108 protein-coding genes, 1 other RNA gene, 1 pseudogene and 1 riboswitch (2 of these 111 running past the window's edge) are annotated in these 111,292 nt (G+C 64.5%); of the genes and pseudogenes, 64 read left to right on the top strand and 46 right to left on the bottom strand.

Features of this window, described 5'->3' with window-relative positions:
* Nucleotides 1-1,024, top strand: partial view of an MFS transporter gene (locus CXQ89_RS02250; RefSeq protein WP_258059806.1) — the 3' portion only. The gene continues 173 nt to the left of window position 1, outside the view; 1,024 of the gene's 1,197 nt are visible here — the last part of the coding sequence; its start codon lies beyond the left edge, outside the window; it ends in the stop codon at nucleotides 1,022-1,024.
* A gap of 44 nt (nucleotides 1,025-1,068) precedes the next feature.
* On the opposite strand, the gene CXQ89_RS02255 is transcribed toward CXQ89_RS02250, so the two are convergent.
* The 3 genes from CXQ89_RS02255 to CXQ89_RS02265 form a co-directional block, all read right to left on the bottom strand.
* Nucleotides 1,069-2,532: an amino acid permease gene (locus CXQ89_RS02255; protein WP_104160153.1), complete on the bottom strand. Its 1,464-nt coding sequence runs from the start codon at nucleotides 2,530-2,532 to the stop codon at nucleotides 1,069-1,071.
* Nucleotides 2,533-2,598: 66 nt separating this feature from the next.
* Nucleotides 2,599-2,964: a multidrug efflux SMR transporter gene (locus CXQ89_RS02260; protein ID WP_104160154.1), complete on the bottom strand. Its 366-nt coding sequence runs from the start codon at nucleotides 2,962-2,964 to the stop codon at nucleotides 2,599-2,601.
* A 2-nt stretch (nucleotides 2,965-2,966) separates the two neighbouring features.
* Nucleotides 2,967-3,281, bottom strand: a complete 315-nt coding sequence (locus tag CXQ89_RS02265) for a multidrug efflux SMR transporter (protein WP_104053259.1) — start codon at nucleotides 3,279-3,281, stop codon at nucleotides 2,967-2,969.
* Between the two features lie 10 nt (nucleotides 3,282-3,291).
* A riboswitch (guanidine-III (ykkC-III) riboswitch) is annotated at nucleotides 3,292-3,356 on the bottom strand.
* A 97-nt stretch (nucleotides 3,357-3,453) separates the two neighbouring features.
* On the opposite strand from CXQ89_RS02265, the gene CXQ89_RS02270 reads away from it, so the two are divergent.
* Entirely contained in the window at nucleotides 3,454-3,801 is a 348-nt protein-coding gene (locus tag CXQ89_RS02270; RefSeq protein WP_104160155.1) for an antibiotic biosynthesis monooxygenase, read from the top strand.
* A 25-nt stretch (nucleotides 3,802-3,826) separates the two neighbouring features.
* Here the strand turns inward: CXQ89_RS02270 and CXQ89_RS02275 are convergent, their stop codons facing one another.
* Nucleotides 3,827-4,768 carry an SMP-30/gluconolactonase/LRE family protein gene (locus CXQ89_RS02275; RefSeq protein WP_104160156.1) on the bottom strand — a complete coding sequence of 314 codons (942 nt, stop codon included), beginning with the start codon at nucleotides 4,766-4,768 and terminating at the stop codon, nucleotides 3,827-3,829.
* A 115-nt stretch (nucleotides 4,769-4,883) separates the two neighbouring features.
* Here CXQ89_RS02275 and CXQ89_RS02280 point away from each other — a divergent pair, with 115 nt between their 5' ends.
* From CXQ89_RS02280 to ssrA, 3 genes are all read left to right on the top strand, one after another.
* Nucleotides 4,884-5,183, top strand: a complete 300-nt coding sequence (locus CXQ89_RS02280) for a hypothetical protein (protein WP_104102140.1) — start codon at nucleotides 4,884-4,886, stop codon at nucleotides 5,181-5,183.
* Nucleotides 5,184-5,230: 47 nt separating this feature from the next.
* The gene (locus tag CXQ89_RS02285) at nucleotides 5,231-5,725 is read left to right on the top strand and encodes a hypothetical protein (protein WP_207348296.1); all 495 of its coding nucleotides are present in this window, start codon (nucleotides 5,231-5,233) and stop codon (nucleotides 5,723-5,725) included.
* A gap of 111 nt (nucleotides 5,726-5,836) precedes the next feature.
* Nucleotides 5,837-6,206: a transfer-messenger RNA gene (gene ssrA / locus CXQ89_RS02290) on the top strand.
* 45 nt (nucleotides 6,207-6,251) lie between these two features.
* Here the strand turns inward: ssrA and CXQ89_RS02295 are convergent.
* Complete coding sequence (locus CXQ89_RS02295; protein WP_181032208.1) at nucleotides 6,252-6,626, bottom strand: DUF4440 domain-containing protein; 375 nt, start codon at nucleotides 6,624-6,626, stop codon at nucleotides 6,252-6,254.
* A gap of 160 nt (nucleotides 6,627-6,786) precedes the next feature.
* Here CXQ89_RS02295 and CXQ89_RS02300 point away from each other — a divergent pair, with 160 nt between their 5' ends.
* Both CXQ89_RS02300 and CXQ89_RS02305 read left to right on the top strand, forming a co-directional pair.
* Nucleotides 6,787-7,683, top strand: a complete 897-nt coding sequence (locus tag CXQ89_RS02300; protein WP_181032209.1) for an ABC transporter substrate-binding protein — start codon at nucleotides 6,787-6,789, stop codon at nucleotides 7,681-7,683.
* A 50-nt stretch (nucleotides 7,684-7,733) separates the two neighbouring features.
* Nucleotides 7,734-7,964, top strand: a complete 231-nt coding sequence (locus tag CXQ89_RS02305; protein WP_146067184.1) for a hypothetical protein — start codon at nucleotides 7,734-7,736, stop codon at nucleotides 7,962-7,964.
* Between the two features lie 18 nt (nucleotides 7,965-7,982).
* On the opposite strand, the gene CXQ89_RS02310 is transcribed toward CXQ89_RS02305, so the two are convergent.
* Nucleotides 7,983-8,780, bottom strand: a complete 798-nt coding sequence (locus CXQ89_RS02310; RefSeq protein WP_146067185.1) for a hypothetical protein — start codon at nucleotides 8,778-8,780, stop codon at nucleotides 7,983-7,985.
* 107 nt (nucleotides 8,781-8,887) lie between these two features.
* Nucleotides 8,888-10,690 (bottom strand): NAD(P)/FAD-dependent oxidoreductase, encoded by a 1,803-nt coding sequence (locus tag CXQ89_RS02315; protein WP_104160665.1) that lies wholly within the window; start codon nucleotides 10,688-10,690, stop codon nucleotides 8,888-8,890.
* A 145-nt stretch (nucleotides 10,691-10,835) separates the two neighbouring features.
* Here CXQ89_RS02315 and CXQ89_RS02320 point away from each other — a divergent pair, with 145 nt between their 5' ends.
* A complete protein-coding gene (locus CXQ89_RS02320) occupies nucleotides 10,836-11,192 on the top strand; it encodes a nuclear transport factor 2 family protein (protein WP_104160160.1) in 357 nt (118 codons plus the stop codon).
* A 70-nt stretch (nucleotides 11,193-11,262) separates the two neighbouring features.
* Entirely contained in the window at nucleotides 11,263-11,868 is a 606-nt protein-coding gene (locus tag CXQ89_RS02325; protein ID WP_104053251.1) for an antibiotic biosynthesis monooxygenase, read from the top strand.
* Between the two features lie 31 nt (nucleotides 11,869-11,899).
* Here the strand turns inward: CXQ89_RS02325 and CXQ89_RS02330 are convergent, their stop codons facing one another.
* The 3 genes from CXQ89_RS02330 to CXQ89_RS02340 are packed head-to-tail and all read right to left on the bottom strand — an operon-like array spanning nucleotide 11,900 to nucleotide 13,701.
* Complete coding sequence (locus CXQ89_RS02330) at nucleotides 11,900-12,529, bottom strand: flavin reductase family protein (RefSeq protein WP_104160161.1); 630 nt, start codon at nucleotides 12,527-12,529, stop codon at nucleotides 11,900-11,902.
* A gap of 10 nt (nucleotides 12,530-12,539) precedes the next feature.
* Complete coding sequence (locus tag CXQ89_RS02335; protein ID WP_104160162.1) at nucleotides 12,540-13,214, bottom strand: alpha/beta family hydrolase; 675 nt, start codon at nucleotides 13,212-13,214, stop codon at nucleotides 12,540-12,542.
* A gap of 37 nt (nucleotides 13,215-13,251) precedes the next feature.
* Nucleotides 13,252-13,701, bottom strand: a complete 450-nt coding sequence (locus tag CXQ89_RS02340; RefSeq protein ID WP_104160163.1) for an Lrp/AsnC family transcriptional regulator — start codon at nucleotides 13,699-13,701, stop codon at nucleotides 13,252-13,254.
* 80 nt (nucleotides 13,702-13,781) lie between these two features.
* On the opposite strand from CXQ89_RS02340, the gene CXQ89_RS02345 reads away from it, so the two are divergent.
* Nucleotides 13,782-14,549, top strand: a complete 768-nt coding sequence (locus tag CXQ89_RS02345; protein ID WP_104160164.1) for a LysE family translocator — start codon at nucleotides 13,782-13,784, stop codon at nucleotides 14,547-14,549.
* Here the strand turns inward: CXQ89_RS02345 and CXQ89_RS02350 are convergent.
* Complete coding sequence (locus CXQ89_RS02350; RefSeq protein WP_104160165.1) at nucleotides 14,542-15,534, bottom strand: permease prefix domain 1-containing protein; 993 nt, start codon at nucleotides 15,532-15,534, stop codon at nucleotides 14,542-14,544. The genes CXQ89_RS02345 and CXQ89_RS02350 overlap by 8 nt on opposite strands.
* Nucleotides 15,531-15,869, bottom strand: a complete 339-nt coding sequence (locus CXQ89_RS02355; protein ID WP_104053245.1) for a PadR family transcriptional regulator — start codon at nucleotides 15,867-15,869, stop codon at nucleotides 15,531-15,533. The genes CXQ89_RS02350 and CXQ89_RS02355 overlap by 4 nt, the downstream gene beginning before the upstream one ends.
* A gap of 180 nt (nucleotides 15,870-16,049) precedes the next feature.
* Here CXQ89_RS02355 and CXQ89_RS02360 point away from each other — a divergent pair, with 180 nt between their 5' ends.
* The 4 genes from CXQ89_RS02360 (at nucleotide 16,050) to CXQ89_RS02375 (ending at nucleotide 19,374) form a co-directional block, all read left to right on the top strand.
* Nucleotides 16,050-16,631 carry a TIGR03086 family metal-binding protein gene (locus CXQ89_RS02360; RefSeq protein WP_104160166.1) on the top strand — a complete coding sequence of 194 codons (582 nt, stop codon included), beginning with the start codon at nucleotides 16,050-16,052 and terminating at the stop codon, nucleotides 16,629-16,631.
* Between the two features lie 81 nt (nucleotides 16,632-16,712).
* The gene (locus CXQ89_RS02365; protein WP_104160167.1) at nucleotides 16,713-17,435 is read left to right on the top strand and encodes an ABC transporter ATP-binding protein; all 723 of its coding nucleotides are present in this window, start codon (nucleotides 16,713-16,715) and stop codon (nucleotides 17,433-17,435) included.
* The gene (locus CXQ89_RS02370; protein ID WP_104053242.1) at nucleotides 17,432-18,703 is read left to right on the top strand and encodes an ABC transporter permease; all 1,272 of its coding nucleotides are present in this window, start codon (nucleotides 17,432-17,434) and stop codon (nucleotides 18,701-18,703) included. The genes CXQ89_RS02365 and CXQ89_RS02370 overlap by 4 nt, the downstream gene beginning before the upstream one ends.
* A 41-nt stretch (nucleotides 18,704-18,744) precedes the next feature.
* A complete protein-coding gene (locus CXQ89_RS02375) occupies nucleotides 18,745-19,374 on the top strand; it encodes a TetR/AcrR family transcriptional regulator (protein ID WP_104160168.1) in 630 nt (209 codons plus the stop codon).
* Here CXQ89_RS02375 and CXQ89_RS02380 read toward each other — a convergent pair.
* Complete coding sequence (locus CXQ89_RS02380; protein ID WP_146067186.1) at nucleotides 19,371-19,715, bottom strand: hypothetical protein; 345 nt, start codon at nucleotides 19,713-19,715, stop codon at nucleotides 19,371-19,373. The genes CXQ89_RS02375 and CXQ89_RS02380 overlap by 4 nt on opposite strands.
* A 143-nt stretch (nucleotides 19,716-19,858) precedes the next feature.
* Here CXQ89_RS02380 and CXQ89_RS02385 point away from each other — a divergent pair, with 143 nt between their 5' ends.
* On the top strand, nucleotides 19,859-20,407 hold the full coding sequence (locus CXQ89_RS02385) for a dihydrofolate reductase family protein (protein ID WP_104160169.1): 549 nt from the start codon (nucleotides 19,859-19,861) through the stop codon (nucleotides 20,405-20,407).
* Here the strand turns inward: CXQ89_RS02385 and CXQ89_RS02390 are convergent.
* Complete coding sequence (locus CXQ89_RS02390; RefSeq protein WP_104160170.1) at nucleotides 20,369-21,013, bottom strand: YitT family protein; 645 nt, start codon at nucleotides 21,011-21,013, stop codon at nucleotides 20,369-20,371. The two genes, CXQ89_RS02385 and CXQ89_RS02390, sit on opposite strands and share 39 nt — an antisense overlap.
* A 158-nt stretch (nucleotides 21,014-21,171) precedes the next feature.
* Here CXQ89_RS02390 and CXQ89_RS02395 point away from each other — a divergent pair, with 158 nt between their 5' ends.
* On the top strand, nucleotides 21,172-21,654 hold the full coding sequence (locus CXQ89_RS02395; protein WP_104053238.1) for a TetR family transcriptional regulator: 483 nt from the start codon (nucleotides 21,172-21,174) through the stop codon (nucleotides 21,652-21,654).
* On the opposite strand, the gene CXQ89_RS02400 is transcribed toward CXQ89_RS02395, so the two are convergent.
* Nucleotides 21,651-22,295 (bottom strand): GyrI-like domain-containing protein, encoded by a 645-nt coding sequence (locus CXQ89_RS02400; RefSeq protein ID WP_104160171.1) that lies wholly within the window; start codon nucleotides 22,293-22,295, stop codon nucleotides 21,651-21,653. The two genes, CXQ89_RS02395 and CXQ89_RS02400, sit on opposite strands and share 4 nt — an antisense overlap.
* 139 nt (nucleotides 22,296-22,434) lie before the next feature.
* Here CXQ89_RS02400 and CXQ89_RS02405 point away from each other — a divergent pair, with 139 nt between their 5' ends.
* From CXQ89_RS02405 to CXQ89_RS02420, 4 genes are all read left to right on the top strand, one after another.
* Entirely contained in the window at nucleotides 22,435-23,121 is a 687-nt protein-coding gene (locus tag CXQ89_RS02405) for an NUDIX domain-containing protein (RefSeq protein ID WP_104160172.1), read from the top strand.
* A gap of 69 nt (nucleotides 23,122-23,190) precedes the next feature.
* The gene (locus CXQ89_RS02410) at nucleotides 23,191-23,631 is read left to right on the top strand and encodes an SRPBCC family protein (protein WP_104053235.1); all 441 of its coding nucleotides are present in this window, start codon (nucleotides 23,191-23,193) and stop codon (nucleotides 23,629-23,631) included.
* Between the two features lie 89 nt (nucleotides 23,632-23,720).
* Entirely contained in the window at nucleotides 23,721-24,524 is an 804-nt protein-coding gene (locus CXQ89_RS02415) for a trimeric intracellular cation channel family protein (RefSeq protein WP_258059810.1), read from the top strand.
* 84 nt (nucleotides 24,525-24,608) lie between these two features.
* Nucleotides 24,609-25,991 (top strand): NAD-dependent succinate-semialdehyde dehydrogenase, encoded by a 1,383-nt coding sequence (locus CXQ89_RS02420; protein ID WP_104160174.1) that lies wholly within the window; start codon nucleotides 24,609-24,611, stop codon nucleotides 25,989-25,991.
* A gap of 24 nt (nucleotides 25,992-26,015) precedes the next feature.
* On the opposite strand, the gene CXQ89_RS02425 is transcribed toward CXQ89_RS02420, so the two are convergent.
* Nucleotides 26,016-26,486 carry a GtrA family protein gene (locus CXQ89_RS02425; protein WP_104160175.1) on the bottom strand — a complete coding sequence of 157 codons (471 nt, stop codon included), beginning with the start codon at nucleotides 26,484-26,486 and terminating at the stop codon, nucleotides 26,016-26,018.
* 338 nt (nucleotides 26,487-26,824) lie between these two features.
* On the bottom strand, nucleotides 26,825-27,361 hold the full coding sequence (locus CXQ89_RS02430) for a dihydrofolate reductase family protein (RefSeq protein ID WP_104053722.1): 537 nt from the start codon (nucleotides 27,359-27,361) through the stop codon (nucleotides 26,825-26,827).
* 135 nt (nucleotides 27,362-27,496) lie between these two features.
* On the opposite strand from CXQ89_RS02430, the gene CXQ89_RS02435 reads away from it, so the two are divergent.
* On the top strand, nucleotides 27,497-29,305 hold the full coding sequence (locus CXQ89_RS02435; RefSeq protein ID WP_104160176.1) for a thiamine pyrophosphate-requiring protein: 1,809 nt from the start codon (nucleotides 27,497-27,499) through the stop codon (nucleotides 29,303-29,305).
* A 21-nt stretch (nucleotides 29,306-29,326) separates the two neighbouring features.
* Here CXQ89_RS02435 and CXQ89_RS02440 read toward each other — a convergent pair whose 3' ends face one another.
* The 5 genes from CXQ89_RS02440 to CXQ89_RS02460 form a co-directional block, all read right to left on the bottom strand.
* On the bottom strand, nucleotides 29,327-30,607 hold the full coding sequence (locus tag CXQ89_RS02440) for an ammonium transporter (RefSeq protein ID WP_104053229.1): 1,281 nt from the start codon (nucleotides 30,605-30,607) through the stop codon (nucleotides 29,327-29,329).
* Between the two features lie 151 nt (nucleotides 30,608-30,758).
* Nucleotides 30,759-31,346, bottom strand: a complete 588-nt coding sequence (locus CXQ89_RS02445) for an HdeD family acid-resistance protein (RefSeq protein ID WP_181032210.1) — start codon at nucleotides 31,344-31,346, stop codon at nucleotides 30,759-30,761.
* A gap of 129 nt (nucleotides 31,347-31,475) precedes the next feature.
* Complete coding sequence (locus CXQ89_RS02450) at nucleotides 31,476-32,027, bottom strand: DinB family protein (protein WP_104160177.1); 552 nt, start codon at nucleotides 32,025-32,027, stop codon at nucleotides 31,476-31,478.
* 18 nt (nucleotides 32,028-32,045) lie between these two features.
* The gene (locus tag CXQ89_RS02455; RefSeq protein ID WP_104160178.1) at nucleotides 32,046-32,870 is read right to left on the bottom strand and encodes an SGNH/GDSL hydrolase family protein; all 825 of its coding nucleotides are present in this window, start codon (nucleotides 32,868-32,870) and stop codon (nucleotides 32,046-32,048) included.
* Nucleotides 32,871-32,896: 26 nt separating this feature from the next.
* Nucleotides 32,897-33,592, bottom strand: a complete 696-nt coding sequence (locus tag CXQ89_RS02460; RefSeq protein ID WP_104160179.1) for a phosphoribosyltransferase — start codon at nucleotides 33,590-33,592, stop codon at nucleotides 32,897-32,899.
* 138 nt (nucleotides 33,593-33,730) lie between these two features.
* Here CXQ89_RS02460 and CXQ89_RS02465 point away from each other — a divergent pair, with 138 nt between their 5' ends.
* The 7 genes and pseudogenes from CXQ89_RS02465 (at nucleotide 33,731) to CXQ89_RS02490 (ending at nucleotide 41,496) form a co-directional block, all read left to right on the top strand.
* A complete protein-coding gene (locus tag CXQ89_RS02465; RefSeq protein WP_104160180.1) occupies nucleotides 33,731-34,492 on the top strand; it encodes an SDR family oxidoreductase in 762 nt (253 codons plus the stop codon).
* Between the two features lie 71 nt (nucleotides 34,493-34,563).
* Complete coding sequence (locus CXQ89_RS02470; RefSeq protein WP_104160181.1) at nucleotides 34,564-35,922, top strand: M20 family metallopeptidase; 1,359 nt, start codon at nucleotides 34,564-34,566, stop codon at nucleotides 35,920-35,922.
* 119 nt (nucleotides 35,923-36,041) lie between these two features.
* Nucleotides 36,042-36,416: pseudogene (locus CXQ89_RS19040) on the top strand (AbgT family transporter); the annotation flags it as partial.
* 58 nt (nucleotides 36,417-36,474) lie between these two features.
* A complete protein-coding gene (locus tag CXQ89_RS02475) occupies nucleotides 36,475-37,521 on the top strand; it encodes an AbgT family transporter (RefSeq protein WP_308471672.1) in 1,047 nt (348 codons plus the stop codon).
* A gap of 40 nt (nucleotides 37,522-37,561) precedes the next feature.
* Nucleotides 37,562-38,524, top strand: a complete 963-nt coding sequence (locus CXQ89_RS02480; RefSeq protein ID WP_104053221.1) for a RimK family alpha-L-glutamate ligase — start codon at nucleotides 37,562-37,564, stop codon at nucleotides 38,522-38,524.
* 108 nt (nucleotides 38,525-38,632) lie between these two features.
* A complete protein-coding gene (locus tag CXQ89_RS02485; protein ID WP_104053220.1) occupies nucleotides 38,633-40,321 on the top strand; it encodes a long-chain-fatty-acid--CoA ligase in 1,689 nt (562 codons plus the stop codon).
* 200 nt (nucleotides 40,322-40,521) lie between these two features.
* On the top strand, nucleotides 40,522-41,496 hold the full coding sequence (locus CXQ89_RS02490; protein ID WP_104160666.1) for a YsnF/AvaK domain-containing protein: 975 nt from the start codon (nucleotides 40,522-40,524) through the stop codon (nucleotides 41,494-41,496).
* Between the two features lie 68 nt (nucleotides 41,497-41,564).
* On the opposite strand, the gene CXQ89_RS02495 is transcribed toward CXQ89_RS02490, so the two are convergent.
* A complete protein-coding gene (locus CXQ89_RS02495) occupies nucleotides 41,565-42,464 on the bottom strand; it encodes a LysR family transcriptional regulator (RefSeq protein WP_104160667.1) in 900 nt (299 codons plus the stop codon).
* Between the two features lie 132 nt (nucleotides 42,465-42,596).
* Here CXQ89_RS02495 and CXQ89_RS02500 point away from each other — a divergent pair, with 132 nt between their 5' ends.
* From CXQ89_RS02500 to CXQ89_RS02510, 3 genes are all read left to right on the top strand, one after another.
* Entirely contained in the window at nucleotides 42,597-46,073 is a 3,477-nt protein-coding gene (locus CXQ89_RS02500) for a bifunctional proline dehydrogenase/L-glutamate gamma-semialdehyde dehydrogenase (protein WP_104160182.1), read from the top strand.
* Nucleotides 46,074-46,324: 251 nt separating this feature from the next.
* A complete protein-coding gene (locus CXQ89_RS02505) occupies nucleotides 46,325-46,609 on the top strand; it encodes a hypothetical protein (protein WP_104160183.1) in 285 nt (94 codons plus the stop codon).
* 98 nt (nucleotides 46,610-46,707) lie between these two features.
* Complete coding sequence (locus CXQ89_RS02510; RefSeq protein WP_104160184.1) at nucleotides 46,708-47,466, top strand: SDR family NAD(P)-dependent oxidoreductase; 759 nt, start codon at nucleotides 46,708-46,710, stop codon at nucleotides 47,464-47,466.
* Between the two features lie 22 nt (nucleotides 47,467-47,488).
* Here the strand turns inward: CXQ89_RS02510 and CXQ89_RS02515 are convergent, their stop codons facing one another.
* Together CXQ89_RS02515 and CXQ89_RS02520 are read right to left on the bottom strand one after the other, a co-directional pair.
* Nucleotides 47,489-47,719: a hypothetical protein gene (locus CXQ89_RS02515; RefSeq protein WP_104053216.1), complete on the bottom strand. Its 231-nt coding sequence runs from the start codon at nucleotides 47,717-47,719 to the stop codon at nucleotides 47,489-47,491.
* Between the two features lie 89 nt (nucleotides 47,720-47,808).
* Nucleotides 47,809-48,048: a hypothetical protein gene (locus CXQ89_RS02520; protein WP_104053215.1), complete on the bottom strand. Its 240-nt coding sequence runs from the start codon at nucleotides 48,046-48,048 to the stop codon at nucleotides 47,809-47,811.
* A gap of 123 nt (nucleotides 48,049-48,171) precedes the next feature.
* Between CXQ89_RS02520 and CXQ89_RS02525 the strand changes: the two genes are divergently transcribed.
* Together CXQ89_RS02525 and malQ are read left to right on the top strand one after the other, a co-directional pair.
* Nucleotides 48,172-48,507: a DUF6221 family protein gene (locus CXQ89_RS02525; RefSeq protein WP_104102068.1), complete on the top strand. Its 336-nt coding sequence runs from the start codon at nucleotides 48,172-48,174 to the stop codon at nucleotides 48,505-48,507.
* Nucleotides 48,508-48,565: 58 nt separating this feature from the next.
* Entirely contained in the window at nucleotides 48,566-50,719 is a 2,154-nt protein-coding gene (gene malQ, locus CXQ89_RS02530; protein WP_258059811.1) for a 4-alpha-glucanotransferase, read from the top strand.
* Nucleotides 50,720-50,815: 96 nt separating this feature from the next.
* Here the strand turns inward: malQ and CXQ89_RS02535 are convergent, their stop codons facing one another.
* From CXQ89_RS02535 to CXQ89_RS02565, 7 genes are all read right to left on the bottom strand, one after another.
* Entirely contained in the window at nucleotides 50,816-52,021 is a 1,206-nt protein-coding gene (locus CXQ89_RS02535; protein ID WP_104160186.1) for an ABC transporter permease, read from the bottom strand.
* Nucleotides 52,018-52,902 (bottom strand): ABC transporter ATP-binding protein, encoded by an 885-nt coding sequence (locus tag CXQ89_RS02540; protein WP_104053211.1) that lies wholly within the window; start codon nucleotides 52,900-52,902, stop codon nucleotides 52,018-52,020. The genes CXQ89_RS02535 and CXQ89_RS02540 overlap by 4 nt, the downstream gene beginning before the upstream one ends.
* Before the next feature lie 110 nt (nucleotides 52,903-53,012).
* On the bottom strand, nucleotides 53,013-53,768 hold the full coding sequence (locus tag CXQ89_RS02545; RefSeq protein ID WP_104160668.1) for a response regulator transcription factor: 756 nt from the start codon (nucleotides 53,766-53,768) through the stop codon (nucleotides 53,013-53,015).
* A 58-nt stretch (nucleotides 53,769-53,826) separates the two neighbouring features.
* Nucleotides 53,827-55,221, bottom strand: a complete 1,395-nt coding sequence (locus tag CXQ89_RS02550; RefSeq protein WP_104160187.1) for a sensor histidine kinase — start codon at nucleotides 55,219-55,221, stop codon at nucleotides 53,827-53,829.
* A gap of 38 nt (nucleotides 55,222-55,259) precedes the next feature.
* The gene (locus tag CXQ89_RS02555; RefSeq protein ID WP_104160188.1) at nucleotides 55,260-55,886 is read right to left on the bottom strand and encodes a hypothetical protein; all 627 of its coding nucleotides are present in this window, start codon (nucleotides 55,884-55,886) and stop codon (nucleotides 55,260-55,262) included.
* Nucleotides 55,886-57,808, bottom strand: coding sequence for a hypothetical protein (locus CXQ89_RS02560; protein ID WP_104160189.1), 1,923 nt, complete (start codon nucleotides 57,806-57,808; stop codon nucleotides 55,886-55,888). Before CXQ89_RS02560 ends, CXQ89_RS02555 begins: the two co-directional genes overlap by 1 nt.
* Before the next feature lie 4 nt (nucleotides 57,809-57,812).
* Complete coding sequence (locus tag CXQ89_RS02565; RefSeq protein ID WP_104160190.1) at nucleotides 57,813-58,175, bottom strand: DUF6507 family protein; 363 nt, start codon at nucleotides 58,173-58,175, stop codon at nucleotides 57,813-57,815.
* Nucleotides 58,176-58,417: 242 nt separating this feature from the next.
* On the opposite strand from CXQ89_RS02565, the gene CXQ89_RS02570 reads away from it, so the two are divergent.
* The 4 genes from CXQ89_RS02570 (at nucleotide 58,418) to CXQ89_RS02585 (ending at nucleotide 62,809) form a co-directional block, all read left to right on the top strand.
* Entirely contained in the window at nucleotides 58,418-59,593 is a 1,176-nt protein-coding gene (locus tag CXQ89_RS02570) for a M20 family metallopeptidase (RefSeq protein ID WP_104160191.1), read from the top strand.
* Between the two features lie 10 nt (nucleotides 59,594-59,603).
* Nucleotides 59,604-60,062: a hypothetical protein gene (locus CXQ89_RS02575; RefSeq protein ID WP_219815555.1), complete on the top strand. Its 459-nt coding sequence runs from the start codon at nucleotides 59,604-59,606 to the stop codon at nucleotides 60,060-60,062.
* A 242-nt stretch (nucleotides 60,063-60,304) separates the two neighbouring features.
* Nucleotides 60,305-61,009, top strand: a complete 705-nt coding sequence (locus CXQ89_RS02580) for a DUF6308 family protein (protein ID WP_104160192.1) — start codon at nucleotides 60,305-60,307, stop codon at nucleotides 61,007-61,009.
* Nucleotides 61,010-61,141: 132 nt separating this feature from the next.
* Entirely contained in the window at nucleotides 61,142-62,809 is a 1,668-nt protein-coding gene (locus tag CXQ89_RS02585; protein WP_104160193.1) for a DUF726 domain-containing protein, read from the top strand.
* 298 nt (nucleotides 62,810-63,107) lie between these two features.
* Here CXQ89_RS02585 and CXQ89_RS02590 read toward each other — a convergent pair whose 3' ends face one another.
* From CXQ89_RS02590 to CXQ89_RS02615, 5 genes are all read right to left on the bottom strand, one after another.
* Complete coding sequence (locus CXQ89_RS02590; RefSeq protein ID WP_146067187.1) at nucleotides 63,108-64,127, bottom strand: hypothetical protein; 1,020 nt, start codon at nucleotides 64,125-64,127, stop codon at nucleotides 63,108-63,110.
* Between the two features lie 1,057 nt (nucleotides 64,128-65,184).
* Nucleotides 65,185-68,382: a type I restriction endonuclease subunit R gene (locus CXQ89_RS02600; RefSeq protein ID WP_104160196.1), complete on the bottom strand. Its 3,198-nt coding sequence runs from the start codon at nucleotides 68,380-68,382 to the stop codon at nucleotides 65,185-65,187.
* Nucleotides 68,383-69,597 (bottom strand): restriction endonuclease subunit S, encoded by a 1,215-nt coding sequence (locus tag CXQ89_RS02605; RefSeq protein ID WP_104160197.1) that lies wholly within the window; start codon nucleotides 69,595-69,597, stop codon nucleotides 68,383-68,385.
* Nucleotides 69,597-71,210, bottom strand: a complete 1,614-nt coding sequence (locus CXQ89_RS02610) for a class I SAM-dependent DNA methyltransferase (protein ID WP_104160198.1) — start codon at nucleotides 71,208-71,210, stop codon at nucleotides 69,597-69,599. The genes CXQ89_RS02605 and CXQ89_RS02610 overlap by 1 nt, the downstream gene beginning before the upstream one ends.
* On the bottom strand, nucleotides 71,210-73,273 hold the full coding sequence (locus tag CXQ89_RS02615) for a hypothetical protein (protein ID WP_104160199.1): 2,064 nt from the start codon (nucleotides 73,271-73,273) through the stop codon (nucleotides 71,210-71,212). Before CXQ89_RS02615 ends, CXQ89_RS02610 begins: the two co-directional genes overlap by 1 nt.
* Nucleotides 73,274-73,522: 249 nt before the next feature.
* On the opposite strand from CXQ89_RS02615, the gene CXQ89_RS02620 reads away from it, so the two are divergent.
* The 4 genes from CXQ89_RS02620 to CXQ89_RS02635 all read left to right on the top strand — a co-directional run bounded on the left by CXQ89_RS02620 (nucleotide 73,523) and on the right by CXQ89_RS02635 (nucleotide 77,016).
* The gene (locus tag CXQ89_RS02620) at nucleotides 73,523-74,047 is read left to right on the top strand and encodes a hypothetical protein (protein ID WP_146067188.1); all 525 of its coding nucleotides are present in this window, start codon (nucleotides 73,523-73,525) and stop codon (nucleotides 74,045-74,047) included.
* A 9-nt stretch (nucleotides 74,048-74,056) separates the two neighbouring features.
* Complete coding sequence (locus tag CXQ89_RS02625) at nucleotides 74,057-74,725, top strand: hypothetical protein (protein WP_104160201.1); 669 nt, start codon at nucleotides 74,057-74,059, stop codon at nucleotides 74,723-74,725.
* A gap of 50 nt (nucleotides 74,726-74,775) precedes the next feature.
* Entirely contained in the window at nucleotides 74,776-75,429 is a 654-nt protein-coding gene (locus CXQ89_RS02630; RefSeq protein ID WP_104160202.1) for a hypothetical protein, read from the top strand.
* Between the two features lie 90 nt (nucleotides 75,430-75,519).
* Complete coding sequence (locus CXQ89_RS02635; RefSeq protein WP_258059814.1) at nucleotides 75,520-77,016, top strand: HNH endonuclease signature motif containing protein; 1,497 nt, start codon at nucleotides 75,520-75,522, stop codon at nucleotides 77,014-77,016.
* A 22-nt stretch (nucleotides 77,017-77,038) separates the two neighbouring features.
* Here the strand turns inward: CXQ89_RS02635 and CXQ89_RS02640 are convergent, their stop codons facing one another.
* Nucleotides 77,039-77,272, bottom strand: coding sequence for a DUF2945 domain-containing protein (locus tag CXQ89_RS02640; protein ID WP_104053201.1), 234 nt, complete (start codon nucleotides 77,270-77,272; stop codon nucleotides 77,039-77,041).
* Nucleotides 77,273-77,347: 75 nt separating this feature from the next.
* Here CXQ89_RS02640 and CXQ89_RS02645 point away from each other — a divergent pair, with 75 nt between their 5' ends.
* The 3 genes from CXQ89_RS02645 (at nucleotide 77,348) to CXQ89_RS02655 (ending at nucleotide 79,434) form a co-directional block, all read left to right on the top strand.
* Nucleotides 77,348-77,911, top strand: coding sequence for an acyl-CoA thioesterase (locus CXQ89_RS02645; protein WP_104160203.1), 564 nt, complete (start codon nucleotides 77,348-77,350; stop codon nucleotides 77,909-77,911).
* A gap of 68 nt (nucleotides 77,912-77,979) precedes the next feature.
* Complete coding sequence (locus tag CXQ89_RS02650; protein WP_104053199.1) at nucleotides 77,980-78,600, top strand: dihydrofolate reductase family protein; 621 nt, start codon at nucleotides 77,980-77,982, stop codon at nucleotides 78,598-78,600.
* A gap of 66 nt (nucleotides 78,601-78,666) precedes the next feature.
* Nucleotides 78,667-79,434 (top strand): IclR family transcriptional regulator, encoded by a 768-nt coding sequence (locus tag CXQ89_RS02655; protein WP_104160204.1) that lies wholly within the window; start codon nucleotides 78,667-78,669, stop codon nucleotides 79,432-79,434.
* A gap of 88 nt (nucleotides 79,435-79,522) precedes the next feature.
* Here the strand turns inward: CXQ89_RS02655 and CXQ89_RS02660 are convergent, their stop codons facing one another.
* On the bottom strand, nucleotides 79,523-82,402 hold the full coding sequence (locus CXQ89_RS02660; RefSeq protein WP_181032211.1) for a hypothetical protein: 2,880 nt from the start codon (nucleotides 82,400-82,402) through the stop codon (nucleotides 79,523-79,525).
* A gap of 334 nt (nucleotides 82,403-82,736) precedes the next feature.
* Here CXQ89_RS02660 and CXQ89_RS02665 point away from each other — a divergent pair, with 334 nt between their 5' ends.
* Entirely contained in the window at nucleotides 82,737-84,170 is a 1,434-nt protein-coding gene (locus CXQ89_RS02665; protein WP_104160206.1) for an OFA family MFS transporter, read from the top strand.
* Between the two features lie 250 nt (nucleotides 84,171-84,420).
* Nucleotides 84,421-85,455, top strand: coding sequence for an NAD(P)-dependent alcohol dehydrogenase (locus tag CXQ89_RS02670; protein WP_104053196.1), 1,035 nt, complete (start codon nucleotides 84,421-84,423; stop codon nucleotides 85,453-85,455).
* A 12-nt stretch (nucleotides 85,456-85,467) separates the two neighbouring features.
* Here CXQ89_RS02670 and CXQ89_RS02675 read toward each other — a convergent pair whose 3' ends face one another.
* The 3 genes from CXQ89_RS02675 to CXQ89_RS02685 are packed head-to-tail and all read right to left on the bottom strand — an operon-like array spanning nucleotide 85,468 to nucleotide 88,659.
* Entirely contained in the window at nucleotides 85,468-86,589 is a 1,122-nt protein-coding gene (locus CXQ89_RS02675; protein WP_258059818.1) for a phosphotransferase family protein, read from the bottom strand.
* Between the two features lie 2 nt (nucleotides 86,590-86,591).
* On the bottom strand, nucleotides 86,592-87,857 hold the full coding sequence (locus CXQ89_RS02680) for an acyl-CoA dehydrogenase family protein (RefSeq protein ID WP_104160207.1): 1,266 nt from the start codon (nucleotides 87,855-87,857) through the stop codon (nucleotides 86,592-86,594).
* 19 nt (nucleotides 87,858-87,876) lie between these two features.
* Entirely contained in the window at nucleotides 87,877-88,659 is a 783-nt protein-coding gene (locus CXQ89_RS02685; RefSeq protein ID WP_104053194.1) for an SDR family oxidoreductase, read from the bottom strand.
* 156 nt (nucleotides 88,660-88,815) lie between these two features.
* On the opposite strand from CXQ89_RS02685, the gene CXQ89_RS02690 reads away from it, so the two are divergent.
* Nucleotides 88,816-89,454 (top strand): TetR/AcrR family transcriptional regulator, encoded by a 639-nt coding sequence (locus CXQ89_RS02690; RefSeq protein WP_104160208.1) that lies wholly within the window; start codon nucleotides 88,816-88,818, stop codon nucleotides 89,452-89,454.
* A gap of 25 nt (nucleotides 89,455-89,479) precedes the next feature.
* On the opposite strand, the gene CXQ89_RS02695 is transcribed toward CXQ89_RS02690, so the two are convergent.
* Nucleotides 89,480-91,453, bottom strand: coding sequence for an acyl-CoA dehydrogenase family protein (locus CXQ89_RS02695; RefSeq protein WP_104160209.1), 1,974 nt, complete (start codon nucleotides 91,451-91,453; stop codon nucleotides 89,480-89,482).
* A 240-nt stretch (nucleotides 91,454-91,693) separates the two neighbouring features.
* Between CXQ89_RS02695 and CXQ89_RS02700 the strand changes: the two genes are divergently transcribed.
* From CXQ89_RS02700 to CXQ89_RS02725, 6 genes are all read left to right on the top strand, one after another.
* Entirely contained in the window at nucleotides 91,694-92,128 is a 435-nt protein-coding gene (locus CXQ89_RS02700) for a MarR family winged helix-turn-helix transcriptional regulator (RefSeq protein ID WP_104160210.1), read from the top strand.
* Nucleotides 92,129-92,237: 109 nt separating this feature from the next.
* Nucleotides 92,238-92,585: a bifunctional 3-phenylpropionate/cinnamic acid dioxygenase ferredoxin subunit gene (locus tag CXQ89_RS02705; protein ID WP_104160672.1), complete on the top strand. Its 348-nt coding sequence runs from the start codon at nucleotides 92,238-92,240 to the stop codon at nucleotides 92,583-92,585.
* 132 nt (nucleotides 92,586-92,717) lie between these two features.
* Nucleotides 92,718-93,767 carry an ABC transporter substrate-binding protein gene (locus tag CXQ89_RS02710; RefSeq protein WP_104160211.1) on the top strand — a complete coding sequence of 350 codons (1,050 nt, stop codon included), beginning with the start codon at nucleotides 92,718-92,720 and terminating at the stop codon, nucleotides 93,765-93,767.
* 89 nt (nucleotides 93,768-93,856) lie between these two features.
* Nucleotides 93,857-95,086, top strand: coding sequence for a mechanosensitive ion channel family protein (locus CXQ89_RS02715; protein ID WP_104160212.1), 1,230 nt, complete (start codon nucleotides 93,857-93,859; stop codon nucleotides 95,084-95,086).
* A gap of 89 nt (nucleotides 95,087-95,175) precedes the next feature.
* Nucleotides 95,176-95,487, top strand: a complete 312-nt coding sequence (locus tag CXQ89_RS02720; protein ID WP_181032212.1) for a PRC-barrel domain-containing protein — start codon at nucleotides 95,176-95,178, stop codon at nucleotides 95,485-95,487.
* A 105-nt stretch (nucleotides 95,488-95,592) separates the two neighbouring features.
* On the top strand, nucleotides 95,593-96,666 hold the full coding sequence (locus CXQ89_RS02725; RefSeq protein WP_104160214.1) for a YhjD/YihY/BrkB family envelope integrity protein: 1,074 nt from the start codon (nucleotides 95,593-95,595) through the stop codon (nucleotides 96,664-96,666).
* 4 nt (nucleotides 96,667-96,670) lie between these two features.
* Here the strand turns inward: CXQ89_RS02725 and CXQ89_RS02730 are convergent, their stop codons facing one another.
* A complete protein-coding gene (locus tag CXQ89_RS02730; protein WP_104160215.1) occupies nucleotides 96,671-97,987 on the bottom strand; it encodes an APC family permease in 1,317 nt (438 codons plus the stop codon).
* Nucleotides 97,988-98,040: 53 nt separating this feature from the next.
* On the opposite strand from CXQ89_RS02730, the gene CXQ89_RS02735 reads away from it, so the two are divergent.
* Entirely contained in the window at nucleotides 98,041-99,003 is a 963-nt protein-coding gene (locus tag CXQ89_RS02735) for an NAD(P)/FAD-dependent oxidoreductase (RefSeq protein ID WP_104160216.1), read from the top strand.
* On the opposite strand, the gene CXQ89_RS02740 is transcribed toward CXQ89_RS02735, so the two are convergent.
* Nucleotides 98,969-100,006, bottom strand: coding sequence for an NAD-dependent epimerase/dehydratase family protein (locus CXQ89_RS02740; protein WP_104160217.1), 1,038 nt, complete (start codon nucleotides 100,004-100,006; stop codon nucleotides 98,969-98,971). The two genes, CXQ89_RS02735 and CXQ89_RS02740, sit on opposite strands and share 35 nt — an antisense overlap.
* Before the next feature lie 159 nt (nucleotides 100,007-100,165).
* Here CXQ89_RS02740 and CXQ89_RS02745 point away from each other — a divergent pair, with 159 nt between their 5' ends.
* The 6 genes from CXQ89_RS02745 (at nucleotide 100,166) to CXQ89_RS18730 (ending at nucleotide 106,513) form a co-directional block, all read left to right on the top strand.
* Nucleotides 100,166-101,224 carry a glutathione S-transferase family protein gene (locus CXQ89_RS02745; protein WP_104053183.1) on the top strand — a complete coding sequence of 353 codons (1,059 nt, stop codon included), beginning with the start codon at nucleotides 100,166-100,168 and terminating at the stop codon, nucleotides 101,222-101,224.
* Nucleotides 101,225-101,330: 106 nt separating this feature from the next.
* Entirely contained in the window at nucleotides 101,331-102,413 is a 1,083-nt protein-coding gene (locus CXQ89_RS02750; protein ID WP_374952968.1) for a FecCD family ABC transporter permease, read from the top strand.
* A 41-nt stretch (nucleotides 102,414-102,454) separates the two neighbouring features.
* Nucleotides 102,455-103,468 carry a FecCD family ABC transporter permease gene (locus tag CXQ89_RS02755; protein ID WP_372434168.1) on the top strand — a complete coding sequence of 338 codons (1,014 nt, stop codon included), beginning with the start codon at nucleotides 102,455-102,457 and terminating at the stop codon, nucleotides 103,466-103,468.
* A 1-nt stretch (nucleotide 103,469) separates the two neighbouring features.
* Nucleotides 103,470-104,381: an ABC transporter ATP-binding protein gene (locus tag CXQ89_RS02760; RefSeq protein WP_104160219.1), complete on the top strand. Its 912-nt coding sequence runs from the start codon at nucleotides 103,470-103,472 to the stop codon at nucleotides 104,379-104,381.
* Complete coding sequence (locus tag CXQ89_RS02765) at nucleotides 104,378-105,436, top strand: siderophore-interacting protein (protein ID WP_104160220.1); 1,059 nt, start codon at nucleotides 104,378-104,380, stop codon at nucleotides 105,434-105,436. The genes CXQ89_RS02760 and CXQ89_RS02765 overlap by 4 nt, the downstream gene beginning before the upstream one ends.
* A 351-nt stretch (nucleotides 105,437-105,787) precedes the next feature.
* Complete coding sequence (locus tag CXQ89_RS18730) at nucleotides 105,788-106,513, top strand: M23 family metallopeptidase (protein ID WP_237685648.1); 726 nt, start codon at nucleotides 105,788-105,790, stop codon at nucleotides 106,511-106,513.
* A gap of 39 nt (nucleotides 106,514-106,552) precedes the next feature.
* Here the strand turns inward: CXQ89_RS18730 and CXQ89_RS02775 are convergent, their stop codons facing one another.
* Nucleotides 106,553-107,515 carry a diacylglycerol kinase family protein gene (locus tag CXQ89_RS02775; RefSeq protein ID WP_104053178.1) on the bottom strand — a complete coding sequence of 321 codons (963 nt, stop codon included), beginning with the start codon at nucleotides 107,513-107,515 and terminating at the stop codon, nucleotides 106,553-106,555.
* Nucleotides 107,516-107,638: 123 nt separating this feature from the next.
* On the opposite strand from CXQ89_RS02775, the gene CXQ89_RS02780 reads away from it, so the two are divergent.
* The 4 genes from CXQ89_RS02780 to CXQ89_RS02795 all read left to right on the top strand — a co-directional run.
* Nucleotides 107,639-108,418, top strand: coding sequence for an SGNH/GDSL hydrolase family protein (locus CXQ89_RS02780; RefSeq protein WP_104053177.1), 780 nt, complete (start codon nucleotides 107,639-107,641; stop codon nucleotides 108,416-108,418).
* 242 nt (nucleotides 108,419-108,660) lie between these two features.
* Nucleotides 108,661-110,172 (top strand): MFS transporter, encoded by a 1,512-nt coding sequence (locus CXQ89_RS02785; RefSeq protein WP_104160221.1) that lies wholly within the window; start codon nucleotides 108,661-108,663, stop codon nucleotides 110,170-110,172.
* A gap of 60 nt (nucleotides 110,173-110,232) precedes the next feature.
* Nucleotides 110,233-110,745: a MarR family winged helix-turn-helix transcriptional regulator gene (locus tag CXQ89_RS02790; RefSeq protein ID WP_104053175.1), complete on the top strand. Its 513-nt coding sequence runs from the start codon at nucleotides 110,233-110,235 to the stop codon at nucleotides 110,743-110,745.
* Between the two features lie 79 nt (nucleotides 110,746-110,824).
* Nucleotides 110,825-111,292, top strand: the 5' end (the start) of a protein-coding gene (locus tag CXQ89_RS02795) for a glucose-1-phosphate adenylyltransferase family protein (protein WP_104160222.1). It continues 687 nt past the right edge of the window; the window shows 468 of its 1,155 coding nt (coding positions 1-468); the start codon lies at nucleotides 110,825-110,827; the stop codon falls past the right edge of the window.

The following is a 111,292-nucleotide window of genomic DNA, read 5'->3' on the forward strand; positions in this document are numbered from 1 at the left end:
GTCTTCCGTGTCCCTGGGCCGGCTTAGCGACAGGATTTCCGGACGTGCCCAGCTCATCCTTATTTTCGGAGGCACGGCTCTCGCACTCACGCTGATGGCTGTGTCCGGAAGCTATTTGTGGCTTTTGATTGCCGTGGGCCTGGCGGGACCGGCACAGGCGATTTCCAATCCCACGACCAACAGGGTGATTGCCCACCAGGTGGACCCTGTCCGGCGTCCCGGGTGGTTGGGGATCAAGCAGTCCGGTGTGCAGGCGAGCCAGCTGTTTTCCAGTCTCTTCTTCCCCGCTGCGGCACTGCTGGTCGGCTGGCGCGGCGCCGCCGCCGGAGCCGCCGTCGTCATGGCTGTGCTCCTGATGTATTCGTGGAACAAGCTGCCTGCTGCACCGCCGGCGCTGCCAAGGACGGGTGCGGCTTCCGGCCCGCGCGACCGGTTCCCGCCCACGGTCTGGCTGCTGGCCGGGTTTGCCCTGTTTTCGGGCGCCGGTATGCAGGCCACCAACGTTTACCTGCCGATGTTTGCGCAGCGCGAGCTGGACTTTTCACTGCTGATGGCCGGAGCGGCTGCCGCAGTTGCCGGAGTGGTTGGCGTAGCGGCCCGGGTGCTGTGGGGCCGGCGGATTGCCGGCGGAACCGCGGTGGCGTCGCTGCTGCTCATCTTGGCGCTGGGAGCCATCGGAGGGACGGCGCTTCTGCTGGCCGCCGGGCAAACAGGGATGCCCGTACTTCTGTGGACCGGAGTGGCCCTCCACGGGGCCACGGTGCTCGGGGTGAATGTGGTGGTGATGGCAGGAGCAATGCGGGAGGTGGAGCCGGGCCGGGTAGGGGCGGCATCCGGTGTGGTCTCGCTGGGAATGTACGTTGGATTCGCCTCGGGTCCGCTGGCCATGGGACTGCTGCTGCAGTATTCGGGAGGATTCCTCGCGGGCTGGTTGTTTGTTGCGGCCGGCTACCTTGTGTGCGTAGTTCTGGGCCTGGTCCTTCGCTGGGTGACCGCACGTACCTCAGCCGTTGTGGACAGGTGAAGTGCCGTTGCGGAGAGCTGAAAATATGCCGTCGACTCTGCGCCTCAGGCGGTTTCCGGCGCCGGCGGCGGCTTGGCCAGACGCGGACTATTTGGATTCAACAGCGAGTGGCGGCGGCCGTAGAACCAGTAGATGACAATGCCGATCACGAGCCAGATGGCAAAACGCAGCCAGGTCTCCCAGTGCAGCTGCAGCATCAGGAAGCCTGAGGACAGCACGCCGAAGGCCGGAATCCAAGGCATCAGCGGCAGCCGGAACTCCCGCGGAGCGTCCGGCTGCCGCCGGCGGAGCACAATCACAGCCACCGAAACCACCACAAATGCCGCCAGAATGCCGATGTTCGTCAGATCCGCCACGGCACGGATCGGAAACACTCCGGCCAGCAGTGCCGAGGTAATTCCGGCAATCCAGGTGACCCGCTGCGGTGTACCGTGCCGGTCCGTTCCCGAGAACCAGCCCGGAAGCAGCCCGTCGCGGCTCATGGAGAACCAAACCCGGGTGACGCCGAGCAGGAAGGTGAGCATCACGGTGAGGATGGACAGCACGGCGAAGGCGGAGATAACGGTGGCAATGACCGGAAGCCCCACGGCCTGGAAGGCGGAGGCAAATCCGGCGGTCGGGCTGATCTCGGTGTAATTCTGCATGCCGGTCAGGACCAGCGTTGCCAGGATGTACAGGACCATGGCCACGGCCAGCGAAAGCAGGATGGCCTTTGGCATGTGTTTTTTGCCGTCGGTAGCTTCTTCAGCGGCCGTGCTCATCGCGTCATATCCAAACACCGCGAAGAACACCGTAGCCGCACCGGTGAAGACAGCACCGAAACCGTTGGGCAGGAACGGTGTGTAGTTGGCCGTATTCACGAAGAAGAACCCCAGCCCCACAATAAAGAGAATCAACAGCACTTTCAGGCCGACCGCCACCAGCTCGAAGCGCCCGAAGGTCTTGGTGCCCCGGCTGAGGATCCAGGTAATGAACAGGCAGACCACCAGGGCCGGCACGTTCACGACCCCGCCCTCAACGGTGTCGCCGGTGCCCTGCATCCAGGCCGGAACGTCAATGCCGATTCCGCTCATGAACTCGGTGAAATAGCCCGAGATGCCAATGGCAACCACGGCCACAATGGCCGTGTATTCCAGAAGCAGGTCCCAGCCGATAAACCAGCCAATGATCTCGCCCAGAGCCACATATCCATACGTATAGGCGGAACCGGCTCGCGGGACCATTCCGGCAAATTCAGCGTAGGACAGTGCTGCTGCAGCACTTGCCAGCCCCGCGACAAGGAACGAGATCAGCACGCCCGGACCGACGCCGGGCGCGTCAGGCCCACCGTTGGCAACCAAACCCGCAAGGGTGAAGATGCCGATGCCAATGATGCCGCCGACGCCGATAGCCGTGAGCTGCCACAGCCCCAGGCTTTTGAAGAGTTTGCTGCCGCTCTTTTCGTCTTCGACCTCGTCGATTGGCTTGCGCCGGAAAAGGGAGGAAGACGCGCTTTCCGCTGTGGACATGGAAGGCTCCGATCATCGCTGCCGGTACCGCGGAGCGCCGGAGCATTCCCGGCGCTCAGAGAAGTATCAACCCGCCGGGTCCCTGGGAACAGTGTCTGGGCTCTTGTCCCGGGGAGCAGACTCCACAAACTTCAGGCCGACCACACAGCCAATGATTCCGGCCAGGAAAAGGATCTTCAGCAGTCCGGGCTGTTCGTTGCCGAACACCATGGCATACGCGACTGTCAGGACGGCGCCCAGCCCGGTCCATACGGCATACGCCGTGGAGACGGGAATGGAGTTCATGGCGTAAGCCAGGCCCACCATGGAGGCCACGCATGCGGCAAGGAAGATGAGGGAGGGGACCAGGAGGGTGAACCCCGCTGAAGCATCCAGGGCGGTGGCCCACACGGCTTCAAGGACGGCGCTCAGGAGCAGGACAATCCACGGCATGTTCAGCCCACCACCTTCAGGCCGATAACACAGCCGACGACGCCCAGCAGCAGCAGGACCTTCAGCGCGGTGGCTTTCTCGCCGCCAAAGGCCATCGCGTAGGCAGCCGTCAGCACTGCGCCGATTCCCACCCAGACCGCATACGCGGTGCCCACGGGAATGGACTGCATGGCCGCCGCGAGTCCGGCCATGCTGAGCAGGAGGCCGGCGGCGAAGATCACTGTAGGCCAGACCCGGCGGAAGTTTTGCGATTTGCCCAGTGCGGTGGCCCAGACGGCCTCCAGCATGCCGGAGAGAACAAGGATGACCCATGCCATGACTAAATCCTTTGGCCAGTCTTGTCGCTGTCCGGGTACTGAACCGTCGTCCGGAGACCGGGATCCGGTCTTGGCTACCTAGGGTAGCAAACGCGGCACCGCCAAACCGGACAGCCCTCCCGGATACTCCCGCACCCGGGGTGTTCGCCGCCGGATGTGGGGATAATGGGCCATGAGCATCGTCAAAATCAACGCCATAACTGTTCCCGCCGACTCCGGAGACGAGCTGGCCCGGCGGTTCGCCGCACGCGCCGGCGCCGTGGACGGGCAGGAGGGGTTTGAAGGGTTTGAACTCCTGCAGCCGACCGATGAGCGCACCACCTGGCTGGTGGTTACCCGCTGGCGGGATGAGAAGTCTTTCCAGGACTGGGTGTCATCGAAGGATTTTGCCCATGGACACGGGCAGGAAACGGCCGACGGCGGCACCTCGTCTGATTCCCGCCGGGCCCGGCCGGTGGGAATCAGTGCCGAGCTGTGGAGCTACCGCCCCGCCGGAGGAAGCGAAGGAACGGCAAACTAGGCACATCCCTGCGGACCTTCCGGCGTTAAGCCTCGGAGGTCCGCAGCGCCGCAGAGGCATCGGTGACGGTGGTCCGGATCCGGTACAGGCTCGATGACGCGGTCATGTACAGGGTGCGGCCGTCGTCGCCGCCAAAGCAGACATTGCTGACGGTTTCCGGAACAGCTATCTGCAGGATGCGTTCACCCTCGGGCGAAAAGACCTGCACGCCCTCCTTCGAGGAGGACCAGAGATTCCCGTGTACGTCCACGCGGAAACCGTCGGGAACTCCCGGACCAACCTCCACAAAAATCCGGCCGTTTCGCGCAAACCGGCCGGAGATGACGTCGTACGCGTGGATCGCGTGACCGTGCAGCCGCGGCCCGCCGTCCATGGCGGGGGTGCCCAGCGAGGTGTCGGAGACATAGAGGATGGATTCATCCGGTGAGAAGGCCAGCCCGTTGGGGACCTCAACGTCGATGACCGCCGGTGTCAGCTCACCGCTGGCCGGATCGAAGCGGAACACCCAGCGGTCGCCGTACTCTTCCTGTCCCGGATGCCCCTCTTCCTCCTTCTGGATGCCGTAGGAGGGGTCGGAAAACCAGATGGTGCCGTCGGACTTCACAACGACGTCGTTGGGTGAGTTCAGTCGCCGGCCGTTCCAGGAGTCCACGAGCGTGGAAACGGAGGGAACGGCGTCGGGCGCGGTGCCGGTGTCGCGCTCAATGGCACGCCTTCCGTGCGAGCACTGGATCACGGCGCCCTCGCGGTCGAGGGCACGGCCGTTGGTAAATTCGGCATCCGCGGCATAAACCTCCAGAGCGCCGGTGGCCTCGCGGTACTCCAGGATCCGGTTGCCCGGGATGTCACTGAATCGCACGGCGGAACGGGCAGGAATCCACACGGGCCCCTCGGCCCATTGTGCTCCGGTGGCCACCTTCTCCACTGCGGCGTCCTGGGCGAGCAGAGTCTGCGGCGTTGTCGGCATGCGCGGTCCTTTTGGTGTTGGGGGAAGTTTGCTCACAGTCTAGACACACTCCGGCCGCTGCCGCGGAGGGATAGGCTGGGAGCAGTAATCAGCAGCCAAGAGGAGAAAAACCACTGTGAGCGCACTTCTGACCTCCCTCGTTTCCAGCGCCGGCCTGATCGGCGGCTACAAGACCGCCCGGGATACCGGCAACCGCCAGCTCGGCGGTGCGGTTCTGGCTGCGGCGGGTACGGCGGCCTTCATGATGTGGAAGCGCGACGCCGGAACCGGCACCGCCGCTGCCCTTACCGCCGGTTATGTGGCAGCGTTCGGGCTGTCCCACCCGCTGGCCAAGAAACTCGGCGCCTGGCCCTCCGTCTATACGGTCACCGCTGCCACAGCGGCTGCTTCGCTGATTTTCGGACGCCGCCGCTAGTGCGGCCTGAGCCGTCCTGATTCGACTCACCTAACCAGGAGGCAGACATGGCAGAATCCCGTGGACGCATGCTCTTGAAAGCCGCCGGACAGGGTGCCGTCGCAGGTCTGGCAGGGGTCGCCGCGATGACCGCAGGCGAGAAGCTCGAACAAGCAGTGACCAGCCGCCCCAACTCCTACGTTCCGGCCCGGACGCTCCTGAGCCTGCTGGGCAGGCACCCCGCTCCGGATGCGCAGCCGCCGGTCTGGAACCACGCCATGCACTGGGGGACCGGTGCCGTGCTTGGTGCGCTGCGCGGTGTCTGGTCCGTGACCGGTATCCGCGGGCCCGAAGCCAACACCGGGTTCACCGTGGTGCGGCTGGCAACGGACCAAACCTTGGAAAACGCCACCGGTATCGGTGCTCCGCCGGCAACCTGGCCGGCGAAGGAAAGAGCCGTCGACGTCCTGCACAAGGTCGTCTACGCGTGGGTCACCGGAATGGTGTCGGACGCCTGGATTGCGCCTGACCTGGAATCGCGGCAGGGAACCACCAGCCATTGATTGCAGCGCCACGGAGGGTTCCTGCCCGGGAATCATCCGCGGTACCGTGTCGTTATAAATGGTGGACGCCGGTAGCAGGCGGCGGCCAGGAAGGGCTTGGCAACTGAATACGGGGATGATCGGTTTCGACGATGTCTGTTGAGTCAGGGGAAGCGGGCCGAGAACGCAGAGTTATCTCGTAAACGCTCTCTGCAAAAAAATAAGTGCCAAACCTATGCGCACTGACTTCGCTCTCGCTGCCTAAGCAGCCGGAGTAGTCCGTCAGCCCGGAGCCGCTCTCGCTCCGGATCCTGGCGTCGTTTAGAGGGCCACTGCTGAACACTCCCGCCGTCTGGGTGTTCGGGACTTTTGGACGGCTGGGCCCGGATCAGCCACTTGTTTGCAGGATGGCTGGGGCCGAGAAAATCCGACGCATACTGCGCCCGGAGAAGCCCTGGCAATACAACATCGGACGGGGGTTCGATTCCCCCCATCTCCACGCAGCGGCATTGAAAGGCCTGTCCCCAGGGGCAGGCCTTTCGCGTTTTCATTCGCTGCTGCCCAGGACGGGAGTTCCCTGATGGAAGCGGAGACGCGGCTGCCCGGACGAGGTGTCCCATACGGAGGTATGCCGGCTTTGCCGGTGCCCGGGATCCTCCGTGGTTCCGGTTTGGATCCGGTAGGTAACCAGGACAAGGTGCGGAGCCAGATCCGAGAATTCCCATTCATCCGTCTCCGGGGCAGGCCGCTGCTCCTCCTCGCCGAGGGACGCAATCATCTCTTCACGTGTCCACCGCCGCCCCGAGCGTCCGATCTCCAGGAACTCAGGGTGCAGCAGGCGGCGCAAACGTGCCCCATCGCGCCGGGTGGAGGACGCCAGAAGCTCCAGCTCCGAGGCTCTGATCTGGCCGTGTGTCCCCATGCGTTCAGTGTGCCGCATCAGGTTGTAGATGGCCCTTATTACCGTGGGTTCTTTTGCAGCACGGTGCGCCTCCCTACGCTGGAACATGGACAGGGGGCTTCCTTCAAGAGATCAAGGACCTTCAATGGCACAGCCAGGCAGCAGCACAAATCCCCTGAGAATGGGCGTTTTTTCAATCTCGGCAGCGTTGGCGGCGGGGGAGAAGAAGGGATACTTTGCGGACAATGACGTGCATGTGACCTTGGAACAGGTGGAGTCCTCTGAACAGCAGTTCAGGGACTTCGACGCCGGAAACTACGACGTCCTGCAAACCTCCTGGGACAACGTGGTCAACTACCGGTGCAACGCTTCCAATGACCTGGGACGCACACTGAACGTCCTGGCTGATTTCGCCCTGGATCTGGGGATGGGCCTCAGCGTCATCAGTCCACCGGAAATCACATCCCTGGAGGCGGTGCGGGGAGGCGAGGTGGCCGTGGACGCACCGAACAGCGGCTACGCGTACGTTCTCTACTCCATCCTCGAAAAAGCCGGGCTGCGCCGCGACGCCGACTATACGGTGGTCAGCTCCGGCAGCGTTGCCGAACGCTACCGAAAGATGACAGACGGCTACGCTGCCGCCACTTTGCTGAGCGACGGACTGGAAGTACTGGCAGGCCAACAGGGGATGAATCATTTGGCCGACGAGTCAGCGCTTGGCCTGCCCTACGTCGGGAGCGTGGCCGCCTGGAACGGGGACTGGTATGCCGAGAACCGGGATACGGCCCTCCGTTTCCGGGAGGCTTATGAGGCTGCACTGGCCTGGGCCCTGGAGCCAAACAACAGGGACGAGGCCGCTGACCTGATCGCCAATGCCCGTGACCTGCACGCGCCGGATGCCCGGCGGGTGCTCGACGCCGAACTTGGCCCCTGGGGTCTCGCCCGCGACACGGATATCACCGATGAGACCGCCCGTGCCGTCATTGGACTGCGGAAGCAATACAACGGATTCGATGCCGATCCGGCGGTGAATCCCTACGGGGACCTGTCCGCGTTCTTCGTCAACAGCGGAGCTTGAAAGCCCCGTTTCTCGCAAAAGGAAAACGTTTCCGGCAAAGGAGAATGCTGATGTCCGAAGCAGATGACCGCCCCGCTGTACCTACCGAAAACGAAGCCGATGCCCAGGAACAGCAAACCCCTGCCATCCCCGACGGGCAGGAGGATGCCGGATCCCAGGACCCGGTGCAGGCACACGGTGACCCGCTGCGTGCTGACGGTTCGGAAGCGGACCGCTTGGAGCAGAGTACGGAAAGCGGAGATACCGACGAGGACGAGTATCCCCGCGGGAATGCTCAGTAACCGGTTGGGCTGCTGCGGTTAGGCTGCCCGGTGTGCCGGAGCGGGTGCCGGTGACGAACCGTGGGGCCGCACGCCGAGGCTTTGCCGGGTGTGGGCCTGGAGATCGGCCACGGCACGGTCCGGCAGGTCGATGATCCCGCGCAGCGAACCCCGCAGGCTTCGGTAGGCAACCTCCACCTCGGACGGCGTCGCCGCGCCGTCAAGGATGATGTTCAGTGCCTGCCGGGCGCCGGCGAGCTTGGTGCGTTCGGCGGGATTGAGCTTGGACTGCCCGCAGCGCCGGGCATACTTTTCAGCTGTCAGGAAGGCAACCTCAAACCTGTTGACCGCATGAAAGAGTTTGGATGCTTCGGCCGGACCGCGGTCCAGATCCAGTGCCTCGGCTTCGGCGGCACGGATGCCCTGCATGGCGACAATGACGTCCCGGACCACCGGGTCCGTGTAGTCCGTCATGACGGGATAGTCGATCATCAGGGCGACGTCGGTCTCGTAACGGGACCACCGCACCAGGAGTTCGTCCCTCCGTACGTACAACCGGCGCCAGGACTCGGCCTGCGCAGCGGCATTGCTGCGCCTGCTTTGCGCCGCCCGGGCGCGGCGCCGCGAGGAACGCACCCCCATGGTCAGCAGCACCAGGGCTCCGATAAAAAGCGACGGCGCCATGAAGGCGGCAAAGAAGGACCAGACGGAGGGGTCGCCGTCGTCACCGAACACCGCAGCCTGGACGAGCTGGAGTGCACCGTAACCCAGTACCGCAGCAAGGCCCGCAACAAAGGCCGTAAAAATGAGTGCTGCCACCGCGACTTTCTTTGCCACTCTCTTCAGCATGGCGACAGCTTACCGAAAGCGCTGCCCGCATTTACAGGGGGTGCGGCTTGCGTCACGTACCGCCGGCTGCGGCGGGTATGCGGCTGCGGACCGGGCTACCGGGAATGATGGGACGGCTGCAGTCCGTAGACCGGGGTGGGCAGTTTCTCCATTCGGGCCTTGAGCTGCAGTGCCAGGAACAGTGAGTAGTGCCGGCTCTGATGCAGGTTCCCGCCGTGGATCCAGAGATTATCCACATTGGTGGGTTTCCACATATTGCGCAGCTCCCCTTCCCAGGGTCCGGGATCCTTGGTGGTCCCGGAGCCGAAGCCCCAGCATTTGCCCACCTGATCGGCTACCTGCGGGGAGATCAGGTCCGCCAGCCAGTTATTCATGGATCCATATCCGGTGGCGTAGACGACGACGTCCGCGTCCAGTTCGGTGCCGTCGTCGAGCACCGCTCCGTTGCCCGTGAACTTGGCGACCTGGCCCTGCTTCAGCTTCACGCGCCCGTCGATGATCAGCTGGGAGGCACCGACGTCGATGTAGTAGCCGGAACCGCGCCGCAGATATTTCAGGAACAGCCCGGACCCGTCTTCGCCGAAGTCGAGGTCAAACCCAGCTGCGCGCAGCTGGTCATAGAATTCGGCGTCGTGCTCGGCGATCTTCTCGTAGATCGGGATTTGCGCCTCCGGCAGGATCCGGTAGGGGAGGGAGGCGAAGAGCATGTCCGCTTTTTCAGTGGTGGTGCCGGCTGCCAGGGCGCGCTCCGAGTACAGGTCGCCGAGGGCGAACTCCATCAAGGATTCGCTGCGGACAATATGGGTGGAGGAACGCTGCAGCATCGTGACGTCGGCGCCGTGCTCCCAGAGGTCTGCGGCAATGTCATGGGCCGAGTTGTTCGAGCCGATGATGAGTGCTTTCTTGCCGGTCTGGTCACCGCCGCCGGGGTACTGAGAGGAATGGTACTGCTCGCCGAGGAATGCGTTGGCTCCTTCGAACTCCGGAATATTGGGATATCCGGAGACTCCCAGCGCAAACACCAGCTGCTGCGGATGCAGTGTAATGTCCTGGCCCCCGCGCCGGACTGTCAGCTCCCAGGCTCCGGCATCGTCGTCGTACTGCGCGCCGAGACACTCCGTGCCGGACCAGTAATCCAGTTCCATGAGGGACGTGTAATGCTCCAGCCAGTCGCCAATCTTGTCTTTGGGAGCGAAGACCGGCCAATCGTCGGGGAACTGAAGGTAGGGGAGATGGTCATACCAGACCGGGTCATGCAGGGCGAGGGACTTGTAGCGCTTGCGCCAGGAGTCGCCGGCCCGTTCGTTCCGTTCGATCACGATGGTGGGAACGTTTAGCCGGCGCAGCCGTGCGGCGAGTCCAATCCCGCCTTGGCCGCCGCCGACGACGACGCAGTAGGGCTGCTCCTCATAGCCCAGGCGCGCCTGGTGCAGTTCCTTTTCCTCGAGCCAGGATTTCCGGCCGCGCTCAACGGTGTGCTCCACTCCCTTGCGCCGGGTGGCACCCTTTTGTTCTTCATGCCCTTTGAGTTCCTGCATGGTGGTGAGCAGGGTCCGGGCTTTTCCGTTTCGCAGCCGCAGGTGGCCCCAGCCGCGCGACGCGGCGGTTTCGAAAGTGATCCACGCTTCGGCTGCGTCGGCGTTGCCGGCGGCCGGTTCCGCCAGCGTCCAGCCGGAGGGCTGCACGTCATCGAGGACGGAATCGAGCATGTCGATGATCTGCTGCTTGCCCTCGAGTGTCTTGAGGTTCCAGGTGAAGGAGACGAAATCCCGCCACAATCCGTCGTCCTCAAACAAGTCGGCCGCCGCTTCGGTATTCCGGGTTGTGAGGGCGGTATTGAGGTTGTTCAGCCAGTCCTGAACTGATTCGTCCAGCTGTGACGGGGAACTGTTGGCCATATCCATATCCACTCCTTTGTGGCTCCTGGGTGCAAACCAAATCGTGGGTCGCGGGGCTCCAGTAAACACTCCTGGCGCTCAGAGCGATAGGGGATGGCCAGGGACTCCTGTTGCCTATCGGGCGGCAGGTCTAAGCTCCTGAGCCATGGAAAATGAACTTGTGGCACTGGAAACCGAGGGGTGGCATGCCCTGTCCATTGGGCCTGCGAAAGCGACCGCGTTCTATTCGACTGTTCTGGCGCGGGAACCGGTAATGGTGTTGACCGGCGGGCTGCGGCTCGCCAACCGGGACCAGATCCTCGAATCGATGGGAGGTCCGCCGTGGTCTGCCTTCGAGATCATCGACCCGAAGGAATCCTTTCTGGGCTCCGACGCCGGATTCCTCACATACAAAGTGCGGGCCGACCGTGACGGCACTCTCTACACGGCACTGCTCAGCAGCGTGTATGCCAAGGAAGACGGTGAATGGAAACTAGCCCTGCACCAGCACACGCCCTACTGACGCGTGAGGCGCCTGTGGGATCCCGCACCCGATTCGCCGTCGGCGTCCTCCTCCCCGGATACTGGAAAGCATGACTTCAACGCACGCTGACGCCCTCCCGCTCCGCGGGCCGGGGGCGGTAACGGTCTCCATCACCCGGCGGGTCGATCCCCTCCGTGTGCCTGAGGCCACCCACTGGGTCCAGGAAGGCGTTAACCTCGCCAACAGCTGGCCCGGTTTCCTGGGCTCCGGCTGGGTCCGCGCCTCCGCCGAGTCCGATGAATGGCACATGCTTTACCGCTTCTCCGATGAGGAGGCGCTGGACGCCTGGGAGCACTCCGAACCCCGCCTTGCCTGGCTGGAGCGGGGCCGCGACATGGTCGAGGACCGCCACGTTCTGCGCCGCACCGGCATTGAGGGCTGGTTTGATGCGCCGTCGGTCTCCACCGATCTTGAGACACCGGTCAAGCCGCCGCGCTGGAAGCAGGCTGTAGCCATCTGGTTGGGATTCTTCCCCGTGAACCTTGCGTTTACAGCGCTGGTGGGCCTGCTGCTGCCCGAGTGGTGGGATTCGCTGCTGATGCCGCTGCGTGTGTTCCTCACCACCGCTATCTTGACGCCGATCATGGCGTACTGGGTGCTGCCCTGGGTCACCGGGCTGCTGCAGCCTTGGCTCCAGCGCCGGAAAACGTCCTAGCGGATCGCCGGCGCGCTGTATCGCGGGCGCCCTACTGGAGTTGGTCGCCCCGGTAATGGCCCGGCCATTCGTCGGGCCGGATCCGGGTAATCTCCCGGACCTCGCCGACGGTACCCCACTCGTTCAAACCGAGCCGGGAGAGCGGCCGCAGCTTGTCGATGCGCGGGTGGGAATCGCCGTCGAGCACGTCCGTTTGGATGGCCGCAAAGGTGATGTCGCCGTAGACCACAAAACAGTCGCCCACTGGATGAATCTCCCGCAGCCGGCATTCAAGAGCAGCCGGAGATCCGGCAACGCGGGGAGGGCGCACCGTGGCACTGGGCTCCCGGGCAATCCCCGCAGCGTCGAACTCGCTGACCTCCGCGGTGAAACCGGTGCCGGTCGCGTTGACCGCCTCAAACAGGTTCTCCGGGGCGAGACTGATGACAAACTCGCCCGTCTCGCGGATGTTCCGCAGCGAATCCTTCTCGCCCACCGAGGTGAAGGACACCACCGGCGGGTTGACCGAGGCGACAGTGAAGAAGGAATGCGGCGCCAGGTTGTCCACGCCGTCGGCCGAGACCGTCGAAACCCAGGCGATGGGGCGCGGCACCACCACGGAGGTAAGCAGCCGGTAGAAACTGCGGCCGCCCATGGCGGCCGGATCGAAATCCGTTCTCATAGGGGTGAGCTTAGCTCCGGCTTTGATGGCCCCGCATGAAGTCCAGCACCGGCGCTGCCAGAGATGCACCGATCTGCTCCTGCGCCCGCTTGTTCCCGCGCACTTCGAACATGTGGTTTCCGCCGTCAATCCGTTCGACGACGGCGGACGGGCCGATCCGCTCCGCCACCGGTTCCAGCTCGCCCGGCAACGCGAAGGGATCCCGGGTGCCCTGCAGGAACAGCATGGGCAGGGAAAGCCCGTACAGGTGCTCGTCGCGCAGCTTTTCGGGTTTGCCCGGCGGATGCAGCGGGTAGCCCAGGAACACCAGTCCCGCTGCCTGCATCCCCTCGGCCACGGCCATGGACGCCATCCGCCCGCCAAAGGACTTTCCGCACGCCCACACAGGTAATCCGTCGGCACGGTCCTCAGCGGCGGACATCAGCGCGCGCCACGTCTCAATCGCTGCCGGGGCCCGGTCCGGGAATTTCTTCCTGGCCTCCCGGTAGGGGAAGTTGAACCGCCAGGTGGCCACGCCGCCGTCGTTCATTGCATCGGTAAACCCGATGAGGAATGGGTGCTCCATACCGGAACCGGCGCCGTGCGCCACGACCATGGACGCCCACGGATCAGCGGGCTGTGCGCAGACGGCGCTGACTTTACCCTCACCGACCGCCACGGTGAGATGTTCGGACTGAGCTGGCATGGGTTCCAATTTACGGGACTCGTCCGGGCCTCTCACCTCACAGCGGCAGGCCGGCTTCTTCCTTCACGGTTTTCATCACGATGGTGCTGGTGAGCTTCTCGACGCCGGGCAGGCTCACGAGCACGTCATCATAGAACTGCTGGTAGCCGGGGAGATCCGCCGCGATGACCTTGAGCAGGAAATCCGGATCCCCGAAAAGCCTGTCCGCCTTCACGATCTGTTCGTGAACGCCCACTGCCTTCTCAAAGGTAAGCATCTGCGCGCGGTCGCGCAGGGTTACAAACACCAAAGCCTGAAAACTCAGCCCGACGGCGGCGGGATCAACCACGGCACGATAGCCCGTCAGCACTCCCTTGCGTTCAAGCTCCTTGATGCGGCGGTGGCAGGGCGCAACCGTCAGCCCCACCTCAGCAGCAAGCGCCGTGGCACTCATCCGCCCGTCAATTTGAAGCAGGCGCAAAATTTCATGGTCAATAGCGTCAATCACGCAAGAATCGTATCGTTCGGAGCCGTGGGCGGGCCTATTCCGGTCAGCACTTTTCGCCGCTGGATCCCTAGGCTTGAGGGATGGATTTTCAGCAATTCGCGGGCTTTGCGATCGTCTCCGTCACCCTGGCCATGACTCCGGGGGCCGACTGGGCATATTGCATCTCCTCCGGCCTGCGCGCCCGAAGGATTGCACCCGCCGTGGCCGGGCTGTCCGCCGGCTACCTTTTACACACCGCACTGATCGTGGCCGGGCTCGCGGCGCTGATTGCCGCCACCCCGCAGCTCCTGGCCGGCCTGACACTGCTCGGTGCGGCTTACCTGCTCTGGCTGGGGATTTCCACGCTGCGCACCTGGCGTTCGGCTGGTTTTACGACGACGACGACGGGTTCCTCGGGTTCCGGTGCCGGCGGGTCGACCGGCGGTGCGGGACCCGCCCTGCCCGGCGGGGCCCAGCCGGAATCGGTTGACGCCGGAGGCAGGGTGGCTACCCTCGCCCCTCCGATTCCTGTCCACCCCGGGCCTGCCCGCCGCGGGGGCCGGCAGGACTTCTTCAAAGGGTTGGGCACCAGCGGCACCAACCCGAAGGCGCTGCTGCTTTATCTGGCGCTCATCCCGCAGTTTGTGGATGCCAATGCCGGCCTGGCCGTACCGCTGCAGACCCTGGTCCTGGGCCTGTCCCACTTTGGCGTGTCCGTGCTGGTCTACACCTGTGTTGCCCTTGCGGCCCGACGGCTGCTGCGCTCGCGGCCGGGCGGTGCCCGCGCCGTCACGCTGGCCAGCGGTGTCCTGATGGTTTGCCTGTCCCTGGTGCTGCTCGCTGAACAGGGCGCTTCGCTGATCAGTTAGACGGGACTGCCGGCATTGACGCTGCCGGCGTCTGGCGTGAGGCCTTGGCGGCCTTTCTGAATCCGCTGCCGAATTCCCACACCCCAATCACCAGCACCGCGGCAGCGGCGATCGCGGTGGTCCATGACGAGGCCTCCTGGCCCAAGCCGCCGGCGTTGAGGACGGTCAGGTCAAAGACCCGGTCCGTGGCCAGCAGCCAGAGCACCGGAACCGTAAACATCAGCGCCAGAGCGGCGTTCACGGCTGCAAGGACAAACGTCCATCGTCCTGATGCATAGAGCACGACGGCGAACACGGCTTTGGCTGTCAGCAGGGCGATGATGAACGGCAGCCAGAAATCCCAAAGCCCGTCCTGCAGGACCACTACGGGTTCGCCGTCAAGGAACAGCAGTGATCCCACCTTCTGCCACAGCAGCAGGCCGATGAAGAACGCGTAAAGAACCACCGTGGCGATGGTGTCGCCCAGGGAAACCGAAGCCTGCTGCGGCATGAGAGGCAGCGCGGACGGGGACCAGGAGGTTCGGCCCGGATCCTTCCGCCGGGTTCCGGTGAATTCAATGACTGCAAAGACCAGGGTGAGCCAGAAACCGACCTGCACCACGGCTTCCAGGGCATTGCCGAGTGCCGCCCCAAAGGCGCCGGCGGGATCTGTCGGATCAGTTGCCATCCGGAACACTACGGTGGCTACAAAGGCGAGCGGCACCACTATCGCCAGCATCCGCTTGAGCAGACGCCACCAATCCAGGAAAAGTTCCGGTCCAATCAGGTGCAGGGGGCGGTCCGTGTAGCGGGCTGCCAACCGTGCGGGATCTCCGAACTCGGTGAGGACCTGGCGTTCGGCTTCGGTCGGTGACTGGCCCGCATCGGTGCGGGCTTCGACGGAGTCTGTGATCGAGGCGCGCAGTTCCCGCTCGATATCGGACCGCTGGGCCTCGGGAATGGAGGTGAGGGCAGCGAAGACGTACCGGTCAGTGAGGGTGCTCATGAGGGGCTTCCTTCGTTGAGTTGGCGAATGGAGGCGTGCAGTTTTTCCCAGTCCTGCAGCAGGGCGTTTAGCAGCTCAGCTCCCTGCTCGCTGGTGGTGTAGAACTTCCGGGGGCGGGCCTCTTCGGTGTCCCAGGAGCTGGTGAGCAGCCCTTGCTTCTCCAAGCGGCGCAGCAGCGGGTAGAGGGTATTTGCCTCGACGGAAAACCCTGCTCGTTCCAGTTCTTCGAGCAGGCCGTAGCCGTAGCCGGGCTGTTTCAGGATGGAGAGGCAGGCCAGCACCACGGTTCCCCGGCGCAGTTCCTGAAGGTGTCCACCCAGCAGATCGTCTTCCATGCCTCACACTATGGTGTGTTAGACACAATATTGCAATAGGTAGCCGGACCTCTTGGCAATGCCCGGACCCGGTTCCCCTTACGGACGGAAGTCCGCGTTGCTACCGTTTTTGATAGCGGCAGGGTCAGGGAGAGTCAGGTTTTTGAAACGACACCGATGCGTTTTCCTCGAGGAGGAACCATGCGTGCTCCAGTCGATTTCCATCATGCAGCCCGTGACACCGGCGCCGTGATCGCCGGAATCCAGGATGACCAGCTCAGCTGGCCCACACCGTCGCCCGACTACACGGTGGGCGACCTTCTAGAGCACATCGACGGACTGTCGCTGGAATTCCAGCTCTCCGCACACAAGACTTCCCTGCCGCCGGGAGCCGGGAAGGTGCCTGAAGCGGACGGCAGGAACCTGGCCGAAGGCTGGCGTGAGCGCATTCCCAACCAGCTCACTGCCCTGGCCGGCGCCTGGGCGGATCCGGCGGCGTGGGACGGGGAGACGGTGGCGGGCCGGGTTCCGCTCGATGCCGTGGACGCCGGCATGTTTGCCCTGGACGAGATCATTGTGCACGGCTGGGACCTGGCGCGCTCCACCGGACAGAGCTACAACCCGGATCTGCGTGCCGTACAGGCCTGTGTGGAGTTCCTCGGCGAACAGCCCCGTAATCCGGGCCTCTTCGGCCCGGTGGTTCCGGTTGATGACTCTGCTTCGCCGCTGGACCGGCTGGTGGGACTGACCGGGCGCGATCCCGCCTGGATTCCCGAGATCTGAGTACTACCGGCCCAGCCGGTTCAAAGCTGCCCAAGTTGCAGACCCGGCAAACTTGCAGGAACTGCATGTAACGTCGAAAAGATGACACCACACGTACTCAGCGCGCAGAACCTGACGAAATCGTACGGGCAGGGGGAAAACAGGTTTGATGCCCTGAAGGGCGTCAGCCTGGCCGTGGAAAGCGGCGAGTCCCTGGCGATTGTCGGCAAGAGCGGTTCGGGAAAGTCCACCCTCATGCACCTGCTCGCCCTGCTGGACAGCCCCGATGAGGGGACCATTTCCGTCAAGGGCCAGGATGCGCGTTCGCTGGGAAAAAATGAGCTGAACGAACTGCGCAACCGGGATTTCGGTTTCGTGTTCCAGCAGTTCTTTCTCACCCCCAACTCCTCCGTGCTGGACAATGTTGTGCTGCCGCTGATGATTGCCGGAGTGAAGCCTGCTGAACGCAAGCGCCGCGGCATGGAGGCGCTGGAACGCCTGGAAATGGCGGACAAGGCTCGAAACAAGGCCACTGACCTCTCCGGCGGCCAGAAGCAGCGCGTGGTCATTGCCCGCGCCCTGGTCAACAATCCGTCGGTGATTTTCGCCGATGAACCCACCGGCAACCTGGACACCGCCACCGGCGCCGTCGTGGAGGACATTCTGTTCTCGCTGAACAGGGAACAGGGCATCACCCTGATTACCGTCACGCACGACACGGATCTCGCGGCCCGCTGCAGCCGCCAGTTCTACATCAAGGACGGACGCGAAGTGTCCGCCGATGAACTCATCTCGACCACCATCACCACAGGGGCCTCAGCATGACCGCCGGCGACATTCTCCGCTCAGCAGTATCCAACACCTTCCGCAGCAAGGTCCGCACGGCACTGACCGTGGTCGCCATCTTTATCGGCGCGTTCACGCTGACCCTGACCAGCGCCATCGGTGCTGGAGTCTCGGACTACATCGACAAGCAAATAGGCGCCATTGGCGGCGACGATCTGCTCACCGTCTCGCCCGCCGCAGAAACCGGAGCGGCCGATGACGGGCCCAAGGAATACGATCCGGACGGTGCCGCCATGCAGGGCAGTTTCACGCTGCTCTCCGAGGCGGACATCGAAACCATCCGCGCCACGGACGGCATCGACAAGGTTGAACCGGCCGCCATGCTGGCACCCGACTTCATCCAGTACGACGGCGGGACCAAGTTCGAGCTGACCGTCAATCCGATGATCGGGATGGCGGATGCGGATCTTGCCGCCGGGCGGCAGCTTGAAGACGGCAGCGGATCGCGTGAAGTGCTGCTTCCGTCCTCATACCTGGAGCCGATGGGCTTCGCCGACGAGCAGGCAGCCCTGGACCAGACGGTCTCCATTGCGGTCACTGACTACGCCGGAACCCAGCACACGGTGGATGCCGTGGTGGCCGGTGTGCAGAACGACTCCCTGTTTGGCGACGGTGCCGGATTCAACGAGGAGCTGCGGACCGAAATGGATGCCCTGCAGAAAACCGGCATGCCTGCCGGTGTTCCCAGCGGCTACATCACTTCCGTTGCCTACCTGTCCACGGACATCAGCGCGGACGAGCTGGACGGCATCAAGTCCGACCTTGCAGACCAGGGCTTCACCGCACTGACCGTGGCGGACCAGATCGGTGCCATCCAGACCGTCATCAACGGCATCATCGGCGTCCTCAACGCGTTCGCCGTCATCGCCCTTGTGGCTGCCGGGTTCGGCATCGTGAACACCCTGCTGATGAGCGTGCAGGAACGCACCCGCGAGATCGGCCTCATGAAGGCCATGGGCATGGGCGGCGGCAAGATCTTCGCGCTGTTCAGCTTCGAAGCGATCTTTATTGGTTTCCTTGGATCTGCGCTGGGAGCCGGCGTGGCCATCGGGCTCGGCACAGCGATCAGCTCCGTCCTGTCCAACACGGTGCTGTCAGCCCTTCCCGGCCTGAACATTATGCTGTTCACGCCGGCCTCCGTAGCCGTCATCATCGGCGTCGTGATGCTGATTGCGTTCCTTGCCGGCACGCTGCCGGCTCGCCGGGCAGCCCGGCAGAACCCCATCGACGCCCTGCGGTACGAGTAAGCAGCGGCATCGGGAATTGCATCACGGCGGAAGGCGGAGTGATGGACCAAGGCGTTGAAGCATCCGGGGGGCTGCGTGCCCGCAAGCGTGCAGCCGCCCGGTCGGAGATCGAAAAAACGGCTGTGGCGCTCGTCCTGGAACGGGGTTATGACAACGTCACCGTGGACATGATCTGCACTGCGTCCATGGTGTCGCAGCGGACGTTCTTCAACTATTTCGGTTCGAAGGAAGGCGTCTTCCTGGGTCCGCCGCCCGCCCAAATGCGCGACGCCGTCGCCCGCGAGTTCCTGCCCGACCACGGCACCCCGGTTGTCTTGAGCCTTGCTGCGGCCGTAGTCTCCGCCCTGGTGGCTGGCCAGCCCGATCCGGAGCTGGCCGGCCGCAGGATGAAGGCCATCATGGCCTCACCTGTTCTGTTTTCCAAACAGAACGAATGGATGGCCGATCATGAGAAGCAGTTAACGGACCTGGTGATGGAACGTTACGCGGCTGCGGGTCTCCGCAAATCCGAACCGGACCTCGCCGCGGAGGCCGGCATGGTGGTGGGTCTGGCTCTGGGGGTGGTTCGGGTGGTGCTGCAGCAGAACCACCTGGAGCACGACGACGTCTGGCCGGACACCGGCATCATGGATCGTGCGGGGGTACTCCTGGAGAGGATCTTCGGCAGCTAACGCTGGTCGGTGCCGTCCGGGCGGAACCTGTCATCGCCGTCGGCCGTGTCCGGAAGGGAACCAAAGCTCCTCTTGATGCCGGTGCCCTTGCCCAATTCTTCAGGGTTGGGGCGCGACGTGATGATCAGCAGCAGGAAAATCAGCAGGGACACGATGAAGGTGGCGCAGGCAGCGGCGAGTCCCAGCTCCCATCGGAATTCCCGCTCTGTTCCACCGGTGGAAAAGACGGCCACTGCCACGCCCGCGACCGCTGCCAGCACGGCGGAGAAAATCACCGGAACATTGCCGTAGCCGGCAGGCGGTCCCTGCGTTCCGGATGGTGAAGACGGGCCGTCAACCATGATGATTCCTCCTGCGGAAGGGTGAACCGGCACGGCCATCCTAAGTCCGCTCCCTCCCGCCCGGAAGGGTCTTGCGGTACCTTCGCGGAGGAAGCCAGATTTGACGGACACGTTTCCAAGACCGGCAGCTGCAGGAGGACACGATGCGCAAGGTGACGGCGGCACTCTTTAGCTCAGTCGACGGCGTGGTGGAGAACCCGGGAGACTGGCAGTTTGACCATTTTGACGAGGACATGGGGCCCTTGATGGCATCCGTCCTGGCGGGCCAGGATACGGTGCTGCTGGGCCGGACGACCTATCAGGAATGGGCGGACTACTGGCCGGGTAACACCGGGGACGGCTTCGGGGATTTCATCAACCCGGTCCGGAAATTCGTGGCCTCCCGGACGCTCACGGACGAGGATCTGAGCTGGAACAACTCCCAGTTGATGGATGACGAGCTGGAGGCCTTTGTCCGCCGGCTCAAGGAGCGCGACGGCGGTGACATCGCTGTGAACGGAAGCATTTCACTGGTGCGCCAGCTCCTTTTCGCCGGACTGCTGGACTCCCTGACACTCATGGTGCACCCGGTGGTGGCCGGTTCGGGGCAGCGGCTGTTTCAGCCCGGAGACCCGCTCACCCGGCTAAAGCTGCTCGAGTCCCGGACCACTGCATCAGGCAATGCCATCCTGACCTACGGGCCGCGGACGTGACGCCCCCGGAAGCGGACCGAGCGCACGGATATCAAAGAACGGCATCGTACGGCTGACCAGCGGCCCCACCAGCAGGGCAAAGGCCACTGTTCCCAGACCCACGGTGCCGCCCAACGCCCACCCCGCACTGAGCACTGCCACCTCTATGCCGGTGCGCGCGGCCCAAACGGGCCATCCGAAGCGGCGGTGCATCCCGGTCATCAGCCCGTCCCGCGGGCCCGGCCCCAACCGTGCCCCTAAATAGACGCCGGTGGCGGCAGCCAGCAGCAGCAGACCGCCGGTGAAGAGCAAAACCCTCGCCCAAAGCTGATCAGGAGCGGGCACCAGGGCAAGGCAAACTTCGGCGCTGGGACCAATCAGCAGCACATTCAGGACGGTGCCGATGCCCGGTTTCTGCCTCAGCGGGATCCACAGCAGCAGCACCAGCGCGCCAATCAGGACGGTCACGACGCCGAAGGGAATGCCCGAGGAACGGGCTGCGCCCTGTCCCAGGACATCCCAGGGGGAAACGCCCAGATGAGCCTGAATCATCATGCCAATGGCAAAGCCATAGCAAAACAGCCCGACCAGCAGCTGGACGGCACGGCGTACGGTGATCCACGTCATGGACTAAGACAAGCCTGTTGTCTGCCGGACTTCAAACCGGCGCCCGGCGCTACGCCCGGCGTGGCGGCGGGAAGCTTCCCGGGGGCTGAGAATAAAACGGAACCGGGCTAAGCTGGTCGGTCAACCGAACGGCGGTTGACCGTTGAGCTGGAGGAAAAATGTTCAGGCCAGGCGCACCTCTCGAAGAAATCGAGCAGGACGTTGAAGCAATGATTATCGAGCTGGTCCACAAGCTGGGCCGGCTCGCGGACTCGGACCCGGAACAGGTGGGAGCCTCGGACCGCGCCTACATCAAGGCGTTCTCGGATGCCGAGTCCAACAGCGACACTGACCAGGGGGCACTGCTGGCCACCGCCGTCGGACGCCCCAACCTGGCGGAGTCCCTGATCTACCTGAACCGCAGGCTTGACCAGGACAACCTGGACCCCGGGCAGCCCACCGGAGTCATCGGCGTCATTGTCCGTCTGGCAATGGACGGACTCTGGGTCAGCGACATTCTCGATGCCACCCGCTTTGACGCCCGTGAGCGTGCCCGCATCATGAACCTGCTCACCGCTCTCACACGGGTGAGCGATGACCAGCTGAAAGCGATGCTGGGTGCGCCGGCCGCCAAACCGCGCGGGTTGGACAAACCCGCCTAGGCGGAAGGGCCCAGCGGGCGGACCGGCTGCCGCAGCACCGTCCTGAGCTTGTGCACGGCGGTCCGCCGCGGATCGCTGAGGTAGATCTCATGGTGGTCGCCGTTGAAGGTGAGTGCGTGTGCCGGCATCCACTGGTGATGCAGGCGCTCAAGGACCGGGCCCTCGGCGTCGTAGGCTCCGATGTACAGGATCTGCGCCGAGGTGCCTTCCTCAAGGGTCACCAGGCGCACCCTGTCCAGTCCCGGCGGGTTCTTCTTCCTGGCAACCGCGGCGACGGTATCCGAAACCAGGCCAGGGGTAATCCACGGCGGCTGGGCCACCAGCATGGTCCAGTCCCAGGAATCCTTGTCGCCGCGGATAAAAGCGTCCATGTCAGCCGCACGCCAGAGTCCTTCGAGCGGGCCCACGGTGAAATCGCGGCCGAGGTCCTTTTTGGACGCAAACTTCACCGCATACGCAGTGGGGTAGAGGGATTCCAAGGCGCCCTGATATTCCTTCGACGTGTTGGGATCCCCGTGCCCGTCATAGGCAAGGTACTGCAGGGCCGGAACCTCAACCAGGGCGAAATCGCCGGACTTGGGGGCGTAGAGCTCGGGGTAGCTTTTCTTGAAGTCGAACTTGTCCGTTACAGCCTTTTCCATAGCAGGCGCGCCCTTCCGCGGGGTTTTCAGGATAGGGCGGGTCCTGTGCCCGCGGCTACTGCCTGCGGATAACGGCTACCATCCTTCAAGGGACTCCAGTACGGTCCCGCAAGTCTCCCCCTCACGAACGGAATCCATCATGCTTCACGGCACGGCCGCCACAGTGGTGCTGCTGCGCGATGCGCCCGACGGACTGCAGGTCCTGTTGCTGGAGCGTCCCCGCCACCGGGGATCCTTTGCCGGCGCCTGGGTGTTTCCCGGTGGGCGGGTGGACCCCGAGGACTACGGACTGCCGGCGGATTCGGTGCAGCCTACGGCGAACGACGACGGTGAACTTGCGGCCGCGCTCCGGGCGGGCGTGCGTGAAACCGAAGAGGAAACCGGGCTGCGCCTGGCGGAGCCCAACCTGGTGCGGCTTTCCTGCTGGGAGCCGCCGCCCGAAGCGCCGCGCCGCTACCGGACGTGGTTCTTCCTGGCCGAAGCACCCGAGGGAGAGATCCTGCTCAGCCCCGAAGAACACGTGGACGCGGTTTGGCTGACTCCCGCCGATACCTTCCGCCGGCAGCGGGAGGGGAGCATGGAACTGTACCCGCCCACTTGGGTGACACTGCACGGGCTGCTGGGGGTGGAAACGGTTGCCGCCGCGCTCGCAGCGGCCGGCGCTGCCGCGCCGCAGACCTACACAACCCGCCAGCTGCCCGGCCAGACGCCGCCGGTAATGGTCTGGCACGGCGACGCCGAGTACCCCCAGCTGCCCGGCGACCCGGAGGCCCGGCACCGGCTGGTCATGGGCGGAGACGGCTGGCTCTACGAACGGACCCTGTAACCGGGGCCTGTAACCGGACCCTGTAACCGGACCCGGAGCCTGAAACTTACGTGCCGTTAGACTGACCCGATGAACAGCCCCTACCTGATCAGCCGCGAGCGCTTTGTTCCCGCCTCGCCGGAATCCGTGTTTGACCTGCTGGCCCGTCCGGCCATGCACAGTGTTATCGACGGGTCTGGAACCGTCCGTGACGCGCACCCCCACGGTCCTGCCAGACTGGCCCCCGGAGCCACTTTCGGCATGGACATGAAGATGGGCGTTCCCTACAAGATCCGCAACACGGTCACCGAGTTTCAGGAGGGGCACAGGATTGCCTGGCGGCATATGGGCGGTCATATCTGGCGCTACCTGCTGGAGCCTGCAGACGGCGGGACCCTTGTAACCGAGCAGTGGGATGCCAGGGGCGTCCGCCACCGCGTCATGTACCGGATCATGGGAGTGACCCGCCGGCATCCTGCGAGTCTGGAACAAACGCTGGAAAAGCTGGCGGATTATTTTGCCGCCCGGTGACTGATAAAAGGTGATGCTGCCGAACCCGGGAGCCTGCCGCGCTAGACTGGACGCCGGAAAACACGGCACCAATCAACAGCGGGAGCGGCGTGGAGATTTTGGATCCGGAGGCCGTGTTCAGGGTCGTGGACCTGGCCGGGGTGCTGGCGAACGGCGTACTGGGCGGAGCGGTTGCCCGGCAGCTGCGTATGGACCCGGTGGGTTTTGTGGTCCTGGCGCTCACCTCAGCCCTGGGCGGAGGTGTCCTGCGCGACACGCTGCTGCAGGCGGGCACCCCGGTGGCATTGACCGACCCCGCCTACCTCTTTGCCGCCATCGCCGGTGCGTTCATTGCTTACCTGATTGAACTCAAGGGCAAATGGGCCAATCGGTTCCTGATCGTCATTGATTCCTTTGCCCTTGGCTGCTGGGCCGCCACCGGAACATCCAAGGCGCTGGGCCTTGGCTTGGAGTGGCTGCCTGCCATCCTGATCGGCGTCGCCACAGCGGTGGGCGGCGGCATGATCCGCGATATCGCCGTGGGACGGGTGCCGGCGATCTTCGGCGGCAACACCCTGTACGCCACCGGCGCCCTCATTGCCGCCATTGAAATGGCCGTCCTCTATCACCTGGGACTGCGCAATGTGGGCATGGCCGTGGCCATCGTCTCCGCCGCCGTCATCTGCACCGTGGCCCGCCGCCGCGGCTGGCGCCTGCCCGGCCCGGGGGAGCTGAGCGTGCGGCTTCCGCGCCGGACGCGCAGCAAACCCAGCGGATCCGGGGCTGCCGAAGCCGGCTCACGCAAGAAGGAACAGGGTTGGCCGCGGCCCCGGTTCGGCCCCTTTCCCCGGCCTCGTTCCGCCCGCCGGAATCCGCCGGAACCCGACGGCGACGCCGCCCCGGCCCGCCGCTAGCCGCGCCTGGTGTGCCGGGTGCGGCGGTTGAGCCAAGAGCGAACCGCTGTGGCTCCTGCCACAGCCGCCGGTAACGTGAGCCCCATGACTGCTTACAAAACCGTGAACCCCGCAACCGGGGAGACACTGCAAGAATTCGCCGAAGCCACCGACGCCGAAATCAACGAAGCAATCAGCGCAGCCCACGGTGCCTTTTCCTCGTGGCGCAGCCAGCCGGTTGAGGCCCGGAGCAAGATCATCGCCCGGGTGGCCGAGCTGTACCGCGAACGCAGCGGCGAGCTGGCGGCCCTGATCGCCACCGAAATGGGCAAGCCCCTGCGTGAGGCCAAGGGCGAAGTTGCCCTGTCCGCAGACATCTACGACTACTACGCCGCCGAAGGCCCCGGTTTCATGGCCGATGAGGAACTGAGCGTAAAGGGCGGCGGCGGGGCCACCGTGCGCACCGAACCGATCGGCGCGATCCTGGGCATCATGCCGTGGAACTACCCGTACTACCAGGTGGCCCGGTTCGCCGGCCCCAACCTCATGCTGGGCAACACCGTGCTGCTCAAGCATGCCAACAACTGCCCGCAGTCAGCCCTGGCCATGGAGCAGATCTTCCACGATGCCGGGCTGCCCCGGGATGCCTACATCAACCTTTTCGCCACCAATGACCAGGCCGCGGACATCATTGCAGATCCCCGGATCCAGGGCGTTTCCCTGACCGGTTCGGAGCGTGCCGGTTCCGCCGTTGCCGAGGTGGCCGGCCGGAACCTGAAGAAGTACGTGCTGGAACTGGGCGGCAGCGATCCGTTCATCGTGCTGGATTCCGAGGACCTGGACACTACGGTCAAGTCCGCCGTGGCCGGCCGCATGGGCAACGCCGGACAGGCCTGCAACGCCGCCAAGCGCTTTATCGTCATGGAGGATCTCTACGACGACTTCGTGGAGAAGTTCACCGCGAAGATGCAGAAGATCCAGCCCGGTGATCCGCTGGACGAGGGCACCCGCTTTGGGCCGCTGTCCTCACAGGCTGCCGCAGACTCCCTGGTAGAGCAGATTCAGGATGCCGTGGACAAGGGCGCGACTCTCCACACCGGCGGTGCGTTGGTGGACGGGCCCGGCGCCTACGTTCAGCCCACCGTGCTGACCGGCGTCACGGAAGATATGCGTGCCTTCTCGGAGGAGCTCTTCGGTCCGGCCGCCGTGATCTACAAGGTCTCCAGCGCCGATGAAGCCGTAGAACTGGCGAACAGCTCACCGTACGGCCTGGGCGGCGCCGTCTTCAGCGCTGACGAGGACAAGGCCCTTGAGGTTGCTGACCGGCTGGAATCGGGCATGGTATGGATCAACGGCGTGTCCGGAACCCAGGAAGACCTGCCCTTCGGCGGCGTCAAGCGCTCCGGCGTGGGCCGCGAACTGGGACGCTACGGCATGGATGAGTTCGTCAACAAGAAGCTGATCCGCACGCCGCAGTCCCGGAAGTAGCGTAGCCGAACGGCCGGGCAGCCCTTATGCGTTTTCTTTCAGCGCGCTCCGGGCTGCCCGTTCCTCTTCCGTGGTGAAAACGACGTAGCGGTACGCGAAGTACCGGAACACGTTGCCGGCCAGGACACCGATGACGTTGCCGGAAATGTTGTCCGCAAACTGGCTGGTGAAACCCAGCACGTAGTGTGACACGAACAGGCAGCCGGTGGCGATGAGCAGCCCCACCACGTTGGTCAGGGCGAAAAGCAGGGTTTCGCTGCGGACGCTCCGCCCCCGGGTGCTGCGGAAGGTCAGGTATCGGCTGCCGACCCAGGAGACGGTCGTGGCAGCGGCAACGGAGATGACCTTGGCGGTTATGGGGCTGTCATCGAGCACCGTCGAGGCCAGGACGTTAAAAAGGGAGACATCCACAACGAAGGCCACTGCGCCGACGAGGGAGAAGGACCCCAGACGCCGCAGTACCTTGCGGACGGGTGAAATGCCGTGGTTGGCCATCAAGTAAATTCCCCTGCTGAATGTGCCCGGTAGGGTGCCGGATCCAACTGGATATTTTCACAGCCTTGCGCGGGGCACAAAATCAGCACCGGAACGGGCAAGCGGCAGCGTAACGGTGAAGACAGTGCCCTGCCCTGCCTCGCTGCGCGGGCTGTGGCGGCCGTGAGGAGGGCCGAGACGAGTGCCAGAAGCTTTTCCGAGTTTCGCAGCGCCGCCTTCAGGGACGCGGTGACGTGCCCGGCAGGTCGCCGGCGTTTTCGAGGGCCACCAGAGGGCGCGCACGGAACACACCCAACAGTGAACCGGGAAGCGGGCAGGGATACGTTGCGGCTGCCGGCCTATTCGGCGGAAAAGCGGAGTTCGGCAGCCCCGCCGTTGAACGACGTCGTCCCCGTCAGCCGCATGCGGCCGGTGGGCGCTGCGACGGGAAGCAGGGGGCGCCCGCTGCCGAGCGCCACGGGCATATAGGTGACCCGCACTTCGTCCAGCAGCCCGGCGTCGGCAAACTGGGCTGCGACATGACCGCCGCCCACCACCCAGACGTTCCGGTTGCCGGCGTCGGCCACTGCGGCTGCGCAGATATCCCGGATGTCACCGGCGGCGAAACGTACACCGGTGTCCGGCGGCGCCTGCAGATTTCTGCTGGTCAGCACCTGGCAGGGCAGGGTGCCGTAGGCCCAGGAACCGGGGTCCTCGGCGCGGACGAAGTCGTACGTTACCGAACCCATCACCAGTGCGCCGACCCCTGCCAAAAACTGGTCATAGTGCGTTTGGAACGCCTCGAAGCCGAAGTCCAGCAGCCAGTCGAGCTTGTTGTCTTCGGTGGCTATGTAGCCATCCAGTGACGATGCAACGTAATAGATGACCTTACCCATGCGTTTGAGCATAGCGGCGGGCACAGCGTCACACATCAATGCATGAGCAGCGGGCCGTCCAAACGTGCATTTCTTGCCCCCGGGATGGAAGAGTGGGGGATACCAAGCACACTGATCTTCCATGGGAGGCATGCAATGGGCGGCACAGGACCACAGGATGAACCGGAATTGGTAGCGGACCTGGTGGTCCAACGGCTCCAGGCATGGGGAGTGGGCCGGATCTTCGGGTACAGCGGTGACGGCATCAACCCGCTGATGGGTGCCCTGCGGCGGGCGGGCGGACCGGAGTTTGTCCAGGCCCGGCATGAGGAGAACGCAGCTTTTATGGCGGTGGGCCACGCCAAGTACACCGGGGAAGTGGGCGTGGTGGTCTCCACCCAGGGCCCGGGTGCCATCCATCTGCTCAACGGCCTGTATGACGCCCGGATGGACTCGGTGCCGGTGGTGGCCGTCATCGGACAGCAGAGCCTGAGTGTTTTGGGGTCCGGCTACATGCAGGAAGTGGATCTGATGCACCTGTTCCGGGACGTTGCGTCCGGATTCCGGCAGCAGGTGTCCAGCCCGGAGCAGGCACCGCTGGTTATTGACCGGGCCTTCAAAGAAGCCCTTGCTACCCGCACGCCCTCCGTGGTGATCCTGCCGCATGATGTTCAGCAGGCGCCGGCTCCGGAACTGGACCAGGAGCACGGCGTGCTTACCACCGCTCCGGTATGGCGGCCGGCCCGGATCCTGCCCCGCGACGAAGACGTGCAGGCCGCCGCCAACCTGCTGAACCGCGGTCAGAAAGTCGCCCTGCTGGTAGGGCAGGGAGCCCGCGGCGCGCAGGAACAGGTGATGGCCCTGGCCGAAAAGCTGGGCGCTGCCGTTACCACCAGCCTGCTCGGCAAGCCGTACGTGGACGAGTCCCTGCCGCTGGCGGCCGGAGTCATGGGCCATCTGGGTACCTCGGCCAGCGGTTATGTGCTGGCCAACTGCGACACGCTGCTGATCATTGGCTCCAATGACCCGTGGACCGAGTTCTATCCGCCGCCTGGGGCTGCTCGAGCCGTGCAGATCGACATCGATTCTGCGGCGATCGGCAACCGGTACCCGGTGGAAGTGGCTCTTCCCGGTGAAGCTGCCGCATGCCTGGACGCCCTGCTGCCGCTGCTCAAGGAGCGCGGACCCTCCGACTGGCGGAACGACGTCGAACAGGTGGTGCGTTCCTGGCACGAACTTGCGCGCGAGCGTGCCTTTACCCCGGCCGACCCGGTGAACCCCGAGCGCGCGGTCTACGAGCTGAGCAGCCGCATGCCGGCGGACGCCCAGGTAGCCGTGGACGTGGGCAGCAGCGTCTACTGGTACGCCCGCCAACTGCGGCTGCCGGCCGGCGTTCCCGCGCATCTGTCCAGCACGCTGGCAAGCATGGGATGCGCGGTTCCCTACGGCCTGGCCGCAAAGCTTGCCCATCCGGACCGCCCGCTCATTGCCCTGTCCGGAGACGGCGCCATGCAGATGGCCGGGATCACCGAACTGATTACGGTCAGCAGGCTCTGGCAGCAGTGGGAGGATCCGCGCTTTGTTGTCTGCGTCCTGAACAACCGAGAACTGGCGGAAGTGACGTGGGAACAGCGGGAGATGGAAACCGAACCGCGCTTCCCGGACAGCCAGGCGCTTCCGGACTTCAACTATGCCGGCTACGCGGAGCTGCTGGGCTTTGAGGGCATCCGGGTGGACGATCCGGAGCAGCTCGGTGCTGCCTGGGACCAGGCGCTCGCGGCTGACCGGCCGTGCATCATCGAGGTGGTCTCGGATCCTGACGTTCCGCTCCTGCCGCCGTTCCCCGGAGGCAAGGCACAGGCAGCGTCCATGATGGAAGCGATGGAAAAGGAAGGGCCCCAGACGCAGCACGCCCGGGACCTCCTGTCCGTCTACCTCCGCCAGGAAGAAGCCCTGGAGGGCTAGATCCCCGGCGGAGGAGGAACGTTACGGACGGGCGCCCAGCTCCACGGGCTCCTCGTCGTTCAGATACGCGGATTCGGCATGGGCTGCCATATCGATGCCCTGCAGCTCGCTTTCCTCCGGAATGCGCAGGCCGATGGTCATCGCCAGCACCTTGGCGATGATCCAGGTGACCACGAAGGAGTAGACGAGCACCGCAGCGGAGGCCAGGGCCTGGATGCCCAGCAGTTCGAGCCCGCCGCCGTAGAACAGGCCGCTGACACCGTTGGGTGCCGCGTCGGTGGCGAACAGGCCGATCAGCAGGGTGCCCAGCAGGCCGCCCACGGCATGGACGCCGACGACGTCGAGGGAATCGTCGTACCCGAGCCGGTACTTCCATTCGATGGCCAGGGAACAGACGAGGCCGGCGATCAGGCCGATGGCCAAGGCGCCCAGCGGACTGACGGCACCACAGGCCGGAGTGATGGCCACCAGGGCGGAAATCAGACCCGAGGCAGCTCCGAGAGAGGACGAGGTTCCGAGCCGCAGCCGGTCCATCAGCATCCAGCCGAGCAGGCCGGCGGCGGCTGCCACAGCCGTGTTCAGGAAGACGACGGCGGCGGAATGTCCGGCACTTAGGGCCGAACCGGCATTGAATCCGTACCAGCCCACCCAGAGCAGCCCGGCGCCGAGCAGTACCAGCGGGCGGCTGTGCGGCTTTCCGGAGGCATGCGGCCAGCCCTTGCTGCGGCCCAGGACCAGGGCCAGGGCCAGGGCTGCGACTCCGGCGTTCATGTGGACGGCAGTGCCGCCGGCAAAGTCGATGGCGCCGAGCTGGTTGGCGATCCAGCCGCCGGTGACCGACCCGTCTTCACTGCTGAAGGCGAAGACCCAGTGCGCCACGGGGAAGTAGACCAGGGTGGCCCAGAGTCCGGCAAACAGCATCCACGCGCCGAACTTCATCCGGCCGGCGGCGGCGCCGGCCACCAGTGCCGTGGTCACACAGGCAAACATCAGCTGGAAGGCGGCGAACAACGCCACGGGAATCGAAGAGTCCGGATCCTCAACCAGTAACTGGGACAGACCCAAGAATTCCAGCGGGTTTCCGAGCAGACCGGCTCCCGTGAGGGAGTTGCCGAACGCTGCGGAATAGCCGTAAAGCACCCAGAGGACTGCGACAAGGCTGGCCCCGCCGAAGCACATCAGCATCATGTTCAGGATTCGGCGTGAGCCCACCATTCCTCCGTAGAAGAAGGCGATGCCGGGGATCATTAGACAAACCAGGGCGGCGCTGGCGAGCAGCCAGGCGGTGTTTCCAGAGTCCATGGAGATACTCCATTCGGGGGTGGCCGGCCGCGCGGGCCGGAGCGGCGGGTGGAAACCGTGCTACTCCCAGCGTGGGCGCCCCGTATTACAACCGCGTTTCCGCGCAAGTTATCCCTGTGTTAACAGCTGCTGGATGCTCGCTGAACGTTTCCTAGTAGTTGAGCGGCATTCCGCGGCCGAAGGAAAAGGCACGCACCACTTCCACAATGCCCAGCACCACCAGGGCAACGCCGCCGAAAATCACCAGTGCTGCAAGGGAGCTCACCGGGAGGAACAGGACCACCACGCCGGCAATAATGCTGACGATCCCGTAGATGATGGCGTACCACCGTGATCCGCCGCTCTCCACCTCGGTCAGGGACATGATGCCCTCCACAATCCAGGCGATTCCAATGAACAGGGCGAGGACGGACAGGGAGGCCAGCGGATTACGGATCGCTGCCACTCCGGCGATCAAGAGCAGAAGGCCGATGAGGATGTTCAGGACGCGCAGTCCGCCGAGCAGCGGAGTCACCAGCCCTGTGACCACCCGGACCGCCCCGGCGACGACGAAATACAGGCCAAACAGGACGGCAATCACGTCCAGGGTGGCTCCGGGCCAGAACAAAACCAGCGCACCCAGCACCACTGAGAGGACCCCGGTGACGACCATGCCCGTGCGGATGCCCCGGACCACCTTGCGGGTGAGCTCGCTGACCTCCAGGCTCAACCCTCCGAACCCAAAAGTACTTCCTGACATGGACATGTGAAACCTCCCGTAGAGTCGGGCTGGCAGCGCCCCTGTTCCGAAAATTATCCTTCCGGGGATGCCCTGATCTCTAGGGTTGGCCTGCCGCAGAGCCCTCGGAAGGGCCAGACAGCACGCCGGTCAGTCTCCGGTGGATCCGTCCAGCAGTTCGCGCAGGATGTCCAAGTGGCCGCAGTGCCGGCCGGTTTCCTCAATCATGTGCACCAGGACCCACCGCACGTTCTGCCCGTCGTCTTCGTCGCCGTCGACGTCCCCGTCACCTTCGCCGGCGCTTCTGCCGCGGCAGCGGTCCTCGAGGTCATAGCGTTCCAGCACCTCCCGGGATTCGCGGCAGGCAGCCTCATAGTCCTTGATGAGTTCCGCGAGACTGTCATTGTCATTGACCCTGAATTCCCCGTCCGGGTCAGCGGCAGACCATCGCGTGGGCACATCCCGCTGCCCGTCAAGCCGGGTGCGGAACCAATAGCGCTCAACATCGGTCAGGTGTTTGACGAGCCCGGACACCGTGGTGAGGGAGGGCAGCAGCCGCTTGGCGCCGTCGGCATCACTGAGTCCGGCAGCCTTCATCACCACGGTGGCCCGGAAGTAATCCACAAAACCGGTCAGCGTCTCCCGTTCACCGGCAGCTTCGGGCGGTTCCGTGCGGGTATCCGGGGGTGTCTGTGCAGTCATCCGCCCAATCTAATTCACTCATCCCGGCTGGCCGGAATCCGTTCCGGTGAGCCGGGCGAGGTGGTCCTGGATCATTTGCGCCACGGCTTCATGCCCGGCCTGGTTCGGATGGTAGGGCAGCGGCCCACCCTCGGTGGGGACAAAGGCGCCCACCGTCCACGGGTCTTCCGAGCCGGCATAGTGGTCAGCGCTGGCCTTAGCCACCCGCACCACGGAACCGCCGGTGGCATTGGCCCCCGCTTCCGTCGCCAGCGCCAGATGCACGGCCAGCTCACGGCCGGCGGCGGCCTGCGCCGGTTTCATGCCGGCCACGCGGATGTGCGGGTCCAGCGGCAGCACAGTCAGATATTCCACGAACAGGACGACGGCGTTGGGGGAGCGCCGGCGGATCAGCTGCCCCACGGAGGCCATGGCCGCAGGCAGCAGCGCGAGCCGCCGGTTCAGGACGGCCGGTGCAAGGGCCTTGAGCATTTCGAGTGAGGGCAGATGCTTGAGACGGGCCAGCGGAGGCAGGCCTGCTGCCATGAGGTACGCCGCGAAGCCAATGTCATTGCCGCCGATGGTGACGGTGACGAGGTCCGTGTCCGCTGCCAGGGCATCCGCCTGCGGCGCCTGCCCGTACTGGGAGCGCCACAGCACGTCCGCGGTGGTGGCTCCGGAACTGGTGACATCAGTGAGGGAAAGCTGCAGCTGACGGGCCAGCAGGTGGGGATAGTTGACGTCAGTGCGCCCGGCCTCAGGCGGGCTGCCCGGCACCGGAGTGCCCAGTCCGGGGGCTGATGCGAACGAACTGCCCAGGGCGACGTACCGGGCTCCGGTCCAGTCTGCTGATGCTCTGTTCATTGAGTGTTCCCCTTTACAGGATGCTTTTACGGCAGGCCGAGGAGGTGCCGGATTTCGGCATCGGTGGTTTGGTCAAAGGTCTCGTAGGCCTGGCCCACGGCGGTAAGCCCAATCGCCTGCCAGGGGATGACGACGTCGTCCGCCAACGCCACTGCGGTTTCCGCCCCCGGCCCGCAGCTCACGGGAGCCGCCGCCACCAGCCTGGCCGGGTTCTGCCCGCGGAGTCCCAGCAGTGCGGCGTGCATGGACGCGCCCGTGGCCAGTCCGTCATCCACCAGCACCACCGTGCGGCCGGAAACATTCAACGGGTCCCGCCGCATGCGGTAAAGCTTGTCGCGGCGGATCAGCTCGAGCTGCGCGATGGCGGCGGCGGCTTCGAAGGCCTGCTCCGCGGAGCCGGGCCCGTCGCTGGAGGAGGTGCCGGAATGCAGGGAGCTCTGCCAGTCTGCAAGAACGGCCTCGTTTTGCACGGTAGTGACTGTCCCGGCCACCCATGCCAGTGCCCCGGCGGCCAGCTCGGGCTGCCCGGGGAGGCCCACTTTCTGCACCGCGACAACATCCAGCGGCGCGTGGAGCAGCTTGGCGACTTCGGCAGCCACGGGCACGCCGCCGCGCGGCAGGCCTAACACCACCAGGTTTGGCGCGCCGAGGTAGGGAGCGAGCGCTACGCCCAGCTGGACTCCGGCGTCCTGCCTGTCCCGATACCGGCTAAATGGTGCCATGGCTCCTCCTTGCAGGGGCCGGTTTCTTGACACGGTAGGGTGCCGCCGGCACGGCTGGCAAGGCACCGGCAGTGATCCCGTGCGGCGGATTGCGAAAGGTTGCCGGGCATAGCAGGGTGGGCGTGGAAAGGTGGACCCATGACTCCCACAGCTTTGATTACCGGCGCCACGTCCGGCATTGGTGCCGAATTTGCCCGCCAGCTCGCTAACCGCGGCTACAACCTGGTCCTCAGTGCCCGGAATGAGGAACGGTTGAAGGAATCCGCCGGCCGCCTGGCAGCCGAGTACTCCGTGCAGACGGAGTACATCGCGGCGGACCTGGCCGAGCCCGAAGGAGTTGAACGGGTGAGCCGCCGGCTGGAGAAACCGGACATCGCCATGCTCGTGAACAACGCGGGCTACGGGTTGAAGAACAGCTTTGAACGCAATGAGCTGGCCGCCGAAATGGACCATCTCAACGTTCTGGTGGCGGCACCGCTGCAGCTGAGCCATACCGCTCTTAACACGATGCTCTCGAAGATGGAAGAACCCGGGGGTCACATCATCAACGTGGCCTCCGTGGCCGGCTTCATTCCCCGCGGCACCTACAGTGCGGCCAAGTCCTGGGTCATTACGTTCAGCCGCTGGGCGAACATCAACTACGGCGGACGCGGCGTGCACGTCACAGCGCTGTGTCCCGGGTTTGTGCATACGGAATTCCACCAGCGCATGGACATGGACAAGACCCTGTATCCGGACTGGATGTGGCTTGATGCCGAACGCGTGGTCCGCGAGGGTCTTGCGGATGCCTTTGCCGGCAAGGGCATCTCCATTCCCAGCAAGCGGTACAAGGCGCTGACCTGGTTTGGCGCCCGCGGCCCGCAGGCACTCGTGACACGCATCGCGGGCCGCGGCCGGTAGCCGCCCCCGGTCCGGAACACGCCGTAATCCAGCTCGATCCTTCCGGTGCCCGCCCCCTAGTGTGGGTGGCTATGACGAGCGCCACAAATCCCAGTCCCGCGTACCTCAACCAGCTCGACGCCGAAACCGGGCGCCGCATGGAAACAGCGCAGGCACCGGTGTCGGATTTTGCCGGAGCTTCCGCTGAGCTTTCGGCGGCCGTGGAAGCACAGGTGGATGCGCTGGCTGCGGACCTCAACGACGTTGTCCATACGCTGCACGGGGATCCGGAGACAGCTTATGAGGAGCACCGAAGCGCGGCGTTCCTCGTGGATCTGCTGCGCCGCCACGGCATCAAGGCCGAGCTTGGGGCCCACGGACTGCCCACTGCCGTCAGGGCTGAAATCGGGACGGCAGGCTCCGCGGCCGAAGAGGCAGGAGCGGACCGCGCACCCGCCATCGCCATCCTCAGCGAATATGATGCACTGCCTGAGGTGGGTCATGCCTGCGGGCATAACGTCATAGCAGCCACCGGAGCCGGGGCATTCATTGCGCTGGCGAAAACGCTTGAGGAACACCCGGAGGCCTTCCCGGGCAGGGTCGTGTTCCTGGGCACGCCGGCCGAAGAAGGACATTCCGGCAAGGAAGTGATGGCCCGCAACGGCGCCTTCGACGACGTGGATGCCGCCGTCATGGTGCACCCGTATGCCATGGACCTGGCCGAGCAGGTTTGGCTGGGCCGCCGGCTGCTGACAGTGACGTTTTCCGGCGTCGCCGCCCATGCCTCCGCCCAGCCCTTCATGGGACGCAACGCAATGGATGCCGCAGCCCTGGCCTACAGTGCCATCGGCCTGCTCCGGCAGCAGCTGCCGCCCGTGGACAGGGTCCACGCCATCATCACGGAGGGCGGACAGCGACCCAGCGTCATCCCCGAAAAGGCCGTTCTGAAGCTATATGCCCGGTCCAAGTATCCGGAAACGCTGAAGGACCTCAGCGCCCGGCTGGAAGACATTGCGCGCGGCGCCGCACTCATGACCGGCACCGGCGTCACGATCGACTGGGACGAACATCCGCCCTCGCTGCCGGTCCGCACCAACTCCGCGCTGACCGGACGCTGGGTCAGTGCGCAGCAGCGCCGCGGCCGCAGCCCGCTGCCGGCCGGCGTGGTGTCGGAAACCATCGCCGCCTCCACGGACTTCGGCAACGTCAGCTACCGGATCCCCGGCATCCATCCGCTGATTGGCATTGCACCGGCGGACGTTGCACTGCATACCAGGGCCTTCGCGGAGGCGGCCGGCTCACCCGCTGCCGAATCCGGAGCCCTCGACGGCGCCGCGGGCCTGGCGCTGACTGCCCTCGACTATCTCTGTGATCCGGAGCTCCGCCGTGCCGTGGCCGAGGAATTTGCCGCTGCCGGCGGACCGGTTGATGTTGCCCGTTACTTCGACTGACAGGAAATGAGACCGGCATGACCAGTACCCCCTCTGCATCCGTCAAGACCCGCTCCAATTTTCCGGACCGCCTTTTGGGCGGCATTGAACGCGTGGGCAATAAGCTGCCGGATCCGTTCATGCTCTTCTTGATCCTTTTCCTGATCGTCGCGGTGGCTTCCACGGCCATGGCCTGGGGACACGTTGCGGTTACCGTTCCCGGGGCAACCGAGGAAACGGTCATCAAGGGCTTTTTCACCGCCGAGGGCCTGAGCTGGTTCACTACCACCCTGGGAGCGAACTATCTGGGGTTTCCGCCGCTGGCTACGGTGCTGCCGATCCTGCTGGCCGTGGGCGTGGCAGAGAAGTCCGGGCTGCTTTCGGCACTGATCCGCAAGGCCTTCGGCTCCGCACCGCGGTGGGCGCTCCCGTACGCCGTCGGCTTTGTGGGCGTCACGGGTTCGATCATGTCCGACGCCGCCTTCGTGGTCATCCCGCCGCTGGCCGCGCTGGTCTTCAAGGCAGCCGGCCGCCATCCGGTCGCCGGACTGCTGGGCGGTTTCGCCGCCGCCGGTGCACAGCCTCGATGCCCTCTTCTCCGGGATTACGACGGCGGTCACCGAGACGCTGCCGAACCCCGGTTCCCCGGTGAACCCGCTGTCGAACTACTTCTTCAACGTTGCCTCCTCGATCGTGCTGATCCTGCTGGCGGGGTTCATCATCGACAAAATCCTGGAACCGCGGCTGCGGCGGCAGGATGTGCCCACTGAGGAAATTGCCGACGACGAGGCGCAGATACCGGGAGCGCTGCCTTCCACCACACTGCCTTCCACCGCGCTGTCCTCCACCCTGACTTCCGTGGAACGCAGAGGCGTGATCCGGGCAGTCGTGGCCGGCGCCGTCGTCGCCGCCGTCATCCTCACGGGAGTGCTGCTGCCGGATTCGCCCTGGCGGAACGAGGACGGCGGCTACCTGCCCAAGTCACCGCTGCTGAGCTCCATCGTCTTCATTGTCTTCATCATGTTCACCGTGCCCGGGCTGGTCTACGGAAAGATCACCGGAACCATTGCCTCCGGCAAGGATGTTCCCCGGGTCATGGGGTCCTCGATCAAGGACATGAGCGGCTTCCTGGTGCTGGCGTTCATCCTCGGGCAGTTCATCGCGCTGTTCAACTGGTCGGGAATCGGCAACTGGCTGGCCGTCGCCGGCGCTTCCGGTCTGGAGTCCATCGGGCTGACCGGCTACCCCGCCATCATCGGGTTCATCCTTCTGGCCTCACTGCTGAATCTGTTCATCATCTCCGGTTCAGCCATGTGGACGTTGATGGCGTCGGTGTTTGTGCCGATGTTCGCCCTGCTCGGCTTCGAACCGGCCTTCATCCAGGGCGCGTTCCGGGTGGGGGACTCCGCCACGCAGATCCTTACCCCGCTGAACCCCTACATGATTGTGCTGCTGACCATGCTCCGCAAATATGAGCCGCAGGCCGGGCTGGGTACGGTCATCGCCCGGATGCTGCCCTTCACCGTGCTGTTCTGGCTCGCGTGGGTGGGTGTGCTGACCGTGTTCTTCGTGTTCGGCCTGCCCATGGGCCCGGGCAATGGAATATACATCGACGGCTAAGCGCTGGATTCCAATAACTACAGAGGAAAGGCAACGCGCCATGAGCTCGACCAGCCCCAAGATTTATGCCCTGCATGAGAACCCTGAGTGGTTTCCGCCGTTTGCCCGCGCCTTCGAAGCCGAAGGATTGGAAGTGGAGGAATGGCTGCTGACTGATGGCGTCCTGGATCTGGACTCGGTGCCGCCGGAGGGCATCTTCTGGTCCCGGATCAGTGCCTCCTCTCACACCCGGGACCACGGCCTGTCCAAGGACTATGCCCGGGCGGTGCTGTCCTGGCTGGAAGCCCACGGCCGGCGGACGGTCAACGGGCGGCGGATCCTGGAACTGGAAATGAGCAAGGTGGACCAGCTCACCGCGCTGCGCGCCGCCGGCATCGACACTCCGCGCACGGTGGCCGCCGTCGGCCGGGACTCCATCCTGGCCGCTGCCAAGGAGTTTCCGGCCCCCTTCATCACCAAGCACAACCAGGGAGGCAAGGGTTTGGGGGTCCGCAAATTCGAGTCCCACGGCGAGCTGGCCGACTATGTGGCGGGACCGGACTTTGAGGAACCAGCTGACGGCATCACCCTTATCCAGGAGTTCATCAACGCCGCCGAGCCGTTCATTACGCGCGTGGAGATTGTTGGCGGCGAGTTCATCTATGCGATCCGGGCAGACACCGCCCGCGGCGGATTCCAGCTCTGCCCGGCGGACGCCTGTGCCATCGACCCGTCCACCGGCAAGCCGATCATGCCGCCCGGCGCCACCATCGCCCCGGATGAGGACACCCAGCTCTTCAGCCTGCGGGAGGGCTTCGACCATCCGATCATCGGCAAGTACCTCGAGTTCGCCAAGCGCATGGGCCTGGAGGTCTGCGGGATTGAATTCATGGAAACGGCCGACGGCCGCATCCTCACCTACGACGTGAACACCAACACCAACTACAACGCCGTGGTCGAGGCCGCCGCTCCGCGCTCGGCGCCCCGCGCGCTGGCTCAGTATCTCAAGGGGGTTGGCGCCTAAGGGCGGCACCTTTCTGCCCCGCTGCGACGTGGTGCAGGACAAACAATTTATCTCCGGGCCGGGCGCGTCGCTATAGTCAGGATTATCCAAAGTGAAGGAGCTTCCTCAATGACTGCTGCCCAGGAACCATTGTGGGTCAAGAACTACCAGCCCGGCGTTCCGGCAACCATTGAGCTGCCCACCGAGTCACTGACGGACATGGTGGAGGACGCGGTTAACCGTTACGGGCCCAAGGTGGCGCTGGAATTCTTCGGTGCCGAAACCACCTACACCGACCTCGGCGACCAGATAAACCGTGCCGCCGAAGGCCTCCGGAAGCTGGGTGTGCGCCGCGGACACCGCGTGGCAATCGTGCTGCCGAACTGCCCCCAGTACCTCATCGCGTTCTATGCCGTGCTCCGTCTGGGCGCCGTCGTCGTCGGGCACAACCCGCTCTACACGGAACGCGAACTTCGCCACCAGTTTGAAAATCACGGCGCGCAGGTAGCCATCATCTGGGACAAGGCCGTGGAGAAAATCCAGGACTTCCCCGACGACATTGCCGTCAAAACGGTGATTGCCGTGGACATCACCAAGGCCATGCCGCGGCTCAAGCGCATTGGGCTGCGGCTGCCGCTGCCCTCGATCCGCCGTACCCGGGCAGGGCTGACAACCAAGACCGAAAACACCATGTCCTGGGAAAAGCTGCTCAGTTCCGCTCCGATCGACAGCGCCCATCCCCGCCCGTCGGTGCGGGACCTGGCCGCCCTGCAGTACACCTCGGGCACCACGGGAATCCCCAAGGGCGTCATGCTCACCCACTTCAACCTGCGCTCCAACGCGCTGCAGGGGCAGGCCTGGATGCACGGTGCGCAGGAGGGCAAGGAAGTCATTTACGGTGTGCTGCCGATGTTCCATGCCTTCGGGCTGACCCTGTACCTGACCTTCTCCGTGCTGACCGGGTCGCGGCTGGTGCTCTTTCCCAAGTTCGACGTGGATCTGGTGCTGGACGCCGCCAAAAAATCCAAGCCCACCGTCTTCTGCGCCGTTCCGCCGATCTATGAGAGGACGGCGCTGGAATCCAAGAAGCGGGGCATTGACCTCTCCACCATCCGCTTCGCCATTTCCGGTGCAATGACCCTGCCGGCGGCCACCGTAAAGCTCTGGGAAGAGGTTTCGGGCGGACTCCTGGTGGAGGGCTACGGCCTCACCGAATCTTCGCCGGTCGCGCTGGGTAATCCGTTTGCCGAGAGCCGCCGCAACGGCACCATCGGTGTTCCGTTCCCCAGCACGGAAATGCGCGTTGTCGATCCGGAACAGCCTTCCTCCGAGGTGCCGCACGGCGTGCCGGGTGAACTGCTGATCCGCGGCCCGCAGGTCTTCGCGGGCTACTGGAACAACACTGAGGACACGGAACAGGTGCTGCTCGACGGCGGCTGGCTGCGCACCGGCGACATTGTCACCGTGGACGACGACGGTTTCGTGAAGGTGGTGGACCGCCGAAAGGAACTGATCATCACCGGCGGATTCAACGTTTCTCCCACCGAGGTGGAGGAAGTGCTGCGCAGCAACCAGGCCATTGCCGACGTCGCAGTGGTGGGCCTGCCCCGCCCCGACGGTGGCGAGCAGGTGGTGGCGGCCGTTGTCCTGACCGAGGGTGCGGAACTGGATGAAGCCGGACTGCGGGCCTGGTGCCGCGAGCGGCTCACCCCGTATAAGGTTCCCCGCCGGATTGTGGCCATTGAGGAGTTGCCCAAGTCGCTGCTGGGCAAGGTACTCCGCCGCCAGGTGCGCGAACTGCTGACCAGCGAGAAGTAGGCTCCCTTCCGGATTACCTATTGACGCTCCGAAGGCGTTGGGTTGGAATGGTAAGCAGGCTTGGCATTTCAGGTCTGCCTGATACTACAGCCGCCCAATAAGGCCCCCGCAGGTATCTTCGCGATGCCTGTTGCAGGCTCGGCCCAAACGTGAAACCAGACCGTACAACGGCGATGGCTTCACAGCTGAAGGAGAACAGCATGATCAGCAACCAGCAAGTTGAAGGTCTCATGGCAGGGTCCGGCAACGTCTTGGGACCCAACGGTGACAAGATTGGCGCCGTTGGAACGTTCTATTTGGATGACCAGACCAATGAGCCCGCCTGGGTCACGGTCAACACCGGAATTCTCGGAACGAACGAGTCCTTTGTGCCTCTCAGCGAAGCAACGGTGGAGGGTATGGACGTCCTGGTTCCTTATTCCAAGGACGAGGTTAAGAACTCCCCGCAGGTCGAATCCGATGGATCCATCACCCCCGAAGAGGAAGTGACCCTCTACCGGTACTACGGGTTTACTTACGACGACGGCAGTGACGACGTCTCCACCATGGACGCGGGCACCATGACGGATTCGGGCACCATGACGGATTCCGGTGTCGGAACCCGGAGCGGCGACCGGTCGGATTTCATGGAGGACAGCGACATGACGCGCTCGGGCATGTCCTCGGACGCGACCGTGGGCCACGATACCTCTGGCCCCACCACTGATGACGCCATGACCCGCTCGGAAGAGCAGCTGGATGTGGGCACCCGGTCGCGTGAGACCGGCAAGGCGCGCCTGCGGAAGTACATCGTCACTGAGACCGTCACCACCGAGGTTCCGGTCAGCCATGAAGAGGTCCGCATTGAGACGGAGCCGATCACGGATGCCAATGTCGATTCCGCCATGGCCGGACGGGAGCTCAGCGAAGAAGAGCACGAAGTGACGCTTCACGCCGAGGAGCCGGTCGTCAGCAAGAAGACAGTGCCGGTGGAGCGGGTCCGGATGGATACCGAAACTGTCACGGACACGGAAAGCGTGTCCGAGGAAGTCCGCAAGGAGCAGATTGAAACCGAGACGGACGACAGTATCCGTCGAAGCTCCGGCACGGATTCCCACGGCGGTTCCGGGCATTCCGGCGGCACGTCCGGGGGAAGCGGTTCCGGCGGCTCGGGCAGCTCAGGCAGCAGCAGGTAATTTGAAGCGCAGCGTTTGAGGGCGGGGTTCCGGCAGTTGCCGGAACCCCGCATCGTGTTATGGCGTACTTATGACGCCGCCACCTGGCGGGCAGTGCGCTCGAGCACCTCACGGCAGGCCAGGACCGCCGGCCGGTTGGCGCCGGCCCGCCGGACGGACGTGAAGATGCTTCGGTGCGGCTTGCCGTCCAAATTCATTAGGCGGACGCTGGGATCCCGGCCGGTCCACACCAGGTCCGGCATCAGCGCCACGGCGTTTCCGGACTCGATCAGCCGGATTTGGGCCTGCAGATCGGCCGTCTCAAAACGGACATCAGGTTCAAATCCCGCACGCCGGCAAATCTGCTCCGCCCAGTGCCGGGAGGCCGCGCCCCGCGGTTCCATCACCCACGGAAGCCCCGCGGTGTCCGCCAGGGACTGCACCGGCGGAAGGCCCTCATGCGGCACGGCCAGGCGGATGGCATCCGAGGTTAGGTGCACCCGGTCCAGTTGGGCATGCCGGACGGCGGCATGTCCGGGATACTGTTCAGCGATCACCAGGTCAAAGTCGCGTGCCCAGGTTTCGTACAGTGCTGTCTCGGGCTCACGCTGAACCATTTCCACGCGCAGTTCCGGATGCTCACGGCGAAGGATGCGGAGGGCATCGGGCAGCAGGGCCAAAGCGGCTGACTGGAACACCGCTATCCGAATGGATCCGGTCACCGAGGTCAGCGACGAAGCCAGGTCCGCTTCGGCCCGCTCCAGCGATTCAAGGATGTCGGAGGCATGGGCCACCAGAATCTCAGCCTGCGGTGTCAGCTGCACGCCCCGCCCGGTTTTCCGCAGCAGTTCCACCCCCACGGACTTCTCCAGCTGGCCCAGCTGCTGCGATACCGCGGAAGGGCTGAGGCTCAGCGCTTCCGCCACTGCGGCCAGGGTTCCGCGGGCTTTGACTTCCCGGAGAAGGATCATGCGGCGAACATCGAGCACGGTCATTTCCCCCTTTCAATTCATTAGTAAATCTAATCTATACCGGTAAGAAAACCCATCTTTGCCTAATGGGAAATAGTGCGGATACTTAGAGGAATACCTATCAGTTGCACGTTGAAATGAGCTGCCCGCATGAGCAACATCCTCACCGAAACCACCGCGGGATCGGACACCCCACAGGCCCTGGCTGATGAGGCGGTGGCCCTTGTCCGCCGTTGGCTCGCCGAAGCGGCAAGCGTCCCGGTGGACGCGTCCGCTGCACAGCTTGCCGGCGTGCTGAAAGATCCGGCCGGACTGGACTTCACCGTTGGGTTCGTTGACGGCGTCATCCGCCCCGAAGACCTCCGCGTGGCCGGCCGGAATCTGGCCGCCCTCGCACCCCGTGTGCCGGGCTTCCTGCCCTGGTACATGCGCTCCGCCGTCCGCCTGGGCGGAGTTATGGCGCCGGTGCTGCCCCACGTCGTCATTCCGGTAGCCCGCAAGGTACTGCGCCGCATGGTCGGCCACCTCATCGTTGACGCCACCGACGCCCGCCTCGGCAAGGCGATTGCCGGCATCCGCAAGGACGACGTCCGGCTCAACATGAACCTCCTGGGCGAAGCCGTGCTCGGCGAACGCGAAGCCGCCCGCCGCCTGGAGGGAACCCACGAACTCCTGGCGCGCGACGACGTCGACTACGTCTCCATCAAGGTGTCCTCCACCGTCTCACCGCACTCGCACTGGGCGTTCGACGAAGCCGTTGAGCATGTGGTGGAAAAGCTCACCCCGCTCTACCGGAGGGCAGCGTCCTCCACGCAGAAGAAATTCATCAACCTGGACATGGAGGAATACAAGGACCTGGAGATGACCATGGCGGTCTTCACCAAGCTCCTGTCCATGCCCGAATTCAAGGACCTGGAAGCCGGCATTGTCCTGCAGGCGTACCTCCCGGACGCCCTCTCCGCCATGATGCGGCTGCAGGAGTTCGCTGCAGCCCGCCGGGCCGACGGCGGCGCGCCCATCAAGGTCCGCGTGGTCAAGGGCGCCAACCTGCCCATGGAACAGGTGGAGTCCTCGCTGCATGACTGGCCGCTGGCCACCTGCGGCACCAAGGCTGAAACGGACACCAACTACAAGCGCGTCATCAACTACGCCCTGCAGCCGGACCGCGTGGCCAACGTGCGCATCGGCGTGGCCGGACACAACCTGTTCGACGTGGCGTTCGCCTGGCTGCTTGCCCAGCAGCGCGGCGTGACCAAGGGCATCGAATTCGAGATGCTGCTCGGCATGGCCACAGGTCAGGCGGAGGTGGTCAAGCGCGACGTCGGTTCGCTTCTGCTGTACACGCCGGTGGTGCACCCGGCGGAGTTCGACGTCGCCATCGCCTACCTGATCCGCCGCCTCGAAGAGGGCGCCAGTTCCGAGAACTTCATGTCGGCGGTCTTCGAGCTCAGCGAAAACGAGGCCCTCTTTGAACGCGAAAAGCTGCGCTTCCTCACTTCGCTGGAAAACCTGGATGACCGGGTTCCTGCCCCGAACCGCACCCAGGACCGCAGCCAGCCGCGCCCGGATGCTTCCACCGGAACCGGCGGCGCCCATTCGGGCTTCACCAACACGCCGGACACTGACCCGTCGCTGCCGGCCAACCAGGCCTGGGGCCGGTCCATCCTGACCCGCATCGAGGGCTCACCCCTGGGCAAGGCTGCCGTAGCCGACGCCCAGGTGGCCGACGAAGAGGCGCTCTCCGCCGTCATCGAGACAGCGGTTTCTGCCAGCAAGGGTTGGGCCGCCCTCAGCGGCGCCGACCGCGCCGAGATCCTGCACCGCGCAGGAACCGTCCTCGAAGATCACCGGGCGGACCTGATGGAGGTCATGGCCGCCGAAACCGGCAAGACCCTGGACCAGTCCGATCCCGAGGTCTCCGAAGCCATCGACTTTGCGCACTACTACGCGGAGCGGGCCAAGGACCTGGAAAAGGTCGACGGCGCCCGCTTCGTCCCGGCCCGCCTCACGGTGGTCACCCCGCCGTGGAACTTCCCGGTAGCCATTCCGGCCGGTTCCACCCTGGCTGCCCTGGCAGCCGGTTCTTCCGTGATCATCAAGCCCGCCCGGCAGTCCGCGCGCAGCGGAGCCGTCATGGTGGAAGCGCTCTGGGAAGCCGGCGTTCCCCGCGATGTCCTGCAGATGGTTCAGCTGGGCGAGCGTGAACTCGGCCGCCAGCTCATCTCGGATCCTTCCGTGGACCGGGTCATCCTCACCGGAGGCTATGAAACGGCAGAGCTGTTCCGGTCCTTCCGCACGGATCTGCCCCTGCTGGCGGAAACCTCGGGCAAGAACGCCATCATCGTCACGCCCAGCGCCGACTTTGACCTGGCCGCGCGCGACGTCGTTTCCTCCGCCTTCGGCCACGCCGGGCAGAAGTGCTCGGCAGCCTCCCTCGTGATCCTCGTGGGCTCGGTGGCCAAGTCCCCGCGTTTCCGCAACCAGCTGGTGGACGCGGTGCAGTCGCTCAAGGTCGGCTATCCGGTGGATGCCGTGACGCAGATGGGCCCGATCATTGAACCCGCCGAAGGCAAGCTGCTGCGCGGACTGACCGTGCTGGGCGACGGCGAGTCCTGGCTCATCGAACCGAAGCAGCTCGATGACTCCGGCCGTCTCTGGAGCCCGGGCGTGCGCACCGGGGTCCGTCCAGGTTCCGAGTACCACCTCACCGAGTACTTTGGTCCCATCCTCGGCGTGATGACGGCTGACACCCTCGAAGAGGCCATCGCACTGCAGAACCAGATCGACTACGGTCTAACCTCCGGCCTGCACTCGCTGGATCCGGCGGAAATGGACCTGTGGCTGGAAAACATCTCGGCGGGCAACCTGTACATCAACCGCGGGATCACCGGAGCCATCGTCCAGCGCCAGCCCTTCGGCGGCTGGAAGAAGTCCGCAGTGGGCGCCGGAACCAAGGCCGGCGGCCCCAACTACCTCATGGGTCTGGGGCAGTGGGAGCCCGCGCAGGCCTCCGGCACCGGAGCCCCGGTCCGGCACCAGGGTGCCGCAAAGCTTCTGGCTGCGGCTTCATCTTCCAGCTTCGCTGCTGACACCGGCTTCCTGCAGCGTGCGCTGAGCAGCGATGCCGCGGCGTGGGCCGAGGAGTTTGGCACCGCTAAGGACGTGTCCGCGCTGAGTGCGGAACGCAACGTGTTCCGCTACCGGCCGCTGCCGGTGACCATCCGGCTGTCCGAGAATGAGCCGCTCGACGCCCTGGTGCGCGTAGCCGCTGCCGGGCTGCTGGCCGGATCCGCGCTTCGGGTCTCCACCGGCGTCGAACTGCCGCTGGCGCTCCGGTCCGTCCTGACGGAACAGGGAGTCCCCGTGGCGGAGGAGAACGACGCCGAATGGCTGGCTTCCGCTGCAGGGTTTGACCCCGCAGCGCAGGGGACCCGGATCCGGCTGATCGGCTCCGGCGCCTCGGCACTGGCCACCGCCCTTGGGGGACGGCCCGACGTGGCCGTCTACGCCAATCCGGTCACCGAGGCCGGGCGCGTTGAGCTGCTGCCGTTCCTGCATGAGCAGGCCGTGAGCATCACCGCGCACCGCTTCGGGACGCCGAACCACCTCTCGGACGCCCTGATCTAGTCAGCACATTCGGCAACAAGAAAAGACGGCACCGGGTCTATCCCGGTGCCGCCTTTTCTTGTTAAGGTTTTGCCCATGGAACTGATTTACGAGTAGGGACCCTCCGGGCCGGATTACCGGCTCCGAGCACCCGCTCTCATCGCTGACCCCATTCGCCCGTATCGCCCGGGTAGGCGGTCCATGCTGTCAGTGCAGGACGGCCATCATCAGCGCAGTTCCCGGCCGGTACTTAAACAGTCCGGAGATCAACCATGGCAACATCCAAAAAACACCCGTCCACTCCTTTCCCGGGGCTAGCTGCCCCTGCCTCTTCCCTCACGTCCGTGTCTGCCGTCACCTCCGAGGTGCCGGTAACGGCAACAGTGAACATCGCCCCGGCAGCTGCAGCCAAGCTTGGTGCCGAAGGCGGAGATAAGCCGGTTCCCGGCACGGACACCGAGAGCGCCCTCCCCGGGTGGCAGAGCCTGGGCAAGGACCACAAGCCCACGCACAGCTTCGGGAAACAGGGGCGGAGGGAGAAAAAGGTCCGCTGGTAGCAGCACAGGGGCCCGGGCAACAGCCCGGGCCCCTGTCCACGCCGGTGGGGCAGTGCCATCATGGACAGCCACAGCCACAGCTATCCGAAGAGGTTCCCATGCTGCTCAACGAGAAGAATGCCGTTATCTACGGAGGAGGCGGAGCGATTGGGGGAGCGGTGGCCCGGGCCTTCGCGAGGGAAGGGGCACGCGTTTTCCTGGCCGGCCGGCACCTTGAACCCCTGGAGAAGGTGGCCCGCGACATCCGGGCAAACGGAGGGCTGGCGGAATCCGCGCTGCTGGATGCCACCAACGGGCAGGCGGTGGATGACCACGCCAATGATGTCGCGGCTACGGCAGGGAGTCTGGACATCTCCATGAATGTAATTCAACACGGTGATGTGCAGGGCAAGCCGATGGTGGATATGTACGTGGAGGACTATCTGCGGCCGGTGTCCACGGCGGTGCAAACCATGTTTCTGACCTCGCGTGCCGCTGCCCGGCACATGATGCAGCAGCGTTCCGGCGTGATCCTGGCTTTCGGAGGTTCAGGCAACCCTTCGCCCGGCCTCTGGCTGGGCGGACTGATCACCGCCTTCGAAGCGATGGAAGCCATGCGGCGCCAGCTCGCGGTGGAGCTTGGGCCGCACGGGATCCGCGTTGTGACCCTGCGCAGCGGCGGCATCCCCGAGTCGCTGCCCCCGGATATGGAAGGGAGGCAGGACATTGCCAACAGCATCGTCGACGCCACCCTGCTGCGGCGCGCGGCAACCCTGGAAGAGGTGGGCAATGCTGCAGCCTTTGCCGCTTCGGATAAAGCCGGAAGCATGACGGCCGCAACTTTGAATATCAGCGCCGGGGCGCTCATGGACCGCTAGTCGCATGCCTGTCCCCGCCGTGTCATCCTGCTTCGGCGGGGAGCACCTGCCAAAGCCTGTATTCATCCGTATGGATCAGGGCCCGTCGCCCGGCATCAGTTCGGATCCAAACGGCGCCGAGTCCCGGCGCCAGATCCAGCACCTTTCCCCGGTGATGGACAACGCTGCGAATCATGGCTTCCACCTGATCACCCCGCCGCAAATCATTGAGGTTGCGCACCCGGACCCGGTAGTGACTGGGAGAGCGGGACATGGCGGCTCCTCACGGCGGTGCTCATTCGGTGCGGATGTTTTCCGGTACCGGAATATTTCCACAGCCCTGCGGCAAGGTGAAGATTCGGGCTACGCCGGAAGCTTCCAAATGGTGAAGTCCTCAACGCTGATTGCGGTGCGGATTCCTTCTTCGTCGCCGCGGATCCAGATGGTGCCCAGACCCGGAGCCGTTTCACGGACTTCTCCGCGGTAGTAAACCTGTTCGCCGCTGCGTACTTCAACATGATCTCCGCGGCGGATGGAGCGAATGTTTCGTACCCGCTTGGAGCGGGTGGTTGAGGGGTGGTGCGGTGCGCTGACAGCTGGCACGGGCTCTCTTTCGTTCGACTAGTTATGTCAACCAAGCGCCGGCAAGAAATATTCCTGCCCCGGCATGCGGATTTTGGGTACCACCCCTGACACCGCCATTTATCCCTGCGTACGATCATGGGCATGGACATGGACATCGTGGATTTCCTGTTGACACGCTTTCAGGACGACGCCGCGGAGTCCCGGAAGCTCCTGACTGCCAGGGGCGTCGCACCGTCTGACCGCTGGTACGAGGAACGGCTGCTGCGCGAGTGCGAAGCCAAGCTCATGCTGATCGACATCATCGGCGGTGCCCGGCGCAATGCCCTGGCACGGATGCTTCTGGATCCCGACGGCCAGGGCAAACTGTTCGCCGATGAGCTGGAGTGGACCTCGCTGGCGCTGGCCTCCATGGCTGCCGGCTACCAGGACCACCCCGATTATCAGGATGGTTGGCGGCTCACCGAAAAACGCAGCTGAGGGTAGCTGGTTCCACCCGGCTGGGCGAAGGCACCCCGGGACGCCTAGATTGGCTGACATGACTGAAGTGAATATCACAGGCGAACCAGCCGGCGAGACCGCACTCCTGCAGGAGCTGGCCGAACATCATCATGTAGCAACCACGTTCAACGGCTGGGACGGAACCCGCCGCGAAGTTTCCGATGAGACCCTGAAAAAGGTGCTCGGCGCGTTGGGGGTGGCCACAGCAACGCGGGAGGAGCTGTCGCAGTCATTGGCTTCGGCACGCCTGCAGGGGTGGCATCAAACACTGCCGGGCGCCGTCGTCGTGCGCGAACACCGCAGCCGGACAGTCCCCGTCCATTTGCCCGCCGGAGTGCACGCGGACGTGCGGATCGTGCTGGAGGACGGAAGCCGGCGTGAGCTGGAGTGGCCGGCGGTGCCCGGCGAGGAACTGGACGTTGACGGGACCCTCACCGGCCGCACCCTGATTCCGCTCCCGGAGGACCTTCCACTGGGCTGGCACCGGCTCGAAGTGACTGCCGGGCAGTGGCAGGCCGGCACCGTTCTCGTGGTCACGCCGGAACGGCTGACGACGACCTCCGGCCTTGACCGCCACCGGGCCTGGGGACTCATGGCCCAGCTCTACTCTGTACGCTCCTCCCGGTCCTGGGGCATCGGGGATCTGGGCGACCTGGCAGATCTCGCAGCGCTCTCCGGCGGACGCCACGGCGCCGGTTTCCTCCTGACCAATCCGCTGCATGCGGCGGAACCGGTTCCGCCGGTGGAACCCTCGCCGTACCTGCCCACCACACGCCGATTCTTTAACCCGCTCTACATTCGGGTGGAGGACATCCCCGAATACGGCTATCTTCCGGGGGCAGACCGTGCCCGGGTTGAGGAAGCTGCGCGGACCTTCGGGGCGGCCAACCACTCTGCCGAGAAATTGGACCGCAACGCGACCTACGCCGCCAAACTGGCCGCGCTGGAACTAATCTTTGCCGTACCGCGAAGCATTGCGCGGCAGCAGCAGTTTGAGCGCTTCTGCACACTGGAGGGCAAGGGACTGCAGGATTTCGCTCTGTGGTGTGCGCTGTCCGAGAAGCTGCCGGCAGATGATCCCCAGTGGCAGCAGATTACCGGTCCGGACAGCGAATGGGTCCGGGAGCACCGCTCCGCCTTCACGGAGCGCAGCCGGTTCCATCAGTGGCTGCAGTGGATCTGCGACCAGCAGCTGGAGACAGCCCAGAGTGCCGCCCGGAGCGCCGGCATGGAAATCGGCATTGTTCATGACCTGGCGGTGGGCGTGCACCCTGCCGGAGCAGATGCCTGGATACTGCGCCCGGTCCTGGCTCCCGGAGTGTCAGTGGGTGCTCCGCCGGACATGTTCAACCAGCAGGGCCAGGACTGGAGCCAGCCGCCGTGGCATCCCCGGCGCCTCGCGGACGCGGGCTACCTTCCCTACCGGGACATGTTGCGCACCATTCTCCGCCACGCAGGCGGCATCCGGGTTGACCACATCCTGGGCCTGTTCCGCCTGTGGTGGATTCCGCAGGGTTCGGGGCCCGGCGACGGCGCATACGTGCACTTCGACCACGAGGCGCTGATAGGAATCCTGGTCCTGGAAGCACAGCGCGCCGGTGCCGTGGTGATCGGCGAGGATTTGGGGGTGTTTGAGCCCTGGGTGCAGGAGTACCTCGCCGAGCGCGGCGTGCTCGGCACCTCCATCCTGTGGTTTGAGCACGGCGACGCCGGTCCCCGCCCGCCGGCGGAATACCGGAAGGGCGCCCTGACCTCCGTCAACACCCATGACCTGCCGCCCACGGCCGGTTACCTGGCCGGAGAACACGTGGACCTGCGAGAGTCCCTGGGGCTTTTGAACCGTCCGGTGGAGGAGGAGCGGGCAGCGGATGCTGCGGCCCGGGAATCCGTCCTGGAACTGGTGCGCAGCGCCGGGCTGCTGCCTGCTGGAGCCAGCGGTACGGATAACGTCCAGCAGTCCGTGGAGGCACTGCACTCCTTCATCCTGCAGTCCCCGTCCGTGCTCATCGGCGTCGCGCTGGCTGATGCGGTGGGGGAGCGGCGCACCCAAAACCAGCCCGGCACCGGGGACGAGTATCCCAACTGGCGCATTCCGCTTTGCGGTCCGGACGGCAAAGCCGTTCTGCTTGATGATCTGCCGTCCAACGAGCGTTTCAACTCGCTGGCGGACCTGCTCAGGGACGCAATCTGACTTAGCTGTCCGGGGGAACGGCCGAAGAGGTGAGGAACACTTCTTCGGCCGTCCGGCCCGGTACAAAGTGCCGCGTACCGTGCTGATGGTTTCGGATCAGGACTCCAGCTTCATCGCCTTGCGCAGGGTCAACGCGCCGCCGCTCTGCATCACGGCCCGGCGGTAAATCTTCTCGCCGAAGCGCAGCAGTGCATAGGCCGCGGCCAGGGCGATCGCCAGCGACAGGAAGGTCTCCCACAGCGGCACGTCGCCGTTCAGCATCCGTACCGGCATGGCCACGGTGGAGATTACGGGGACGTAGGACGCCGCGACCAGCAACTGTCCCTTGGCGAACAGGCCTGCAAAGAGCGCCGCGATGATGATCGTGAGCACCGGCCCGGAGCTGTTGTTCAGATCCTCGGACCGCGAAGCCATGGAACCGATCATGGCCCAGAGGGAAGCGAGGATCAGGAAGCCTGCCAGGAAGAAGACCAGGAACCAGCCCGAGGCAGGAATGATGGTTCCGGCCAGTTCCGCAGTGTCTGTGAAGTTCAGGGCAAGCAGGGCGGCCCCGGCGTAGAGGGCCAGCTGGATCATGGCCAGGACGGTGTTGCCGGCCACCTTGCCGTAGAGCAGCTGCCGAATCGGAATGGCCGTGGCCAGAATCTCCACCACCCGGTTCTGCTTTTCCTCGAGGACCGAGGTGGCGATCGCCATCCCGAAAATGATCGCAGCCATGTAGAACAGGAACCCGAACACGAAGCCGGTGAACTGGGCCATGAACTGGTTTTCCGTGTTTCCGTCCAACAGGGCGGTCTGGAACTCGCTGCCTGCCAGCAGTGCCTCTGCGGTGGTCCCGGCGTAGCCGGCGTTGATCTCCAAGGTGTAGGCGCGCAGGGCGTCGGCGATGCCCTGCTGCAGGCCGCCGTCGAGTTCCTCGTTGCCGGTTAGCGTCCAGCCGTCGTAGCCCACCAGGAGTGCGGCGTCGGCCTCCCCGGAACGGACCAGTTCCTCGGCTTGCTCGGGCGAGTCCGCGAAGATCGCCTCAAAACTGGTGTTGCCGCTGTCGGCCTGGCCTGCTTCATTGGCCGCTTCAACAACTTCTTTGGCGGGATTCTCGAGGGCAGTGCTTTGCATCTCGGTCACCGCCACGGTGTATTCGTCGGCGCGGGTGCTCATGTAGGCGTTGAAGACCACGGTGCCCACAATCAGGACCAGCGTGACCAGGGTGGAGATCAGGTAGCTGCGGTCGCGGGCCTTGACCATGACCTCGCGGAGGGTGACGATCGCCCAGGGGGGCGTGGGGCGGGAAACGGAGCTCATACTGCGGTCACCTCACGGTAGATTTCGCTCAGGGACGGTCGGATGGGGGCGAACTCCTCCACGGAGCCGCGGGTGAGTGCGGTGGCAAGCAGGCGCTGCCGCGCGTCGTCGTCGTCGAATTCCAGGACGGCGGTGGGACCTGCAACGTCGAGGACGCGTATCCCCGGTTCGTCCCGCACCCAGCCGGCATCCGGGGAAACCGTAATGCGGTGCCGGTTGACTGCCCGGGCACGCAGAGCATCGCCCGTGCCTGAGGCAATCACCTTGCCCTGCTGCAGGACCACCATGCTGTCGCAGAGCCGGTCCACCAGATCCAGCTGATGGCTGGAAAAGAGCACCGGAACTCCGGCGGAGGTGCGCTCGCGCAGCAACTCCACCATGGAATCCACGGCCACCGGGTCCAAGCCCGAGAACGGCTCGTCCAGGATCAGCACATTTGGCTTGTGCAGCAGCGAGGCGGCGATCTGCACCCGCTGCTGGTTGCCCAGGGACAGGGACTCCAGCTTGTCCTTGGTCCGGCCGCCGAGTCCGAACCGCTCCAGCAGGTCCATGGCGCCCTTGCGGGCCTGCGACTGGCTCATCCGGTGCAGCTGTCCGAGGTAGATCAGCTGATCCAGGATGGGCTGCTTGGGGTAGAGGCCGCGTTCCTCGGGCATGTACCCGAAGGTCGACCGGGCCAGGGCCGTCAGGGGAGCACCGTCGAGCAGCACCTCGCCGGAGGTGGCGCTCAGGACCCCCATGATCATCCGCATGGTGGTGGTCTTGCCGGCACCGTTGGCGCCCACAAAACCGGTCATCTGGCCGGACGGAACATCAAAGCTGACGTTGTCGACCGCCACTTTGTCCCCGAATGTTCGGGTCAGGTTTTGCACCTGCAGCATGGTGGCTGCTCCTTTTCCCGGTCGCGCCGGGCATGGTGGGAATCTTCTCCCTTAACCCTAGGTGCGGCGGGAAGGCGGCGGATCGGCCGTGCGGGTGAACCGTTGCCGGCTTAGGAGGAGCTGCGGGCAGCGGGATCCGATGGGTTCTCCCCCGGAAGGATGAGACCGCTTTCATAGGCGAACACCACCGCCTGCACCCGGTCACGGACCTGGATCTTGGCGAGCAGGTTGGAGATATGGGTCTTAACCGTCGCTTCGGCCAGGAACATCTCCCGGGCGATTTCAGCGTTGCTCCGGCCGGCGGCGATTTGGATGAGAACCTCGCGCTCGCGGGAGGTCAGGGTGTCCAGGAGCTTCTGCTGCTCCGTGGCGGGCGTGGCGGGAAGGGCCGTTCCGGCTGCCCTTGCCTCGGAGCCGGACTCAGCCTCGGACTCGGACTCGAGCGAGCGGGCGAACCGCTCGATCACGCGGATGGTGACTTCCGGAGCCAGCAGTGCGTGGCCGCAGGCGACGGCGTGCACTGCCGCCACCAGGTCATCGGGGTCCGCATTCTTCAGCAGGAAACCGCTCGCGCCAGCCCGGATAGCATCGAAGAGGTAATCCTCGCGTTCGAAAGTGGTCAGGATGATGACCTTGGCCGTGCCGGCGCGCACCACCTGTTCCGTGGCGCGGATTCCGTCCAGAACCGGCATCTGCACGTCCATCAGAATGACATCCACCGGGTTGGCGGCGGCAAATTCCACCGCTTCGGCGCCGTTGGCCACCTGGCCCACCACATGGATCTCGTCCTCGACGGAGAGCATCATCGCGAAGCCGGCCCGCACCAGGGCCTGGTCATCAGCGAGCAGTACGTGAATTGGTTTCATGGTGTCCCTCATCCCCCGGCAACGAGCTTAGCGGGCTTTCCTCCCGCGGCACGGAATCTCAACGCTGTGTGAAGCGGACGCGTACCCGCCACCCGCCGCCGGGCCGGGGGCCAATCTCCGCAGTGCCGCCGTGCAGGGCCGCCCGCTCCCGGATTCCCCGCAGCCCGAATCCGGAGCCGGGCTGTCCACCCGTCCGGGGAAGGCCGTCGTCGACCGTTTCCACCTCGAGCCAGCGCACGCCGTCGGTCGATCCGCTGCGCAGGGCAACGACGGCGGAACCGGCGGTGGAATGGCGGCGCACGTTAGCGAGGGATTCCTGAACGGTGCGGTAGACGGACAGGGCCAGCGGAGCCGCGACGGCGTCGAGCGCCCCCGGTGTGTCTTCCACCCGGGTGAAAGTCACCTGCAGTCCGTTGGCCAGATGTTCGGCCACCAGCGCATCCAGGTCCGCAAGGCCCGGTTCCGGCCGGCGAAGGGCGCCGTCGCCGGCGGGATCGGTCTCATCGCCGGCCCGCAGCACGCCCAGCAGGGAACGCATTTCCTGCACCGCCTCACGGCTTGAATCTTCAATGGTTTGCAGGGCGCCCGCAGCGGCTTCGGGTTTCTTCTCCATCACGCGCCGTGCCGCCCCGGCGTGCACGCCAATGACCGCGATATGGTGCGCGACGACGTCGTGCAGTTCCCGGGCGATCCGCAGCCGTTCATTCACCACCGCCTGGTGCGCCAGCTCCGCCGACTGGGCGCGCAGCTGCCCTGCCTGTTCTGCGAGACGTTCGCGCTGGTGCGCGCTGCGCCAGGAGGTGAGGCCGAACAGGATGGCTCCGCCGAAAAAGGCGGCATTGATCAGGAATGAGTACACGGCGTAGGAGGCCAGCGGAGGCAATAGACCGCCGTAGGTTTCATCGCCTGCCGGGGCGTTCTCCTTGAGGTTTTCGAAAAAGGAGTCATAGGCGCTGGACACGGTGAAACCGAGGATCAACCACAGCGCCATTGCCGCGATCACCGCCGCCAGTGCCAGCCGAAGCATCCTCCGGTCCCGCGCCCAGGCCACGGCCGAGTAGATGGAGGCGAAATACGCGGCTTGAAAAGCGAGCTGGGTGCTGATGGCCGGCATATAGGTGCTCAGGAGAAAGAAAAGCAATGAGGACACCAGCAGGATGCTGATCGGTAGGCGGCGCCGCAGAGCCAGAGGCACCACCATCAGCGCCAGCACCAGATACTGGAGCCAGAACGGACGGTCCTCCCCGCCCACAGCGCCGAATCCGCGGCTGGTTTCAAGCGCAATTGCGGCAACCAGAATGACGGCGGCGGTTCCGATGACGTCCCGCCGCACCTGATCCGGCGTAGGCGCCGGACGTTCCCAGTCGTCGTCGTTCTTCTTCCTCAGCCGCTCCCGGACCCAACCGGTGCTTTGGGACGGGGCGGTCTCGCCTATGGTCGCGCTCTCGATCATGGAACACAGTCTAGGGCTGGACGGCATGTCTTCCGGGGCTAGGCGGGGTCAGCCTTTTCGGCATCGGAGTCATAGTACTTACTGCTGACGCCGTAGTCAGGGTCCAGTTTGGAACGGGTCATCCGGTGGTCTTCGGGGTTCTTCATGCAGGGGCTGGTGATCACGACGCTCACGTTCCGGCTGCCGTTGAGTTCGGCATAGTCGTAGCGGGCACTCAGCTGCAGGTCCTCGTTGTGATAGCGCAGGACGTGGACATCGCCGTTGGTTTCGGGCGCGTTGCGCAACTCGTCGTCCTGGACCCACCCCCCTGTCTCGAGGTGGCTTTTCCATGCGTTCATGGCTCCCTGGGCTGACTCATGATCCGTGAATCTGCCTACCAGCCACCCCAGGGCGCGGGTCTGGGTATTCCAGTTGTCCTCCTGCAAGGGGTCAAGACAGGATTCTTCCTTGAGCTGCTGGACGGCAAGCGGCGACGCCTCGCCGCCGAGCGCCATGAGGTCCGGCAGGATGGTTTCCAGCTCGGGCAGCACCTGGGCGGCGGGACGCGAGGATGCGGTGGACGGATCGGGTGTTCCGGCTTCTGAAATCAAGGTGCAGCCTCCCAGGCTGAAGATCAACAGTGCGGCGGCCGCGAGACGCGGCGATTTCGAGGAACGTTCCTGCATCAGGGGCCTGCACTTTCCACGGGGACCGAGGGCATTTTCTCTCCCGCGTAATTCTGCGGTCTGGTTTCTAATGGACTGTACGTCCACATGCCGCCTTCATCCACGAAGGCTTCATCAGGAACGTACGGAAAAACGGCTTCATTGAGCACCACCCGGCGCATGTTCAGCATGGCCGTAGAGTCCGGTGCGAAGTATTCCTCGTGGCCCGAAACCAACGGGCCGCCCTGGGCGTGGTCTATGAACCCGGATTCCAGCCGCACCACATCCATCTGCTGCGGGTCTCCACCCTGGGGAATGCCGCCGAGGAGCTGCGCCAGCACGATGGGATCGTCCCGGGTCTGGATCCAATATCGGTGGGCTTCCCGATTTCGGGTGTCTTCCACGCCGTCGACTTCGTTGCCGGCACCGGAAGGGGCGAGATAGATGATGTTGGTGGAATTGAGTCCTTCGCGTTCAGCGGTCCCCACAAGGGCGGCTCCGGCGCTGTACCCGATGTACGTGCTTCTCGTCTCCGGCGACAACTCAAGGTCAAGGGCTGCGTCGAAGCCGGCAAGCAGAGGTCCCCCGGTTTCGTTGTAGGAGCTGAACCTGTTATCCGGCACCTCGTTGGGAAGGTCGGTGCCCTGCCAGTAGAAGGAGACATCGTCCGCACCCCGGTCCGAGGTGATGTTGTCCAGCCGCAGGGCGTAATCCTCCAGAGCCGACAGGTCGCTGCTGGTGCCGGGGACCAGTATGGTGCTGGTTTTAGCGTCCTGCGACGGAGTGCCGTTCATGGTGACAATGCGGCCGTCTCCCTCCAAACCGACCATCACCACCTGCCGGTTACTCTCCACGGCATTGTCCAGGCCCGTCTTCTTTTTATTGAGTTCGTCCCAGACGGAGCGAAGCGAGGTGTACAGCGCCTGCTCCCCGGGGTTCTGCGCGAAGCTGCTCTTAACCGGTTCACCTCCCATGGCGGCCATCTGCCGGGTGACCTGTTCGCGCAACCCGGCAACCGTGACGATATTGGCAAAGGCGCGCTGTTCCATCGGTATGCCGTTCATGTTCCCGAACGTGCCGGGGTACAGGAGCAGCAGCCGCTTTTGTTCCAGGTCCGTCAGATCCAGCCAGGTCTCCCGGATCAGTGCGATGCCTTCCGGCGCCAGGGTTGCGGCGAGGCTGCCCCGCTCGCGCCGGTAACCGTAGCTGCTGACGTTGCCCATGGTCCGCTCGGGATCCCGACCGTGGTGGGGCATCTTGTTTGTCGCAAGGACAAGCGCCGCCTCCGGATTGACCTGGGCCCACTCGCGGAGCTCTTCAGCGTTCAGGTAAAGGATGGAGTCCACCACGGCTTCCGGATCGATTGCGCTGATGTTGTCCAGAGTGGAACTCAGATGAAGCCAGTCAACCGAGGGGAGTGTTCGGCCGCCAATTGCGGCTGTTACCGGGAGTCCGTCTCCGGTGCCTCCCGTGATACCGGCGAGTTCTGCAGCGGTGCCCGCAGTAAGGCTGTTCCACCTGTCCTGCAGGGACCGGACCCGGTCATTGAAATCCGCCACGGCGCGTTCGGCGGAGTCCTGGTCCTCAGTGCTGGAGTCTTCTGCTTCGGCAGCCGTTCTCAGGAGTCCGGCGCGTTCGGCTTCGAGGGACTCCGATTCGCGCTGCAGCGGCCGCCCGGCCGCCGCAAAATCCTGCACGGCTGCGCACGCGGAGGACAGCGCCACGGCCCAATCGACTGTGGGATCACGCAGGTCCTTGAGCGCAGCGTAAACCCGGTCCTGGGTGCCGGGGTGGCGATATGCCTGCTGCAGCCCGTTCCAGGCAGCGGATGCAGCATCCAGGATGCTCGGGGTGGTTGATGCCCTGGCCCGCATGTCTTCCACCGCAACAGTGAGTTCCGTCCAGGGGACGTCGATGCGGAGAACCGGGTCGATGGATGCCATGGTGTCAGGCCACAGGGGTTTTCGGCCGGTGCCGGGGCACGGGGGCGGCAAAGTCCGTACTGATGCGGGCGAGAGCCTGATGGGCGCTGTCCGTCATCTCCTGGTTGGCCGCGACGAAGGCTTGGGCGGCTGCAGCGACGCTGTCTGCCTTGCGGAACACCAAGCTGGAAACCCGTTGTGCCACATCTTCCCGGGTTCTCCAGAAGTTGGTGAAAGCCTCCGCCACTTCCTGCGCCGTGCCGAACCCGGCCGCGGCGTCGTCGCCCGCCTGCCTGGCAGCGTTCGCTGACTCGTTCAGTGCCGTGCCCTCGACGGCAACGGCCATGAGCACAGCCTGTACGGCCGCTGTGTCAATGTCATAGTTCATGAGCTTGCCCCCTCGTGTGCCCAGACTCGTGTGCACAGAGTAGGCAGGGACGCTCCGTACCGGCAGCGTAATGCTGCCGACTGTGGAAAACTTCCGCGGGTGATGTTCTTGTTCTGTTGCTTCCGGGACTGTCCCGGAGCGCTGCGGCGGCTGTGCCCTCGGCAACAGGGATGGTTTACTCCTTAGTAACACTCCTGCCGCTGCTGCGGCCGGGCATCAGCGCGGATGACAGGACTCAATGCATGTTTGTTTCTGAAGCACAGGCGATCCTCCCGGAACTTGTGGCGCTGCGGCGCGAACTCCATCAGGATCCGGAGACCGGGCTCGACCTCCCGCGGACCCAGTCCCGCATCGTTGCTGCGCTGGAGGGCCTGGACCTGGAAATCACTCTGGGGTTGAAGGCCTCGTCCGTAGTCGCCGTGCTGCGCGGAGCCGAGCCGGGACCGGCCGTCCTGCTGCGCGGGGACATGGATGCGCTGCCGGTGACCGAACTGACGGACCTGGAATACGCCTCGACCAACGGAAACATGCACGCATGCGGGCACGACCTGCATGTGGCAGGGCTGGTTGGCGCCGCAAAGCTGCTCTGTGCTCAGCAGCAGGACCTGGCCGGCAGCGTCATCTTCATGTTCCAGCCCGGCGAAGAGGGCCACAACGGAGCCAGCCTGATGATTGATGAGGGGGTGCTCGACGCCGCCGGAGAACGTCCCGTTGCCGCCTACGGGATCCACGTGCGTCCCGGTCCGCTGGGAGTTTTCCGCACCAAGCCGGGCACGCTGATGGCCGGAGCAAACGAGCTGCGCATTACGGTCAAAGGTTCAGGCGGCCACAGTTCCCAGCCGCAGACCGCCGTCGACCCCGTCCCTGCGCTCACGGAGATTGCCTCCGCACTGCAGACCATGTCCACCCGCCGGTTCTCCGTCTTCGATCCGATTGTCCTCACCGTTACGCAGCTGGAAGCCGGGGACGCCATCAATGTCATTCCGGATACGGCCAGACTGGGCGCGTCCGTGCGCACACTGTCCGAGCAGTCGCTGGACCGGGTGATTGTGGAGTCGAAGGCGCTCGCGGAAGGAATTGCCGCCGCGCACGGTTGCAGTGTCGACGTCGATTTCACCGTCCGCTATCCCGTCACCCGCAACGACGCCGGCCGCACCCGTGAGGCACTCGCGGACCTGCGGGGGCTGTTCGGCGAGGACCGGGTGCTGGAGTCCCGGGATCCGCTGATGGGGTCCGAGGATTTCTCCCTGGTGCTGGACGAAATCCCCGGGACCTTCCTGTTCCTGGGTGCCACACCGCCGTCATTGGATCCCGCGACGGCGGCCTGGAACCACTCGCCGAGGGTGCTTTTCGATGACTCGGTGCTGGGTGACCAGGCCGCCGCACTGGCCCAGCTGGCCTACAACCGCCTGACGTAGGCTTGGCCGCATGTCTCTCGTTTCACGCCTTGCCGCGGCTGCGGCCCGTCCTGCCCCGCCGACGTCGAAACCCCGACGGCTGGGCGCGATCGCTCTGGGTGCGTTCCTGGCGTTTGCCGGCACCTCGCACCTGACGTTTGCCCGTTCGGAGTTTCAGGCTCAGGTTCCGGACTGGGTGCCCCTGGATGACGACGCCGTGGTGCTGCTTTCCGGGGTGGCGGAAATCAGTCTTGGCGCGGCGCTGATTCTGCTCCGCAAGCGACGGGTGCCGGTGGGATGGGCTGCGGCGGCGTTCTTTGTGGTGATTTTCCCGGGCAACATCTCGCAGTACGTCACACACACTGATGCTTTTGGCCTGGATACGGACGGCAAGCGTCTGGGCCGGCTGTTCTTCCAGCCACTGCTGGTGATCTGGGCCCTGTGGTCCACGGGTGCCTGGAAGGCGCTGCGGGACGCAGGGAAGAACTAACGGCGGGCTAGTCCTTCAGCTGACACTTTTCCGGCCCTCGTTTCCCTCCGGTTTGGGAATTCCCTGCCACTTTGGGAAATCCCTGCCGTTTTAAACCGGCAGCGATTTCCCAAAACGGTCGCCGTTTCCCAAAACGGAGGGAGCAGGTTCTCCGCAAGAGAGGAAAGTGCGACCGGTTGTCGAGTCTGTACTATCGAGGCCACTGGGTGCGACCTCGCCCTTGCCACCGATGGGAAGAGATTATGAAGATTCCAGAAATTCTCCGCACTGATCAAATAGACAACGCGGTCCTTCTGCTCAGCAGCTACTACAACAAACCCCAACCAGGAAAAACGACCCTGCGCAGCGGCGCCCGGTTCGATGACTGGGCTGGCGGAGGCGATGCGCCTGACGTAGCCAACACAATTACTGCGGATGATTTCCTCGCCGCGTCTTTTCTCTCCGTCCGATTCTCTCCCAAGGCTGTCATGGGAATCTTGGAGCATCGACGCGATGATGTGGCTGACCTGCTCGCGCAGATTCCGGTCGACCTCGATTTGGTCGACGTTACACACGAGAACTTCAAGAGTGTCCTCGGAGAAGAAAGCGCTGCCTGGCAACTATGGGACCTCTTCAGAGGCAAGGATCTGGAGGGCAACGAAAGCTGGGGCATCGGCCCTACCAAGGCCAGTAAGCTGATGGCCCGCAAGCGGCCGCGGCTCATCCCGATCTGGGACTCCGTCGTGAGGAATGAGACTGGTCTGAAGGATTCGGGCACTCAGTGGAGCGACTGGCACGAGGTCCTGACCCAGAATGAAGGAGCGCTGGCCAGGCACTTGGACGATATCCAGCACAGGGCGGATCTGCAGCATTCCATTTCTCCACTTCGGGTCATGGATGTGGTCCTTTGGATGCGTGGAACTGGTGGCATTACTCAGCCACCGACCGGTGAGGATGAAACCGCCTAGTGGGTCGCCTTTGAGCATTTACCGGTGATGCCAAGGCGGGAATTTCACGGGGCCTCTCTCGGAAGTGACCTTCGGGAAAGATGGCGATTTCATATCCGGTTTCAGAAGGATTTGTCTGGCAGGATTCGTTCTATGCCTAAATCTGAAATCCTTTTCCGCATGCTCTATGGCGGCCGCATTCAGTGTGACGTAGTTTCCCCCAAGGGCTACAAGCTCACGTTGTCCGGGAACAGCAACGACATCATTCCTGAAGTTGGGCAAGGGATGCTCGGGGATAACCGGGCATTGGTGACAAATACCTGGGCCTTTGCACTCGCAAGGTACGAGGCCGTTACCTTGCCGGAGGAGGACCTGCAGAAGGCTGCGGAGAAGCGGGCTCGACAGTTCAAGAAGACTGCTGGCTGGATTGCCGAGGTAGCTGAGGACCTTACTGACGAGGAGAAAAGTGGGTGGTGCTCGTCCTGTTTTGGCAAGCATGCCCATAGGAAGGCGAAGCGACCGGTGGGTCAACTGCCCGCGTATGTTTGCGGCGGCTGCGGTACACCGACCTTGCCGTGCGCAAGCCTCACGTGCAAAAACATGGCTGTGCGGGAAGAAGGCAGTGTGAGAGTGCAGCGATACTGTGCCGAGCACCGTCATGAAATTCCAGGTTTTGAGAAAGCTGATCGAAAGATGGGCGAGCTGAGCGACTACAAGGAGTTCCTCAAATACGACAAACCTGACCTTGCGCGCTCCGTGAAAATGGTCGGTCTCGCCGGGGCGGGAATGGCGGCGGCGGCTCCGTTCGCGCTTCTTGCCGCACCTGCATTTGGCGGAGCTGTCGGGGCGCTCCTTGGAGGTTACAGCGGCGCAGCTGCCACCAACTTCGGGCTTGCGCTACTGGGTGGAGGGGCGATCGCGGCTGGCGGATTGGGTATGGCCGGAGGCACCGCCGTCATCACTGCCTTGGGTGCAGCCTTGGGCGGAGCGCTGGGCGGCTCCATAATGAACGCTTATGTTCGAGAGGACAAGTCGTTCCATATCGAAATGCTGCAAGGTGGTCAGGGCATTCCCGTGATCGTTTGCAACGGCTTCCTCAGTGAGAACGGCGTTGGATGGGGCGAGTGGCGCGACATCATTAGGGACCGGTATCCGGATTCGCCCGTATACCGGGTGCACTGGGGAGCCAGGGAGCTCAAACACCTCGGACTCATGGGAGGTGCCGGGGCTGCAAAATTCATCGGCGGAGCTGCGCTGAAGGATGCGGCTGCCAGAGCTGCAAAAATGGCCGCTAAGCGATTGGGCCCGGTTGCTCCCGCCTTAGTGGCCGCTGACCTTGCTAAAAACCCCTGGCATGTAGCAAAGAACCGGGCGGAAAAGACAGGTGTCATTCTGGCTGATCTCCTGGCTAGGACAAACGAAGAAGCCTATGTGCTTGTGGGGCATAGCTTGGGTGCTCGGGCGATGGTCGTGGCAGCTCAGACGCTGGCCAGCAAAAAGGGTGCACCGCGTGTCCAAGCCATGCACCTTCTTGGCGCTGCTATTGGAGGCAGAGGCGACTGGAAGGACTTGACCGCTTTGGTCGATGACGCCGTCTACAACTATCACTCCACCAACGACAATGTCCTTAAAGTTGCCTACTCCGCTAGCCAGCCGTGGGAGAAAGCTGCCGGCTACATGGGCTTTAAACCGGCAGGAGGCAAACTGCTCAACATCGACGTCTCAAGTCAGGTGAAGGGACACTCCCAGTACCAAGGGAATGTGCGGTTGCTGTCAGAACATCCGGCAGCACCCATCGGTCCGGCCGAAATATCTGCCTAAAGCTCGGCGGTTCTGAGCCTTGACTCTATGTGCCGAGGACTCCAGACAATGTCGGTGCCGCTTTAGTGCCAACGACGGTGCTCCGTCACTTGCCGCGTGTGCGAGGCCGAGACCGGCCTAAAGGACTCCCTGTCACAGTGGACCGACTGTGGCACGAGATGTTCACCCAAAAGATGGAGCACTCGCCAAGCGCCTGGACAGCATCCAAGAACAGGACAAACTGCCGTACCCGGTGTCCCCGCTGCGCGTTATGAATGTGGTGCTCTGGATGAACGGCAACGGACTTACATCGATAAAACTATCGGCGACGGATCGTAACTACTGGAAGCAGCTTCATGTCCGCGAATGCACCGCGTCCTCCTCGGACGTGTCCGCTGACGAATTCGGTTCGGGGAGTGTTGGGCGAGGATCCTTTGGGCCGGCGGTAGAAGGAGCGAACCTGGTGGGGTTTTTTGTCATCGAACCCGCTGAAGAAATCCTCATCAAGGGTCGTGTCGACCTGCCCGTCGGTGATCGTAATCGGGACCAGCCACGTGTTCTCCGGCCGGTACCCTAGCGTCCGCGGCACTGAGGAGGACATCGTTCCCGCTCTTCGAGGCTCCAATGCCCCAGCGCCACTGGTGGCTTTTCTACCCCGGACCCCGTGGACACCCTGGCGAAGATTCTGTGCGGCCTCCGACATGAACTTCACGATGTCCTGGTCTCGGAGGGACAAGTCTGTGCAGACCGGAAGATTCTTTTCGGTGCCTAGCGGAATGTGATGGGTGGTGAGTGCAACGTATTCTCCGGCAGCGAGTCCGTCCAACCAGTCATGCATATCCTCGAACCTGACTTCCAACAGGTCCCAGATTTTCCCCACGCGCCAGAACAAAAAACGCCCATGGCAAAGATCGGTCAGCACTCCCATGTACATGGGACGTAGTTTCATCAGAGAGGCTTTAAGTTTCCTTGCGGTCGGGAGCGGAAGGCTCCGGGCCTGCCGGCCAATCTTTGAACCCATCTCCCAATAGGCAAAAATCCCGTAACTGTACTCACAGATTTCGCTAATGATGCGAACATGCTCAGGGTCCGTGGCGGAGAACCCATTCCCCGACCGTATGGACCGCGCGACTCGTCTGTCCACTTCCAGGACATCCCGGAACTGATCGAAGAATGTCGCGTACATTCGAGGGTGGAACTCTCTCAGAGTCTCTTGGAGGTCCGAGACCGCGGTGGAACCCGTACTGACAGTGGTGGGATAGGCCCGGAAAGCGGGCTCGGGAGGAACACCGGTGTGCTGTCCGCCCTCCACCTCCTTCTTGACCAGTCCGGCTGCCATGCGGTTTTGCAGCTGGGCCACAGATGCGGGCTTCGGAGGGATCAACGCTGTATTCGCTGCGGAAGCCGTTCGGATCCTGTTCACGGATTCTGAAGTGCTGCGTAGCGGTGCCAACTGACGCTTGGAGCGTGGCCCCGTTCCTGGAGCGACGGGGGCTCCGTTAGCCGGTGAGTCGGCTACAGGAGCCGGCGCTATAGCGGCCGTTGCCCTGTCCCGTAGAGCGCTGCGGTGTGGTGTGTTGGGAGAAGCTGCGGACGCGATGGGGGCAACGTCCGGTTGCCCTTGAACCAGTTGCTGTAAATCCCTCTGATGACGAACGTGGCTCTTGATCTGCGGCCATTCACGGTCCGGATCCCGTGCCAAAGCCTTCCGAGTAGGAAGGAAGCCGGATGTGATGAGTTCATCCAGCTGCCGAGGTGGAATTCTCTCGTAGGCCTCAAAAGTGATCTTGCCGGTGGGTGACGGCCGATAAAACGCCGGACGCTTCCTGCGGGATTGGGTACGCTCCGCAAAATGTTTGTGCAGACGGGCAACTTCCTTGGCAGGGAGAACCATGTTGGCCTTAACATGTCTGCGGGCGGCTCCCCTCCGTACAACTTCATCAACAAGGTCCGCATACGGAACGACCAACTCTAAAGACAGCCTCTCCAGAGGTCCGGGTACAGGCGGGCAAGGTTTGCGTTGCTTTTTCGCACGTACTGCTGTTTCGGTTCCATGGGCGGTACGAACCTTGGTTTCTTCGTCGCTAGATAGACGGTACCCCTCATCCATTTGGGACATATCCCCGCCGCTATTCCTGAGGACCCAATAAACGGGGCGTTTTAGCTCTTTAGCCAGTCGGTGAACCGGGGTTTTCTGGTCATACTCGGGATCAGCGCCACGGGCGAGATCGTCTCGAAGGGGCTGGAGTTTCTGGCGGAGTTCTTTGTCGAGCAAGGTGGATCGTCTTTCGGGCAGCGCGTCATCGTTGACGCGGGAGGCAAAGAGGGATGGACAACAGGACAGACTCGTGGCCCGGCACTGCGGCCGGGCCACTAGGTGAATCAAAAGGGTGAAGCTAGCCCGCCCTGGCCTCCGCAAACCGAGGGGCCATGGACTCCATCTGCTCCATGACGAGCTTGATCGCGGCCGGCTGCTTGTCCGGCGGATAGCCGTTCAGGACCAAGAGCCGTTTGATGGAGGAACGCAGCTTGGCCCGGACATCGTCGCGCACGGTCCAGTCCGTCCGGACGTCGCGGCGCATCACCTTCACCAGGTCGCGGGCAATGTTCGCCAGAACGCCTTCGCCCTGCACATCCACCGCGGACTCGTTCTGCGACACCGCGTCGTAGAACGCCAGCTCGTCCTCGTTCAGCGCGGGCGAGAACTGCTTCCCGCGGTCCTTCTCCTGCGAGACCTCCTTGGCCAGCTCCACCAGAGCGGCGATGACCTCGGCCGAGGTCAGCTGCTGGTTGGTGTACTTGTTCATCAGCTCTGTGATCCGCTCGGAGAAAGCCCGCTCGCGGATCGCGTTGTTCCGCGTGGTGCGGGTGGCTTCCTCGGAGATGAGTTTCCGCAGCGCCTCGATGGCCAGCTGCGGGTTCCTCGCCTGCTGGGTTTTCGCCATAAACTCCGGTGTCAGGTCATCCAGGGACGGCTTCGGCATGCCGGCGGCCTCGTAGATGTCCAGCACCTCTCCGGAGACGGTGGAGGTGGCGATCAGCTGTCCGAGCAGCCGGGAGATGTCCTCGGGCACGGGCTCGCCGCGGGACTGGCGGTCCTCCGCGTCCCACTTGGCCATCCAGACGCGGATCTCCTCGTAGACCTTGATCTCGGGCAGGAGGGCGGAGAGATGCTCGGAACCTGAGCAGAGCGCCCACGCCCGAGCCAGCTGCCCGGAATACCGACGGTACTGGGAGGCGAGGCTTTCGCCGTCGGGCTCCGGCTGGTTGCCGGGGGTGAGCGGATCGCGCAGGTAATTCACCGCACCGGTGACGGCGTGCAGGAACGCCTTCGGGCCGCCCTTGTTCAGCGTGGCCTTCCAATTGTGCCCGGCCAGCAGCTCCCGCAGCTTTGCCACCAGGGTCTCGGTCAGCGCAATGGCTTCGTCGATGTTCTTGCCCAGCGGCTGCTGCTTGCCGTCCTGCCGGCTGTATTCCTTCAGTGCGGCTGCCAGGTTTTCCGCCAGCGGGGCGTAGGCCACGAGCAGGCCGTCTTCCTTGCCGCGGAAGGTGCGGTTCACCCGCGCGAGGGTCTGCATCAGCAGGGCGCCCTTCAGCGGCCGGTCCAGATAGAGCGTGTGCAGCGGTGGGGAGTCGTACCCGGTGAGCATCATGTCCTTGACGATCACCAGTTCCAGCTCGTCATCCACGGTCTTGAGCCGTTCCTTGATCACGGCGTTCATCGAATCGCGACGGACATGGTTAGAGACCGGGGGAGTGTCCGAGGCCGTGCCGGAGTACACCACCTTGATCTTGCCCTTGTCGAGCTCATCCGAGTGCCAGCCCGGACGGATCTGCACAATGGCGTCGTAGAGCCGGGCACAGATCTCGCGGGTGGCGCCCACGATCATGGCCTTGCCCGGCGCGTCGATGAACTTGCCCATCTGCTCCCGGCGCCGTTCCCAGTGCGCCACCAGGTCCTGGGCGAGTTTGGCGATGCGCTCGGGAGCCCCGTACACGGCGTTGACGACGGCGACGCTCTGCTCGATGCGCGCCCGCTCGGTATCGTCCAGGCCCGCCGTGGCTTCATCGGCCGCCTCGTCCAGGGATTCCTCGGTGATGCCCTCGGCCAGGCCGACCTTGATCAGCCGCGGCTCGAAGTACACGGGGACGGTGGCGCCGTCGTCGACCGCCCGGTTGAGGTCGTAGATGTCGATGTAATCGCCGAAGACGTCGCGGGTGTTGCGGTCCTCGAAGGAGATAGGGGTGCCGGTGAAGGCGATGAGCGTGGCGTGCGGCAGGGCGTCGCGCAGGTGCCGGGCGTAGCCGTCCAGGTTGTCGTAGTGGCTGCGGTGCGCTTCGTCCACCACCACAATGATGTTGTGCCGGTCCGAGAGCAGCGGGTGCTCGGCGCCGGCGTCGCGCTCGGCCTGGCTGCGGCCGAACTTCTGCAGCGTGGTGAAGTAGATGCCGCCGGTGGTGCGGCTGCTCAGCTCCTCGCGCAGCTCGGAGCGTTTGCGGATCTGCCGGGCGGTTTCGGGCAACAGCTGGCTCTGCACGAAGGTTTCGTACAGCTGACCGTCCAGTTCGTTGCGGTCGGTGATCACGACGACGGTGGGGTTGCGCAGCTTGGGGTGGCGGACCACCAGGTTGGTGTAGAGCTCCATTTCCATGGACTTGCCCGAGCCCTGGGTGTGCCAGACGACGCCGGCCTTGCCGTTGCTGCCCACGGCCTGGACGGTGCTGCCCACGGCTTTGGTGACGGCGAAGTACTGGTGCGGCTTGGCGATCCGCTTTGTCAAGCCGGAGGCGCCCTCGTCGAAGGCGGTGAAGTTGTTGACCAGCTGCAGGAACCGTTCCTGGTTGTACAGGCCCAGCAGGGCGGTATCCAGTCCGGTGGCCGGTTCGCCGTCAAGCAGGGCGCCGGGCGCGACGGGTTTGCCGTCGTCGTCCACGTTCCAGGGGGAGAAGTGGTTCAGCGGGGTGAACGGGGTGCCGTACTTGGCGAACAGGCCGTCGGAGGCGAGCGTGAAGACGCAGAACCGGAACGCCATGGGGAATTCGCGCAGGTAGGTGGCGAGCTGGTTGTGGGCGGCGGCGACGTCGGCGTTCTTGCTGCCTGCCTTCTTCAGCTCGATGATGCTCACGGGCATGCCGTTGCAGTAGAGCACCAGGTCGAAGCGGCGTTTGTAGTCGCCGTGCTGGAGGGTGACCTGGTTGACGGCCAGCCAGTTGTTCTCGTCCGGGTCGTGGCTGAGCAGTCGCAGCGTGGGGCTGACCTCGGTGCCGTCGGCGTCGATGTAGGTGAGCCGGAAGCCGCCGGTGAGGTAGTCGTGGATGCGCTTGTTCTCGGTGATGGCATCGGCGGACTTGGGTGCGGCGATTTCCGCGAGTGCCTGCTTGAGGTACTGGACGGGAACTGTCGGGTTGAACTTCTGCAGGGCGGCCAGCAGCCGGGGCCGGATGAGCAGTTCATCCCAGGTGTCGCGCTCGCCGGTGCCGGGTGCGATGTCATGTCCTGTTTTGGGCTGCCAGCCGAGCGGTTCGGCGAGCATCTCCAATGCGCTGCCTTCCCAATCGGCTTCCGAGTACCCCAGCTGCTGCGCCTGTGCCATTTAGACCATTTCCCCCATGGTGTTTTCAATATCTCGAACTCGCAGTTTCCCGGACATCAGCTGCGGAAGCAGTGCGTCCCGGGTGGCGGCGAGGGTTCGGTTTTCGTCTCGGAGCGCCCCTAGAACTTTCAGGTTCGCGTCCGCCCATTCCCCGAACTCCACCAGATCGGCGGCGACAATTGGATTTAGCTCAAATCTTGCAATATCTGCCGCCGATACACGCTGTCGCCCTGACGTCCCCACCATGTTTTGGATGGCAAAATCACGAAAACGATTGCTCGTGGCCACGAAATAGGAGGCTCCCAGCGGGATGCCCTCGCGCGAACGGATGACGATGAACTCAGTAGAACCAATTCCCACTTCGCCATCGTTGAGAAAGTCAACAAAACCAGTCTTGCGGTTTTCAAGGCAGGGCGTAATGCGGGCAAGGAGCGTGTCGCCATTCATGAACCTTGTGCCGCCCCTTTTCGGCCCTTTGCCCCACCGCGACACCAGGGGCTGAGCGGTCGGGAGCGCCTGCATGTCGATCAAGACTGCCTCATCGGAAACCGTTGCCCGCCGTGGGTTGAAGTCGAAATAGGCTTCAAGGCAGACTGCGTCTCCTCCAGGCTCCTGGTTAATCCCGAGTAGGTTGAGTTTGGTGCCACCCAGTTGCTCAATGGTCTCAGTGAGCTTGGTGTTGGCGGCGATCTTGTCGTCGAGGGCCCCCAGCACCTCCGCGATCGCGTCTTGGACCTCACGTTCAGGTACGACGAGCGGGACGCGTTCAAGGATTCTTTGGTTAAGCGAAAGCATAGTTGAGCCAGATGCATGCTGCAGAAGCCACTCACGGACTGCCGGATTCTGAAACTGGTATGCAAAGAACCTAGAATTTACGTCCCTTGGGAGACGCAGTCGAATGCCATCTGACCCCAAGAACCAACCATCCTCGCTGGACTTCACCCAGGCGCTACGGTCTACGGCTCCTTTCCGCCCGAACACAATGTCACCAGCTCGCAATACATACTCCGGAAGTCGCTCTGTGACTTCAATCGGTGCATGAGGAGTGTCTTTTCGTAGGCGAAGGGAACCATAATCGACTTCGCCCACCGAAATGATGGGGACGCCCGCGCCAGCATATTCGGCCGCCTTCAGAACGGTTCCGAAGGGACCAGTTTTTACGGTTCCGCCTTCAGCGAGCACATCAGCCAGAGTGACCTTTGGAAAGTCACCCATCAGATCCGCCCCAACTGCTCGCGCACAACTTTCGCCAGCCGGTCGGATTCCTCGAACTGCTCGAATAGTTCCTTCTTCAGTCGCTCGATCTTTTCCTCGATCGGCTCGCCGTCATCCTCAACAGCGGCAGCACCCACGTACCTGCCGGGTGTCAGGGCGTAGTCGGCGGCCTTGATTTCCTCGAGGGTGGCCGAATAGCAGAAGCCGGGCTCGTCGTCGTACTCCAGACCGGCGTCGACCGCGGAAGCCTTGCCGCGCCAGGCGCGGAAGGTGTTGGCGATCTTGCTGATGTCGTCATCGGACAGGGCGCGCTCGGCCCGGTCGACCATGTAACCCAGGTTGCGGGCATCAATGAACAGCACCTGGCCGGAACGGTCGATGGAGCCGTTGGGGCCGGCGGTCTTGTCCTTGGCGAAGAACCAGGTGCAGACCGGGATGCCGGTGCTGCGGAACAGCTGGGTGGGCAGGGCGATCATGCAGGAGACCAAATCCGCTTCCACCAGCTGGGCGCGGATCTGGCCCTCGCCGCCGGAGTTGGAGGACATGGAGCCGTTGGCCATGACCACGCCGGCCTTGCCGCCGGGAGCGAGCTTGGAGATGATGTGCTGGATCCAGGCGTAGTTGGCGTTGTTGGCCGGAGGGACGCCGAACTTCCAGCGCGGATCGGACTCGGAGCGGGCCCAGTCCTTGATGTTGAACGGCGGGTTGGCCAGCACGTAGTCGGCTTCCATCTCCGGGTGCTGGTCCCGGGCGAAGGTATCGCCCCAGCGGGAGGCCAGGTTGCCGTTCAGGCCGTGGATGGCCAGGTTCATCTTGGCCATCCGCCAGGTGCGCTCGTTCAGCTCTTGCCCGTACACCGAGATGTCCGAGCCCTCCTTGTTGTGCGCCTCCAGGAACTTCTCGGTCTGCACAAACATGCCGCCGGAGCCGCAGCACGGGTCATAAACGCGGCCGTGGTCCGGTTCCAGGACCTCCACGAGCACGCGGACGACGCCGGCGGGAGTGTAGAACTCTCCGCCCCGCTTGCCCTCGGCGCGGGCGAACTTTTCGAGGAAGTACTCGTAGACCTCGCCGAGCAGGTCCCGTGCCTTCTTGGCGCCGTCGCCGGTGAAGCGGGCGGAGTTCAGCAGGTCCAGCAGTTCGCCGACGCGGCGCTGGTCCACGTTGTCGCGGTTGTAGATGGTGGGCAGTGTGGCGGCCAGGGTGTGGTTGGCGGCCATGATGAGCGTCATTGCGTCATCGATCAGTTCGCCAATGGACTTCGCCGGGGCCTCGGCGGAGGCCTGGGTGCCCTTGGCGTTTTCCGCCAGGTACTGCCAGCGTGCCCGGGCCGGCACCCAGAAGACGCCGCGCCCGGTGTACTCGTCCACGTCGTCGATCAACTGGGCGATCTGGTCCTCGTTCATGCCGTCCGCTTCCAGCTCCGCCCGGATCTGGCTGCGGCGTTCCTCGAACGCGTCGGAGACGTACTTCAGGAACACCAGGCCCAGGATCACGTCCTTGTACTGGGACGCGTCCATCGAACCGCGCAGCTTGTCGGCGGCCTTCCAGAGCGTGTCCTTGAGTTCCTTCATGGTTGACGGCAGGGCCGCCACCTTTGTCTTCGGGGGCACTAGCTGTTTCCTTCCATTGCGGCGTAAGTGTTTGTCACGGTGAGGGTTCCTCCGGCTACGCCGTCCAAGACCAGCGTAGTGAGTTCCTCGAGCTGTTGGAGCCGGATGCGGGCGGCGTCACGCTGCTGTGCCAGCTCGGCCAGGACTTCGGTGAGCATCTCCTGCCCATGGCCCATCCGGCGCACGGGCCACCTCTTCCAGCTGCCGCGCCCGGAGGGCACGGCGTTGATATCTGCGGCCAGGACGTGCGGATGCAGGCCACCGGGATGTTGGGGATTGATCCGCAGAATGCGCGCCGGATAGAGCACGACGGCGGATCCCTCCGTGTCGACGACAGCGGCGGGCCGGGGGCCGGTACAGAACACCACGTCCCCGGCTTCGGTGACCCGGGCAGCCGGATAGGCCTGGGAAAGCACGAGGAGGTCAATGGTCCGGGATCCCAGCGGCAGATTGCCGGAGAGTTCTTCCGGACCGACCACCCGGACACCCCGGTCCCGGCCCAGATGCTCCGGATCAATCCGGTGTCCCTGCCGGTATGTCAGCTGCTTGGCGGCCAGCAGCTTTTCTACCGGAACGGTGACGGCGGTTGTCTTTTGCCGGAGCGGAGCCAGAGTTGCTGCTGAAGGTTCCACTGAATAGCGGTACAGGCTGTCGGGCTTGGGGTCGCTGCTCAGCAGCTCCAGCAGTTCATCTGCGCGCAGAGCCGCTTCGGCGCCGTCGGGCACCGCCAGCGGCGGGCTTGTCCGGGCTGCTGCCACGAGCGAACCCCGCTCGGCGAGCAGAACACGGGTGAGCGCCAGATGGGCGAAACGGAAGGAATGAGCCCGGATCTGTTCCAGGGTTCCCATGGCGGCTGATATGTCGCTGACCAGGTCCTGGATGGCATCGGGGGTGAGCTGCCGGTTGCCCAGATCCGCGGCCATGGTCCAGCGGCGCGTTTCTTCCACAGAGGGGTGCGCGGAGCCAAGCACCCACAGGGCCAGGGCCTGGCGGGACTTGCTCACCAGCAGGCCCTGGGGCAGCCGCACCACGGCGCGAAGCCGGCCCGAACGCAGCAGTGCACCGCGGATGTTCTCCTCTTCGCCGCGCAACGGCTGCGTCAGGACCGCTGCCGGGGCAATGATCACGGCGCGCTGCTCCTCGTTCATCTGCAGCTGGATGTTTTCAATAGCGGAGAGGATCTGAACCGCGTCCATGGCAGAGTCGCCGGGGGAGGGGTACTGCGCCACCAGCACCGCGGGACGCGCGAGACCGAACTCCCCGTCCGCGCCGACGTCGAGCTGCTGACGGTCCAGCCCGTGGACGCACAGCCGCCGGCGCACCAGCCGGGCGTCGCTGTCGTCGTGCGATCCGGTCAGGAGCGAGGCCTCCGCGCCGTCCCCCAGTCGGCGGGCGACAGCGATCAGCAGGTCGCTGCCCCCGCGGGTGGGATCGGCATAGGCCGGCGAAGGAAGTGCGGCAGCGAGTTCGACGGCGACCGAGGCGACCAGTTCCGACGCCGGTTCGGTGAGCGCAACGCCGGCGTGCCGGCTCAGGCCGCTGCGGAAGCGCCGCTCCATGAGCTGTTCAAAGGCCGCGGCCGGGTTGTAGGCGCTGTCCACCAGGAGATCGGTGTAGCGGGCCAGAGGAACCAGATCCGCCTCGACGAGCTCGAGCTCCGTATAGAGGAGGTCATTGTCGGGATCATGTTCGTCCGCCAGATCCAGGAGGTCTGCGGCGTCCAGGTTGGTGAACTGCGTCTGCGCGAGCACTCTCAGGGCCAGGAGCGAGGTGAGGGCGTTGATGAGGTCCTCTCCCTGCGCGGCAATCCCGGTGACGGCGGCAAAGGAGGCAACGTCCTGAAGCGCGTGCGGATTGTTTCCGCGGCCGGAATCGTTCAGCCATTGCCCGACTTCGTAGGCGTCGAAGAATTCCTGGTTGCTGACGTGCTCCTTGGGTGAAGGAAAAGGCAGCGCGGAGGCTTTATGGCGGGCTTTCCACATGGTCACCGCAGGGCGCTGCACTTGGGCAAGAAGTGCGATGTCCGCCAGGGAGATCAGCAATGCGCTGTTTGTTGTGGTCACTGCTGCTCCTTTTCTGTCGCGGATGGTTTCTACAGCCTACTGCTGGTGTGACGTTATGGCCTGACAGTTCTGATAAGGGGGGTTATCAATGTTTCATTGTGCCTAACTCCCGTTTCCGGCCTAAGTTCATGGAGCAGGGCAAACGCCGAGCGTTGGTTCTGCAGGAGTGGAAGCCGGAACAAGTAGTGGGGGGCCGGCTTCCACTCCTTAGCCAACGCATCCGTACTGCTCAGCTCAGGAGAAAACCACATGTCCCAGCATCGAGAAACCGGCCAGGTGCCACAGGAACCCACCCGAATGCCGTCATCGGAACAGCCCGGGATCTGGCCGCCGCCGGCTCCGCCAGCAGCCTTCATTCCCGCTCCTGCGGAGACCAAGGGAAATCGCAAACACCTTGTCTTTGGCGGCGTTGGTTTGGGTTTCGGCGTGCTCATCGGATTGGCACTGGGACAAATCAACCTTCCCTATTCCTCCGGTGCCATCACGGCTGCGGCCGAGACCTGCGACGTGGTTGACACTCCGGGAATCTACATCGGTGACAACGGACAGTCGATCACCATGAGCAGCGAAGGCAAAGAATCATCCGGTGCAGCGTACGGCGACGTGTACTGCGTCCTCGGCGAATTGGAGATTCCCGACAGCGTTGATTCCCGCATTAGCTCCACCAGGGCGCTGGACGGGCGGCAAACCGCGGAGTGGGACGAATTCAGTGCTTCGTGGGGATACCACCCGGACGACGGGCTGAACATCGTCGTCGAGATTTCGGACAAGTAGGAGTAGGCAATGACACAGCATCAGGATGACCTCAACCCGAATTACGCAGACGATGTTCCGCCGCCGCCGGCAGAAGCGTCGGTCATGGACACCCCGCCGGCAAAGGGCCGCAAAGGCAAGGCCCTGGCGCTGGTGCTCACCGCCGTCGTCATCTTTGGCGGTGGCGCAGCGACAGCGGCTGCCCTGATGGATCCCACCTCGAGCGAAGAATACGCGGCCCTGGAAGCGTCGATGACGGACGTCGAATCCAAGCTCGCGGACAGTTCCTCCGACTATGAGCGCCTAAAGAAGGACTATGACGTGATGTCCGGCGGAATGCAGGCCCGCGAAGCCGACGTCGAAAAGCGGGAAGCTGCCGCGGCCAAGACTGAAGAGGCGACCAAGGCGGCCGAAGCCGCTGTAAAGGCCCGCGAAGTCGCGGTGACCGGAGCCGAGAAAACAAAGGCAGCGAACACCGTGGGTGACGGCACCTGGGTGGTGGGAACCGATATCGCTCCGGGGAACTACCGGACCGCAGAACCGGTGGGGTCCAGCTGCTACTGGGGCGTTTACCGCAGCGGATCCAACGGGGCAGACATTCTCGAGAACGACATTCCCGGCGGCGGGCACCCGGTGGTCACCCTCTCCGAAGGCCAGGACTTCAAATCAGCCCGCTGCGGCAAGTGGGAAAAGCAGTAACAGCACTTTGCACCATCAACGTATTTGCATCACCAATTGAGAGGCACACCATGACCACGAATCAGCCCGAGGCAGCAGCGCACGCTGCAGCAGCGAAGCCCAGGAAGCCCGTTTACAAGAAGAAGCGGTTCGTCATTCCGGCAGCCGTCCTGGTGCTGGGTATTGCACTGGGCTCCTGCGGAGGGGAGACCACCAACGACGGCGCGGCGCCGGAGGGTGCAGCGACGGCTGCCTCGTCGTCGTCGGAGTCCGACGGCGGAGCGGCGCCCGCAGCGGAGGAGCCGGCGGCTGAGGAGGCCTCGGCTGAGCCCGCCGGTCCAACTGTGGGGGTTCCCTTTACCGCGGACATGGGCGGCGGCAACACCGCCAGGATCACCATCGTGTCAGCCGAATACACGGACAGCGTCAGTGTTGAGGCATTCGCGCCGGCAGCCCAGAACGGCGGCTTCCTGCTGCTCGATGTTCTCTGGGAAACAGAGAAAGGGGTGACGTCGGCGAACCCCCTCTACTTTGGTGCCAAGGATGCGGACGGACGGAAGGGGGACATGTACCTGTTCGCTGACGGACAGCTTGGTTCGGGCGAGGTATTGCCGGGTGACAAGTCCCGCGGCTTTGTTGCCTTTGACATGGCACCCGGAGAGGCGACAGTCGTCGTGACTAACCCGATCCTTCAGGAAGCGGCGCGAATTCAGATTGCGGGCTAGCGGTCCACGTAGTTTTCGCCTGGAAAGCGAGTGTTGAGCCTGTAGGTGCGAACCGCGCTGCATGTGCTCTGGGTCACTAGAATAGAACACATGTACGAGACAGTGTGGAGCAGCAGCAGCGGTGCGCAGCAGGGCGGCGGTCGCCAGGGAGATTTCCGGATTGGCAGCAATGCTGATCCGGATACTCCCATGCTTGATCCGGATTCTCCTGCAAGGAATCCCAACGTCGTCCTAGTGCAAAACTGGATGGCGGTTCTGTCCAGTGGGTATCTCGTTATTCCGAAATCCTCTGCCGTTCCGAATGTCTCAGCGGAGACCCAGGCCCTGGCGGCACTGATCGACCAGATCCGAGTGTTGGAAGAACTCAAAGCCGCCGCGTCCGCCGCGCAGGCACGGGCAACCGCCGTGTTCGACGCCATCACCCGCCGAACCCAGGCCGCAGCCGGCGTCCGGGCCGAGGACCTCGGCAAGGGCGTCGGCGCCCAGATCGGATTCGCCCGCCGGGAATCCCCGCACCGCAGAAACCGGATGCTCGGTCTGGCCCGGATCCTGACCCGGGAAATGCCCCACACCCTGCACGCCCTCACCACCGGGGTCATCAGCGAATGGCGGGCCACCCTCCTGGTCCGGGAAACCGCGTGCCTAACCCGGGAGGACCGGCAGCGCGTGGACGAACTCGTCGCCGGCAACCTCTCCGCCCTGGAACAACTCGGCGACCGGCAGCTCATCGCCCGGATCAAAACCCTCGCCTACACCCTGGACCCGCACTCCGTGGTGAACCGGACCGCCAAAGCCACCGCAGAACGGTTCGTGTCCTGCCGTCCGGCACCGGACACCATGACCTACGTGACCGCCCTGCTGCCCGTGGCCCAGGGAGTGGGCGTTTACGCAGCCCTGACCCGGGAAGCGGACCGGCTGCGCGCTGCCGGAGATCCCCGGACCAAGGGCCAGATCATGGCCGACACCTTCGTGGAACGCACCACCGGACAAGCCCGGGCTGAAGACGTGCGGATCGAGGTGCAGCTGATCATGACGGACCGGACCCTGCTCGCCGGATCCGCCGAACCGGCCGTGCTGCCCGGCTACGGAATGATCCCGGCACAGACTGCCCGGAACCTCGTCCGGAGCGGGCCGGACACCCAATGCACGCCTGGCCCGGACACCCAACCCGACAAGACCGTTCACACCTGGCTGCGGCGCCTCTACACGGAACCGGCCACCGGGCAGCTCGTGGGAATGGACTCCCGGGCACGGCTGGTACCGTCCGGGCTGGCACGCTTCATCGCGGTCCGCGACCAGCTCTGCCGGATGCCGTGGTGCGGAGCGCCGATCCGGAACGTCGACCACATCCGCCCCTTCCACGAAGCCGGACCCACCACAGCGCACAACCTGCAGGGACTGTGCGAGGCCTGCAACCAGGCCAAAGAAGCACCCGGCTGGAAATCCACAGTTGTCACCGAGCCCCCGATCCAACCCCATGCTCGCGAACCACGCACCCTCCAACCGCACACTGTCGAAACGCGCACACCCACCGGCCACGTCTACCGATCTACCGCGCCGCCCCTTCCGGGAACCGGACATACGTAAGGCCGCACCACGGGGGAAAGCTTCAGTCCTCCGCCGCCCGGAGGGCTGAACCCTTGTGGACCGCGTGGCGGTGCGAGGAGTCGCTGCGGACCTTGTACTGCGGCTCGTCCTCGGAGCAGGCCCGGACCCGGCCCATGAACTCAAAGTCAGCGGTATGGATTTCCGTGACTTGGCCGCTAATATCCGATCCCCGGTAGTTCCAGCGAACCTGGTCGCCCACGGCATACCGCGGGTTCGCGTCGGGTGAATTCGTCATAAAACCAGTGTGGGCAGCCGTTTCCTCCACAGCAATGGGTAGCCCACTAAGTTACTGGCCAGTAATATAGCGTCCATGCACCTTCTTCTTCGCACTCTTCTCGTCTTGTTCCGTTCCCGCCGGCGTCCGAAACTGGACTTCTTCGACTCGTCCTCACTCCCGATGCGGGTGCTTCCCACCGACATCGACATCGCCATGCACCTGAACAACGGCATGTATTTTTCGCTGATGGACCTCGGCCGCTTCGATCTCATGGTCCGCAGCGGATTCTGGGACAGCATGCGGCGCAACGGCTGGAGCCCGGTGGTGGGCAACGAGACGATCAGTTTCCGCAAATCCCTTCAGCTGGGCCAGCGGTACACGATCGAAACCAAGGTCATCGGTTTCGATGACCGCGCCAGCTACATTGAGCAGCGCATGGTGGCCGACGGCGAGATTTACGCACGTGCCTACATTGCCGCACGTTTTGTGTCCAAGAACGGTCCGGTGAGCAACGAAGAGATCTTCAAAGCAGCTGGAGTCCTGCCTCCCTCGGATCTGGAACTGCCCGAGTGGGTTCGGCAGTGGCGGGCCGACGGCGCACTCCCGAGCACCCGCCGACCGGCGCCGCACGCCTGGGCCCAGGGGACAGAGAGCTAAGGCCCCGGAGCGGCAAAAGGTGCAGTGGTCATACCGGCGGCGCCCTACGGCGGCGTAAATTTGCCCTTATGACACTCTCCGTCAACATCTTCCTGAGTCTGGACGGCGTGATGCAGGGCCCGGGTTCAGCGGACGAAGACCTGTCCGGAGGCTTTGACCGCGGCGGCTGGCTGGCGCCTTACCTCCATGACCTAATGGTGGGACAGATTGTTAACAGCTGGCTGGCGAGGGCTGATTCGCTGCTCCTGGGCAGGTATACCTACGAGATGATGCAGCCCTTCTGGGAGCTTGTCACCGACCCGGACGACGCCGTTGCCTACGCCCTCAACCACCTTCCGAAATACCTGGTCTCCTCCACCGTGGAAAACCCGACGTGGCACAACACCCAGGTTCTCCCCGGGGACCCGCTCAATGCCGTTGAAGCACTGAAGCGCGGACGCGGCGAGATTCAGGTTCACGGAAGTCACCGGCTGGCCAGATCACTGCACGATGCCGGCATGGTGGACGAGTTCCGGCTGCTCGTCTTTCCCGTGGTGGTGGGGACGGGAAAGCGTCTCTTTGATGCCGGGTCCGTGCCGTCAGGGTTCCAGGTTCTCGAATCGGAAACCCTGGACAGCGGTACCTTCCACCTGCGGCTGCGGCCGATCCCTTTCGGAACCGCGGATATGGGGCCGCGCATCGGTCTCTAACCGAAGTGCAATAAAGAGTTTCCGCCATGCGATAAAGTTTGCAGGAAAATCTCGGAAGGAAAACTCATGGCCGGAAAAGCCGCCGGTTCCGGCGTGCAGTCAGTCGAACGCGTTTTTGAGCTGCTGGAAATCATTGCAGATGCCGGCGGAGCCGTAACACTGAGCGAACTCTCGGCTTCCACGGATCTGCCGCTTCCCACCATCCACCGGCTGCTCCGGACCCTGGTAACGCTTGGATATGCCCGCCAGCTGCCTAACCGGCGCTATACCTTGGGTCCTCGCCTCATCCCGTTGGGGGAAGGGGCCACAAAACAGCTGGGATCCCTTGCCCTTCCCCAGCTCAAGAAGCTGGTCGACGGGCTCGGAGAGACGGCCAACATCGCGGTGCTGGACTCAGACATGGTGGTCTACTTGGCACAGGTCCCCTCCCAGCACTCGATGCGGATGTTCACCGAGGTGGGCCGCCGGGTGCACCCCCATGCCACCGGTGTCGGCAAGGCCATCCTGGCGCAGCTGCCCGACGACAAGGTGCGCGACATCGTCGCCCGCAGCGGGATGCCGACACCCACGGACAAGACCATCGGGACCGTGGAGGAGTTGCTGGCTGACCTCCAGCGGATCCGCAAGCGCGGGTATGCCATCGACGAGCAGGAACAGGAACTGGGCGTGCGCTGTTTCGCCATCGCCGTGCCGGATGCTCCCACGCCCACTGCCGTCTCTGTTTCCGGACCCATCTCCCGGGTGGACGAAAGCTTTGCCAAGCGTGCTGTTCCGCTGCTGCGCTCTGCCGCCACCTCCATTTCCCAGGAGTTCAACGGCCAAGAGCCCGGCTAGAGGCCTCTGCGTCCACAAAGAGCATCCACAAAGAAAGGGCGGAGCCGCGTGCGCGGCTCCGCCCTTTCGGCGGGACGTGGTTTTGCTTCTAGTGCTGTGACTCGCGTGAGCGGCCGGAAACCAGCATGACCGCCGGAATCATGAGCAGAAGCAGCGGGATGAGCACTGCCAGAACCATCGGGGAAGTAACGATTTCGCCGGGGGTCATGGCCGTGGTGCTGGCCCGCATGGTGTCGGCGCCGTCGGAGATTTCCCCGTTGCCGTCGGCCAGGGTTGTGCTGCCCTCGGCCAGCTTGGTGTTGCCTTCGGCCAGCTCAGCGGCGCCGTCCTTCAGGTCCGCCGTTCCTGCGGTGAGCGTCTTGCCGCCCTCATCCAGCTTGACGGTGCCGTCTGCAAGCGAGCCGCTGCCGGACACCAGCTTGCTGGTGCCTTCGGCCAGAGTGGTTGCCCCGGTAGCCAGTTGGTCGTTGCCTTCCGAGAGCGTCACCGCGCCGGTCTCAAGGGTGCTCAAGCCGGTGGAGAGGGTCTGCGCGCCGGTGGCGAGCTTGTCTGCACCGGCAACCAGTTCCGGTGTCTTGGCTGCCAGCTCGGATGCTCCGGCGTTGAGCTTGTTGGCGCCCTCCGCAATGGCACCGTTGCCTGATGCCAGCGATCCGGCACCTGCCCGGAGCGTGGCCAGACCGGTGGAGAGTTCCCCGGTTCCTGCGTAAAGCGTTTCAGCACCCGCCGTGAGGACACCCGCACCGGTAGCCAGCTGGGCGGCGCCCGTCTCCAGGGCCTTGGTGCCCGTCGCCAGAGCGGTTGCGCCCGTGTTCAATTTGCCGGTACCTACAGCGATGGTTCCGTTGCCGGCGGCAAGGCTGCCTGCTCCGGCCCTCAGCGTGGTCAGTCCGGTGGAGAGGTCTGATGCTCCGGTGGAAAGCTCCGTTGCTCCGGCGTTCAGCGCTCCGGCACCTGCAGCGAGCTGACCTGCACCTGCTGAGAGGAGCGGGGTGCCGGCCGCGAGGCTCTGGGCCCCGGTGTCCAGCTGTCCGGCACCGGCAGCAAGCTCTCCATTGCCGTCGGCCAGATCAGCGGATCCGTTCTCCAAAGCGCCGGTTCCGGCAGCCAGGTCGGCAACACCGGTTTCGAGCGCACCGGCTCCGTCAACAAGCTGCTTCGCCCCACCCTGCAGCTGCAGGGAACCCGCGGCAAGCTGCGCGGCACCGTCGGCCACACCCTTGGCACCGTTGCGCAGACCCGGTTCCTCCGGGGTGCCCTGGCCGTCGAAACCGGCCTTGATGGCGAGGACGCCGTTGTTCAGCGCCTCGGCGCCGGAGGCCACCTGCATTCCGCCGTCCCGTACGCCGGAGACTCCGGCAGCCACGGCCGCTGCGCCTGCACCCGCATCCACGGCGCCGGCGCGAACCTGCTCCAGCCCGTCCTTGAGCTGGGTGTTGTAGGCATTGCTGAAGTCGGTGGCACCGGTGGCGATGCCGTCCACGCCGGCCTTGGTTGCCTGCGCCTGTGCCGTGATGGCCGTCAGGCGCTCAGCAAGCTGAGCCTCGGTCAGCGACGGTGCATCCTGCTGCAGCTGCTGCAGCTGGGCCACCATGTTGGATGCGGCTGCGGACGCGCTGGACGCGCCGCCTGCCACTGTATCGGCGCTGGATGTCAGGCCGGCTGCTCCGCCATTGACCAGGGGAATCCCGGCTGCGAGTTCTGCAGCACCGTCACGCAGCGCAGGACCACCATTGACCAGGGCATTGATGCCGTTGGAGAGGTTCCGTGCGCCGGTGGCCAGCTGGGCCGAGCCCGCTGCGGCATCATTGACGCCGTCGCTGAGAGCCGCTGCTCCGGCATTCACCCGGTTGGCGCCGGCCAGCAGCGCCTCGGTACCGGCCACCGCAGATCCGGTTCCTTCGTACAGGGCCACTGCGCCTACGCGGAGGTCGCCGGCGCCCTTGGCCAGCTTCGAGACGCCGCCATTAACCTGCTTGGCTCCTGCCGCAACCTGGTCGGCGCCCGCTTTTGCGGACTTTGCGCCGTCGTTCAGGTTCTTGGTGCCTGCGGCGAGCTGCTGTGCTCCTTTGTCAGCATCCTCGGCACCGGTTTTCAGCTGGATGCTGCCGTCGTTGAGAGCAGAGGCGCCGTCGGCGAGGGCCCCGGCGCCGCCGGAAATCTTGTCGGCGCCGTCTTTGGCGGCTCCGGCTCCCACGGTCAGCTGGTCTGCACCGTCTTTGGCGGCAAGTGCCCCCTTGTTGAGCTCCCCGGCGCCCGCGGCCACCTGGCCCGCTCCGGTATTGGCGGCCGAGGCGCCGTCGCGGAGCTTCACGCCGCCGTCGTTCAGCGCCTTGGCTCCGCCCACAATCTGTCCCGCGCCGTTGCGAAGTGCAAGACCGCCGTCGTTGAGCTTTACGGCACCGGCGTTAAGCGCACCGGCACCTTCAGCGGCGCTCAGCGCTCCGTTATTCAGTTCCCCCGAACCCGCTGCAAGCTGCTGCGCACCGTCGGAAGCGCGGACCGCACCGTCGCGAAGCTGGATGCCGCCGTTGGCGAGCTGTCCCGCACCCGCGTTGGCCGTTCCCGCACCCGCGGCGATCTTCAGCGCTCCGTCGGCTGCCGATACAGCGCCGGTCTGAAGCTTCACCGCGCCCTCATCCAGGGCCACGGCACCGTTCTTCAGGGACGTGGCACCGGTCTTGGCGCTGGCGATGCCGTCAGCCAGGGTGTTGGCACCGGCGTCGACCTTCTCGCTGCCCGCGGCAACCTTGTCGGCACCTTCCCGGGCTTTGGCGGCTCCTTCTTTCAGATCACCGGCACCGGTCGACGCGCGCACGGCACCGTCACTGAGCTGGGCGGCCCCCGCAGCAACCCTGCTGCTGAAGAGCACAAAGAAAGCCAGGAGAAGGATGAGGAACAAAGCCAGAAGAGCTGTTAGAAGGGCATGTGGCCGGGAACGGTTCCGGCCGGAAAGAGAACTCGTCATTGAAATTCCTTTGTGGTCATAAGCCGGTCCGATAACCGGACAGGCAGCGAGGAGTGCGCCGGTGGGCCCTCGATTTCGGTCGTGCCGGACCGAAAGCGCCTCTGCTCTGATGACGAATTCCCCCGACACAAGTGTGATGTCTGTTACATCTAACTTACTGTCCGGTAACAAAGCAAGGATTCCGGTGAAAAAACTTACCGGCCAGTAGGTTATAGATTTCAGGCCTGTCGGATACACGGCTGGCGGCGTGTCACAGTCTTCCGCAGGCCGGCATGGGGAATGCTGGCTGGCACAGCAGTTAAGCACGTGCCGCAGCACCACAAGGGAGTTATGGATGAGCTGGCTCGACCGTGAAAACACCATCGCCCCGCCGGGATTCAATCGGTGGCTAATCCCGCCCGCGGCTCTGGCCGTCCACCTGTGCATTGGCCAGGTGTATGCAACGAGCGTCTACAAGAACGCCCTGGTGGAACACTTTGACGCCAGCCTGACCCAGATCGGCATCATCTTCTCGGTGGCGATTGTCATGCTCGGCCTCTCCGCCGCCGTCATGGGGACCTGGGTCGACCGGAACGGGCCGCGCAAAGCGATGTTCGTCTCCGCCGTCTTCTGGACCGGAGGCTTTCTGGTGGGTGCGCTCGGCATCTTCACCAACCAACTCTGGCTGCTCTACATCGGGTATGGAGTCATCGGCGGCATCGGGCTGGGCATCGGCTACATTTCTCCGGTCTCCACACTGATCAAATGGTTCCCTGACCGTCCCGGGCTGGCCACGGGGATGGCCATCATGGGGTTTGGCGGCGGCGCGCTGATCGCCAGCCCGCTCTCCTCTGCACTGCTGACCTTCTACGATCCCGATTTCGGAACGGCCGGAGCAAACGCCGGCGACGCCGTCGGGAAGCTTTTCCTGACCCTCGCCGCCATCTATCTCGTATATATGCTCTACGGGGCATTGACCATCCGGGTACCGGCGGACGGCTGGGCGCCGGAAGGGTTCGATCCCAAAACAGTGGCGTCCAAGGCCCTGGTCACCACAAACCATGTGTCTGCAGCCAATGCGATCAAGACCCGGCAATTCTGGCTGGTTTGGACTGTCCTGTTCTGCAACGTCACAGCCGGAATCGGCATCCTGGAACAGGCCGCGCCCATGATCCAGGACTTCTTCCGCCAGCCCGACGGCGTTTCCCTCGTCAGCGCGGCGGTCGCCGGAGGTTTTGTGGGCCTGCTTTCCATCGGCAACATGGGCGGGCGCTTTGTCTGGTCCGCCACTTCCGACGTGATCGGGCGAAAGCGCATCTACATGGTGTATCTGGGGGCAGGAGCAGCGCTCTACCTGATGCTCGCCCTGTTCGGGAACACGTCAACCATCCTGTATGTTCTCCTGGCCTTTGTCATCCTCTCCTTCTACGGCGGCGGCTTTGCCACGGTTCCCGCCTACCTGCGGGACCTGTTCGGCACCTTCCAGGTGGGCGCCATCCACGGACGGCTGCTGACGGCATGGTCCGCTGCAGGCATCGCCGGTCCGCTGATCGTGAACTCGTTCCTCGATGCCCAGGGGACACCCGGGGAACTGAACGCCGAGGCCTACCAGCCGGCGCTGCTCACGATGGTGGCCCTGCTGGTGATTGGCTTCATCGCCAACCTCATGGTGCGCCCGGTTGATTCCAAGCATCACGAACCGGACAAGCATCAGAAGGCCAGGGGCGCGGACAGCGGGGGAAATGCCGGCAAGCCGGACCCCACCAAACTGGAGGAGGATCACAAGTGAGCAAGACAAGTATCCGGATCACCGTGAGTTGGCTTCTGGTGGGTGTGCCGCTGGCCTACGGAGTCTTCCAAACCCTGTCCCGGGCTGCTGCTCTCTTCAGCTGACGCCCGGCACGCCGTTGGGGCATTTCCCGCCCCCACTGCGCCGAAGGGGGTGTGTTGGCGGCCGCTGCGGTGTCAGGATGGGGGACCAAGCCACTCAACAGTTCCGCTCCGGCCCCTGCCGGCTCCGCGGAGAAAAGGAGTACGACGTGTTGGCACTTCAATACCGCACGATTGGTTCGGCGCCCGAGGTTGTGGAAATCGAGACTCCCGAGCCCGGCCCGGGGCAGGTCCGCATCAAGGTGAGCGCTGCCGGCGTATGCCATTCCGATGAGTTCATCATGAGCCTGCCCGATGACCAGTATGTGTACGGCAGGCCGCAGACCCTTGGCCACGAAGGCGCCGGAGTGGTGGACATGCTGGGCGACGGCGTGGAGCACCTGGAGCTGGGAACATCGGTTGCGGTCTACGGCCCGTGGGGCTGCGGACAATGCTATGAGTGTTCCAAAGGCAGCGAAAACTACTGCACCAATGCTGCCCGCTACGGCATTGTTCCGCCGGGGCTGGGAGCGCCCGGAGCCATGGCGGAATACATGATTGTGGACAGTCCCCGGCATTTGGTTCCCCTGGGTGACCTGGACCCGGTGAAGAACGTGTCCCTGACCGACGCGGGGCTGACGCCGTATCACGCGATCAAGGGTTCACTGGCCAAACTGCATGCCGGTGCCACCTGTGTGGTGATCGGCGTGGGCGGTCTGGGGCACGTGGCAGTGCAGCTGCTGCGTGCGATGACCCCGGCCACGGTGGTTGCCCTGGACATCAGTGAGGACAAACTGAACCTGGCCACGGAAGTCGGAGCCCACTACACGTTCCCGTCCGAGCAGGGAACGGTGGCTCTGGTGCGGGATCTGACCCACGGTGAAGGGGCCAACGTGGTATTCGACTTTGTCGCCAACCAGGCCACCATGGACCTGGGCCAGGCCATGATCCGGCCGCAGGGGGACCAGGTCCTGGTGGGTGTGGGCGCCGGAGTGCTGCCCGTCGGACTGATGGCCGGCGCCTGGGAGGCATCCATCCGCTCGCCGTACTGGGGCACCCGGCCCGAACTGATTGAAGTCTTCGATTTGGCCCGGTCCAGCGGGATCAACGTGCACACCGAGGTTTTCTCCCTCGCCGATGCGCCGAAGGCCTACGAAAAACTCAAGAACAACCAGATCCTGGGCCGCGCCGTCGTCGTTCCCTAGCCGGCCCTTTACCTACCGCGCGGCAGCGGGGGACAGGCCTGCAAACACGCGTGCCTGGGCTAGCAGCTGCGGAACGCCGTCCTCCAGTGTCGGCGCGAACAGGGTGTCGTTGGGACGCTCTCCTTTGAGCCATCGGGTGTAGATCGCTTCGCAGAAGATGGAGGCTTTCCACAGGGCCAGCGCCTGATACCAGGGGAGGGCGTCCAGGGACAGGGTGGTTTGTTCCTGGTAGCGGGAAATCAGCTGGCCGCGAGTCAGATAGCCCGGATTGCGGGTGACGGCGGTCAGCTCCAGCGGGCTGGGCGGACTGTCCGGCTGGGCGTACGTGGCGGTCAGGTAGCCCAGATCGGCCAGGGGATCGCCCACTGCCGCCATCTCCCAGTCCAGGACGGCAGTAACCCGTGCCGGTGCTGATGGATGGAACATCAGGTTTCCGGGGCGGTAATCCCCGTGCAGCACCGAGGCCTGCTGGCTGGCGGGCAGGTTGTCGGCCAGCCAGTTCCCCAGCAGGGCAACGTCGGGCAGGGAGCGGGTGGTGTTGATGTCCCAGAGCGCGGAGAAACGTTCCACCTGCCGGCGCAGGTAACCGTCGGCACGGCCGAAGGATGCCAGGTCGCCGGTCGCCACATCCACCGCGTGCAGCTGAACCAGGGTATCGACGACGGCGTTGCTGGTGGCCAGCCGCTGTTCGGCAGAACTCAGGGCCGGTGGAATGGTGTTGGTGATGACCAGACCTTCCAGGAAAGTCATCACGTAGAACGGCACGCCCAGGACGGACTCGTCCTCGCACACCGCAAGGATGGCGGGAACCGGAATGCCGCGGCCCCGCAGAAGCTGCTGGATCCGCGCTTCGCGGACCATGTCATGCGTTGAACGGGGCAGGGGCGGCCGCGGTCCCCGGCGGAGGACAAACACGTCGCCGCCGCGCTCCAGCCGATAGGTGATGTTGGACTGTCCGTCGCCAATCTGAGCCCAGGACAGGGGGCCGGAGCCGAGGTTGTGGCTGTCGAGGAAATCTGTGACTGTGTCCAGGATCAGCAACGGAGGTGAAGCGAGCGCGGCGGCCTCGGCCGAGGTTGCCACCACCTCGCTGCCGTCAGGGACCGAGTGCATGGACGGTGCGGTGACAGCCATGACTATGCCTCCGTGGAACTGTAGGCCGCGGCGGTGTCCACGGAGGCCTGGAACGGCGCTCCCGCCTCCACCTCGCGCCGCCGGACAGCGGATGCCCGCCTTGCAATGGCCCACTTGTGCGTTTCGTTGGACCCGTCGTAGATGCGGAAGGCCCGCACCTCGTTAAGGTAGGACGCCAGCGGCAGGCGGTCGGAGACGCCGTCGCCCCCGCACAGCTGCAGTGAGCGGTCGATCACCCGGTACACAGCCTCGGAGGTGTGTGCCTTGGCCACAGATGAGAGCGCCGAGCCGGCCTTCGCATCGGCTTCCAGCAGGGCGGCCGTTTTGGTGATGATCGCATCGGACGTTTCCAGATCCATCACGTTCAGTGCCAGCATGTCCTGGGCAATGCCGAGTTCATGCATGGCGGAGCCGAAAATTTCGCGGGTGTTGGTTCGGTCCAGGGCAATGTCCATTGCCCGCCGGGCCAGCCCGAGCCAGCGCATGCAGTGCGTCAGCCGCGCCGGACCCAGCCGGACCTGCGCATAGCGGAAGCCCTCTCCGGGCGAACCCAGAACGGCAGAGTCCGGAACAAAGACGTCCTCAAAGTGCAGGTGGGGGTGTCCGCCGCCAATGGCGCGGTCCATGGTGGAGATTTGTTCGCCGATGCGGACGCCGGGGGTGTCCATGTCCACCAGCAGCATGGTGGCTCCGGCGGGGGAGGAGGAGGTGCCGCCGTCAGCGGCTGCCTCGATTGCCGGCGTGCGCACCATGGCGATGCAAAAGGACGCATTGTTGGCGCCGCTGATGAAACGTTTGTGGCCGTTGATGACCCAGCCGCCGTCAACCTTCTCAGCCGAGGTCCGCAGGGCAGCCGGATCGGATCCGGCGCCCGGGTGCGGTTCGGTCATCCCGAAGCAGGAACGCGCAGCACCGGACACGAGGGGACGCAGATACTGCTCCTTCTGTGCCGGCGTGCCGATGAGTTCGAGCATATGCATGTTGCCCTCATCCGGTGCCTGGCAGTTGAGCACTGTGGGGCCGATCAGTGAATAGCCCGCCTCCTGGAAGATGGGGGACCAGAACTGCAGGGGAACACCCTGTCCGCCGTATTCCCGCGCCACATGAGGAGCGAACACGCCGGCGCTCTTGGCGGCTGCCTGCAGCCGGTCCCGTTCGCCTTTCGAAAGCCGATCCCCCGGAGCGGGCTCCGCCGGTATGACCACAGTGCGGATAAAGTCCCGGGTGCGCAGGCGCAGGTCTTCGATGTCCGGGGGAAGGGTATTCATTCGGTGTCCTTTGCGTGGCTTATGCGTTGCCGCCGGCAGCCAGCAGGCCGCCGTCGAGGTTCAGGATTTGGCCGGTGATCCAGGCTGCGTCATCGGAGGCCAGGAAGGCGGCTGCGGCCGCCACGTCTTCCGGGGTTCCCAGCCGGCCCAGCGGGTAGGCGGCAGCCACTTGTTCTTCCCGCCCCTCATACAGTGCCCGGGCAAACTGCGTCTTGACGACGGCGGGAGCCAGTGCGTTGACCCGGATGGCCGGGCCAAGCTCCACGGCCAGGGAACGGGTGAGCTGCTCAATGGCAGCCTTGCTGATCCCGTAGAAGCTGATGCCCGGAGACGGCGTTTGGGCGCTGACGGAGGACAGGTTGATCACGGAACCGCCGCGGCCGGCAAAATCGAGCTTCTCGTGGTGATAGGCGGCCTGCACCCAGCCGAGGGTGCCGTACAGGTTGACATCGATGATCTTGCGGGCGGCCTCGGGCTCCAGGTCCATCAGCGGACCGTAGACCGGGTTGATGCCGGCATTGTTCACCAGAATGTCCAGCCGGCCGAATTCCGCTGCCACCGTGTCCAGTACTTCGGCCCGGTGGTCCGCGTCGTCCGACTTGCCCGCGATGGCAAGTACGGACCCTTCGGGGAACAATGCCGCGGCTTCGGCCAGGGGGCCGGGCTTGCGGGCCGTAATGCAGACGCGGGCGCCTTCAGCCGCCAGCCGGCGGGCCACTGCCAAACCGATGCCGCGGCTGGCACCGGTGATAATGGCCGTTTTTCCGTCCAGCCGGGGGGCGGGAACGCTGTTCTCTGGCATGGAGCTCCTCAGGATGGAACGGGACCGGCAGGAACCGGACCGACAAGCATCGGACCGAGCAACCGATCGGTATGGCGCGTGGGTATGCTAAGTCTGGTGCAGGGGCAAAATTGTGTCAAGGGTCACTTGCGGCCGATCGGAACGGGATGGAGCGGCATGGGCAGCGGCAGTATCGGCGGGGAAGCGAAGCGGTCGGCCGCCGCAGGCATGGACTGGCGGAATTACTCCGAACAGGAACTGCCGCCGGTGCTGGCGGCTGCCCTGGCATGTTTCGTGGAACAGGGCTATCACGGCACCACCATCCGGGAGGTGGCCGGCCGTGCCGGTCTTTCCGTTCCCGGGATCTATCACCACTATTCCTCAAAGCATGCACTGCTGGAAGGCATAGTGCAGCGCGCGATGACTGATCTGTACCAGCGGAGCGAAGCCGCCCTCGCGGAGGCCGGCCCGGGAGTGGAGGAGCGCTTCCGGCTGCTCATCGAGTGTCTGGTGCTGTTTCATGCCCACCGCAGTGGGCACGCTTTCATCGCGGCATCGGAAATCCGCAGCCTCCAGGATGATGCCCGCGCAGCGCACATTGCCGCCCGTGACCGTCAGCAGCTGCTGCTGACGGAGGTGGTAAACGACGGCGTCTCCGCCGGAGTGTTCGACACGCCTTACCCGGCGGAATCCGCGCGCGCCGTGATTACCATGTGCACCGGCGTCGCCCAGTGGTACCGGTCTGCCGGTGAGCTGTCCCCGGAAGACCTGGCCGCCCGGTATGTGGTGATTACCCGCGCGGCCATGGGTAGCTGACGATCAAAGGGGCAGCCGGCCGTAGTCACCGGTACCGGCGGTGCAGGTCCTCACCTGCATCCGGCCCGTTTGCCGACGCGGAGATCCAGGGTCCGGTGCCCTCGGACTGGTCCAGCACCCCTTTCTCCAGCCAGGTGTAGCGTCCCGCAAGCACGCCCTTGGTGAGCTTGCGGTCCTCTGCATCCGAGTTGCGCCACAGATCGTCAAAGAGTGTTTCAGTCCGCACGCGTGACTGCGCGCAGAAGGCTGCAGCCAGCTCATACGCCTGCGCACCCTCTTCGGGATTCCTGCGGCGGAGGGTTTCAGCCCGCATGCACACAGCGGACATGGCGAAAAGCTCCGCGCCGATGTCCACTATCCGGCCCAGGAACACCTGATGGTGTTCCAGTCCCGCCTGCCACCGTGCCATCCCGTAGAACGTGGAGCGGGCAAGCCGGCGTGAAGCTCGGTCCGCGTAACGCAGGTAACCCGCCAGGGGGCCAAATTCCGCATAGGCGGTGGGAACGGACCCTTTCCCGGCGGCGAGCGTGGGGAGCCAGCGGCCGTAAAATCCGCTGGCCTTTACAGCTGCCTTGGCCTTGTTGCCCAAAGAGGCATCCGCCACCGCCAAGTCACCCGCCGCCTTCAGATGCGCATCAACCGCGTCACGGGCAATCAGCAGGTGCATGATCTCCGTGCTGCCCTCGAAGACCCGGTTGATCCTCAGATCCCGCAGCTGCTGTTCGGCGGCAACCGCCCGCTCGCCCCGCGCGGCCAGGGAAGCTGCTGTTTCGAAACCGCGTCCGCCCCGGATCTGCACCAGCTCATCGGCAATCCGGTAGGCCATCTCAGAGGCCCACAATTTGGCCAGCGCGGCTTCGATCCGAATGTCCTTGGTGCCGGCGTCGGCCAGGGAGGCGGACAGTTCGAAGACGCTTTCCAGGGCGAAGGCGGTGGCAGCGATGAAAGCCACCTTTTTTGCCACGGCCTCATGGCGGCCAATGGGCCGGCCCCACTGCTCGCGGGTTCCGGTCCACCCCCGGGCGATCTTGACCGACCATTTTCCGGCACCGGCGCACAGCGCCGGGATGGATAAGCGTCCGGTGTTCAGGGTGGTGAGGGCAATCTTCAGCCCCTGGCCTTCCCTGCCCAGCCGGTTGGCCGCGGGAACCCGCACACCGCGCAGCCGGGTTACACCGTTTTCAATGCCGCGCAGCCCCATGAAGTTGTTCCGGTTTTCCACCGTGATGCCGGGAGTGTCCATTTCCACGACGAAGGCACTGATTCCGCCCTTTTCCGTGCCGTGCGGCGGCACTGCGGCCATGACCACCACCAGCTCGGCAATCACGCCGTTGGTGGTCCAGAGCTTTACTCCGTCCAGGACATATTCGCTCCCGTCCCCGGAGGGCACGGCGGTGGCGCGCATCCGCGCCGGGTCGGAGCCGACGTCGGGCTCGGTCAGCAGGAACGCAGAGATGGCTCCGCCGGCACAGCGGGGAAGGTACTTTTCCTTTTGTTCGTCGGTGCCGAACACCTTGACCGGCTCGGGTACGCCGATGGACAGGTGGGCCGAGACCAGTGCGCCAAGGCTGGGGTGCACGGAGCCGAGCAGCATCAATGCGCGGCCGTACGCGAGCAGGGACAACCCCAGTCCGGAGTAGCGGCGCGGAATCTTCATGCCAAAGACCCCCAGATCCGTCAGCCCCTGCAGGTACTCATCGGGGATGACGCCGGTGGTTTCAATGACCTGCCCGTTCAAGGTGCCGCAGAAGGCTTCCAGTCGGTCCAGGAAATCGCGCTCGCGGATGGCTTCCTCGGGATCCGCCGGCTGGGGCCGAATCAGATCCAAGTTGTAACTGCCCATGTAAATGCCTTTGGCAAAACCGGGCCGCCGGTCCTCGGCGATGCGGGATTCTTCAGCCAGCGCGCGGGCATCCTGGGCGGTGACCACTCGTTCCTTGACTTCCCGAACGCCGTCACTGCCGGTGGTGCGCGCATCCTGCAGGTCCTTGGTGCTCATGGCACTTCCCCTCGCTCCGGGCTGCTCCAGGCAACCTCCGTTGGCTGTGCGCCACAGCTTACGCGCGGCGGCAGTGGGCAGAAAGGGTGTGCCGGTGCCCTTCTTCTCGGCCGATGACTTTGACTCCGCAGGCCGGCCGAATGTCCAAATTGTTGACAAGACCCCCCATCATGGCGTTGGAATAGTAAGCACACTGATTGTTTTGATGCCAACTGGAGATACGTACAGGAAAGCAGGCAAATGCAGAACGAGGGGGAATGGGAAGCTGTCCGGCTGCTGTCCACGGCAGCCCGGCTGGTGCGCCGTGAGGTCGACAACCGGTTGAGGAGCATTGGCCTGACGCAGGAGCGGGTCACGGTGCTTCGGGTGCTGGACGCTGAGGGGCCCATGAAGCGGGCGGAGTTGGCGCGGAGGCTGCGGGTGACGGCGCAGACGCTGGGCACGTCACTGGTGACGATGTCCCGCCAGGGGCTGGTGGGGGAATTGCCGCCCGAGCCCAGCGGCTCGCGCCGTGCAGTGAGTATTTCCCAGTATGGGCGGAAGATGCTGGGGCGTGCCGATGACATCGAGCGGTCCGGTTTCACTGCAGCCCTCCGGCCGGAGCTTCGCCAGGAACTCATCGGGCTCATTCGCGAGCTGGAGATCCGGCGTACCGGAGCCTCCGCCTCCCTGTAGCCCCCCCGCGCATGTCCGTCCCATGTCCTGTGCGGGCAGGCCGGGGTGCCGGGTAACGTGGTTGGAGGGAAGAACACCTTGTTACATCCCGTGCTGGAGGAGGGTAATGATGGCCGAAGGCATTCGTGTTGCGGCTGCGGATGAAATTGATGAAGGAACCGCACTAAAGGTCGATGCCGAGGTTGCCGGCACCTCGGACGACATTGCTGTTTTCCACAGCGACAACGGAAACTACTACGCCCTGGATGACACCTGCACCCATGAGGAAGCATCGCTGTCGGAAGGGTGGATTGAGGATACGGAGGTGGAATGCCCTGTCCATTCGGCGCGGTTCTGCCTGCGCACCGGCCAGGCCCTGTGCCTGCCGGCCATGGTGAACGCCAAGACGCATCGAGTCCAAGCGCGTGAGGACGGCATCTACCTTTACCCGGGGGAAGCGCCGGAACAGGTGAACTGATGGCCAGGCGGCCGCAATACGCAAGACAGACGTTGCGTATTTAATCTAAGGATAGGTTAGCCTTACTTTTGTCCGGATTCTCCGGACATTGGTTTTGCCTCAAGAGTCCAACCCTTAGTCAAGGAGCCCACCATGGCCCTGTCCCGGATGCGCCGCGCTGCGGCTGTTGCCGCCGTCGCTGTCTTGTCCCTTTCCGCCTGCTCGACCGGTGCCACCGGTGAAGCGGGCGACGGCGGCAGCTCCACTGCAGCGGCGACCGATTCCTTTCCGGTCACCATCGAACACGTCTACGGCGAAACAACCATAGAGTCCGCTCCCGAGCGGGTGGCAGCCGTTGCCTGGTCAAATGCAGAAACAGCTCTGGCCCTCGGCGTTGTGCCGGTGGTCATGCCGGCCATCAGCTACGGCGGCAACGAACAGGGAACCACGCCCTGGATTGATGAGGCGCTGGAAGAACTGGATGCTCCCATCGGATCCGAGAATGCTCCGGCGCTGTATTCGGACACCGACGGCATCGACTTCGAAGATGTTGCTGCCGCGAACCCGGACGTTATTCTTGCCGCCTATTCCGGCCTGACCCAGGAAGACTACGACAAGCTCTCCAAGATCGCCCCCGTCGTCGCGTACCCGGACGCCCCCTGGGGCACCTCGTGGCAGGAAACTGCCGAGATGACCGGTGAAGCGCTGGGCCTGAGTGAAAAGGCCGGACAGCTGGTTGCAGATACGGAGCAGTCGATCAAGGACGCTGCCGCCAAGTACCCGGAGCTGGAGGGCAAGTCCTTCATTTACGGTAACCTCGCCAAGGGTGCCTCCTCCGTCTACACCTCCCTGGATAACCGCCCCAAGTTCCTGACTGAGCTGGGCATGGTCCAGGCGCCGATCGTGGATGAGAAGGCCCCGGCTGACGCCTTCTACTTTCCGTGGGCCGATGAGGACGCCAACCAGCTGGACTCCGACATCTTCGTAACTTGGGTGGCTGATGACGAAGCCGCTGCGGCCCTCGAGGCCGACCCGCTGCTGGGCCAGATTCCTGCGGTTAAGAACGGCGCCCTCGTTGCCGACGCCAATGCTGAGCGTGTCTTCTCCGTCTCAGCCATCAACGTCCTGAGCATCCCGTATGCCCTGGACAATGTAGTGCCGATGATTGCGGAAGCAGCCGCTGCGGCCGACGCCGCCAAGTAATTTCGGTGCAAAAAGGGCATCCCGGCGTGGCGGGATGCCCTTTTTGCCGATTGGACAGGACCCCCGGGGGTGCTGACACGATCGAGGGTATGCAAGACGTCCTCTCTGTTGCCTCCGGCCTCAAACCCGTATTTGCCCTCCTGATCGCCGTCGCGGCAGCCTTGGTGCTGGCGCGGATAGTGCGTGAGTCCATGGCGAAGATCTTCCGGCGCGTCCCGCGGATCCGTGAGGTCATTGCGCTGGGACGCAACCCCCTGCGGCTGGTGCTGTCCCTGATCGGTGTGCGGATTGCCCTCGGTGCCACCGCTGTCGGCTTCGACTGGTTCGAACCGGTCAGCTATATCCTCACCCTGGCCCTGATTGCCTCGCTGGCCTGGCTGGCCGTTGTTGTCCTGCTCATCATCGAAGCGATGCTGCTCACCAAGTACACGACGGACACCAAGGACAACCGCCGGATGCGCCGGCTCAAGACGCAGGTCATGCTGGGCCGGCGGGTAGGTGTGGCCATCATCATCACGATTGCCGTGGCCTGCGTCCTGCTCACTATTCCTGAGGTTCAGGCCCTTGGCGCCGGTATCCTGGCCTCCGCCGGTTTGATCTCCATCGTCGCCGGTCTGGCGGTGCAGAGCACGCTGACCAATGTGTTTGCCGGCATGCAGCTTGCCTTCACTGACGCCATCCGGGTGGATGACGTTGTGGTGGTGGAAACCCAGTGGGGAACCATCGAAGAAATCACGATGACTTATGTGGTGGTGCACCTCTGGGATGACCGCCGTCTGATCCTGCCGTCCACCTATTTCACCACCACGCCGTTCGAGAACTGGACGCGGAAACAGTCCGCCATCCTCGGCACGGTGGAACTGGACCTGGACTGGCGTGCACCGGTGGGGGACCTGCGCACCCATCTGAAGAAGACTCTGGCGGAAACCGACCTCTGGGACGGCCGCACCGGCGTTCTCCAGATCACCGATGCGATAAAAGGCCTGGTCCGGGTGCGCATCCTGGTCAGCGCCGCGGACAGCGGTGCCCTGTTTGACCTGCGCTGCCTGGTGCGTGAAGCGATGGTGACCTATATGCAGGAATGGCATCCGGGAGGCCTGCCCCGCCAGCGCTGGGAAGAAGTGAAGTCCAGGGCTCCGGAGGTGCACCGGAATGCCCGCCCGCAGGCCGGCGGGGATCCGGCGGACACCAGCACCTCGCAGTTCTTCACGGGTTCGCTTGAAGCCGTGGACCGCCGGCACTCCTTCGCCGGGCCGGGGAAAGAGGTTTATGCGGAGCGGGAGGAGAACTCTGCCGAGGACGAGGGACTCCGCCGCTGACATCTTCCCGCTGTCCGTTGACAGGCAGGCACTCTTCTGGCCTGCTGGGATAACGTGCGCTCCGGCGGGACATGAAAAGAGGAACGGTTATGGCAGATGAATTTGTCCTCCACGAACTTCAGGGGTCCACGGTCTGGGCCAAGGACGGTGAGCGGCTGGGGCTGGTGGGCCAGGTCCATCTGGACCGGGCAACCGGTGTGCCGGAGTGGATTACTGTTGCGCTGGGCCTGTTTGAAGCCCGCCAGCACTTTGTTCCTTTGGCGGGCGCACGCCGGGACGACGACGACATCTACGTGAATTACAGCCGGCAGGTGGTGGATGACTCGCCGCAGGTTGACCCCGACGGCGCGCTCAGCCCGGCGGAGGAGACCCTGCTGACGGACTACTACAAGGATTTCTGACCGCACCGGCAGGATAAAACCGAAACCCGCCCCCGCAGCCTTTGGTAGTAAGCCTCCTTAGCAATAGGATGAAATTCGATCATCCAACGCACCGAGGAGGCCGTCATGGCGCAGCAAAACAGCGGGGACAAGGCGCAAACGGCTCCCAGTCCGGACGACGCGAGCAAGCCGGACACCCCGGCCGAGGTCACGAAGCCCAACTGGAAATACATCGCCCGCAAAACCATCCGCGAGTTCAGCAAGGATCAGTGCACCGACCTCGCGGCAGCGCTGACGTACTACACGGTCCTTGCCCTTTTCCCGGCACTGTTGGCGCTGGTGTCCATCCTTGGCGTGGTGGGGCAGGCTGAAAGCACCACCAAGGCCATGCTGGAGCTCCTCGGAGAGTTCGCCCCGGCCAGTGCCGTGGAGGTCCTGGAAGGCCCCATCACCCAGCTGACGTCGTCGAGCAGTGCAGGATTCGCCCTGATCATCGGTATTGTCGGCGCCCTGTGGTCCGCCTCCGGCTACGTCAAAGCCTTTGGCCGGTCCATGAACCGGATCTACGAAGTGGACGAGGGTCGGCCGGCCTGGAAGCTGCTGCCGACCCAGCTCCTGGTCACCCTGGTGCTCGTCCTGCTGGTTGCCGCGCTGCTGATGATGCTGGTGCTCAGCGGCCCGATCGCTGAGACCATAGGCAACTTTGTTGGCCTCGGATCAGAGGCCGTCATGATCTGGAACATCGCCAAATGGCCGGCGATGTTGATCTTCGCCGTGCTGCTTGTCGCCATTCTGTATTACGCCACGCCCAACGTGAAGCAGCCCAAGTTCCGCTGGATGAGCATGGGTGCTTTCATTGCGCTGATCGTGCTGGGGATCGTCACGCTGGGATTCAGCTTCTACGTGGCCAACTTCGGCAACTACAACGCGACCTACGGCGCTATCGGTGGTGTGATCGTTCTCCTGCTGTGGCTCTGGCTGGCAAACTTGTCGCTGTTGTTCGGTGCGGAGTTCGACGCCGAGGTGGAACGCGGACGCGAGCTGCAGGCCGGTATCCAGGCTGAAGAAAGCGTTCAGCTGCCGCCGCGTGACACCCGCCAGACGGAAAAGCGCGAGGCGCAGATGGAAGAAGACATCGAGGAGGGCCGCAAGCTGCGTCAGCAGCACGCCGGCAAGGATTACGACGACGACCTCAAGTAGGCCCTCAGCCCACCTTGCCCTTGACGGCGCGGCGGACGAGGTAAAGCACCCCGCCGATCGCCAGCAGGATCCCGGCCCGCAGCCATACCGCCCCTGACTGCTGGGTGAGCAGCAGGACGCAGGAAGCAATGGCAAGGTAGGGCAGCACCAGCGGAGTACGGAAATGCGGATGGTCCACGGAGTCCTTCCTCAGCACGATCACTGAAATATTCGTGCTGAGGAAGACCAGGAGCAGCAGCAGCACCACGGTTTCGGCCAGGGACGCCAATCCGCCGGTCATGGTCAGGACCATGGCAACGGCGGTAGTGACCATGATCGCCACCCACGGCGTTTTCCGGTTAGGCAGGACTTTGCCGAAGACTGCGGGAAGCAGGCCCTGCTCCGCCATGCCGTAGGTCAGCCGGCTGGACATGATCATGGTCAGCAGGGCGCCGTTGGCTACGGCCACCAGCGCAATCAGGCTGAAGATCCAGTCCGGGAGGCCGAAACCCGTGGCGCTGACCACCGCCAGCAGCGGGCCGCTGGAATTTGCAAGCTCCTCCGTGGGCAGCGCACTGGCTGCGGCGATCCCGATCAGCAGGTACACCACTCCGGCGGTCAGCATCGCCCCGAACAGGGCCCTCGGATAAACCCGGCTGACGTCCCGGACTTCTTCCGCAACGTTGGCCGAGACCTCGAAGCCCACGAAGGAGTAGTAGGCGAGCAGGGAAGCTGCCAGCACTGCCGTTGCCGGGTTGGAGCCCGCGGGAAACTCGGTGATCTGTTCCGTGTAGCCGTCGCCCCGGCCAACCATCACGGCCACCAGCACGATGACGAGGACAAGGCCTGAGAGTTCAATGACGGTCATGACCACGTTGGTCCGCACTGATTCGGAAATCCCGCGCGCGTTGAGCAGGGCGACGAGGAGCAGGAAAACGATGGCTGCAGGCACCGGAGGAACGTCCAGGAAGGCGTTGAGGTAGTCGCCGGTAAAGGCCAGCGACAGGCCGGCAGCACTCGTGACACCGGCGGCGAGCATGCAGAACCCCACCATGAAAGACAGCGCCGGACGCTTGAAGGCGCGCTCCGCGAAGACGGCGGCCCCGCCCGCCTTGGGGTACTTCGTAACGAGTTCGGCGTACGAGGAAGCGGTGAGCAGCGCCAGCAGCAGCGCTGCCGCCAGCGGCACCCAGATGGCTCCGCCTACTTCGCCGGACACCTCGCCCACCAGCGCATAGATGCCTGCACCCAGGACATCCCCAAGAATGAAGAGGTACAGCATGGGGCCGGTGATGCCCTGTTTGAGTTTTGAAGCGGAACCTGCCTGCGCGTTGTTCGTCATGGGGTAAAACTAAGCTTGCTGACGATTATTGAAAAGTGCGATAGAAAAGAATCATGCCTCGATCTTCCAATGTGTTTGTGGAGCCCGCCGACCGCTATGACGTGGTCATCATCGGCGGCGGAATAGCCGGTCTGACCGCTGCCACCGTGCTGGGGCGGGCCTGCCGCCGGGTTGCGGTTGTGGACGCAGGCCAGCCCCGGAACGGTCCCGCGGACCAGGTTCACGGCTTTCCCTCCCGGGACGGCATTTCGCCTGCGGAACTTGTGCGCCTGTGCCGGTCGGATTTGGAGCAGTACGACGTAGAGCTGGTGTCCGGGCAGGTTATCCGCGTGAACGAGGACCGGCAGGCCGAGCTTGCCGACGGCAGAGTGCTGCAGGGCAGGCATCTGCTGCTGGCAACCGGGCTCCGGGACACCCTGCCGGACATTGCCGGTGCCCGGGAACGGTGGGGCCGGGACCTTTTGCACTGCCCCTACTGCCACGGCTGGGAGATGAGGAACCAGGCGCTGGCCATCCTGGGAACGGGGCAAAGCTCCGTCCAGCAGTCCATCCTGGTCCGGAGTTTCTCCGCGGAGGTGACCCTGATCGTCCAGGACGGGCTCGAGCTTTCAGGCGATGACGTCCGTTCCCTTGAGGCTATGGGCGTGGACGTTGTGGAGGGGACAGCACAGCGGCTGCTCATCCGCGAGGACGCCCTGGAAGCGGTGGTCCTGGCGGACGGCCGGACCGTCCCGTGCCGTGCCCTGTTCTGCGAACCCGTGGCCACTGTTGACCCTGCGCTGGCCGACATACCGGGATGCACCCTGGACGCGGACGGGTGCCTGGAAACGGATGACAACGGTCGGACCGGGGCAGACCGGATTTGGGCCGTCGGGAACGTCACCGATCCGTCCGGCCAGGTGGTGCCGGTGGCCGGTGACGCCTACCGGCTGGCGGTGGCGCTGAACGCACAGCTGCTGGAGGAGGACACCGAGGCGGCGCTCAGCGGCGGGGAGCGAGCAGCGGCGAGCCTTTGACTCCGTCGCCGTCCGTCATTCCGTCCAGGACAAACCTCAGCGCCTCAACCGAGGTGCGCCGCGGAGTCCAGCCCAGCAGATCCCGTGCCCGTGAGGTGTCCATAATGGGAGCGCCGGCAGCCATGTCTATCCAGCCCGGATCGGTGCGCTGCAGGTGTGCGGCCCAGGTCAGGCCAACGACGGCGCGCACCAGTTTCACCGGAATGTTCAGCAGCCGCCGGGCGCCCAGCACGCCGGCGAGCAGCTCCGGGGTGATCACCGGATCGGCGGCGATGTTGAAGGCACCCTCGGCCCGCTGGTCCACCACCCGCCAGTAAGCATCGGCCATGTCATCGGCGTGGACAATCTGGAAGGAGAACTCCTTCGGCAGGGGGATCAGCGGCAGGCGCAGCTTGTTCAGGATGAACTTGGGCACCAGCGGGCCCAGGAAGTAATTGCCAATTTCGGTGCCGGCATCCGAGGATAAGATCAGTCCGGGACGGAGCCGGGCTACCGGTATCTCCGGATACTCGCGTTCAAATTTGTCCAGCAGCGCTTCCTGCTCGCCCTTGTGCCGGCTGTAGTGGGAGCTGGCGATGCCGCGCGCGGGCCACGACTCATCGGTGAGCCGGTCCTTGGGGGCGGGGGAGTAGGCGCCCACGGACGACGCGCAGACAAACTGGCGCACCCCCGCGGCCGCCGCGGCGGCCAGGGCGTTTTCGGTGCCGTGCACGTTAATGCGGTGCAGCTCCGCCTCGTCACGGTTGGGCTGGATGGCCCAGGCGAGGTGGACGACGGCGTCGGCTCCCTTCAGTGCCTCGGTCAGCTTTTCCCGGCCCTCACTCGTGGCGATGTCGATACTGTGCCACTCGACGCCGTCGTACGGCGGGGTGCCGCCGTCGGGGATCCGCCGGGCAATGCCCACGATCTCCAGGCCCTCCGGACGTTCGCTGCGGGCCTGGGCCAGCCGGCGGAGCAGGGCTGTGCCGACGTTTCCGGTTGCTCCGATGACAGCTACTCGCATGTGGCTCAATTCCTCCGGCTGTGGTGATCGTGGATAAGCAAGCGTTGTCCCTCGACTCTACCGGGGAGACGGGCGGCAGAGCAGGGGGCAGCCGGGACCGGTTCGGAGCCACTAGTGTTGAGTGCAGGATCAGGCACACGCACCCGAACGAGGATTCCCATGGCTGAGAACACGGCAACAGACCAGGACAACGGCTCCGGCTTCAGCACTCGCGGAGCCTATGTCACCGGCGGTACGGAATACACCCGGGACACCAACTACATCGAAACGCGGATCACGCGCGACGGCCGGGACGGTTATCCGGTGGAAGCCGGCAGATACCGGCTGATCGCAGCACGGGCCTGCCCCTGGGCTAACCGGACCATCATTGTGCGGCGCCTGCTGGGTCTTGAAGATGCCATTTCGCTGGGCACCCCCGGCCCCACCCACGATGCCCGGAGCTGGACCTTTGACCTGGATCCGGACGGGAGGGACCCGGTGCTGGGGATCGAACGCCTGCAGGAGGCGTTCTTCCGCCGCACACCCGGCTACAGCCGCGGCATCACCGTACCGGCCGTCGTGGACATTCCCAGCGGCGCCGTGGTGACCAACAATTTTCCGCAGATCACCGAGGATTTCTCCACTGAGTGGAAGGACTTCCACCGCGAGGGTGCCCCGGACCTGTTGCCTGCAGAGCACATGGAGGAAATGCGGGCTGTCAACAAGCGCGTCTTCACCGAGATCAACAACGGCGTGTACCGCTGCGGCTTCGCCGGATCGCAGGAGGCGTATGACGCCGCCTATGACCGGCTGTGGGCCGCAATGGACTGGCTGGAGGACAGGCTCTCCCGCCAGCGCTACCTCATCGGCGACACCATCACCGAGGCCGACGTCCGCCTGTTCACCACCCTGGTCCGCTTCGATGCGGTCTATCACGGCCACTTTAAATGCAACCGGAACAAGCTCACCGAGATGCCGAACCTTTGGGGCTACGCCCGGGACCTCTTCCAGACGCCGGGCTTTGGCGACACTGTCGACTTCGAGCAGATCAAGGCCCACTACTACATCGTCCATGAGGACATTAACCCCACGGGTATCGTTCCCAAGGGGCCGGATTTGTCCGGGTGGCTCACCGAGCATCACCGGGAGCAGCTCGGCGGCCGGCCGTTCGGCAACGGAACCCCTCCGGGACCGGTGCGTCCCGGCGAAGAGGTGGCCCCGGGGCACGGCGCGCGCTGATTGCTTTCCGCCCGGCGAATAGGGCACAGAAACGTTTCTTAAGGACCGGGACCGTAGGTTAGCCTTACTTAAGATCATTCCGTCTTAAGGAGGTGCCGCGGTGGGCGTGAACGCCAGCTCCTCCGCACCGGCACCTAAAACCCTCCGCTTTGCCGGGACGGAAGGGCAAATACCGTCCCGCACAGCGGTTCCCCGGAACGGCCGCCGGGCGGCCCTGCTGGCGGCCGCGATCGGCGTGCTGGCGCTGGCCTGCCTGGCATCCGTGGCCTTCGGCGCACGGGCGCTGTCCTTTGGAACCGTGCTCGAAGCCCTCACCTCCTACGACCCCGGCAACGGAGACCATGCGGTGGTGGTGTCGAGAATTCCCCGCACCGTCCTTGGCCTGCTGGCAGGCGGCGCACTGGGGCTGGCCGGGGCCGCCATGCAGGGCGTGGCCCGCAATCCACTGGCGGACCCCGGAATTCTGGGGGTCAACGCCGGAGCGGCTTTCTTCGTGGTGCTCGGCATTTACGGGTTCGGCATTTCCACCTTCCTTGGCTACATCTGGTTTGCGCTGGCCGGAGCGGCACTGGCCGCCGTCCTTGTGTACACCGTGGCGAGCCTGGGCAGGGAAGGCGCCACTCCGGTCAAACTGGCCCTCGCCGGGGCGGCCCTGTCCGCCGGACTGAGTTCACTCATGAGCGCAGTGCTGGTTTCCAGCCAGCAGACACTGGACATCTTCCGTTTCTGGCAGGCGGGCAGTCTGTCCGGTCGGGGCTGGGACGTGATCAGCGCCGTCGTTCCCTTCCTGGCAGCCGGCGCCGTCATCACGCTGTGCGCCGGCCGGGCACTGAACGGTCTGTCCCTGGGGGATGACGTGGCCCGGGGGCTGGGGCAGCGGGTGGGCCTCAGCCGCGGCATCACTGCCCTGGGAGTGGTGCTGCTGTGCGGTGCCGCCACGGCCGCCGTAGGCCCGATCGGCTTTGTCGGCCTGGTGATCCCGCACATGGTCCGGTCCTTCACCGGGCCGGACTACCGGTGGATCCTTCCCTTTTCCCTGGTCCTGGCGCCGGTGCTGCTGATCATTGCCGACATCATTGGGCGCCTAGCCCTCCCGCCGGGAGAAATTCCAGTGGGCGTCATGACCGCCGTCATCGGAGCCCCTGTCTTTATTTGGCTCGTCCGGCGGCGGAAGCAGGCCCAGCTGTGAGCGCATTGCTGGACCGTTCCGCAACCGGACCGGGAGCCCTCCTGGTCCGCGCCGCCCGCCGCCGGTCCCTGAAACGCGGCCGCGTGGTGGCCACTGTCCTGGCGGCCGCCGTCGTCGTTCTCTTTGCAGTCAGTATCCTGCTGGGCACCTACACCGTCACCATCCCGGACTTCTTCCGGATACTCGGCGGGGAACAGATTCCCGGTGCCACGTTCATCGTGATGGAGAGCAAGCTGCCGCGCGCCGTTATAGGACTTCTGGTGGGTGCCGCCTTCGGGATTTCCGGCAGCATTTTCCAAACCATGCTGCGCAACCCGCTGGCCAGCCCGGACATCATTGGCATCAGCTACGGAGCCAGTGCCAGTGCCGTGGTGGCCATAGTGGTCTTCGGTGCCGCCGGGACAACTGTTTCCCTGGCCGCCCTGTGCGGAGCCCTGGTTGTCGCGATGGCCATCTACCTGCTTTCCCGGCGCGGCGGTGCAGCCGGTTACCGGTTGATTCTGGTCGGCGTCGGCTTCGCCGCCGTTATGCAGGCCGTGGTGACCTTTTTGATGACGCGTGCCGATGTGCGGACCGCTTCCCAGGTGCTGGTCTGGCTGAACGGTTCGCTGAACTCCAGCAACTGGGACCGTGCCGCCGTTCTGGCCCTGGCCCTGCTTGTGCTGCTGCCCGTTACTGCGGTCCTTGCGCGCCGGCTGCGCGGGCTGGAGCTGGGAGAGGACACAGCAGCGGGGCTTGGACTGCGGGTTGAGGCGTCCAAACTGGGGTTGCTGGTTGCCGGGGTGGCTCTGGCTGCCGTGGCCACCGCTGCTGCGGGACCAGTGGCTTTCATTGCCTTTCTCTCCGGCCCGATTGCCAGGCGCCTGCTGGGCGGGCGGCACTCGCTAACGGTCTCCGCCCTGGTGGGCGCCGTCATCGTGCTGGCCGCAGATTTTGTCGGAGCCAATCTGGTTCCCGGTGTTTCACTGCCCGTGGGCGTGGTGACAGGTGCCCTCGGGGCGCCGTTCCTGCTGTGGCTGCTGGTGACTTCCAACCGTGTAGGCCGAGGAGGCTGAGATGGACAATACCCCTGACCCGAACACCCTGAGCGCACAGGATCTGGTTCTTTCCTACGGCGAGCGCCTGGTGGTGGACGGTTTGTCGGTCACACTCCCCGCCGGGCAGATCACGATCATTGTCGGCGCCAATGCCTGCGGCAAATCCACACTGCTGCGCGGCCTCTCGCGGCTGCTCAAACCTGCCGGCGGCACGGTGCTGCTGGGCGGAAGGGACATCCATTCCCGGCCTGCCCGCGAGGTGGCACGCACTCTGGGCCTGCTGCCCCAGACTCCGGTGGCGCCGGACGGCATCACCGTGGCGGATCTGGTGGGCCGCGGCCGCTACCCGCACCAGGGCTGGTTCCGCCAGTGGACACCCGGGGATGACGACGCCGTTGCCGCCGCGCTGGAAGCCACCGGCACTCTGGACCTGGCGGAGCGGAACGTTGATGAGCTCTCGGGAGGCCAGCGCCAGCGGGTGTGGATTGCCATGGCCCTGGCGCAGGAGACCAGGATTCTTCTGCTGGATGAGCCCACCACCTTCCTGGACGTCACCCACCAGATTGAAGTGCTGGATCTGATCACGGACCTGAACCGGCGGGCAGGCACCACCGTGGCGATCGTGCTGCATGACCTGAATATCGCCGCCCGCTATGCAGACCACCTGATTGCAATGAAGTCCGGTGCCGTCGCCGCTCAGGGCGCCCCGGCCGACGTTGTCACCGAAGACCTGGTCCGTGACGTTTTTGGTCTGGAATCCAGAGTCATTCCCGATCCTGTCTCCGGAACCCCTATGGTGGTTCCCATTGGCCGTCATCATGCGTTGCAGCCGGCTGATGAGGACCCTGCCAGAGAGGTGGGCTACCTGCCCAACCCGCACGACACCCTAACCGCACGCGAACCAAAAACCCGCCTGGAGGCCGCATCATGACTCAGGTCAGCACCCGCACCGGAGCAACAGCGGTACCCCGCAAGGCACGCCGTGCCTCAGGTGCCGGAGCCGTGATGTGCTTCGACGTCCAAGTGCGGCGGGTCCAGCGCCTGAGCGAAAACTTCCAGCGCATCACCTTTGCGGGTCCGAGCCTTTCCGAGTTTGGGATCCAGGGACAGACCCACGATCTGCGGATCAAAGTGGTGGTTCCTTCGATTGCTGCCGACGGCAGCCGGATTCCGGTGCCGGAGTTCGACTGCAGTGATACCGCCTGGTACCGGAACTGGCTGCAGCTGGACGAGGCTGTGCGCGGTTCCATGCGCACCTACACCGTCCGTGCTGCCCGGTGCTCGGGTGCCGAGCCGGAGATCGACGTCGATTTTGTCCTGCACTTCGATGAAGAGGGCAGGGGCGGCCCCGCGTCCAGCTGGGCTGCCGCTGCGGAACCGGGGGACCGGGTCAGCATCATTGGGCCCAACGCCGCCCACTGTGTCACGGCGGAGTCTTACGGCGGGATTGAATGGCGTCCCGGGATGGCACGCCACATCCTGCTGGCGGGCGACGAAACGGCCGTACCGGCGATCACGGCCATCCTGGAGAGCCTGCCCCGGGACGTGACCGGCCACGCCCTGCTGGAAGTTCCAACAGCCGCCGACGAGCAGCAGGTGTCCACGGAATCCTCGGTCCGGGTGAGCTGGCTTGCCCGAAGCGGCCGGCCCCACGGTGAACTGCTGGACGCCGCTGTCCGGGAGGCCGTGGCGCTTCCCGGATGGGCCTCCGTGGACGGTGCGCCGGTGCCGCCCCGCCCCCGGATCGAAGACATCAACGTGGACGAAACCATCCTTTGGGAGACACCTCAGCGGCTTACTCCGGCGGCCGTCCAGGGAACACCCAACCCGCACACGCCGTCGGGCGCGCTGCCGTTCTACGCCTGGATTGCCGGCGAGGCCGCCGTGGTCCGCGGGTTGCGCCGCTATCTGGTGAGCGAAGCCGGAATTGACCGCAAACAGGTTGCGTTCATGGGCTATTGGCGCAGGGGCCGCGCCGAAGGCTAAGGTTCGGAGCCACCTCTACGGAGTGTGATCTGCCGCCAAGGGATGACTGACCTTCATCACAATTGCTTTCATCCCAAAGTGCCGCGTCGGTAAAGTGAAACGAGTGGGAGCCTGGCTCCCGCCTATGAGAACTATTGCTGTTCACTGCCCCTTTGCCGACAACTGCACAAGAGGTGATGGATTACGACGAAGTACTCAGATCATCTGACTGAAATCCGGGAACGGCTTCTGCCGGAACTGCGGGACCGTATCCTGCCGGACCTGCGGGAAAAGGTCCTCAGCTGGACCACAGAAAGCGCACCGCCCGGAAAGAGTATTTCCTCGAGACTTGCAAAGCACTGGCCGGAGACAATGAGGTACCGGCTCGAAAAGGTACCGGCGGCCGTTCAATCCCTGCCGGCAGACCTGCGCTGGCTGTCCACCCCCGCTCGCAAAACCTGTGCCCTCGGGGCCGGGGCGGCGCTGGTGCTCGGGTCGGCCGTGGCAGGCACTGCCCACAGCGCCGGGCAGGATGCCCTCCTTTTGGAGCGGGCATCTGTGACTTCCGAACTGTCTGCGGAACACGGAGACAGCTCTGCGGAACCCGGAGAGAGTTCCGGGGAGCCGGCCGAAGCGCCCCCTGCGGAAAACGGGCAGGGCTCCACGACGCCTGTGGAGGAGGCGCCCGCAGAACCTGCTCCGGAACCCCCGTCGGTGCCGCTGGACGAGCTGCGCGTCACGTCTCCGTTCGGCTGGCGGGAAAACCCGCTGCTTGGAAACGGTGCACTGGAATGGCACACCGGAATTGATTTCGGTGCCAATCTGGGCACACCCGTCAAATCTATTGCGCCGGGCACCGTGGTGTATGCGGAATATCACCAGTACGGCGGACTGCGGGTTGTTGTTGACCACGGAGACGGTGTCGAAACCACCTATAACCACCTGAATGACATCTTTGTTGAGGTGGGCCAGTGGGTGGATATCAACCAGGAGGTCGGGGCCGTTGGAAGCACCGGAAACTCCACCGGACCTCACCTGCACTTTGAAGTGCTGAAAGATGGCGAATATCAGGATCCCGCAGTCTGGATGGGACTCTAGCAACGAAGGCCGCTGCCCCTGGCCCGGGGCAGCGGCCTTCTAGACTTCAGGGTCGGTCAGAATGGCCGGATCCTTCTCACCCTGCGGCATCCGAACCCGCAAAGCGCTGGGATCGACGCGGAAAGCCACGTGCGAGGCCTTGCCCAGGTGGTCACCGTCAACTTCGAATTCCTGCGGGGTCTGCGTGAAGATTTCAGCTTCCTTGCACTGGTAATACTCCACGGAAGTTCCCTTGCCCTTCCCCCGGCGCAGCAGTCCGGCCACAACACCGAGCCAGCCCAACCGCCCCTTGGGGGCCATGGTCATGATGTCCAGCAGCCCGTCGTCAATCCGGGCACCGGGGAAAATCTCCAGGCCACCCATGATCTTTCCGCAGTTGCCGCCCATCACGCTGCGGGGAAAGCCGGAGATCTCCTTGCCGCCGTCGAGCCGGATGGTGCTCTTGACCGGTTTGCCTGGCAGGTTTCGGACACCAGCGTCAATGTAGGCCAGCCAGCCGACGCGGTCCTTGAGCGTGTCGTTCGTATCGCCCATGAGAGCGGCGTCGTACCCGAGCCCGGCCATGACCAGGAAAACGTCGCCTTCCAGCGCGCGGTCCAAGGTGACGTGGACGACGTCGATATTGCGGTCCGTTCCGGTAAGGGCGGCGGTAACCGCGGCCTCCGGATCGTCGACGGCGATATCCAGATTGCGGGCCAGCAGGTTCCCCGTTCCAAGCGGGATCAGCCCCAGCGGCGTGTCAGTGCCTGCCAGTTCGGCGGCAACACAGCGTACGGTTCCGTCGCCGCCGGCCGCGATCACCACATCCACGCCGGCCTCCAGGGCCTCTTTGGCCATGCCGCGCCCCGGATCTTCCTTGGTGGTTTCCAGCCACAGCGGCTCATCCCAGCCCTGGTCCCGGCAGGCGCTCTCAACCAGGGCGCGGATGTCCACATCGGTCTTTTTGATGGGGTTCATGATGACTGCGGCACGTTGGCGCGGTCCGGCTGCTGAGCTGGCCATGGGTTCCTTTGGTTGCTCGCGGTGTACTGCGAAACGGTGTCGGTATTGTTCAGAGTCTAATCCGCCGGGCGTGCAGCTAGCTGTCAATACGGAAACAACAGAATCAACTTGTACCCTGTGGGAGTGACTTTTACTTCTCGGTATGTGGCTTTGGGCGATTCATTCACTGAAGGCGTGGGGGACTGGGATGACTCCCTGCCCAACGGGGTGCGGGGCTGGGCGGACCGCGTCGCCGAGCAGCTGATCCTCGCCGAAGACTCCTGGGGATACGCCAATCTGGCGATCCGCGGCAAGAAACTGCATCAGGTCCTGGCGGAACAGGTGGACGCCGCCATCGCACTGGAACCAACGCTGGTGAGCATTTACGCAGGCGGCAACGACATTCTGCGCCCCCGGGTGGACATCGACACACTGATGGACTCGTACGACGGCGCCATTGCCAAGCTGCGTGCCTCCGGCGCCGCTGTGCTGATGTTCACCGGATTCGATTCGGGCCGGTCACCGGTGTTTGGGGCCACCCGGGGGCGGACGGCGCTGTACAACGAGCTGGTGCGCGAGGTCGCTGACCGCCACGGTGCCGAGCTCGTGGATTACTGGCGCATGAAGGAACTGCAGGACGAAAGGTACTGGGACATAGACCGGTTGCACATGGCCCCGGCCGGACATATGTTCACGGCCAAGAAAGTCCTCGAAGTCCTGCGCCGCACCGACACCATCGATGTCCCGGAGCTGGACGAGCTGCCTGCGCGGACCCGTGCCGAGCAACTGCGCCGTGATGCCCAGTGGGCTCGGGAATACCTCGGACCGTGGGTCGGGCGCCGGCTGCGGGGGGTTTCCTCAGGTGACAATCTGACCCCTAAATACCCGATTCCGGTACACCCCAAAGTTCCGGTCCGTTCCTGAAAAAGGGCCCCTGAACGGTGCGTAAAACCTCCGGGGTGAGGTGATTCACAGAATTCCCCAAGAGCCCAATGACTGCATGGGTCTTTTCCCGGCAAATGGTGTCCTGAACGCATCATCAGAACACTGATAATTCGGTAACCCCCGCTGTTTTTCCTAAACTTGTTGGTCTGCCTGACGCCTGTTGCGGCGTCCGGCCGGTTGCTTCCGATACACGCAGCTGACTTCTAGGAAAGAAAGCCAACATGCCTAAAGATGCACCCACTCTCCGCCGCCCCGTCCTGAGGCGCCGGCGCCTGAAGGTTGACGACGTGAATGTTGTCGACAAATCGATGATGAAGAAAGCCGTGGGCGGAACCGTCGTCGGCAACACCATGGAATGGTTCGACATTGGTGTCTACGGCTATCTTGCCGTCACCATGGGAGCGGTTTTCCTCTCCGAGGCCGACGCCTCCGCCCAGCTGATCTTCAGCCTGGGCGTTTTCGCCGCCACCTTCCTGGCCCGCCCGCTCGGCGGAATTGTCTTCGGCCGGCTCGGCGACCGTCTGGGCCGGCAGAAGACTCTGGCCACCACTCTGATGCTGATGGCCGGCTCAACGTTCGTGATCGGACTCCTCCCCGGCTACGACCAGATCGGCATGTGGGCTCCGGTGCTGCTGGTCCTCATGAAGCTGCTCCAAGGCTTCTCCACCGGCGGCGAGTACGCCGGTGCCACAACCTTCGTGACGGAGTACGCCTCCGACAAGCGCCGCGGCTTCCTCTCCAGCATTCTTGACCTCGGCAGCTACATGGGCTTTGCCCTCGGCGCCGGGGTTGTGTCCATCCTGCAGTTGACGTTCAGTGCCGAAACCATGCTCGACTGGGGCTGGCGCATTCCCTTCCTCGTTGCAGGCCCCCTGGGCCTGATCGCCATCTACTTCCGGCTCAAGATTGAAGAGTCACCGGCCTTCCAGGCCACCCTGGATGCGCAGGAGGAGAACGCAGCTTCGGGGAAGCCCGACGGCGAAACGGCACCTCCGGGAACGCTGGCCATGATTGGCCTGTACTGGCGCCCGATCATCGTCGCCATGGTCCTGGTAGCCGCAGCCAACACTGTCGGATATACCCTGACCTCCTACATGCCGTCCTACCTCACCGACTCAATGGGATACGACGCCGTGCACGGCACACTGCTGACCATCCCCGTCCTGGTGGCGATGGCACTGTGCATTCCTCTCTGCGGAAAGCTGTCGGACCGCATCGGCCGCCGTCCGGTGCTGCTGATGGGCGCGGGGTCCACCATTGTGCTGGCCGTTCCGGCGTTCCTGCTGATTGCCCACGGCCCTGTCTGGTCGACCCTGCTGGGACTGGGCCTGCTGGCCGTTCCCGTGACCCTCTACGTGTCCAACCTCGCCTCGGCGCTTCCGGCACTGTTCACCACGGCGAGCCGCTACGGCGCCATGGGCATCTCCTACAACTTCGCCGTGGCGATCTTCGGCGGCACCGCACCGCTGATCATGCAGGGGCTGATCAATCTGACCGGCAATGACCTGATGCCGGCATTCTGGCTGATGGCAACTTCCGTTGTGGGAGCAGTGGCCGTCTACATCATGAAGGAATCCGCCAACCGGCCCATGCCCGGGTCCATGCCCAGCGTGGATACTCACGCCGAGGCACGCGAGCTTGTGGCAACCCAGGATGAGAATCCCCGGCTCGACGTCGATTCCCTGCCGTTCGGTGTGGAAGGCACCGGGGCGCCTAAACAACAGGACAGCTAAGCGCGCCGGCCCCGCCCGCCGAATCATTGAAGGCTCAAGCAACCATGGGAGTATAGACAAATGAGCGACACCGAGTTCTCCTCCGTCCCCTGGCTGAGTCCCGATGAACGACGGGCGTGGCTGGCTCTTTACGCCGTGGCCACACGGCTCAACCCCACGCTGGATGCAGACCTGTCCAAGCGGGCACGGATCACGCTTTTCGATTACCACGTGCTGGCGATGACCTCCGAGGCACCGGAGCGTGCGCTGCCGATGAGTGAACTGGCGGCCCGGTCCAACGCATCCCTCTCCCGGCTTTCGCACGTGGTGAAGAAACTTGAGGGCCGCGGCTGGATGGAACGCTCGCAGTCGCCCGACGACGCCCGCGTCACCATGGCCGCGCTCACGGACGAGGGTATGGCAGCCCTGGCCTCACTCGCTCCCGACCACGTCCGCTCCGTCCGGGATCTGGTCTTCGACGGACTGGACGCCCGCGACGTGAGTGACCTCGAACGCATTGGCCGGCGCATCCTGGGCCGGCTGGAACCGGGCAACAGCATCGTTGAAGACAACACCCCCGCCGATCCCTCCTGAGAGCGGCGTCAGGGCATTTTGTTAGCCTTGGTGTAAATGGAGAGCAGTCAACACGCCCCCCCCCAGCGAGAGGTACCACATGCACACCCCCCGCATTCTGACACTGATTCTTGCCGGCGGAACGGGAGGCCGCCTTGGCTCCCTCACGGACCACCGGGCCAAGCCTGCCATGCCGGTTGCCGGCTCCTACCGCCTGATCGATGTTCCCCTGTCAAACCTCCACAACAGCGGGCTGTCCGACGTCTGGATCGTGGAGCAGTACAAGCCCAAGTCACTGAATGACCATTTGGTCAGCGGCCGCCCCTGGGACCTGGACCGGACCAACGGGGGCCTGCGGGTGCTGCCGCCCTATCAGGGCGGCGAAGGGGAGGGGTTTGCGCAAGGCAATGCTGACGCTCTGTACCGCCAGGCGGACTACATCCGCGATTATGATCCGGACCTGGTCCTGGTGCTCAGCGCCGACCATCTCTACCGGCTCGATTACCGGGAGGTTCTTGCCACCCATGAGCGTTCCGGTGCTGCCCTGACCGTGGTTACGACCAAGATC

Source organism: Arthrobacter sp. ZGTC212 (assembly GCF_002929255.1).
GTDB classification, from domain to species: Bacteria; Actinomycetota; Actinomycetes; order Actinomycetales; family Micrococcaceae; genus Arthrobacter_B; species Arthrobacter_B sunyaminii.

Coding starts and splice junctions, on each gene's coding strand:
- CXQ89_RS02425 (WP_104160175.1), bottom strand. CDS start 26,486: ATGGCCAACCACGGCATTTCACCCGTCCGCAAGGTACTGCGGCGTCTG.
- CXQ89_RS02570 (WP_104160191.1), top strand. CDS start 58,418: ATGTTTGTTTCTGAAGCACAGGCGATCCTCCCGGAACTTGTGGCGCTG.
- CXQ89_RS18730 (WP_237685648.1), top strand. CDS start 105,788: ATGAGGTACCGGCTCGAAAAGGTACCGGCGGCCGTTCAATCCCTGCCG.
- CXQ89_RS02360 (WP_104160166.1), top strand. CDS start 16,050: ATGCGTGCTCCAGTCGATTTCCATCATGCAGCCCGTGACACCGGCGCC.
- CXQ89_RS02300 (WP_181032209.1), top strand. CDS start 6,787: ATGGGCGTTTTTTCAATCTCGGCAGCGTTGGCGGCGGGGGAGAAGAAG.
- CXQ89_RS02465 (WP_104160180.1), top strand. CDS start 33,731: ATGACTCCCACAGCTTTGATTACCGGCGCCACGTCCGGCATTGGTGCC.
- CXQ89_RS02625 (WP_104160201.1), top strand. CDS start 74,057: ATGACACAGCATCAGGATGACCTCAACCCGAATTACGCAGACGATGTT.
- CXQ89_RS02560 (WP_104160189.1), bottom strand. CDS start 57,808: ATGGCATCCATCGACCCGGTTCTCCGCATCGACGTCCCCTGGACGGAA.
- CXQ89_RS02375 (WP_104160168.1), top strand. CDS start 18,745: ATGGACCAAGGCGTTGAAGCATCCGGGGGGCTGCGTGCCCGCAAGCGT.
- CXQ89_RS02645 (WP_104160203.1), top strand. CDS start 77,348: ATGCACCTTCTTCTTCGCACTCTTCTCGTCTTGTTCCGTTCCCGCCGG.
- CXQ89_RS02685 (WP_104053194.1), bottom strand. CDS start 88,659: ATGCCAGAGAACAGCGTTCCCGCCCCCCGGCTGGACGGAAAAACGGCC.
- CXQ89_RS02355 (WP_104053245.1), bottom strand. CDS start 15,869: ATGGAAGACGATCTGCTGGGTGGACACCTTCAGGAACTGCGCCGGGGA.
- CXQ89_RS02715 (WP_104160212.1), top strand. CDS start 93,857: ATGCAAGACGTCCTCTCTGTTGCCTCCGGCCTCAAACCCGTATTTGCC.
- CXQ89_RS02540 (WP_104053211.1), bottom strand. CDS start 52,902: ATGCTGCAGGTGCAAAACCTGACCCGAACATTCGGGGACAAAGTGGCG.
- CXQ89_RS02600 (WP_104160196.1), bottom strand. CDS start 68,382: ATGGCACAGGCGCAGCAGCTGGGGTACTCGGAAGCCGATTGGGAAGGC.
- CXQ89_RS02255 (WP_104160153.1), bottom strand. CDS start 2,532: ATGTCCACAGCGGAAAGCGCGTCTTCCTCCCTTTTCCGGCGCAAGCCA.
- CXQ89_RS02470 (WP_104160181.1), top strand. CDS start 34,564: ATGACGAGCGCCACAAATCCCAGTCCCGCGTACCTCAACCAGCTCGAC.
- CXQ89_RS02725 (WP_104160214.1), top strand. CDS start 95,593: ATGGCGCAGCAAAACAGCGGGGACAAGGCGCAAACGGCTCCCAGTCCG.
- malQ (WP_258059811.1), top strand. CDS start 48,566: ATGACTGAAGTGAATATCACAGGCGAACCAGCCGGCGAGACCGCACTC.
- CXQ89_RS02740 (WP_104160217.1), bottom strand. CDS start 100,006: ATGCGAGTAGCTGTCATCGGAGCAACCGGAAACGTCGGCACAGCCCTG.
- CXQ89_RS02515 (WP_104053216.1), bottom strand. CDS start 47,719: ATGTCCCGCTCTCCCAGTCACTACCGGGTCCGGGTGCGCAACCTCAAT.
- CXQ89_RS02550 (WP_104160187.1), bottom strand. CDS start 55,221: ATGATCGAGAGCGCGACCATAGGCGAGACCGCCCCGTCCCAAAGCACC.
- CXQ89_RS02620 (WP_146067188.1), top strand. CDS start 73,523: ATGTCCCAGCATCGAGAAACCGGCCAGGTGCCACAGGAACCCACCCGA.
- CXQ89_RS02775 (WP_104053178.1), bottom strand. CDS start 107,515: ATGGCCAGCTCAGCAGCCGGACCGCGCCAACGTGCCGCAGTCATCATG.
- CXQ89_RS02350 (WP_104160165.1), bottom strand. CDS start 15,534: ATGAGCACCCTCACTGACCGGTACGTCTTCGCTGCCCTCACCTCCATT.
- CXQ89_RS02790 (WP_104053175.1), top strand. CDS start 110,233: ATGAGCGACACCGAGTTCTCCTCCGTCCCCTGGCTGAGTCCCGATGAA.
- CXQ89_RS02760 (WP_104160219.1), top strand. CDS start 103,470: ATGGACAATACCCCTGACCCGAACACCCTGAGCGCACAGGATCTGGTT.
- CXQ89_RS02675 (WP_258059818.1), bottom strand. CDS start 86,589: ATGGCTGTCACCGCACCGTCCATGCACTCGGTCCCTGACGGCAGCGAG.
- CXQ89_RS02605 (WP_104160197.1), bottom strand. CDS start 69,597: ATGGGTGACTTTCCAAAGGTCACTCTGGCTGATGTGCTCGCTGAAGGC.
- CXQ89_RS02785 (WP_104160221.1), top strand. CDS start 108,661: ATGCCTAAAGATGCACCCACTCTCCGCCGCCCCGTCCTGAGGCGCCGG.
- CXQ89_RS02665 (WP_104160206.1), top strand. CDS start 82,737: ATGAGCTGGCTCGACCGTGAAAACACCATCGCCCCGCCGGGATTCAAT.
- CXQ89_RS02320 (WP_104160160.1), top strand. CDS start 10,836: ATGGAAAATGAACTTGTGGCACTGGAAACCGAGGGGTGGCATGCCCTG.
- CXQ89_RS02700 (WP_104160210.1), top strand. CDS start 91,694: ATGCAGAACGAGGGGGAATGGGAAGCTGTCCGGCTGCTGTCCACGGCA.
- CXQ89_RS02430 (WP_104053722.1), bottom strand. CDS start 27,361: ATGGGTAAGGTCATCTATTACGTTGCATCGTCACTGGATGGCTACATA.
- CXQ89_RS02535 (WP_104160186.1), bottom strand. CDS start 52,021: ATGAGCTCCGTTTCCCGCCCCACGCCCCCCTGGGCGATCGTCACCCTC.
- CXQ89_RS02580 (WP_104160192.1), top strand. CDS start 60,305: ATGAAGATTCCAGAAATTCTCCGCACTGATCAAATAGACAACGCGGTC.
- CXQ89_RS02365 (WP_104160167.1), top strand. CDS start 16,713: ATGACACCACACGTACTCAGCGCGCAGAACCTGACGAAATCGTACGGG.
- CXQ89_RS02455 (WP_104160178.1), bottom strand. CDS start 32,870: ATGAACAGAGCATCAGCAGACTGGACCGGAGCCCGGTACGTCGCCCTG.
- CXQ89_RS02480 (WP_104053221.1), top strand. CDS start 37,562: ATGAGCTCGACCAGCCCCAAGATTTATGCCCTGCATGAGAACCCTGAG.
- CXQ89_RS02395 (WP_104053238.1), top strand. CDS start 21,172: ATGTTCAGGCCAGGCGCACCTCTCGAAGAAATCGAGCAGGACGTTGAA.
- CXQ89_RS02380 (WP_146067186.1), bottom strand. CDS start 19,715: ATGGTTGACGGCCCGTCTTCACCATCCGGAACGCAGGGACCGCCTGCC.
- CXQ89_RS02435 (WP_104160176.1), top strand. CDS start 27,497: ATGGGCGGCACAGGACCACAGGATGAACCGGAATTGGTAGCGGACCTG.
- CXQ89_RS02735 (WP_104160216.1), top strand. CDS start 98,041: ATGCCTCGATCTTCCAATGTGTTTGTGGAGCCCGCCGACCGCTATGAC.
- CXQ89_RS02525 (WP_104102068.1), top strand. CDS start 48,172: ATGGACATGGACATCGTGGATTTCCTGTTGACACGCTTTCAGGACGAC.
- CXQ89_RS02450 (WP_104160177.1), bottom strand. CDS start 32,027: ATGACTGCACAGACACCCCCGGATACCCGCACGGAACCGCCCGAAGCT.
- CXQ89_RS02295 (WP_181032208.1), bottom strand. CDS start 6,626: ATGGGGACACACGGCCAGATCAGAGCCTCGGAGCTGGAGCTTCTGGCG.
- CXQ89_RS02305 (WP_146067184.1), top strand. CDS start 7,734: ATGTCCGAAGCAGATGACCGCCCCGCTGTACCTACCGAAAACGAAGCC.
- CXQ89_RS02690 (WP_104160208.1), top strand. CDS start 88,816: ATGGGCAGCGGCAGTATCGGCGGGGAAGCGAAGCGGTCGGCCGCCGCA.
- CXQ89_RS02555 (WP_104160188.1), bottom strand. CDS start 55,886: ATGCAGGAACGTTCCTCGAAATCGCCGCGTCTCGCGGCCGCCGCACTG.
- CXQ89_RS02445 (WP_181032210.1), bottom strand. CDS start 31,346: ATGTCAGGAAGTACTTTTGGGTTCGGAGGGTTGAGCCTGGAGGTCAGC.
- CXQ89_RS02680 (WP_104160207.1), bottom strand. CDS start 87,857: ATGAATACCCTTCCCCCGGACATCGAAGACCTGCGCCTGCGCACCCGG.
- CXQ89_RS02695 (WP_104160209.1), bottom strand. CDS start 91,453: ATGAGCACCAAGGACCTGCAGGATGCGCGCACCACCGGCAGTGACGGC.
- CXQ89_RS02720 (WP_181032212.1), top strand. CDS start 95,176: ATGGCAGATGAATTTGTCCTCCACGAACTTCAGGGGTCCACGGTCTGG.
- CXQ89_RS02260 (WP_104160154.1), bottom strand. CDS start 2,964: ATGCCGTGGATTGTCCTGCTCCTGAGCGCCGTCCTTGAAGCCGTGTGG.
- CXQ89_RS02500 (WP_104160182.1), top strand. CDS start 42,597: ATGAGCAACATCCTCACCGAAACCACCGCGGGATCGGACACCCCACAG.
- CXQ89_RS02705 (WP_104160672.1), top strand. CDS start 92,238: ATGGCCGAAGGCATTCGTGTTGCGGCTGCGGATGAAATTGATGAAGGA.
- CXQ89_RS02585 (WP_104160193.1), top strand. CDS start 61,142: ATGCCTAAATCTGAAATCCTTTTCCGCATGCTCTATGGCGGCCGCATT.
- CXQ89_RS02325 (WP_104053251.1), top strand. CDS start 11,263: ATGACTTCAACGCACGCTGACGCCCTCCCGCTCCGCGGGCCGGGGGCG.
- CXQ89_RS02545 (WP_104160668.1), bottom strand. CDS start 53,768: ATGAAACCAATTCACGTACTGCTCGCTGATGACCAGGCCCTGGTGCGG.
- CXQ89_RS02485 (WP_104053220.1), top strand. CDS start 38,633: ATGACTGCTGCCCAGGAACCATTGTGGGTCAAGAACTACCAGCCCGGC.
- CXQ89_RS02660 (WP_181032211.1), bottom strand. CDS start 82,402: ATGACGAGTTCTCTTTCCGGCCGGAACCGTTCCCGGCCACATGCCCTT.
- CXQ89_RS02505 (WP_104160183.1), top strand. CDS start 46,325: ATGGCAACATCCAAAAAACACCCGTCCACTCCTTTCCCGGGGCTAGCT.
- CXQ89_RS02420 (WP_104160174.1), top strand. CDS start 24,609: ATGACTGCTTACAAAACCGTGAACCCCGCAACCGGGGAGACACTGCAA.
- CXQ89_RS02285 (WP_207348296.1), top strand. CDS start 5,231: ATGGCAGAATCCCGTGGACGCATGCTCTTGAAAGCCGCCGGACAGGGT.
- CXQ89_RS02405 (WP_104160172.1), top strand. CDS start 22,435: ATGCTTCACGGCACGGCCGCCACAGTGGTGCTGCTGCGCGATGCGCCC.
- CXQ89_RS02460 (WP_104160179.1), bottom strand. CDS start 33,592: ATGGCACCATTTAGCCGGTATCGGGACAGGCAGGACGCCGGAGTCCAG.
- CXQ89_RS02270 (WP_104160155.1), top strand. CDS start 3,454: ATGAGCATCGTCAAAATCAACGCCATAACTGTTCCCGCCGACTCCGGA.
- CXQ89_RS02400 (WP_104160171.1), bottom strand. CDS start 22,295: ATGGAAAAGGCTGTAACGGACAAGTTCGACTTCAAGAAAAGCTACCCC.
- CXQ89_RS02635 (WP_258059814.1), top strand. CDS start 75,520: ATGTACGAGACAGTGTGGAGCAGCAGCAGCGGTGCGCAGCAGGGCGGC.
- CXQ89_RS02390 (WP_104160170.1), bottom strand. CDS start 21,013: ATGACGTGGATCACCGTACGCCGTGCCGTCCAGCTGCTGGTCGGGCTG.
- CXQ89_RS02265 (WP_104053259.1), bottom strand. CDS start 3,281: ATGGCATGGGTCATCCTTGTTCTCTCCGGCATGCTGGAGGCCGTCTGG.
- CXQ89_RS02490 (WP_104160666.1), top strand. CDS start 40,522: ATGATCAGCAACCAGCAAGTTGAAGGTCTCATGGCAGGGTCCGGCAAC.
- CXQ89_RS02315 (WP_104160665.1), bottom strand. CDS start 10,690: ATGGCCAACAGTTCCCCGTCACAGCTGGACGAATCAGTTCAGGACTGG.
- CXQ89_RS02330 (WP_104160161.1), bottom strand. CDS start 12,529: ATGAGAACGGATTTCGATCCGGCCGCCATGGGCGGCCGCAGTTTCTAC.
- CXQ89_RS02650 (WP_104053199.1), top strand. CDS start 77,980: ATGACACTCTCCGTCAACATCTTCCTGAGTCTGGACGGCGTGATGCAG.
- CXQ89_RS02655 (WP_104160204.1), top strand. CDS start 78,667: ATGGCCGGAAAAGCCGCCGGTTCCGGCGTGCAGTCAGTCGAACGCGTT.
- CXQ89_RS02275 (WP_104160156.1), bottom strand. CDS start 4,768: ATGCCGACAACGCCGCAGACTCTGCTCGCCCAGGACGCCGCAGTGGAG.
- CXQ89_RS02370 (WP_104053242.1), top strand. CDS start 17,432: ATGACCGCCGGCGACATTCTCCGCTCAGCAGTATCCAACACCTTCCGC.
- CXQ89_RS02575 (WP_219815555.1), top strand. CDS start 59,604: ATGTCTCTCGTTTCACGCCTTGCCGCGGCTGCGGCCCGTCCTGCCCCG.
- CXQ89_RS02630 (WP_104160202.1), top strand. CDS start 74,776: ATGACCACGAATCAGCCCGAGGCAGCAGCGCACGCTGCAGCAGCGAAG.
- CXQ89_RS02710 (WP_104160211.1), top strand. CDS start 92,718: ATGGCCCTGTCCCGGATGCGCCGCGCTGCGGCTGTTGCCGCCGTCGCT.
- CXQ89_RS02640 (WP_104053201.1), bottom strand. CDS start 77,272: ATGACGAATTCACCCGACGCGAACCCGCGGTATGCCGTGGGCGACCAG.
- CXQ89_RS02385 (WP_104160169.1), top strand. CDS start 19,859: ATGCGCAAGGTGACGGCGGCACTCTTTAGCTCAGTCGACGGCGTGGTG.
- CXQ89_RS02765 (WP_104160220.1), top strand. CDS start 104,378: ATGACTCAGGTCAGCACCCGCACCGGAGCAACAGCGGTACCCCGCAAG.
- CXQ89_RS02745 (WP_104053183.1), top strand. CDS start 100,166: ATGGCTGAGAACACGGCAACAGACCAGGACAACGGCTCCGGCTTCAGC.
- CXQ89_RS02410 (WP_104053235.1), top strand. CDS start 23,191: ATGAACAGCCCCTACCTGATCAGCCGCGAGCGCTTTGTTCCCGCCTCG.
- CXQ89_RS02345 (WP_104160164.1), top strand. CDS start 13,782: ATGGATTTTCAGCAATTCGCGGGCTTTGCGATCGTCTCCGTCACCCTG.
- CXQ89_RS02510 (WP_104160184.1), top strand. CDS start 46,708: ATGCTGCTCAACGAGAAGAATGCCGTTATCTACGGAGGAGGCGGAGCG.
- CXQ89_RS02335 (WP_104160162.1), bottom strand. CDS start 13,214: ATGCCAGCTCAGTCCGAACATCTCACCGTGGCGGTCGGTGAGGGTAAA.
- CXQ89_RS02565 (WP_104160190.1), bottom strand. CDS start 58,175: ATGAACTATGACATTGACACAGCGGCCGTACAGGCTGTGCTCATGGCC.
- CXQ89_RS02590 (WP_146067187.1), bottom strand. CDS start 64,127: ATGGCAGCCGGACTGGTCAAGAAGGAGGTGGAGGGCGGACAGCACACC.
- CXQ89_RS02730 (WP_104160215.1), bottom strand. CDS start 97,987: ATGACGAACAACGCGCAGGCAGGTTCCGCTTCAAAACTCAAACAGGGC.
- CXQ89_RS02440 (WP_104053229.1), bottom strand. CDS start 30,607: ATGGACTCTGGAAACACCGCCTGGCTGCTCGCCAGCGCCGCCCTGGTT.